Source organism: Paraburkholderia sp. SIMBA_030, from assembly GCF_046535245.1.
In the GTDB taxonomy this organism is placed as follows: domain Bacteria; phylum Pseudomonadota; class Gammaproteobacteria; order Burkholderiales; family Burkholderiaceae; genus Paraburkholderia.
This window is the reverse complement of sequence record NZ_JAWRXB010000003.1, coordinates 230,534-345,876: the sequence shown is the minus strand read 5'-3', so window position 1 is coordinate 345,876 and position 115,343 is coordinate 230,534. Positions and strand designations below refer to the sequence as shown.

The following is a 115,343-nucleotide window of genomic DNA, read 5'->3' as shown; positions in this document are numbered from 1 at the left end:
GATCAGCCTGCAACCTCGCGACCACTTCCTTGCGATAGCGGTTCAATTCCTGCGCTGTAGTGAACGTGCGCTCGAACAGAATCGACAGGTTGTGCAGAATCCGTTCGACCACCTTCTTTTCCCAGCCGTCGTCGAAACGGATTTGCTCGTCGAGCCAACGTTCGAGCCATTCCGGATCCGGCAGACGCGATTGGATCGTGTCGCGCGGGAACAGCGCCTGATTCACGTGCAGGTTGGTGGGATGCAGCGGCTTTTCAGTGCGGCGCGCCGATGCCATCAAGACGCCGATCTTGGCGAACGCGGCACGCGCGATATCGCCGGTTTGCGCCATCGCTTTCTTCATGTAGCGCAGATAGGCGCCGCCATGCCGCGCTTCGTCGCGCGAAATGGTTTCGTAGATGGCCTTGATGACGGGCTCGGTATGCCATTCGGCTGCGCGGCGATACCAGTGATTCAGGCGGATTTCGCCGCAGAAGTGCAGCATCAGCGTTTCGAGCGGCGGCGCCGGATCGAATTCGAAGCGCACGGCGTGCAGCTCTTCTTCGGTCGGGCACATTTCCGGCTTGAAACGGCGCAGATACTCCATCAGCACCAGCGAGTGCTTCTGTTCCTCGAAGAACCACACGCTCATGAACGCGGAGAAATCGCTGTCGTGATGGTTGTCGCGCAGGAACATTTCCGTGGCGGGCAACGCCGACCATTCGGTGATCGCGTTCATCTTGATCGTCGCGGCCTGCTCGTCGGTCAATAGCGACGCATCGAACTTGTCCCAGGGAATGTCTTTCTCCATGTCCCATCGAACGGATTCGAGCGATTTATAAAGTTCCGGATAAAGCATGGTGTTCATAGTCCCACCCCTGTTCTGCACATACTGTCTGTGTCTGTTACTACTTACGTGTAGCACTTTTGCTTACGACGAACGAAACGCACCGTTTGTCGGCCAATTCTTCAATTTTACGCGGTAATCGGCCGCCTGGAGGCACCGGGCAGCAAAGAGGTTCTGGGTGTTTGCGCGGCGGCGACAACCATAGGTTATGCGCTGCGCGGCCAACCGTGGGTGAGGGATACCCTGTGCCTGAGGTCGAGCCAGTTTGCGATGAAAACCGCACCGTCCAGCCCTACGCCGGTTGTGCCGGCGGCGAATGGAGCAAGGGCGGCTGGATTGGTTGTTTTTCAGCGCACGCCCAAAAGCCAAATAAAGCTTTCATAATCATAGCACGCTGACTTTACGGAATCCGCGCGGTTAGCGCCGCAATCCCTGTGCCAAATTGACCAGCCTCAATAAAACCGGCAATTAAGCGAGTGTGACCGGCGATCATGGTCAAAATCGTGACAGGCGGCGAATTCACGTTCATTTGCGCCGCCTGTGTACGGCTCCTGCCGGCCCATTGCATTCCCGCTGTCAAATGGACTTTTTGGTTGCTCGCGGGCTGGCAGTCGAACTGCTTGCCCGCTTGGCGGACGACGGCGCCCGTTTCGCCGCGGGACGTTTTGCAGCAGCTTCGGCCTTGCTTCCCGCTTTCGCCGACGCCGCTTGCTCGTTCGTTTCCGCTTCGTCCGGCGACGCCGCCGCGGTCCCGCTTGCCGCGCCTGCGCTTGCGACGCCCGGCTGCGTTATCGCGAACTGGGCAATCTGATTGAATTGCGATTGCAGCAGATCCCACCAGGCGGAGGCGTCGAAGGGCGGCGTTGCGGCGGTATCGGCAGTGTCGGTGTCGGATTCGGCGCTTCCCGACGAAGCGTCGCTCGCTGCACCCGAGGCGCTGGACGACGCCGAATGCGACCAGCCTGCCGCCGGGGCCGGCGCCGGCCCCGGCGCAGCCGCCGCCGAAGCCGGCTGCGACATCGACGACTGCGCGAACGCGCCGAACGCACGCAGGGTAGCGAGCGTCGCGCGCTGCACTTCGAGCGCCTGAATGGCGGACTGCAGCATGCTCAGATTCAGCTTGAGCCATTGCTCGACCGCGCGCATGTCGGTGATGCGCTTGTCGAGCTCTTCGACGTTGGTGAGCGGCGCCATCATGTCGGACATCATCGACAGCGACGGCCCGAGCCCGCCGGCAGGCTGCGCGCCAGAAAAGGCCGAGCCGAACGGCGAAAGACGCATCATGCCCCACATGCGCTCGAGCATTTCAGCGGGCGGAAAACCGGGAAAGCCGGGAAAGGGCGGCGTGGAGCCAGGTGTATCGGTCATGCTTGTCGCCTCGCTGCAGAAAGGGAAGGAAGTAGCGCCATCCCGCGCTCCTCTGATTCGATCATACCGCGCGCCGCGCTGTGCCCGCGCTTCGTTTGGGCCGTTATTCGGCCGGTTTCAGCCTGTTGTTCGGTCCGTTCCACGGATCCGCGCCGCCGAAATCCGGCGCGCGCCGCTCACGCAGCGAACTCACGCCTTCGCGCACATCCGGCCCGGCAAAACCCATGAATTCCAACGCCAGCGACGTATCGAACGCCGGCCCTGCCGAGCGCAGCCAGTTGTTCAACGCGTACTTGGTCCAGCGAATGGCCGTTTGCGAACCGTTGGCCAGTTTCTGCGCGACTTCGAATGCCTTCGGCCGCAGATCGTTTTCGTCGACGGCCAGCGACACCAGCCCGATTCGCTCCGCCTCTTCGCCGCTCACCGGCTCACACAGCAGCAGGTAGTACTTCGCCTTCGCCATGCCGCACAACAACGGCCACACGATTGCCGCGTGATCGCCGGCGGCGACGCCCAACCGCGTATGTCCGTCGATGATGCGCGCCGCCTTCGTCGCGATCGAGATATCGGCGAGCAGGCCGGCCACGAGCCCGGCGCCGACCGCCGGTCCGTGCATCGCCGAGACGATCGGCTTGCTGCAATTGATCACGTTGTAGACGAGATCGCGCGCCTCGCGCCAGACTCGCGCGCGCACGTCGAAATCGGTCGCCATGTCTTCGACCAGTTGCAGGTCGCCGCCCGCTGAAAAGCCTTTGCCCTCGCCGCGAATGATCGCGACGCGCGTGTCGGGGTCCCGGTCGATATCGCGCCAGATTTCGGCAAGTTCGAAGTGCATACGCGCGTTGGCCGTCGCGAGCCCGCTCCTGTTCGCGCCTTCGCCGCTCATCACGACCTCCAGCACGCCGTGCGGATGGCGGTGCAATTGCAGCGACCGGTAGTGCGCGTAAAAAGGATCGTTGCTGTGTTGTGCTTGAGACATGGTGAGCAATCCGTCTATCGGTATGTCCGTTAAAAGGCCGCGCGCATCAGGCGCAACGTCAGCGCGGCTGATAAACCCACTTGGCATTCAGGATCTCGACCATCACGCGCGCGCGCTGATCGAGCCCGAGGTGATCGGTTGCACTCATGTTGACCACGCCGTTGGTGTTCGCGAGCGCGCGCGTGGCTTCCAGCGCATCGCGCAGCGCGCGGCGAAATTCCGGCGTGCCGGGCGCGGCCTGTGTGAGGGCGATCGGCACCGCGTTGCCGAGCAGCATGCCCGCGTCCCACGTGTACGAACCGAACGCCGACACGCTGCCCGCCCCGCGCAGTGCCTCGAAGCGCGCGATGTAATCGAGCGCGAGACGCTTGGCCGGATGGTCCACCGGCAATTGCGCGGCGACCAGCACCGGGCTGGCGGGCAGGAAAGTGCCGTTGCAATCGGCGCCGCACACGCGCAGGAAGTCGTTATTGCCGACGCCGTGATTGTGATAAATCAATCCTTTGAAGCCGCGCTCCCTGAGCGTCTTCGGCGGCAATGCGGCGGGCGTGCCGGCCGCGCCCACCACCACTGCATCGGGTTTGGCCGCGAGGATCTTGAGGACCTGACCGGTGACGCTCGGATCGGTGCGATTGAAACGCTCGCTCGCCACCATGTTGATGTGGTGCAGTTGCGCGAATTTCGCGACCTCGGTGTAGAACGTCTCGCCAAGCGCGTCGGCCTGGCCGATGAATGCGAACGTTTTGACGCCGTGCGCGCTGGCGTGCCCGGCAATCGCCGAAGCCATCATCGCGTCGGTTTGCGGGGTCTTGAATACCCAGTGGCGCTTCGCATCGACCGGGTCGATGATTTTCGCCGACGACGCCAGCGAGATCATCGGCGTTTCACCGTCGGCGACCACGTCGATCATGGCCAGCGAATTCGGCGTGATCGACGAACCGATGATCACGTCGACGCGATCTTCGGAAATCAGCTTCTTGGTGTCCTGCACAGCCTGGGTGGTGTCGGACGCATCGTCGAGCACGATGTATTCCACTTTTTGACCGCCGAGCTGTTTGGGCAGCAGCGTGGCGGTGTCGCGCGCGGGAATGCCGAGCGAAGCGGCCGGCCCGGTCAGCGACAGCACGAGGCCGATCTTCACCTGCGCGAGGGCGATGCCCGGCAACGCCGCGCCCAGCACGGCAGCAAGGCCGGCGAGCCGATGCCGCAGTTTCGTTGCATGCAAGCTCGATGCGCGAGCACGCCGGGTTTCAGGACGTCGGGGCGCCGGCTCAGTCGACTCAAATCGCGGCATGCTGTCTCCTCCCGTTGGTTTTTCGTTTTGACGTACTGCCGACATACTGCCGACGTACTGCTTATCTGCTGCTCCGCGCCTGTCCCGCAATGGACGGCGGCCAGCTACCCCAGGCTGCCGCCGCGCCAGTCAGTGTAGCGGCGCGCTCTTGCGGCGGCATCGGGCGAAACCCTTTCGTATGCGCGGAGCCTTGCGCGGAGGGCGGCCCGACACCGCATTCCGCACAAATCCTGTGCGTCAGTCCAGCGGCGCGATGCCCTGGTCGATCGCGCCGAAAATCGACTTGCCCGCTTCGTCGAACATCTCGATCTTCACCGTTTCGCCGTATTTCATGAACTCGGTCTGCGGCGCGCCGTGCTCGATGGTTTCGAGGCAGCGCTTCTCGGCGATGCAGCAATAGCCGCGTTTCGCGTCCTTGTTCGACACCGTGCCCGACCCGACGATCGCGCCGGCGCGCAGATTGCGCGTTTTCGCCGCGTGCGAGATCAACTGGCCGAAGTGGAACACCATGTCGGTGCCGGCGTCCGGCTGGCCGACCTTCTTGCCGTTCCAGTGGACGATCATCGGCCGGTGCACGCGGCCTTCGCGCCAGTGTTCGCCGAGTTCGTCGGGTGTCACGGCGACCGGCGCGAACGCGCTCGCCGGCTTGCTCTGGAAAAAGCCAAAACCCTTCGCGAGTTCCGCAGGGATCAGATTGCGCAATGAAACGTCGTTGACCAGCGTGATCAGGCGCACGCCTTTGAGCGCCTGCTCGGGCGTGGCGCCCATCGGCACGTCGGCGGTGATCACGGCGACTTCCGCTTCGAAGTCGATGCCGAATTCTTCCGATGCGCACAGCACGTCGTCCTTCGGGCCGATGAAGTCGTCGCTGCCGCCCTGATACATCAGCGGGTCGGTCCAGAATTCCGGCGGCATGTCCGCGCCGCGCGCGCGCCGCACCAGTTCGACGTGATTCACGTACGATGAACCGTCGGCCCACTGGAACGCGCGCGGCAGCGGCGCCATGCATTCCTTCGCGTCGAACGGGAAGGCGTTGCGGGCGCGCCCCTGATTGAGCGACTCGTACAGGTCCTGCAGTTGCGGCGCGTAGAAGGCCCAGTCGTCGAGCGCGCGCTGCAGCGTGGGCGCGATCGCGTCGGCGATCGCCGCGGTGTGCAGGTCGCGGGACACGACGATCAGTTGGCCGTCGCGCGTGCCGTCCTTCAGCGTGGCAAGTTTCATAGGGAATGAGCCGTATTGGTGACGATAGAGAGAATCTATTCTACGATGGTGAATCGTCGCGGCCCAAGCGCCGCTGCCCGGCCGCCGCTTGTGGGCCGCGGCGGCTCGGCTGCCCTGCTCGTTTTCCGACCGTCTTTTGAACGCGCTCCGTGCGTCCCGCTCATGCCTCCAATTGCCCGCCCCGGCGCGATCCGCACCGACGCCGACCCAGCTGAACTGCTCGACCGCGCTGAATCCGCGGATTCCGCCGACGACGAAACCGTCGAGGCCAGCGAGGAAAAGCTGCGCTCGGGCATTCAGTCGATCGAAGTCGGTTTCAGGCTGCTCGACGTGCTGACCCACGAACCGCGCGCGATGATGCTGCGCGATCTGGCGCAGCGCGCCGGCATGAGTCCGGCCAAGGCGCATCGCTATCTGGTGAGTTTTCTGCGCCTCGGCGTGGTCGCGCAGGATCCGCTTTCGGGCCGCTACGAACTGGGCGGTTTCGCATTGCAATTGGGACTCGCGCGGCTCGCGCGTGTCGACGGCGTGAAGCTGGCGCGCATCGCGCTTGCCGAACTGCGCGACCGGCTCGATCTGACGGTCGGCATCGCGGTGTGGGGCAATCAGGGGCCGACGATGGTTCACTGGATGGAATCGAGCCACCCGGCCAAGGCGTCGCTCAGGCTCGGCGACGTGATGCCGCTGCTCAGTTCCGCCACCGGCCTGCTGTTTGCCGCCTATCTGCCGCCCAGCAAGACCGCCGCGATGCTGGAGCGCGAGCTGGCCGATTCGCGCCGCTCGTCGCACGCCGGCGGACCACGCACGCGGGAAGAAGTCGAACGGGTATTGGCCGACGTGCGGCAACACGAAGCGGCACGCGTCGAAGGCATGTTGCTGCCGACTATCCACGCATTCTGCATGCCGGTGTTCGACTCGACCGGCGATCTCGCGCTCGGCCTGATCGCGCTCGGCCATGAAGGTGCGTTCGACATCAGTTGGGGCGGCGAGATCGATACGGCGATGCGCGAATGTGCGCAAAAACTGTCGTATGAGCTGGGGTATAGTGCGGCGCCGCGCTGAAACACTGCAATCACCTTCCGTCTGCCAGAACTCACTTGCCGATGTCCTCACCCCCCATCACACGCCGCTCCGATCGCACGCAGCCTGTCGCCGCGCGCCGCGGTGTGCGCACGTGGCGCTGGACGGCAGTGCTGGTAGTGGTAGCCGTCCTGCACTGGATCGCCGCGCAGTGGGTCGAGCGCAACAGCGCGACGCTGAATGCATCGGACAAGGAGCATATTCCCATGCAGGTCGCGCTGCTGACGCCCGAACGCATCGAGCGCCAACCCGCCGGCGCCGCGCCGCAACCGCGGCCGGCCGCACCGGCGCATAAGGCAGCCGTCAGGAAGCCGCGCGAACATGTGCTGACCGCTACGCGGCCAGGAGCGGAAGCGCCCGCTTCCCCTAAGGCTGCGTCGGATGCTGCAGCGAGCGCACCGGCCGCGGCAAGTAGCGCCAACGCAAGCGCAGCCGGCCCGGCCAGCGCGCCCGCCGCAGCGAGTGCGCCCCAAGCTTCACCCGGCGTGAAATTCTCCGTCCCGCCTTCGGGCGAACTGCAATACGACACGTTTTACAACGGCGTGCGCAACCAGCCCGGCACGATCCACTGGACCAGCGACGCCCAGCGCTACGAAATGGTCGTATCCGTGCCGTTACCGTTCGTCGGCACGTTTGTTTATTCGAGCCACGGCCGCATCGACGCGTTTGGCCTCGCCCCCGAGCAGTATGTCGAGAAGCGCGGCCGCCGGGCCGAAGACGTGTCGGTCTTCAATCGCACCGCCAAACAGATCGCGTTCACGCGCACCCCGGCGACGCTGCCGCTGCCCGACGGCGCGCAAGACCGCTTCAGCATGGTGATGCAGCTTGCCAGCCTGGTGCGCGGCGATCCCGGCGCGTATCAGCCTGGCGTGACGCGACAGTTCTTCGTCATCGATAACGACAGCGGTGAGAACTGGCCGGTCGAGACCATCGGCGATGAGACCATCCGCACCGCGCAGGGCTACCTCGATACGCGCCATTTCAAACGGCTGCCTCGCCACGACGGCGATCGGCGCCGCATCGACGTGTGGCTCGCGCCGTCGCTCGGCTGGCTGCCTGCGCGAATCATGCAGACCGAGCCGAACGGCACGCAAATCGAACTGGTGTGGCGCGGCAAGCTCGATGCGGCGAGCGTCGGCGGCTCGGCCGGCAACACGAACAACAGCAGCAACGGTTCGCCTGACAATTCGGCAAACGCCACGCCGCCTGCGGCACCGGCGAATACGCCCGAAGCCCCGCCCGCTTCACCGTTCAATCCGAGCGATTCCAGCAACCCGCCCGAAAAGCCCTGACCGCCCGCAGGGTCTTGAAACGGTCGAGCAAATTGGCGGCGCGCTTACCTGGCGGCGTGCTCACGCATACGTTGTCAGAAGGCGACGCTCCCGCGCGCGAAGCACTGCGCGATTTCGACGTACGCAGTAAGCTGGGGGCGTTGCATCTTCCCACCCTCGCGGTGGCGGGCCGTCACGACACGGGCACGCCACCGGCTGCTACGCGGGCAATAGCAGACGCCATCGAGGGCGCACGGTTCGAACGGCGCGAAGCCGCTCAGCTTGCGCCGTTCGGGCAATCTCACCGTTTTGCTGCACTGCTTGAAACGTTTCTTGCAAGGCCGGTCTAACCGGTAGGTCCGGGACTTTTAGAAGCATCAACCCGGACCCACCCCTTGAATTCCACACCATACGCTCCACCTATGGCGCAGGAACGGCCAGGAGCCAACGGAAATAAGGAGTGTCGCCATGCAAATGATCTACAACAGCCCCAACTATTGTGTCGTCGAGTTTCCGCCGCAGGAAGGTCTGCTGGCCATGAAGTCCGGTGGCTACGAGATCGTCGACAAGAACATGCAGCGCGAAATCTACATTGACGGTGCAATGGCGGCGCGCTTTCGCGAGCACGTGCAAAAACTGATCGAAGAGGAACCGTCGCTGGACGAAGTAGACGAATTCCTCGGCCAGTTCGACAGTCTGATGCATCAACCGGTGATTCTTCACTAACCTCGAGGTTTGGCGTAACGGTTTGGCGACATACATCGACCGCGCCGCCCGGCCCACCCGGCGGCCTTAACAAGACGGTCAGCTTCGATAGAACGGCCCAGCAGGCTTTTGCTTCGCTGGGCCGTTTTGTTTCCTCGTTTTGTTTCCTCGTTTTGTTTCCTCGTTTTGTTTCCTCGTTTTGTTTCGCTTCCCTGCGTTTTCGGGCATTTTCGTGCGTTCTGGTCGTCAGGCGGACGAACCTGCCTCGCCCAGGGCGGTTGCGCCGTCCGCGCCCGGCGGAACCGCCCCGTAGCGGCTACAATGACAGGTTTCCCGAAAAAGCCGGCGCAAGCCCACGTCCGCCATGAACCAGCCTGCTCAAACCGCCACGCCAGTCCGCCCTGACGCCGCCTATACGCGCGGCGCGGCGCTGCCCGCGCTGCTCAAGTCGCGCATCCTGATCCTGGACGGCGCAATGGGCACGATGATCCAGCGCTACAAGCTCGACGAAGCCCGCTACCGCGGCGACCGCTTCAAGGACTACGGCCGCGACATCAAGGGCAACAACGAGTTGCTGTCGATCACGCAGCCGCAGATCATCCGCGAGATCCACGAGCAATATCTCGAGGCGGGCGCGGACATCATCGAGACCAACACCTTCGGCGCCACCACGGTCGCGCAGGCCGACTACGGGATGGAAGACCTCGCGATCGAAATGAACCTCGAATCGGCGAAGCTGGCGCGCGCCGCCTGCGACAAGTATTCGACGCCGGACAAGCCACGCTTTGTCGCCGGCGCGATCGGACCGACGCCGAAAACGGCGAGCATTTCTCCCGATGTGAACGATCCGGGCGCGCGCAACGTGACTTTCGACGAACTGCGCGCGGCGTACTACGAACAGGCGAAAGCGCTGCTCGACGGCGGCGCCGATCTGTTTCTCGTCGAAACGATCTTCGACACGCTCAATGCGAAAGCCGCGCTGTTCGCGCTGGATGAACTCTTCGAAGACACCGGCGAGCGTCTGCCGATCATGATCTCGGGCACCGTCACCGACGCATCGGGCCGCATTCTGTCGGGGCAAACTGTCGAAGCGTTCTGGAATTCCCTGCGTCACGCCAGGCCGCTCACATTCGGCCTGAACTGCGCGTTGGGCGCGGCGTTGATGCGTCCATACATCGCCGAACTGGCGAAGCTGTGCGACACCTACGTGTCGTGCTATCCGAACGCCGGTTTGCCGAATCCCATGAGCGATACGGGCTTCGACGAATTGCCGGCGGATACGTCGGGATTGCTGAAGGAGTTCGCACAGGCCGGTCTCGTGAATATCGCCGGTGGCTGCTGCGGTACGACGCCGGAGCATATTGCGGCGATTGCCAGGGCGCTGGCCGAAGTCAAGCCACGTCAATGGCCGACTCAGTATCGCGACGCAGCCTGAGTCCGGCGGCTCGATCCTGACCCGCCGCTCTTGCGCTACCGAAACAGACGCACCCAATCGCACGCAACCCGTACGCAACCCCGCACGCAATCGAACCGCACACACGCCATGACCGATCACACCATGCGCCTTTCCGGCCTCGAGCCGTTCAACGTCACGTCCGGGACGCTCTTCATCAACGTCGGTGAACGCACCAACGTGACCGGCTCGAAGGCGTTCGCGCGAATGATCCTGAACAACCAGTTCGACGAGGCGCTCGCCGTCGCGCGCCAGCAGGTCGAGAACGGCGCGCAGGTCATCGACGTCAATATGGACGAGGCGATGCTCGATTCGAAAGCCGCCATGGTGCGCTTCATGAATCTGATCGCATCGGAGCCGGACATCGCGCGCGTGCCGATCATGATCGACTCGTCGAAGTGGGAAGTGATCGAAGCGGGCCTGAAGTGCGTGCAAGGCAAGGCGATCGTCAACTCGATCTCGCTGAAGGAAGGCGAAGCGGCGTTCCGTCATCACGCGAACCTGATTCGCCGCTACGGCGCGGCCGCCGTGGTGATGGCGTTCGACGAACAAGGCCAGGCCGACACGTTCGAACGCAAGACGCGGATCTGCAAGCGCTCGTACGATTTCCTCGTGAACGAAGTCGGCTTCCCGCCGGAAGACATCATCTTCGATCCGAACATCTTCGCCATTGCGACCGGTATCGAAGAACACAACAACTACGCCGTCGACTTCATCAACGCAACGCGCTGGATCAAGGAAAACCTGCCGTACGCGAAGATCAGCGGCGGCGTGTCGAACGTGTCGTTCTCGTTCCGCGGCAACGATCCGGTGCGCGAAGCGATTCACACCGTGTTCCTCTACCACGCGATCCAGGCGGGGATGGACATGGGCATCGTCAACGCGGGCCAGCTCGGCGTGTATGCCGATCTCGATTCGGAGCTGCGCGAGCGCGTCGAAGACGTGGTGTTGAATCGCCGCGAGGACGGCACCGACCGTCTGCTGGAAATCGCCGACAAGTTCAAGACCGGCGCCGCGAAGAAGGAAGAGAATCTGGAGTGGCGCAACCAGCCGGTCGAGAAGCGCCTGTCGCATGCGCTGGTGCACGGCATCACGAACTTCATCGTTGAAGACACCGAGGAAGTGCGCGCGAAGATCGCCGCGGCCGGCGGCCGTCCGATCAACGTGATCGAAGGCCCGCTGATGGACGGCATGAACATCGTCGGCGACCTGTTCGGCCAGGGCAAGATGTTCCTGCCGCAGGTCGTGAAGTCGGCCCGCGTGATGAAGCAGGCGGTCGCGCATCTGATCCCGTACATCGAAGAGGAAAAGAAGCTGCTCGCCGAAGCCGGCGCCGACGTGCGCGCGAAGGGCAAGATCGTCATCGCCACGGTGAAGGGCGACGTGCACGACATCGGCAAGAACATCGTGTCGGTGGTGCTTCAGTGCAATAACTTCGAAGTGGTCAACATGGGCGTGATGGTCTCGTGCAACGACATTCTCGCGAAGGCGAAGGTCGAAGGCGCGGACATCATCGGCTTGTCCGGACTGATTACGCCCAGCCTCGAAGAGATGGCCTACGTCGCATCGGAAATGCAGCGCGACGACTACTTCCGCATCAAGAAGATTCCGCTGCTGATCGGCGGCGCGACCACCTCGCGCGTGCACACCGCCGTGAAGATCGCGCCGCACTACGAAGGGCCTGTGGTGTACGTGCCGGACGCGTCGCGCTCGGTCTCCGTGGCGTCGAGCCTGCTGTCCGACGAAGGCGCGGCCAAGTATGTGGACGACCTGAAAGCCGACTACGACCGCATCCGCGATCAGCACGCAAACAAGAAAGCGCTGCCGATGGTCACGCTCGCCGAAGCCCGTGCGAACAAAACCAAGGTCGATTGGGCGAGCTACCAGCCGGTCAAGCCGAAGTTCATCGGCCGCCGCGTGTTCAAGAACTTCGATCTGAGCGAGCTGGCGAACTACATCGACTGGGGTCCGTTCTTCCAGACGTGGGATCTGGCCGGCCCCTATCCGGCGATTCTGAACGACGAGATCGTCGGCGAATCGGCGCGGCGCGTGTTTTCCGACGGCAAGTCGATGCTCGCGCGCCTGATCCAGGGCCGCTGGCTGCAGGCTAACGGCGTGATCGCGCTGTTGCCGGCCAACACGGTGAACGACGACGACATTGAAATCTATACCGACGAATCCCGCTCCGAAGTCGCACTGACGTGGCGCAACCTGCGCCAGCAAAGCGTGCGGCCTGTGGTAGACGGCGTGATGCGGCCGAACCGGTCGCTCGCCGACTTCATCGCGCCGAAGGATTCGGGCGTGGCCGACTACATCGGCATGTTCGCGGTCACGGCGGGCTTGGGCGTCGACGTGAAGGAAAAGCAGTTCGAGAAAGATCACGACGACTACAGCGCGATCATGCTGAAGGCGCTTGCCGACCGCTTCGCCGAGGCCTTCGCCGAAGCGATGCACGCCCGCGTGCGGCGCGATCTGTGGGGCTACGCAAACACCGAAACCCTCTCCAACGACGACCTGATCGCCGAAAAGTACGCCGGCATCCGTCCGGCGCCGGGCTACCCGGCCTGCCCGGACCACCTGGTCAAGCGCGACATGTTCGAGGTGCTGCAGGCCACTGAAATCGGCATGAGCGTGACCGAATCGCTGGCGATGCTGCCGGCGGCGAGCGTCTCCGGCTTCTATCTGGCGCACCCGGACAGCACCTATTTCTCGGTCGGCAAGATCGGCCAGGACCAGCTGGAAGACTACGCAAAACGCATGTCGCTGTCGAAAACGGACGCCGAACGGGCGCTGGCGCCATTGCTGTAAGCCATGCGTGGCGGGAAACCCACTATATCGGGCGAGAAAGGCTGAATATTTGCGGCAGTGTAATTTTCGGCTTTGTAAACTCTGAATTGGCTTGACCCCGCCAGACGCGGCCAAAACGCGTCGGCTTATCTAATTGCAATCGTCAACGGAGAAAATCGTATGAAGAAGCTGACGCTGTTATTGGCTGCTGTTTCGCTTGCCGCAGGCGCTTCTGTGGCGCTGGCTCAACCCGCCGCGCCGAACGGCTCCAGCGCGGTCAGTTCGTATTCGCCGCCCACAGAGAAGCACGTCAAGAAGCCCAAGAAGCAGAAAATGAAGAAGGGTGCGTCAGCGCCGATGGCTGCACCGGCGGACGCCGCCAGCCAGTAATCGGCACAGCTTGGACAGGCCGCCAGTTCAGACCTGTGACAGACAAAGAGCCCGCACGATGCGGGCTCTTTTTATTGGCACATGATTTATCGGCACATACGGCGCTGCGGCGCGAGGCATGCCGCACGCCGCGACCGGCGGGCAGGCCCGGACTCAGAGGCCCCAGACGATATCCGCGTTTTCCTTCTGCGCCGCGCGCAGCATGTCGAGGAACGGATACGCGCGCTGCGCGAGTCCCGGCGGAATCTCATGATGCTCGTGGCCCTCTTCGCCTTCGTGAAAATGACCGTCGTGCTCGGCGCGCTCCTGCTTGTCGGTACTGATGGCCGATTCGAGTTTCGTGATCGCAGTACCCAGTTCGTCGTGGGTAATGACGCCACGCTCACCCAGACGCTTGCCGACGATGCCGACAAGGTACTGCGCGAGATTCTCCAGCATCACCACGTCCGGCGCAGCGCGACATTTGAAAGTAATCAGCATGACTGTTCCCTTTTTCGTTATATAGGATCGACGCGCGAACGGCTGTACGGCCTCCGCCGGTGCGCGTTTCGTTGACTCGCCGATCAGGCGCGGCGGCCACGGCCCTTAGCGGGCATCTCATTGAACATATTAGCACCTGCTAAAATCCGTCTGGACGGAAAAGCGCGCCGCCCCACGCTGCGCGCGGCTTGCCGGAAGTGACATGGCTGGATCTGCTGCCTGCGGCCGCTGCGTGTCGCCGTGTACCGCGCCAGCCGCGGCGCAGGCAATGTGCCTGAGGCCGCGCCCGACCGGCGTGCCCGACGTATCCTGGCGGGTGCGTCGCCGCTTTCCACGCTTCTGACGAATCGGCTGCGCCTGCCGCGGCGGCCGGCGCTTCCTCTGCATCACCGGATTGCCTCACTGGACTCGCAACAAGCATGCTGCCCGCACATAAACATACCCTCGAAACACTGCTCGCCGACACGGTGAAGCAAGTTGCGCAAGCGTCCCAAGGCGCGAGCGAAGCCACGTTCGTTGCGCCCGCGATCACGCTGGAGCGTCCCAAAGTCGCCGCGCACGGCGACGTCGCCTGCAACGTGGCGATGCAACTCGCCAAGCCGCTGCGCGCCAACCCGCGCCAGCTGGCCCAACAGATCGTCGACGCGCTGCTCGCGCAGCCGCAAGCCAAGGGGCTCGTGGAAGCCGCCGAAGTGGCCGGCCCCGGCTTCATCAACCTGCGCCTCGCGGCCGCCGCCAAGCAGGCGGTGATCGCCGCCGTGTTCGCCGAAAAGAACGCGTTCGGCCGTTCGCAGCGCGATGCCGGCAAGCATGTACTGATCGAATTCGTGTCGGCCAACCCGACCGGGCCGCTGCACGTCGGCCATGGCCGTCAGGCGGCGCTCGGCGATGCGCTGTCGAACGTATTGGCCTCGCAAGGCTATGACGTGCACCGCGAGTTCTATTACAACGACGCCGGCGTGCAGATCCACACGCTCGCCGTGTCGACTCAGGCGCGCGCCCGCGGCCTCGCTCCCGGCGACGCCGGCTGGCCGGCATCGGCGTACAACGGCGAGTACATCGCCGAGATCGCGCAAGACTATCTGAACGGCGTCACCGTTGCCGCGAGCGACGGCGAGCCCGTCACGGGCGCTCGCGACATCGAAGACCTCGACGCGATCCGCCGCTTCGCGGTCGCCTACCTGCGCCGCGAGCAGGACATGGACTTGCAGGCGTTCGGCGTGAAGTTCGACCAGTACTATCTGGAGTCTTCGCTGTACAAGGAAGGCCGCGTCGAGAAGACGGTCGAGGCGCTGATCGCCGCCGGCAAGACCTATGAACAGGAAGGCGCGCTGTGGCTGCGCACCACCGACGACGGCGACGACAAAGACCGCGTGATGCGCAAGACCGACGGCACCTACACTTACTTCGTGCCGGACGTCGCCTATCACGTCGCCAAGTGGGAACGCGGCTTCACCAAGGTCATCAACATCCAGGGCTCGGACCACCACGGCACGATCGCACGCGTGCGCGCCGGCCTGCAAGGGCTCGGCATCGGCATTCCGAAGGGCTATCCGGACTACATCCTGCACAAGATGGTCACGGTGATGCGCAACGGCGAGGAAGTGAAGATCTCGAAGCGCGCCGGCAGCTATGTGACGGTGCGCGACCTGATCGAATGGTCGGGCGGCGCGACGCCGGGCTCGGAAGCCGCCGTCGATCTGATCGACGAAGAGACCATTCGCCGCGGCCGCGACGCCGTGCGCTTCTTCCTGATCTCGCGCAAGGCCGACACCGAATTCGTGTTCGACATCGACCTCGCGCTGAAGCAGAACGACGAAAATCCGGTGCATTACGTGCAGTATGCGCATGCGCGGATCTGCTCGGTCATCGCCGAGTGCAAGGTGCGCTACAACACGGACGAGAGCACGCTGGCCGGGGTGGACGTGTCGCCGCTCACCAGCGAACGCACGATGGCCTTGCTGAACAAGCTCGCCGAGTTCCCGGACATGCTGCAGCATGCCGCCGACGAACTCGCGCCGCACGCAGTCGCGTTCTACTTGCGCGATCTCGCCGGGGAATTCCACTCGTTCTACAATGACAAAGCCGAGCGCGTGCTGGTCGACGATGTGGCCGAGCGCAATGCACGCGTCGCACTGCTCGCGGCCACGCGCCAGGTGCTGGCCAACGGTCTTGCAACGATCGGCGTCTCCGCTCCCGTCAAGATGTAAGTCCTCCGGCGCGTACCGACACGATTCGCACGCGGCCGTCGTTATAATCGGCGGCCGTTCCAGGATTCTTTTTGCAGGTGATTTATACGATGGCAAAACCACGCCGCACAACAAAGCAATCGAAACAAACCGGGGGCACTTTTCTCGGCATCGTGCTGGGCCTGATCGTCGGCCTTGCGATCGCGGTAGTGGTGGCGCTGTACATCACCCGTGCGCCTACGCCGTTCGTCGCGAAGGTAGCGCCGCCGGCGGCGTCCGAATCCGGCGCAAGCCAGCCGCAATACGATCCGAACCGTCCGCTGCAAGGCAAGACGCCGGGCCAGCCGGTGCCGCAAGCCGCGCAGCCGGCGCCGCCGAACACCGCGCCAGGCCAGACCACCTCGCAGACGCAGTCGGGCATGCTGGAAGAACCGCAGATCGTCGAGGTGCCGCCGTCGAACGGTAGCGCAAACGGCAATGCGAACGGCACCGCGGTCGCGCCGACACCCGCGCAGGAAAACGGCACCGCCGCGCCGGCGAAGAAGCCGCAAGCCGGCAGCGCGCCACCCGCCACCGCGGCTACGTCGGCACCGAAGGGCACGTCGTCCACGACAGTTGCCAACATCAAGCCGGGTTCGAATGCGGCCCCCGCGCCTGGCGATGTCAATACCGGCTACTTCCTGCAAGTGGGTGCGTACAAGACAGTGGCCGATGCCGAGCAGCAGCGCGCGCGCCTCGCCTTCCAGGGCTTCGAATCGAAGGTCACGCAGCGCGATGCGGGCGGCGTCACGTACTATCGCGTGCGCATCGGGCCGTTCTCGAAGTTCGAAGACATGAATTCGAGCCGCCAGCGCCTGTCTGACGCGGGTGTGGACACCGCCGTGATCCGCTTTACGAAACAATGAGCAAACAATAATCAAACCGTGATTCGCTGTACCGCGCCGCCGCCGAACTATCGGCGCGCGGCGCGAGTCACAAGCACAACAGACAACTGATACGTCTAACGCCGAATTTGAAAGCAGTGGCGGGCATTTGCGTGGCGCCATCGCTTTACCGCCTACCTGGGTCAACACGACATGAAAAAACTGCTGAGCATTCTGTTCCTCTCGCTGGGCCTCGTCGCCGCAGCGCACGCATCGCCGAGCACTCCGGTGTCCGGCAAAGACTTCACCGTGCTGTCGGCGCCGCAGACCACCGACGCGCCGGCCGGCAAGATCGAAGTCACCGAATTCTTCTGGTACGGTTGCCCGCACTGCAACGAATTCGACCCGTACCTGGAAGCCTGGGTCAAGAAGCAAGGTCCGGACGTCGTGTTCAAGCGCGTGCCGGTCGCCTTCCGCGACGACTTCATTCCGCACTCGAAGCTGTACCACGCCGTCGACGCACTCGGCCTCGCGCAACAGCTCACACCGAAAATCTTCAACGAAATCCACGTCAACAAGAACTACCTGCTGACACCGGAAGATCAGGCCAAATTCCTCGCGAAGAACGGCGTCGATCCGAAGAAGTTCATGGACGCGTACAACTCGTTCTCGACGCAAAGCGCGCTGCAAAAAGACAAGAAGCTGATGGAAGATTACAAGATCGACGGCGTACCGACCCTGGCTGTGCAAGGCAAGTATGAAACCGGTCCGGCTGCGACCAACAGCCTGCCGGGCACGATCCAGGTGCTCGACTACCTGGTGCAGCAGGTCCGCTCCAAGAAGATGTAACGTCAAAGGCGCCGGAATGAGTTCCCCTCTGAAGGTTTTCATTACCGGCGCATCGAGTGGCATCGGTCTCGCGCTCGCCGCCGAATATGCGCGGCGCGGCGCGATTCTCGGCCTCGTTGCCCGTCGCGGCGACGCGCTCGCCGCCTTCAGGCAGTCCCATCCGCAAAACTCAGTCTCCATCTATTCCGTCGACGTCCGCGACGCCGAGGCGCTCGCCGAAGCGGCTGGGCAGTTCATCGCGCAACACGGTTTGCCGGACGTCGTGATCGCCAATGCCGGCATCAGCCGCGGCGCGGTTACCGGCCACGGCGATCTGCGCACTTTCCGCGAGGTGATGGACGTCAATTACTTCGGCATGGTCGCCACCTTCGAGCCGTTCGCCGCCGCTATGGTCGCGGCAAAGAGAGGCACGCTGGTCGGTATCGCCAGCGTGGCCGGTGTGCGCGGCTTGCCGGGATCCGGCGCGTACAGCGCATCGAAGTCGGCGGCGCTCAAGTATCTGGAGGCGTTGCGTGTCGAAATGCGGCCGTTGGGCGTCGGTGTGGTCACCATCGCGCCCGGCTACATCCACACGCCGATGACCGAGCATAACCCGTACGCCATGCCGTTTCTAATGGAAGCCGACCGCTTCGCGGTCAAGGTCGCGCAGGCGATCGAACGGCGAACCGCCTTCGCGGTGTTCCCGTGGCAGATGCGCATCGGGGCCATGCTGTTGCACGTACTGCCGCGCTGGCTCTACGACCGCGTCTTTGAACGCGCGCCGCGCAAGCCCCGCGCCGTCGCCGAGTAAAACATGCAGCCGCGTGCGGTCGATGCAGCCGGCGTCGCGCACGAATTGGCGAGTGCAGACGCGCGCATCGTCTCGCTGGTGCCGAGCATCACCGAATTGCTGTTCGCGCTGGGACTCGACAGGCAGATCGTCGGGCGCACGGGCTTTTGCGTGCATCCGCACGACAAGGTGCGGCAGGTGCGCAAAGTCGGCGGCACCAAGGCCGTAAATATCGACGCGATTCGCACGTTGTGCCCCACCCATCTAATCGTCAATATCGACGAAAACGAGCGCGATACCGTCGATCAGTTGCGAGCGTTCGTGCCGCATATCGTCGTCACCCATCCGCAGACGCCGCAAGACAATCTCTCGCTGTACACGCTGCTCGGCGCGATCTTCAACCGCGAGCAGGAAGCCCGGCGCTTGAGCGCGGCGCTCGAAGCGCGCCTGCGCGAAGCCGCGGCGCATGCGTTCCCCGCTCAGAACGTGCTGTATCTGATCTGGCGCGAACCATGGATGACGGTCGCGCGCGACACCTACATCGCCGCGATGCTGCGGCTCGTGAACTGGCGGACACTGCCTGACGTGCACGGCGGAGCGGCAGGCGCCGCGCGCTACCCCACACTGGACTTCGACCGCGCGCCGTGGCTTGCCGAGGTCGACCGCATCCTGCTTTCCAGCGAGCCGTATCGCTTCACGCAGGCCCATTGCGACGCGCTGAAACGCGATCCGCGGCTGGCCGGCAAGCGCATCGAGTTGATCGATGGGGAACTGGTGTCGTGGTACGGCGTGCGCGCGATCGAAGGCATCGGCTATTTGCTGCGCCGCGCCGCTGCGGCATGAGGTGGGATATGAATATGTGGATTAAGTTGTTGTCGCCGCAACCACCCTTCGATAAGCTTTCGCGAAGGCCGAGGCGCGCGGGGATTGGCCGGTAATGCAGCACCGCAGCACCCAAACCATGCGCCAGCGCCGGAAACGTATCACAATAAAGACGGCGGCCACCGGCTAGCCGTCGCCCGTCACCGGAACATAACCACACAACCAGACGCACTGCCTGACTGCGCTCGTTATGGGAGATCTTATGCGCTTCAAACTGCTCGCAGCCGCCGTACTGTTCACGGCGCCCGCGCTCGTGCTCGCCAAACCGCTGACCGTCTGTACCGAGTCGAGCCCGGATGGCTTCGATGTCGTGCAGTTCAATTCGCTGGTGACGACCAACGCGTCGGCCGACGTGATCTTCAATTCGCTGGTCTCGTACGACGAGGCCGCGAAGAAAGTGGTGCCGGCGCTCGCCGACAAATGGGACGTGAGCGCCGACGGCCTCACCTACACGTTCCATCTGCGCCCGAACGTGCAGTTCCAGACCACCGACTACTTCAAGCCCACCCGCGCACTGAACGCCGACGACGTCGTCTTCACGTTCGACCGCATGCTCAACGACAGCAATCCGTGGCACAAGGTGGCGGGCGCGAGCGGCTTCCCGCATGCGCAATCGATGGGTTTGCCGAAACTGATCAAGGCCATCAGCAAGGTCGACGACAACACCGTCAAGTTCGAACTGAACGCGCCGGACGCGACCTTCGTGTCGATCCTGACGATGGGCTTCGCGTCGATCTATTCCGCCGAATACGCCGACCAGTTGCTCAAAGCCGGCAAGCAGGTCGATCTGAACTCGAAGCCGGTCGGCACGGGTCCGTTCGAGCTGAAGAGCTACACGAAAGACGCGGTGATCCGCTACGACGTGAATCCGGCCTACTGGGGTCCGAAGCCGAAGATCGACCGCCTGATCTACGCGATCACGCCAGACGCGACCGTGCGCGCGCAGAAGGTGAAGGCGGGCGAATGCCAGATCGCGTTGTCGCCGAAGCCGCAGGATCTCGCCGAAGCGAAGAGCGACAAGTCGCTCGCCATCGTGCAGACACCCGCCTTCATGACGGCGTTCGTCGCGCTGAATACGCAGAAGAAGCCGCTCGACAACCAGAAGGTCCGTGCCGCGCTGAACATGGCGTTCGACCGCTCCACGTACCTGAAGGCGATCTTCGACAACACCGCGACGCCGGCCGTCAATCCGTATCCGCCAAACACGTGGAGCTACGACAAGGGCGTGAAGGCGTGGCCGTACGATCCCGCGAAGGCGAAGAAACTGCTCGCGGACGCGGGCTATCCGAACGGCTTCGACACGACGATCTGGGTGCGTCCGAACGGCAGCGTGCTGAATCCGAATCCGAAGGCCGGCGCCGAACTGCTGCAAGCAGACTTCGCGAAGATCGGTGTGAAGGCCGACGTGAAGGTGATCGAATGGGGCGAGCTGATCAAGCAGGCCAAGCAGGGCCAGCATGACACGCTGTTCATGGGCTGGGCCGGCGACAACGGCGATCCGGACAACTACCTGTCGCCGCTCTTCAGCTGCAACGCGGTGAAGTCGGGCATCAACTTCGCGCGCTTCTGCGATCAGGATCTGGACAAGCTGATCGCCGACGGCAAGGCCACGCCGGATCAAGCCAAACGCGCGAAGGCGTATGAACAGGCGCAGCAGATCATTCACGATCAGGCGCTGTGGATTCCGCTGGGCTATCCGACCGCCGCGGCGATCACGCGCACGAGCGTGAGCGGTTATCACGTGAGTCCGTTCGGACGGCAAAGCTTTGCGACTGTGGCGGTGCAGTAAAACGGTGCAATAAAGCGGTACATCAGGTGTCAGCCACACCACAAAAAAAGCCCGGTTGCGAAAGCACCGGGCTTTTTTTATCTACCGACGAACGTGATCACGTCGAAAACCGGATCACGCCATCCGCATCATGCGTGCGCTTCAATTCACCCGCGAGCCACAGCAGATGCAAGTGAGCCAACGCCTCGCCCATCGCAAACGTCATCTGGTGAATATCGAGTTCGCGCCTGAACATCAGCGGCACGATGTCCGCCGCGCTCTGCGGCTTCTGCGCGCACGCCTCGCGCACTTCGGCCAGACGCGCGTCGTGATGCTCGCGCAATTGCGTAATGCGCGTGCGCACGCCGCGAAACGGCTTGCCGTGCGACGGCAGCACGAGCGTGTCCTCGGGCATCGTTTCATAGCGGTCGAGCGATTCGAGGTACAGCGCGAGCGGCGAGCCTTCCGGCTCCATGTCGAACACCGACACGTTGGTCGAAATGCGCGGCAGCACCATGTCGCCGGAAATCAGCACGCCCGTCTCTTCGCAGTACAGCGCGCAGTGTTCCGGCGCGTGGCCATAACCGGTCACCACATGCCACGTTTTACCGCCGATCCTCACCGCATCCGCTTCGCGCAGCCGCCGATACTGGCCGGGAATCGCCGGCACGAGGCTCGAATAGTAGCTCTTGCGATTGCGCAGCTTCTCGAGCGACGCCTCATCGTTCACGCCATGCCGCGCGAAGTGGCGCGCCGCGCCCTCGCCGCCCGCATTGGAGCCGTCGCCGGCCGCCATCACCCGGGCCTGCATGTATTCGCCAAGCGTCATCCACAGCCGCACGTCCCAGCGCTTCTTGTCGCCGCCCGCGCAGAGCCAGTGCGCGAGGCCGATGTGATCCGGATGACAATGCGTGACGATCACGCGCAACACCGGCAGTCCGTCGAGTACCGAGTCGAACACTTTCTCCCAGTTCTCCTTGATCGTGTCCGACGTAATGCCGCAGTCGACCACCGTCCAGCCTGGCTGACCGTCGATTTCATCGCGTAGCAGCCAGAGGTTGATGTGGTCGAGTGCGAACGGCAACGGCATACGCAGCCAGAACACGCCTGGCGTGACTTCCATCGCGTGGCCCGCTTCGGGCAAGGTGTCTTTGAACGGATAGTCGAGTTGATGTTCGAGGGCATTCATTGCGGGTGTCTTCCTCCGTCGGTCGCCTGGCATGGCGGGGTATGCGATACCGGGCAGCATGGTTGCGGCATGCTTGCGTCGTGGTTGCGTTCTGGTCAAGTTGACGATAACGTAAACGTCGATTCTATCGTTCAATCCGATTTTCTGCCCGGCCACGGGACGCCCCGATGAATACGCAATACACGATCACCGAGCTCGCGCGGGAATTCGACGTGACGCCGCGCGCGATCCGCTTCTATGAAGACCAGGGTTTACTCTCACCGAGCCGCGAAGGAACGAGCGGCCTGCGGCGCGTCTATTCGGGCCGCGATCGAACCCGCCTGAAGCTGACGTTGCGCGGCAAACGGCTCGGTTTCACGTTGTCGGAAATCCGCGATCTGCTGGACGTTTACGAATCGCCGACCGATACCGTGCCGCAATTGCACGCGTTCCTCGCCACGGTGGCCCGGCATCGCGAGATACTCGAACGTCAGCTGGAAGACCTGAACGCGACGCTCGAAGACCTCGCGCAATACGAAGCCCAGGCGCAGGCGCTGCTCGAAAGCGGCGCACGCGAAACCAAGCCTGCATGAGCAGGCACGAGCCCGATATTTTTTGCCGAAAGTTAAGCCGATTAAGGCATGCCAAACTGCAGCATTGAGCGGAGATAGTCTGAAAGTCGGCGAACGCCGGGCAACGCGCGGAATGCGCGACGGCGCGAGCCGAGCGGCGCGATGCGTCGCAGGCGCACCCGGGCGATACAATCCCGGGTGTCTTCACGACAAGGGACGAATGCACGGTCGACATGAATCACTTCCCCAAACTGCTGTCGTCGCAGATCGGCTTTGACGTTGCGCAGACGATGCTCGAAGGCTTCGATCGGCACTACCGGATCTTTCGTGACGCCGCGATCCATGCCAAGACACTGTTCGAAGCCGCCGACTGGCACGGCCTGCAGAAGCTCGCGCGCGAGCGCATCACCTCGTATGACGAACGCGTCGAGGAATGCGTCGAACTGCTCGAAGACGAGTACGACGCGGAAAACATCGACGACGAAATCTGGCAGCAGATCAAGCTGCACTACATCGGCCTGCTGACCACGCACCGGCAACCCGAGTGCGCGGAGACGTTTTTCAATTCGGTGTGCTGCAAGATTCTGCACCGCTCGTATTTCAACAACGACTTCATTTTCGTGCGCCCGGCGATCTCGACCGAATACCTCGAGAACGACGAGCCGGCCGCGAAGCCGACCTATCGAGCGTATTACCCCGGCAAGGACGGTCTTGCCGCGACGCTCGAACGCATCGTCACGAACTTTCAGCTGGAGCCGCCATTCGAAGACCTGACGCGCGACGTCGGTTGCGTGATGCAGGCGATCCACGACGCGTTCGGCGTCTTCGACGAAGCGCCCAACTTCCAGATTCACGTGCTGTCGTCGCTGTTCTATCGGAACAAGTCGGCGTATATCGTCGGACGGATCATCAATGGCGACTTGCTGCTGCCGTTCGCGGTGCCGCTGCGTCATGTGCAACCGGGTTTGCTGGCGCTCGATACGGTGCTGCTCAAACGCGACCAGTTGCTGATCATCTTCAGCTTCGCGCATTCGTACTTCCTTGTGGATATGGAAGTGCCGTCCGCGTACGTCGAGTTTCTCGGCACGATCATGCAGGGCAAACCGAAGGCGGAAATCTATACGTCGGTCGGCTTGCAGAAACAGGGCAAGAATCTGTTCTATCGCGATCTGCTGCACCATCTGTCGCATTCGAGCGATCAGTTCATCATCGCGCCCGGCATCAAGGGGCTCGTGATGCTGGTGTTCACGCTGCCGTCGTTTCCGTACGTGTTCAAGCTGATCAAAGACAGCTTCCCGCCGCCGAAGGAAACCACCCGCGCGCAGATCAAGGAAAAGTATCAGCTCGTCAAACGGCACGACCGCCTGGGCCGCATGGCCGACACGCTCGAATATTCGAGCGTCGCGTTGCCGGTCTCGCGCCTCGATGAGGCGCTGGTGCGCGAACTCGAAAAGGAAGTGCCCTCGCAGATCGAATACGACGGCGGCAACCTGGTGATTCGCCATATGTATATCGAACGCCGGATGGTGCCGCTCAATCTGTTCCTGCAAAACGGCACCGAGGACGACATCGATCACGGCATCAAGGAATACGGCAACGCGGTGAAGGAACTGATGCAGGCGAACATCTTCCCCGGCGACATGCTGTACAAGAACTTCGGCGTGACGCGTCACGGACGCGTCGTGTTCTACGACTACGATGAAATCGAATATCTGACCGACTGCAACGTGCGCGCGGTGCCGGCGCCACGTAACGAGGAAGACGAAATGTCGAGCGAGCCGTGGTACTCGGTCGGCCCGCACGACATCTTCCCGGAAACGTACGGCACGTTTTTGCTCGGCGACCCACGCGTGCGCCATTCCTTCATGCGGCATCACGCGGACTTTTTCGATCCTGCGTTGTGGCAACGGCACAAGGATCATCTACTGAAAGGCGAACTGCCCGACTTTTTCCCGTACGAGAGCAGCGTGCGCTTTTGCATCCGTTATCCGGAACGCTTCGCCGATGCGGTTGCCGCACTATCGGATACGTCGGAGACCTCGGGTTTGCAAGCAGACCGGCGCACCGTGCGCGTGGCGTGAACATCGCGCGCCGCGCGCATCTTTGAATGCATCGTCCGAACCTTATGTAACGACATCGGCCGGCCAACCGGTCGAGACACCGCCCAGACGCACTATGAACACAAACGCTTCTCCCCTTCCCAATCCGCTCGCGCATCTGTTCGACAACAACGATGCGTGGGTGGCCCGCAAGCTGTCCGAAGACCCCGAATACTTCTCGCGTCTCGCGCACCAGCAGACGCCCGAATACCTGTGGATCGGCTGCTCCGATTCGCGCGTGCCGGCCAATCAGATCATCGGCCTGCCGCCGGGCGAAGTGTTCGTGCACAGAAACATCGCCAACGTGGTGGTGCATACGGATCTGAACTGCCTGTCGGTGATCCAGTTCGCCGTCGACCTGCTGAAGGTCAAGCACATCATGGTGGTCGGCCACTATGGCTGCTCCGGCGTCGGTGCGGCGCTGCACGGCCGTCGCGTGGGTCTGGCCGACAACTGGCTGCATCACGTGCAGGACGTGCGCACCAAGCATGCCGCGCTGATCGAAGAATGGCCGCTCGGCGAAGCGCGCCATCGGCGTCTGGTCGAGCTGAATACGATCGAGCAGGTGGTCAACGTGTGCCGCACCACTATCGTCAACGACGCCTGGGCGCGCGGCCAGGAACTGACGGTGCATGGCTGGGTATATGGCGTGCACGACGGCAAGGTGCGCAATCTCGGCATGACGATCGGCGAGCCGGGCGTGCTCGATCCGAGTTATCAGAATTGCGTCGCGGCAGTGTCGGCAAGCCGCGCGCACCAGGCGGACAACGACGTGGTCGCGGCCGACGCGGCCCAGCTCGGCGATGTGCCGGCGATCGTCGAAGGTGTGATCAAGGAGCTAAAACATGAGTGAGACAAACATGAACGAGACAAAGTCCGATCCGATCGTGATCGTTTCCGCGGCACGCACGCCGATGGCGGCATTTCAGGGCGATTTCGCTTCGCTGACGGCGCCGCAGTTGGGTTCGGTCGTAATCGCAGCCGCGGTGCAGCGCGCGGGCCTGAAGCCCGGGCAGATCGACGAAGTGGTGATGGGCTGCGTGCTGCCCGCCGGTCTCGGCCAGGCACCCGCGCGTCAGGCCGCATTGGGCGCCGGCTTGCCGTTGAGCACCGGCAGCACCACCGTCAACAAGATGTGCGGCTCCGGCATGCGCGCGGCAATGTTCGCGCACGACATGCTGGCTGCGGGTTCGGTCGACGTGATCGTCGCGGGCGGCATGGAGAGCATGACGAACGCGCCGTATCTGCTGCCGAAAGCGCGCGGCGGCATGCGCATGGGCCACGGTCAGGTGATCGACCACATGTTCTACGACGGCCTCGAAGATGCGTACGAGAAAGGCCGCTTGATGGGCACCTTCGCCGAGGAATGCGCGGCATCGTTCGATTTCACGCGTGAAGCGCAGGACGCGTTCGCCATCGAGTCTTTGAATCGTGCGAAGCGCGCGAACGAAGATGGCTCGTTTGCGTGGGAAATCGCACCGGTGAAAATCGAAAGCCGCAAAGGCGAAGTCACTATCGATCACGACGAGCAGCCGTTCAAAGCGAACCTCGAGAAGATTCCCACGCTCAAGCCCGCGTTCAGCAAAACCGGCACGGTGACGGCGGCGAATTCGTCGTCGATTTCGGACGGCGCCGCGGCGCTCGTGATGATGCGCGAATCGACGGCGAAACGCCTGGGTGTCGAGCCGATCGCGCGCGTGGTCGGCCATTCGACCTTCGCGCAGGAGCCGGCGAAGTTCACCACCGCGCCGGTCGGCGCGATCCACAAGCTGTTCGAGAAGAACGGCTGGCGCGCGGACGAAGTCGATCTGTACGAGGTCAACGAGGCGTTCGCGGTGGTGACGATGGCCGCGATGAAAGAACACCATTTACCGCACGACAAGGTCAACGTGAACGGTGGCGCATGTGCGCTCGGCCATCCGATCGGCGCATCGGGCGCGCGGATTCTCGTCACGCTGATCGGCGCACTGAAAAAGCGCGGCGGCAAGCGCGGCGTCGCCACGCTGTGCATCGGCGGCGGCGAAGCGACCGCGATGGGTATCGAACTGGTTTGACGCGTTGCTGGACACGACGAAGGCTTGAGGTGATTCGATGAAGACAGTGTTGATCGTCGGTGCGTCGCGCGGCATCGGCCGGGAATTTGTGCGGCAGTACAAGAAGAGCGGCTGGCGCGTGCTGGCCACCGCGCGCGATGGCGCCGCGCTCGACGCACTAACCGAACTCGGCGCGGAAACCTTCCCGGTCGACGTCACCGTGCCCGAAGAGATCGCCGCGCTCGGCTGGAAGCTCGACGGCGAACGGCTCGATGCGGCGGTGCTGGTCTCGGGCGTGTACGGCCCGCGCACCGAAGGCGTCGAAACGATCACCGCCGAAGACTTCGATCACGTGATGAGCACCAACGTGCGCGGTCCGATGCAATTGATGCCGATCCTCTTGCCGCTCGTCGAAGCAGCCGGCGGCGTGTTCGCAGTGATCTCGAGCAAGATGGGCAGCATCGGCGATGCAAGCGGCACGAGTGGCTGGCTGTATCGCGCGAGCAAGGCGGCGCTGAACGACGCGCTGAAGATCGCATCGCTGGAAGCGAAGCGCGCAACCTGCATCTCGCTTCATCCCGGCTGGGTACGCACCGACATGGGCGGCGCGCAGGCCGCAATCGATCCGGCGCGCAGCGTGACCGGCATGCGTGAAGTGCTCGCGCAGGCCGCCGCCGCGCACGAATCGTTCAACGGCCGCTTCTACCAATACGACGGCACACCACTCGACTGGTGAGGAGACAACACGATGGTGCTTGATCAGGATCACCTGATGGTCCGCGACGCGCTGCGCACCTTCGTGCGCGACGCGGTGACGCCGCACGCGGCGCTGTGGGACCGCGAGCGCAGCTTCCCGAAGGACGTGCATCGCCAGCTCGCCGAACTCGGCGCGTACGGCGTGCTGGTGCCCGAAGCGTACGGCGGCGCCGGCATGGACGCGCTGGCACTCGCGCTGATCCTCGAAGAAATCGCCGCGGGCGACGGCGGCACGTCGACGGCGATCTCCGTCAACAACTGCCCGGTGTGCAGCATCCTGCTGACCTACGGCAACGACGCGCAGAAGCGCGACTGGCTCACGCCGCTCGCACGCGGCGAGATGCTCGGCGCGTTCTGTCTGACCGAACCGCAAGCGGGCTCGGACGCGTCCGCGCTGCGCACCACGGCCACCCGCGACGGCGACGCATACGTGCTGAACGGCGTCAAACAGTTCATCACGAGCGGCAAGAACGGCAACGTCGCGATCGTGATGGCGGTGACCGACAAGACGGCGGGCAAGCGCGGCATCAGCGCGTTTATCGTGCCGACCGATACCAGCGGTTACGTCGTCGCGCGCGTCGAGGACAAGCTCGGCCAGCATTCGTCGGACACCGCGCAAATCCTCTTCGAAGATTGCCGCGTGCCGGCGGCGAATCTGATCGGCGCGGAAGGCGAAGGCTATCGGATTGCGCTGTCGGGGCTCGAAGGCGGGCGCATCGGCATCGCGGCGCAAAGCGTCGGTATGGCGCGCGCCGCGTTCGAAGCGGCGTTGAGCTATGCGAAGGAACGCGAAAGCTTCGGCCAGCCGCTGTTTTCGCACCAGGCCGTGCAGTTCCGTCTCGCCGATATGGCCACGCAACTCGAAGCGGCGCGCCAGTTGATCTGGCACGCGGCTTCCCTGAAAGACGCCGGTCTGCCGTGTTTGACCGAAGCCGCCATGGCCAAGCTGTTCGCGTCGGAAGCAGCCGAGCGGATCTGTTCGGCAGCGCTACAGATTCACGGCGGCTATGGCTATCTGAGCGATTTCCCTGTGGAACGTATTTACCGCGATGTGCGCGTGTGCCAGATCTACGAAGGCACCAGCGACATCCAGAAGATCCTGATCGCACGCGGTCTTGACTGAACGTCTGATGAATAAGCCATTGTTGCCGGTACAACGACCTTCCGACTGTCCCTGCGGCGGCGCTGCGCCCGATCGGCGCGGCACGGCCAAGGCGCCCCGTTTCGCAGCATGCTGTGGCCGATACATCGACGGCGGCGAAGCGGCGCCGCGCGCGCTGGAACTGATGCGCTCGCGCTACAGCGCTTATGTGGTGGGCGCAACGGATTACCTGCGCGCGACCTGGGCGCCGCATACCTGCCCGTCCGACCTCGATGCCAACCCAGACGCGCCCGACGCGCCGCGTTGGCTCGGACTCCAGATCAAGGCGTTCGCCGAAAGCGATGCTGAGCACGCCACGGTGGAATTTGTCGCACGCTATAAGGTGGCTGGCCGCGCGCATCGGCTGCACGAGTTGAGCCGCTTTGTGCGCGGCGAGGACGGACGCTGGCGTTATGTCGATGGCGACGTGAGCGAATAGCACAATCCTTTCTGTGCCTTACAGCGCAACATGAAGACCAGCGCGAAGGACGCCTTGAAGTACATTACGGTGGACTGAATAGCGACGTCACATATGGCCCCCCAAACGGGGGCCTTTTTTCATGTTGGCTCTACGCCACAGCGCGTCCGTGCGCCGAGTGGTGCGGCGATTCCTTCGTGGAGCCAATCACCGCCGGAGCGCCGGTCCCGCGGCCCCATCATCCCCGTTCCCCACGCGGCAATTATTTCGTCGCGGGTTCTCCTTGATTGCACAAAACAAAATTGTCGTGCCAGGATGAGGCCGTAGGTTTGTGACGCCACGTGGCGAGGGCCGGTCGATATCGGTTCCGCAACATGCGCAGGTGCCCAGTCGATAACCCGGTGTCCCGGTTCGGCGGCGGTTCCGGGCAGCAACGACGTGGTGCTCATCTTCGGCGTGTGGGTTTGCGTCGGCCGTTTGGGTTCATCCCGTGCGATCTCGATTAGCGTGCGTGCGCTTGACGCACTACGTACGCGAGTGTGTTTTTGTTTGTCGAAAATGCCGACGAAAGGCAAATGTCAGCAATGGCTTTCGACTGACAAACACCACGGTGTTCAGGGCAGATTTTTGAAGCAGGTGCGTGAATGGTGTTCAGCAAGGTTCTGAAGAAGTGTGCGGTGATCTGTGCAACGGCGACGTGTGCTGTCGCACTCGCGCATGCCGACCCGCTCGCCGACACCCAGGCGGGACCGCTGACCCGCGCTCACGTACCGCGCATTGCTCTGGACGACGATGTCTATCTGCCGAGCGCCGGCCTCAACGAACAGATTGTGCGAGTACCGGTCGATGCTGCCGGCTCGATCACGCTCGAAACGACGATCTACAAACCGGACGGCGCAGGCCCGTTCCCGATGATCGTCTTCAACCACGGCAAGATCCCTGGCGACCCGCGCACGCAGGAACGCAGCGACCCTCGGCCGTTCGCGCGTGAATTCGTGCGGCGCGGCTACGTGGTGGTGGCGCCGAACCGCCAGGGCTTCGGCCGTTCGGACGGCGCCTATCAGCAGGATGGCTGCGACGTCGAGCGCAACGGCATCGGCCAGGCCGGCGACGTGGCCGCGACGATCGACTACATGTCGAAGCAACCGTACGTGGATGCGACGCACATCGTGGTGGCCGGGACCTCGCACGGCGGGCTGGCGACGATGGCTTACGGCACCGAGGCCGCACCTGGCGTTCGCGCATTGATCAATTTCTCCGGCGGGTTGCGGCAGGACGCGTGCACCGACTGGCAGGGCAATTTGACGCGCGCGTTTGGCGCGTATGGCGAGAAGGCCAAGGTGCCGTCGCTGTGGTTGTACGGCGAAAACGATTCGGTCTGGACGCAGTCTTTGGTGGCCGGCATGTATGCCGCTTATGCCGCGCATGGCGCGAGCGCCAAGATGGTGGATTTCGGCAACTACAAGAACGACGCGCACCGGCTGGTCGGCGATCGCGATGGCGTGCAGGTCTGGTGGCCTGCTGTCGAGGCATTCCTGGCTCAGGTGGGAATGCCGACAGGCGTGCAATATCGCGTATCGGATCCTTCCTTGCCGAAGGCTAGCGGGTTTGCTGCGGTCGATGCGGTCAATGCCGTGCCGTTTGTCGACGAAGCCGGACGCAATGGGTATCGGAATTTCTTGCATCAGTATCCTAGCCGCGCGTTTGCTGTTTCGGACACAGGCGCCTGGTCCTGGGCCGAGGGCGGCGATGATCCTATGACGGTGGCCGTTGCCAATTGCCAGAAGCAAAGTTCGGCGCCTTGCCGGTTGTATGCGGTGGACAACTCCGTTGTCTGGGGGGCTCAGTCTTCGCAGACGGCTAGTGGTGGTGATGGTTCTTCTTCTGGCGCTGCCGAGGGGCGTAGGGCTATTGCTAGCCGGGAGTAGTTTTTTTAATGCCTTCGCGGCGCTTTTTGGCTGTGCGCTTGCGGTGTTGGCCTTTTCTTGATTTCTTTTTGGTTTATTAGCGTTCCCCCTGTGCTGTTTGCCTGCCCGGCGCTTTGGTTGTTGTGCCTATGGCGTTGGCCTTTCCTTGATTTGTTATTGGTTTATTAGCGTTCCCCCTGTGCGGGGGGCACCTACTTTTCTTTGCCGGCCGCAAAGAAAAGTAGGCAAAAGAAAGCGGCTCACACCGCTAACTTTTAAGCGGGTCCCCTGGCTTGGAGGGGCCAGTGGAGCATCTGGAATCGGTGCTCTCGCACATTCAGCCTTGGCGACAAGGCCGTCATACTTCCGGCGGCGCTACGCGCGCCGTAGCGGTACTTCTCAAAACCGCTAGCCATGGGTGGCGCCTTTCTTAGCGCATCTTCTCCGCATGTAACGCCCTGCACTCCACCTCACGCCGAGGCGCAGCCGACGGCCCCCACGCCCCCCAAAAAACACCATCGCTTTCCGCGTACCCCATCCACACGTGCAGTGCCGTGGTGCGAAACCGACCAATGGTTTTCGGAAGCACCCTTCGGCGCGCGCAGCGCCGCCGGAAGTATGACGGCCTTGTCACCGGCGTTGAATGTGCGAGGACACCGATTCCAGATGCTCCACTGGCCCCTCCAAGCCAGGGGACCCGCTTAAAAGTTAGCGGTGTGAGCCGCTTTCTTTTGCCTACTTTTCTTTGCGGCCGGCAAAGAAAAGTAGGTGCCCCCCGCACAGGGGGAACGCTAATAAACCAATAACAAATCAAGGAAAGGCCAACGCCATAGGCACAACAACCAAAGCGCCGGGCAGGCAAAAACCCCCAATTCCCGCCCACACCGACCCACTACTTTACCGTCGCTAACTGCACCGATCAGCAACCTACACAGACAAACTGAAACCTGCTGCATCGAACAGCCCCGAACCCCAAGCGCCGCAGGCAAAACCCCCATCCAACCCCTAATGCAGAACAGGAAATAAAGCGCTAATCTCGACCTCGCGAAACCGCCAAGGCCGCGCCCAGCGCAAACAAACCTGCAAAGAAAAGCCAGCCCGCAGCGGCAAAAAAGCACCCCTCGGAGTACCCCTTTGGAAAAGTCAGCAGCAACACCTGAAGACTGGATCACCCGCAGCCTGCGTGCCGTCTGGCACCCCTGCACCCAGATGAAGCACCACGAGCGCCTGCCGCTGATCCCGGTCGCGCGCGGTCAAGGCGCGTGGCTCTACGATCGCGCCGGTCATCGATATCTCGATGCGATCAGCTCCTGGTGGGTCAACCTGTTCGGTCACGCCAACCCGCGCATCAACGCGGCGCTCAAAGACCAGCTCGACACGCTGGAACACGCAATGCTCGCCGGCTGCACGCACGAGCCGGCGATCGAACTCGCCGAGCGCCTCAGCGCGCTGACCCACAACACGCTCGGCCACGCGTTCTTCGCGTCCGATGGCGCGTCCGCGGTCGAAATCGCGCTCAAGATGAGCTTCCATTCGTGGCGCAATCGCGGCTTCGCGGACAAGCAGGAATTCGTCTGCATCGCCAACAGCTATCACGGCGAAACCATCGGCGCGCTCGGCGTCACCGACGTCGCGCTCTTCAAAGACGCCTACGATCCGTTGATCCGCCACGCGCACGTCGTCGCGTCGCCCGATGCGCGCCTCGCGCAACCCGGCGAAACCGCAGCCGATGTCGCGCGCCGTGCACTCGATCACGTTCGCGCGCTGTTCGAAGCCCGCGCCGCCAAAATCGCCGCGCTGATCGTCGAGCCGCTCGTGCAGTGCGCCGCCGGCATGGCGATGCACGACGCGTCGTATATCGCCGGATTGCGCGCGCTGTGCGATCAATACGGCGTGCATCTGATCGCCGATGAAATCGCCGTAGGTTGCGGACGCACCGGCACTTTCTTCGCCTGCGAACAGACCAGTATCTGGCCGGATTTCCTGTGCCTTTCGAAGGGCATCAGCGGCGGCTATCTGCCGTTGTCGATCGTGTTGTCGCGCGATGAAATCTTCGACGCGTTCTATCACGACGACACCGCGCGCGGCTTCCTGCACTCGCACTCGTACACCGGCAATCCGCTCGCGTGCCGTGCGGCGCTCGCCACGCTCGATCTGTTCGCGAGCGACAATGTGCTCGCCGTCAACGCGCAGAAGTCCGCGAAACTGAACGCCGCGCTCGCGCCGCTCGCAGAACATCAGCAAGTGCGCAATCTGCGTCAGTGCGGCACGATCTTCGCGTTCGATGCAGTGATCGACGACCCTGAGCATGCCAAAACATTCTCGCGCCGTTTCTTCGAAAACGCGTTGCAGCGCGAATTGCTGCTGCGCCCGATTTCGACCACGGTGTACCTGATGCCGCCATACATTCTCGACGACGAAGAACTCGCGCTGCTCGCCTCGCGCACCCGCGAGACTTTCGAAGCAACACTTGCGGAGACCCGCTAATGCACTTGCTCGACACGCTCGCCCAAGGACTCAAGGAAATCGACGAACGCGGCCTGCGCCGTCGTCGTCGCACCGCCGATACACCGTGCGCCGCGCATATGACCGTCGATGGCCGCGAGATCATCGGCTTCGCCAGTAACGACTACCTAGGTCTCGCCGCGCATCCGCAATTGATCGCCGCGATCGCCGAAGGCGCGCAGCGCTACGGCGCGGGCAGCGGCGGCTCGCATCTGCTCGGCGGCCACTCGCGCGCGCACGCTCAACTCGAAGACGATCTCGCCGAATTCGTCGGCAGGTTCGTCGACACGCCACGCGCGCTCTACTTCAGCACCGGCTACATGGCCAATCTCGCGACGCTCACCGCGCTCGCGGGCCGCGGCACGACACTGTTCTCCGATGCGCTGAATCACGCTTCCCTGATCGACGGTGCACGCCTGTCGCGCGCCGATGTGCAGATCTATCCGCACGTCGATATGGATGCGTTGAGCGCGATGCTCGACGCGTCGGATGCGGAAGTCAAAGCGATCGTCTCCGATACGGTGTTCAGCATGGACGGCGACGTCGCGCCGCTGCCGCGTCTGCTCGAACTCGCCGAACAGCACGGCGCCTGGCTGATCGTCGACGATGCGCATGGCTTCGGCGTACTCGGCCCGCAAGGACGTGGCGCAGTCGCGCAGGCAGCGCTGCGCTCGCCGAATCTGATTTCGATCGGCACGCTCGGCAAGGCGGCGGGGGTGTCGGGCGCATTCGTCGTCGCGCATGAGACCGTGATCGAATGGCTCGTGCAGCGCGCGCGTCCGTACATTTTCACAACCGCGTCGGTGCCCGCTGCGGCGCACGCGGTGTCGGCGAGTCTGCGCATCATCGGCGGCGAAGAAGGCGATGCGCGGCGCGCGCATTTGCAGCAACTGATCGAACGCACGCGCGCGATGCTGAAGGCGACGCCGTGGTTGCCGGTCGACTCGCATACCGCCGTGCAACCGCTGATCATCGGCGGGAACGAGGCGACGCTGGATATCGCGGCCACGCTCGATCGCGCCGGTTTGTGGGTACCGGCGATCCGTCCGCCGACCGTGCCCGCCGGCACCTCGCGTCTGCGCATTTCACTATCGGCCGCGCATTCGCACGCGGATCTGGACCGGCTCGAAGCAGGCTTGCAACAGCTCGGGGCGAAAGCGGCATGAGCGCCCCGTTATCCCTGTTCGTCACCGGCACCGATACGGAAATCGGCAAGACCTTCGTGTCCGCTGCGCTGCTGCGCGGCTTCGTTCGCGAGGGCCTGCAAGCTGCCGCGCTGAAGCCGATTGCCGCCGGCGCATTCGAATCGAACGGTGTGCTGCACAACGAAGACGCGGACCGACTCGATGCCGCATCGAGCGTCCTGCTGCCGCCCGCGATCCGCACGCCATATCTGCTGAAAGAGCCGGCCGCGCCGCACATCGCCGCCGCGCTGGAAAACGTCACGTTCGATATCGCACGCATTGTCGATTGTCATGCGCAGGCTTTGACACGCGCGGATATCGTCGTGGTGGAAGGCGTGGGCGGCTTTCGCGTGCCGCTGACCGCAACGCAGGACACCGCCGATCTCGCCGTCGCGTTGAAGCTGCCGGTGGTGCTGGTGGTCGGCATGCGGCTCGGCTGCATCAGCCATGCGTTGCTCACCGCCGAAGCGATCGCCGCGCGCGGGCTGACGCTCGCCGGCTGGATCGCGAACCGCGTCGTTCCGGACATGACGTTCCCCGACGAAAACATCGCGTCGATCCGCGAGCACCTCGCGCGTGAATACGATGCGCCGTTGCTCGGCATCGTGCCGCATTTGAACCCGGCTTCGCCGGAACGCGCGGCGGATCAACTCGACATCGACCGACTCCTGCAGACGCTACGCCACGCGCAGCGCTGATCAACCCATTCCATCCATGAGGATTGACGACATGACGCAACTGAACATCGCTCCGACGCCAACCGACCCGGCCACTGCCGGCAACCACACCGCCGCAGGCGCCCAATCGGCCGCGCGCTGGCGCGTCGCCGACATCGTCGCGCTGTACGAACTGCCGTTCAACGACCTGATGTTCCGCGCGCAGCAAACCCATCGCGAGCACTTCGACGCCAACACCGTGCAACTGTCGACGCTGCTGTCGATCAAGACCGGCGGCTGCGAAGAAGATTGCGCGTACTGTCCGCAGTCGGTGCATCACGACACCGGTCTGCAAGCCGACAAGCTGATGCCGGTCGATGAAGTGCTGGCCGCCGCGCGCGTCGCCAAAGAAAACGGCGCGACGCGTTTCTGCATGGGCGCTGCGTGGCGCAATCCGAAAGACCGTCATCTCGAACCGATCAAGGACATGATCCGCGGCGTGAAAGCGATGGGCCTCGAAACCTGTGTGACGCTCGGCATGCTCGAAACCCACCAGGCACAAGGTCTGCGCGAAGCGGGTCTCGATTACTACAACCATAACCTCGATACGTCGCCGGAGTTCTACGGTCAGATCATTTCGACGCGCACGTACCAGGACCGTCTCGACACGCTCGAACGCGTGCGCGATGCGGGCATCAACGTGTGCTGCGGCGGCATTGTCGGACTCGGCGAATCGCGCCGCGAACGCGCCGGTCTGATCGCGCAACTCGCGAACATGGATCCGTATCCGGAATCGGTGCCGATCAACAATCTGGTGCAAGTGGAAGGCACGCCGCTGACCGGCACCGAAGCAATCGATCCGTTCGAGTTCGTGCGCACGATCGCGATTGCACGCATCACGATGCCGCGCGCGATGGTGCGTCTGTCGGCCGGCCGCGAGCAGATGAACGAAGCGTTGCAAGCCATGTGTTTCCTCGCCGGTGCGAATTCGATTTTCTACGGCGATCAATTGCTGACCACCAGCAATCCGCAAGCGGAAGCGGACCGCAGGCTGCTCGAACGCCTCGGCATTCGCGCTGAAGCGGCGCAGCAGATGCCGCTGGATCAGAGCGGCTGCGAGCATGGCTGCGATAAACATGCTGCGGCGAACTAAGTCTAACAACCGCGCCCAATAAAAAGGCCGCCTCGTTCGTTCACGAGGCGGCCTTTTTGCATCGTCGAGCCAAGGATTTACTTTTTGTCCACGATGATCTGATCGAACGTACCGCCATCGGAGAAGTGCGTCTGCTGCGCTTTCTGCCAGTTGCCGAACATCTCTTCGACGGTGAAGGTTTTGATCGGCTTGAACTCAGCGGCGTGCCTGGCCAGCACGATCTTGTCGCGCGGACGCAGATGGTGCTGCGCGATGATCTCCTGCGCGGCCGGCGACCACAGATAGTCGAGATACGCCTGCGCCTGCTTGCGCGTGCCGCGCTTGTCGACCACCTTATCGACGATCGACACGGGCGGCGCAGCCAGCAAGCTGACCGACGGATACACCGCTTCGAAATTGCCCGCACCCACGCCGCTATCGATCAGCGACACTTCGTTCTCGAACGTCACCAGCACGTCACCGATACCGCGTTGCGTGAACGTGGTCGTCGCGCCTCGGCCGCCCGTGTCGAGCACCGGCACGTTCCTGAAGATCGCCTTTTCGAAATCGAGCGCCTGCGCATCGGTCCCGCCGTGCTGCTTGCGATAGCCCCACGCCGCGAGGTACGTGTAGCGGCCGTTACCCGAGGTCTTCGGATTGGCGATCACCACTTGCACGCCGGGTTTGGCGAGATCGTCCCAGTCCTTGATGTGCTTCGGGTTGCCCTTGCGCACGAGGAACACCATCGTCGTGGTGTAGGGCGCGCTGTCGTCCGGCAGACGCGTGCGCCAGTTGGCGGGCACGAGTTGGCCCTTTTCCGCGAGCAGGTCGATATCGTTTGGCTGGTTCATGGTCACGACGTCAGCCTGCAAGCCTTGCAGCACCGACAAGGCCTGCGCGCTCGATGCGCCATGCGACTGGCGGATCGACACGGTCTCGCTGCTCTTCTGCTTGTACGCCGTGATAAAGCCGGCGTTGATGTCCTTGTACAGCTCGCGCGTCACGTCATATGACACGTTGAGCAGCGATGTGTCCGCGTACGCGGTTGAAACGCCGCCGAGCGCGAGCGTCATTGCCGTCATGCCGGCTACCAGCCAGCGCGATATCCCCGTCTTGCCTGCCATCCTGCCCCCGCCTATCGATGATGAAACCTGTGGCTGCACGAAGATGCAGCGTGAAGCGGGATTCTAACGGGTCGCTTACGCGTTCACCGGGCCGTCCATGCACCCGGCTACCGATGCTCGAACGCCGAACTAAAACTCAAGCGTATGCATGCCGCGCGGCTTCGAACGCCTCCTCGCGAAAGCGCAGCGGCGCCGCGCAATGCACCAGCGTGTCGACGAAATATTTCGCCCGCGGCCACGGGCCGAATCCCGCAGCCGTGTTGATATGCCCCGCGTCGCCGAGATTGACGAAGGCGCTGCCGAAACGCTGCGCGAGATCGCGCGAACCCGCCAGCGGCATCCACGGGTCAGTCTCGCTGCCGATCAGAATCGACGGCACGCCTAAGCGCCGTGCGTCGAACGGACCGGCGAACGCGAATTTTTCCGGACTCGCCGGCGCGACGAACAGCACGCCGACCACATCGGCGACATACGACGCCTGTTGCAACGCGTGTGCGGTCGCGAGACAACCGAAGCTATGCGCGGCCAGCACGAACGGCCCGCGCTCGCGTGCCAGCACGTCGCGCACCGAGCGCGCCCAGACAGCGACGTCCGGCGCGTCCCAGTCCGCCTGTTCGACGCGCAACGAGCGCGCGAATTGCCGTTCGAGCCATGTTTGCCAGTGCGCGCCTTCGCTGCCGTGCAAGCCTGGGACCGTTACGAGCCGTGGCGGCCATGTCGATTTGGTGCATGAAAGCATGTCTGTCTCTCGCTGCCGGAATCGGGGAAGTGATTGTCCCGCCGGGCGCCGCGCGGGCGAACCAAGTTTTTATGCTTTGTTTATCGGACAAAATGGGCCGGTGAATACCTACGCCCGGGCCACGCGCGGCTCAGTCACGCGAGTCGGTCAAACCGCACGTCCGTGCGCAAACGCGCGCGATTCGCGTCGAAAAAGTAGAATGAAGCCTATCCATAAAAGGAGAGGTCCCATGTCGCAAGCGTCGTCTGCCAAGTTGCGTGCGTTGCAGCCGTTTCGCGCGGCCTTTTCCGTCACCGGACCCGACCACGCACACGCCTTCCGGACCGTATGAAAATCCTCTTCTACATGCCGCATGCCGACGCCGCCGCGTGGCTGCACGATTTTGCCCGCGCGCTGCCCGTTGCCGAACTGCGCGAATGGCAGGCGGGCGACACCGCACCGGCCGATTTCGCGGTCGTGTGGCGGCCGCCGCGCGAGATGCTCGCCGGCCGCGACGATCTGCGCGCGATCTTCAACCTCGGTGCGGGCGTCGATGCGATTCTCGCGCTCGAACGTGGGCAGCCCGGCACGCTGCCACGCAACGCGAAGCTGGTGCGGCTCGAGGACACCGGCATGGCGCCGCAAATGGCCGAATACGTGACGCATGCGGTGCTGCGTTACATGCGCCGCTTCGACGAATACCAGACGCTGCAAACCGGGCGCCGCTGGCAGGGACTCGACGCGCATCCGCGCGAGACCTTCACGGTCGGCGTGCTCGGGCTCGGCGTGCTCGGTGCGCATGTCGCGCAAACGGTCGCGTCGTTCGGCATGCCGGTGCGCGGTTATAGCCGCAGCGCGCGCCAGATCGACGGCGTCACGACCTTCGCCGGCGAAGCGCAGTTCGATGCGTTTCTCGACGGCGTGAAAGTGCTGGTGAATCTGCTGCCGCATACGCCGGATACGGGCGACGTACTGAACGCGAGCACGTTCTCGAAGCTCGCGCGCGGCGCGTATCTGATCAACGTCGCACGCGGCGGGCATCTGGTCGAGCAGGATCTGCTCGACGCGCTGGCGAGCGGCCAGATTGCCGCCGCGACGCTCGACGTGTTCCGCGACGAACCGTTGCCGCCCGATCATCCGTTCTGGCGCGAACCGCGCATGACGATCACGCCGCATATCTCCGCGCTCACCTTGCGCGAAGAGAGCGTCGCGCAGGTCGCGCAGAAAATCAACGCGCTGCTGCGCGGCGAAACGGTCGGCGGCGTGGTGGATATCGACCGCGGGTACTGAACACTGAGTGAACACCGGGTGAGCACTGCGGAACATCAACGAAGGAGCGCCGCCACGCGCGGTAACACGGAGACACATCATGGCCTTGCCCCAACAAGTCAAAATCGTCGAAGTCGGTCCGCGTGACGGACTGCAGAACGAGAAGGAATTCGTCGCCACCGCGATCAAGATCGACTTGATCAACCGCTTGTCGGCAGCGGGTTTTCGTAACGTCGAAGCGGCGTCGTTCGTGTCGCCGAAATGGGTGCCGCAAATGGCCGACGGCGCCGAGGTGATGGCCGGCATCGAGCGCCGCCCGGGTACGATCTACTCGGTGCTCACGCCGAACCTGCGCGGCTTCGAAGGCGCGCTCGCCGCGCGGGCCGACGAGATCGTGATTTTCGGTGCGGCCAGCGAGGCGTTCTCGCAGAAGAACATCAATTGCAGCATCGCGGAAAGCATCGACCGTTTCGCGCCGGTCGCGCAGGCGGCGAAAGAGCACGGCTTGCGAATTCGCGGCAGCGTGTCGTGTTCGCTCGGCTGCCCGTATCAGGGCGAGGTGCCGGTGGCGTCGGTGGTCGATGTGGTCGAGCGCTTTGCGGCACTCGGCTGCGATGAGATCGACATTGCCGATACGATCGGCGTCGGCACGCCGAAGCGCACGCGCGAAGTGTTCGAAGCGGTCACCAGGGTGTTTCCGCGCGAACGTCTGTCGGGCCACTTCCACGACACCTATGGCCAGGCGCTCGCGAATATCTACGCGGCGTTGCAGGAAGGCATCGAGATTTATCACGCGTCGGTGGCGGGGCTCGGCGGCTGTCCGTATGCGAAGGGTGCGACCGGCAACGTCGCGACCGAAGACGTGCTGTATCTGATGAACGGCCTCGGCATCGAGACCGGCATCGATCTCGCGCAAGTCGTCGCGATCGGCGATTTCATTTCGACGTCGATTGGCCGGCCCAATGTGTCGCGCGCCGGCAAAGCGCTGCTTGCCAAAGCACGCAGCGAACAAGCGAACTGTGTTTGACTTCTGCACTCAGGAAGGAAATAGAACGATGACGGACCACGCCTCTCCCGAATCCGACGATCTCGCCGCGCTGCCCGATTCGGCACGCCGCGTCGCACTGTTGTTGCGCGAACGCGGTCACGCGGGCCGGATCGTGATGCTGCCTGAAACCGGCAAAACTTCCGCCGAAGCCGCCGCCGGACTCGGCTGCTCGGTCGCGCAGATCGCCAAGTCGATTCTGTTTCGCCGCCGTGAAGACGACGCGCCGGTGCTGGTGGTCGCGAGCGGCGCGAATCGCGTCGATGAAAAAAAGGTCGCCGCGCAGGTCGGCGAGATCGGCCGGGCGGATGCGAAGTTCGTCCGCGAAAAAACCGGCTACGCGATCGGCGGCGTCTGCCCGATCGGCCACGCCACGGAACCGCTCACGCTGATCGACGCGGATCTGCTCGAACTCGACAGCTTGTGGGCCGCCGCCGGCCATCCGCATGCGGTGTTCAACCTGAGCGCCCAGGAACTGGTGGCGTTGACGGGCGCGCCGGTGATCGACGTGGCGCTGCGCGAGACGGCCTGACGACATGACATCAGGCATCGATTACGAAGACGACGACGCGGCCGTGCCGTCGCCCTGTATCAGCGTGTGCAAGATGGATGCGTCGACCGGTTGGTGCGAAGGGTGTCTGCGCACGATAGATGAAATCGCCGGCTGGTCGTCGTTCGACGACGACGCGAAGCGCGCGGTCTGGGACGCGATCGAGGAACGCCACGCGGAGTTCATGGCGAGGCAAGCGCAGGTGCGGCGATGAACGCCGCGCCGCGCGTCGTGACGATCGGCGAGACGTTCAGTTCGAAGCTCGAACTATCGGCGGAGTCGGTGAAATCGTTCGCCACGCTCGTCAACGACTTCAACCCGCTGCATCACGACGACGCTTACGCCGCGCAAAGCCGCTTCGGCGGCCTGATCGCATCCGGCACGCAACCCACCGCGCATTTCATGGCGCTGCTGGCGACGTATTTTTCCACCTACGCGCAGCCGCTCGGACTCGAGTTCGATATCAAGCTGAAGAAAGCCGTCCATGCGAACGACACGCTGACGATCACCTGGCGCGTGCGCGATGCTTACTGGAAGCCGAGCTTGCACGGCGATCTGACGCATCTCGAAGGTACTGTCGTGAATCAACGCGGTGAAGCCGTGTTGATCGGCAGTTCGACTATTCTCGTGATGCCGAAACCCGAAGCGCATTTGAACGCCGACACACCATGATCACGCTGCCCGAATCGATTCGAGTCTTCGAGCGTGGCTGGCTCTCGTCGAACAACGTGCTGCTGACCGATAACGCGTGTGCCGCGCTCGTCGACACCGGTTACGCGACGCACGCGCTGCAAACGCGCACACTCGTGCAGCACACGCTCGGCACGCGGCCGCTCGATCTGATCGTCAACACGCATCTGCATTCGGATCACTGCGGCGGCAACGCGTTATTGCAGGCGACGTGGCCGTGCCAAACCGCGATTCCCGCATCCGAAGCCGATGCCGTGCGCGACTGGGACGAAACGCGCCTGACGTTTCGCGCCACCGGCCAAACCTGCGAGCGCTTCAGCTTCACCGGGACGATCGCGCCCGGTGCGCATCTGACGCTCGGCGCGCTCGATTGGCAAGTGCTCGGCGCGCCCGGCCACGATCCGCATTCGCTGATGCTGTACTGCGCGGACGCGCGCATCCTGATCAGCGCGGACGCGCTGTGGGAAAACGGCTTCGGTGTGATCTTTCCCGAACTGGAAGGCGAAAGCGGATTCGCCGAAGAACAGGCGGTGCTCGAGACCATTGCGAAGCTCGACGTGCGGCTGGTGATCCCCGGCCATGGCTCGCCGTTCACGAATATCGAACAGGCGCTTGAGCGGGCGTTTTCGCGCGTCGCGTGGCTGCGCGCCGATCCCACCCGCAATGCGAAGAACGCGCTGAAGGTGCTGATCGTGTTCAAGCTGCTCGAAATGCGCGCGATGCGCTTCGACACGGTATTGCAGATGCTCGGCGACGCCGCCGTGATGCGCGCCGCCGCGTCGATGCTCAAGCCGCGCGGCGAATGGCCCGCGCTGGTGCAGACGATTGTCGAGGAACTGGCTGGCCAGAATGGGCCGCTGGAGATCGATGGTGAGCGCATCGTCGCGCGCCAGGCCTGACGCGCTGTCCACGCACGAAACGGACAACCCGCGGACAACCCGCAAAAGCCGTCGCCACAAAAAGAAAAGCCGCTCGGCCATTGAGGCGAGCGGCGGAAATTCTGTCGGACGTGATCAGCGTCAAGACGAATGATACGCGCAGCGATTTTTCGATCGCATCGGTGATTTCCCTACAGAAGCTTGACGCCCTCTTTTAAACCCGCATACACACGACGCTACGAAGCCTCGTAGACAAGCGGATTCAGGCTGATTAGCACAGCCATTTGAACAATTGCATCGCCCAATGCTCCGGAATCCGTATCATTCTCGGCCACTGTTTCGGCTCGGCCACGCTCAGGTCGAAGCAATCAGGTTGAAGACAAGCGCTTCTGCGGCACGATCCGCCAGCCGAGATTGACGCCGGCCGCCGCCAGCAGGATCAGCACCGCGCCGAGCACCTGAATCCACGCGAGCGTCTGCCCGAACGCGACGCGATCCACGATGATGGCGACCACCGGATAGATGAACGACAACGCGCCGGTCATCGAGGTCGGCAGCTTCTGAATCGCGCCGTAAAGCAGCACGTACATGACGCCCGTGTTGACGACGCCGAGTACGATCAGTTCGAGCCAATGCACGCCGGTGCTCGGCAGTGCGTCGAAGCGCACGAACGGTGCGAGCATCACGACACCGAGCGCGACCTGGATCAGCGCAATCAGATGCGGCGGCGTGCCCTTCAGCCGCTTGGTGATGATCGACGACACCGCATACATCGCCGCCGCGCCCACTGCATACGCGACGCCGACCAGATACTGTCCCGGCACGGCAAGCACCGCCGGCTCAACCTTCACGACAAATACGAGGCCGATGAACGCGACCACCAACCACGCGACTGTGGACGCGCTAATGCGCTCGCGAAACACCAGCGCACCCAGCGCGACCAGCATGAAAGGCTGCGTGTTGTAGACGGCCGTCGCCATCGAAATCGACGCGCGTGAATAGGCCGCGAACAGCAACACCCAGTTGACGACGATCGCCGCGCCACCGAGCAGCGCGAGTCCGAGCATCTTCCACGAGAAGTGTTGACGTTTGAACAGGCCGAGCACGGCGCACACCAGTGCCAGCGTCGCGCCGCCGAAAATGCAGCGGAAGAACACCACGTTGAACGCGCTCTGCTGCGACGACACCACCAGCCAGCCGATGGTGCCGGACATCAGCATCGCCATCGTCATTTCAGCCGCGCCGCGGCGGGTTTCATTTAACGCCATGATTCGATCCTCGAATGGATTCCTGCATTGAGAAGCAGTGTAATTAATCCGCTCACGCGAATACATGGCTAAACTTAAGCGTTCTCGCGCCGACACCTAAAAATCGAAAGCAATCGTGACCAAACGCCTTGCTCCTGCGGCACCCGCCGCCCTCGACGACACCGACCGAGCGCTGCTCGCCGCGCTCGCCGAAGATGCACGCCAGCCGGTCAGCGAACTGGCGCGGCGCGTCGGCTTGTCCGCGCCGAGCACGGCCGAGCGCGTACGCCGGCTCGAAGCGCAAGGCGTGATCGAGCGCTTCACCGTGCAGATCGATCCGCGCGCGCTCGGCTTCACGCTGCAGGCAATCGTGCGCGTGAAGCCGTTGCCCGGCCAGCTGCATCTGGTGGAGGACGTGATCCGACGCATTCCGGAGTTCGTCGAATGCGACAAGGTGACGGGCGACGATTGCTTCATCTGCCGCCTGTACCTGCATTCGATCGAGCAACTCGACGAGATCCTCGCGAAAGTCACCGAGCGCGCCGAGACCAGCACCGCGATCGTCAAATCGACGCCGGTCCCGCGCAGATTGCCGCCGCTCGGCTGAACGCGGCGGCGGCATCGCGCATCAAGGAATTACTGTTCGACCGCTTCGAAGAACGACAGCATTTCCGCCACCAGTTCGTCCGATGCCTCTTCGGGAATGTAATGCCCGCATGGCAGCGAGCGGCCACTGACGTCGCGCGCGACGTGACGCCATTCCTCGAGCGCGTCGAAGCACTTCTCGATCACGCCCTTATCGCCCCACAGCACGCGCAGCGGGCAGCCGATCTTGTGACCGCGTTCGATATCGGCGCGGTCGTGTTCGAGATCGATGCTCGCCGATGCGCGGTAGTCCTCGCACATCGCATGCGCCGCGCCGGGCTGCGCGAGCGCGAGGCGATAGGCGTCGAGCGCGTCGGGTTCGAACGGCGCGAGACCCGCGTGACGGCTGCCCATCACCGCATCGACGTAAGCGGCCGGATTCGCGCCGATCAGCGTCTCAGGCAGCGGTTCCGGCTGGATCAGAAAGAACCAGTGGAAGTAATAAGTGGCGAAGGCGCGGTCGGTGGCCTCGTACATCGCGAGCGTCGGCGCGATATCCAGCAGCATCAAACGCTCGACGGCATCCGCATGATCGAGCGCCATCCGGTGCGCGACGCGCGCGCCGCGATCGTGCGCGCAAACCAGGAAGCGTTCGAAGCCGAAGTGGCGCATCACGGCGACCTGATCGGCGGCCATCGCGCGCTTCGAATACGGCATGTGCGCGGCGTCGCTCGGCGGCTTGCCCGATGCGCCGTAGCCACGCAAATCGGTAGCGACCACGGTGAAGTGTTTGGCCAGTTCCGCGGCGCAGCGCCGCCAGATCAGATGCGACTGCGGATGACCGTGCAGCAACAGCAGCGGTGGTCCCGCTCCGCCCTTCACGCCGAAAATATCGACATCGCCCACGGCGATACGGAAGGGCGCGAAATTCTCGAAGGCCATAGCGGGTCTCTTGTCGTTTATAAGTCAGTGCATTGTAGGAGGGCAATGTGTCGGTGCGGGGTGGGATAGCCCACGCAAACATAGAAACTGAACACTCCTTCCAACTGTTCTAAACGAACCCGCCAGACGCGGTTCATCCGCTTCGCCTATAATCGAACGACCGTTCTTAAAATTTGAGCATCATTTTGAACGCCAATGTGGCAGATGCGCGGCGACGCTGTGATGACAACGCGACGCTAGCCCGCTTCAACGCAGCGCGCGCCATGTGTCGCTAAACTCAATGCATCACCGGGCGCTCAACGCCGCACCGGTCCGCTTATCAGGAGACTCGCACCATGGCATTGCCCGCCGTCCTGCAAAAACTCGCGTTGCCCATCGTCGCCTCGCCGATGTTCATCGTCAGCTATCCCGAACTCGTGTTGGCTCAATGTAAGGCCGGTATCGTCGGCTCGTTCCCGGCGCTCAATGCACGCCCGGCCGAATTGCTCGACGAATGGCTGACGCAGATTCAAGCGTCGCTCGCCGAGCACAAGGCGGCCAACCCCGATGCGATCATCGGGCCGATCGCCGTGAACCAGATCGTCCATCAATCGAATTCCCGGCTCGAGCACGACGTGCGCGTGTGCGTCGAACACAAGGTGCCGATCTTCATCACCAGCCTGCGTGCGCCGGCACGCGAGATCGTCGACGCGGTGCATGGCTACGGCGGCATCGTGCTGCACGACGTGATCAATCTGCGCCATGCGCAGAAGGCGCTGGAAGCGGGCGTCGACGGCTTGATCCTGGTGGCGTCGGGCGCGGGCGGCCATGCGGGCACGACCTCGCCGTTCGCGCTGGTCGGCGAAGTGCGGCGCATCTTCGACGGCCCGATCGTGCTGTCGGGCTCGATCGCCAACGGCGGCTCGATTCTCGCCGCGCAGGCGATGGGCGCGGACCTCGCGTACATGGGCACGCGCTTCATCGCGACCAAAGAGGCGCACGCGGTCGACAGCTACAAGCAGGCGATCGTCAACTCTACTGCGTCGGACATCATCTACACGAACCTGTTTACCGGCGTGCACGGCAACTACATCCGCGAAAGCATCGTGAATGCGGGCCTGGACCCGGACGCGCTGCCGGAATCGGACAAGTCCGCGATGAACTTCGGCAGCGACAAGGCGAAGGCGTGGAAAGACATCTGGGGCGCGGGCCAGGGCGTCGGCTTGATGGACGACGTGCCGAGCGTCGGCGAACTGGTCCAGCGTCTGTCGCAGGAATATAACGACGCGAAGGCGCGGCTGGGGATCGTGCGCTAAGGCGCCTTCTCTTTACATGACCTGGTGACGGCGTTGCTGCGGCTCCGCTTCAAGCGGAGCCGCAGCAAGCGCGGCGCAGGCTTCACATATTGCGGCGGTACTGTCCGCCCACTTCAAACAACGCGTGCGTGATTTGCCCGAGCGAGCAAACGCGCACGACGTCCATCAGCACAGCGAACACATTCTCGTCGCCGATCACCGCGCGCTTCAGGCGTTCGAGCGCCACGGGCGTCTCATCGCGATGCCGTTGCTGGAACTCGTGCAGGCGTTTCAACTGGCTCTGCTTTTCGTCGTCGGTGGAACGGGCGAGCGCGATCGGCTGCGGCGCTTCATGCGGATGCGAACTCAAGAACGTGTTCACGCCGACAATCGGATACGAGCCGTCGTGCTTGCGATGCTCGTACAGCATCGACTCGTCCTGAATGCGCCCACGCTGGTAGCCGGTTTCCATCGCGCCGAGCACCCCGCCGCGTTCGGTGAGGCGGTCGAACTCCGCCAGCACCGCTTCTTCGACCAGATCGGTCAGTTCCTCGATCACAAAGCTGCCCTGATTCGGGTTCTGGTTCTTTGCCAGCCCCCATTCGCGGTTGATGATCAGCTGGATCGCGACCGCGCGACGCACCGAATCCTCGGTGGGCGTGGTGATCGCCTCGTCGAAGGCATTGGTGTGCAGCGAGTTGCAGTTGTCGTAGATCGCGATCAGCGCCTGCAGCGTGGTGCGGATATCGTTGAAGTCGATTTCCTGCGCATGCAGGCTGCGCCCTGAGGTTTGCACGTGATACTTGAGCTTCTGGCTGCGTTCGTTCGCGCCGTAACGTTCGCGCATCGCAATCGCCCAGATGCGTCGCGCGACACGGCCGAGCACCGTGTATTCCGGGTCCATACCATTCGAAAAGAAGAACGACAGGTTCGGCGCGAAATCGTCGATCGACATGCCGCGCGCGAGATACGCCTCGACGTACGTGAAGCCGTTCGCCAGCGTATACGCGAGTTGCGAGATCGGGTTCGCGCCGGCTTCGGCGATGTGATAGCCCGAGATCGACACCGAATAGAAATTGCGCACGCAGTGCTCGACGAAGTACGCCTGAATATCGCCCATCACTTTCAGGCTGAACTCGGTCGAGAAGATGCAGGTGTTCTGGCCCTGGTCTTCCTTCAGGATGTCTGCCTGTACGGTGCCGCGCACGTTCTCCAGCGCGTGGCGGCGGGCGGCGGCGAGTTCGTCGCCGGTGGGCTTGCGTCCTTCCTGTTGCAGCCTTTCGTTCAAACGCGCGATCTGCTGATCGATCGCGACGTTGAAGAACATCGCGAGGATCGTCGGCGCGGGTCCGTTGATCGTCATCGAGACCGACGTTTCCGGCGCGCACAGATCGAAGCCGTCGTAGAGCGCTTTCATGTCGTCGAGCGTTGCGACGGAGACGCCCGAATTGCCCACCTTGCCGTAGATGTCCGGCCGCTCGTGCGGTTCTTCACCGTATAGCGTGACCGAATCGAAAGCCGTCGAAAGACGTTTGGCCGGCATCCCTTCGGAGAGCAGTTTGAAACGCCGGTTGGTGCGGAACGGATCGCCTTCGCCGGCGAACATTCGCGTCGGATCTTCATTCTCGCGGCGGAACGGAAACACGCCCGCGGTGAACGGAAAATAGCCGGGCAGATTGTCGAGCATCAGCCAGCGCAGGATTTCGCCGTGGTCGACAAACTTGGGCAGCGCGACTTTGCGGACCGCCGAGCCCGACAGCGTCGTGACAGTCAGCGCTGTGTGAATTTCGCGGTCGCGAATCCGGACGATGTGTTCGTCGCCGGAATAGGCTGCCACGGTTTGCGGCCATGCTTCCAGCAGCTTGCGTTCACGCTCGCCGAGTTCGGTGGTGCGCTGGACGATTAGCTTGTCCAGCTGGGCCTGGGTTTGGGTCGCTGCATCTGCATCTGCATCTGCATTGGCATTGGCATTGGCATTGGCGTTGGCGTTGGCGTTGGCATTGGCGTTGGCGTTGGCGTTGGCGTTGGCGTTGGCGTTGGCATTGGCGTTGGCGTTGGCGTTGGCATTGGCGTTCGCTTCGCTGAGCATCCGGCGCGCTTCGGCGAGCTGCCAGCGTTCGCGCGCCACGCGCGCTTGCGCGTCGGCTCGACTGCGATACGCGTGAACTGTCTGCGCGACATCCGCCAGATAGCGCACCCGCGCCGGCGGCACGATTGCGTTGCGCCCACTCGAAAAGCGTACGTCTTCGAGCGTCGGCAGACGGCCGCCGCCGACGCGCAAACCATGCGCGCGCAATGCCTCGGCGACGTGCTGATACAACGCGGTCACGCCGTCGTCGTTAAAGCGCGAGGCGATGGTGCCGAACACCGGCATCGCGTCCGGCGCCTTGGCGAACTCGCCGCGATTGCGCTGCACCTGCTTCGCGACGTCGCGCAATGCATCCGGCGCGCCTTTGCGATCGAACTTGTTGATCGCAACGAAGTTGGCGAAGTCGAGCATGTCGATCTTTTCCAACTGGCTCGCGGCGCCGAACTCCGGCGTCATCACATATACCGACTCGTCGACGAACGGCACGATCGCCGCGTCGCCCTGGCCGATCCCGGACGTCTCGACGACGATCAGGTCGAAGCCCGCCGCTTTGCACAACATCAGCGCGTCGGGCAGCGCGTCGGAGATTTCGCTCGACGCTTCGCGCGTCGCCATCGAGCGCATGAACACGCGCGAGCCGCCGCCCCAGTCGCCGATTGCGTTCATGCGGATGCGGTCGCCGAGCAACGCGCCGCCGGACTTGCGGCGCGATGGGTCGATCGCGAGTACGGCAATGGTGAGGGCGTCGCCGTAGTCGAGGCGGAAGCGGCGAATCAGTTCGTCGGTCAGCGAGGATTTGCCGGCGCCGCCGGTGCCTGTAATGCCGAGTACCGGGACCACGGCCGACTTCGCGAGATACGCCAGCGCTTGCTGGTCGGCGGCGTTGATGCGGCCGGATTCGAACGCGCTGATCAGTTGCGCGAGGCGGCGGAATGTGAACGACACAGGGTCCGGGTTTTCGACGGCGTGGACGGTCTGGTCGGCGTGGGCCGCCCCGTCCGCTTCGCCTGCTTTGCCCGAAGGATCACGCACGCCGGCGTGATCGCCGGCACGCGTCTCGACACGTGGATCGAAGCGCTGCAGACCGCTCGCCGACAGATCGGCCACCCATTCATTGACCGGGCTCTGCCGCTCGGCCTGGGCGCAGCGCGCGATCATGTCGTCGATCATGCCTTGCAGGCCAAGCCGCTGGCCATCGTGCGGCGAATAGATCTTCTCGACGCCGTAACGTTCGAGCTCGGTGATTTCGTCGGGGACGATCACGCCGCCGCCGCCGCCGAACACTTTGATGCGCTCGCCGCCACGCGCGCGCAGCAGGTCGACGAGATAGCGGAAGTATTCGTTATGGCCGCCCTGGTAGCTGGACACGGCGACGCCGTCGGCGTCTTCGTGCAGCGCGGCGGTGGCGACTTCATCGACCGAGCGGTTGTGACCGAGGTGGATCACCTCCACGCCGCTCGCTTGCAGGATGCGCCGCATGATGTTGATCGACGCGTCGTGGCCGTCGAACAACGCTGCGGCGGTGACGAAACGCAGGCGCCGGCCCGCGGGCAGCTTGTGGCTACCGGCGCGCTGCGGCGTGGACAGATCGGTCATGTCTCCCCCAGATCGTTATGCGTATGGGTGCAACCAGTATAGCGAAACGGCCTGCAGCGCCTCGACCGTTCCGGCGGGCCCGGCGCATCGCGAGCGCCTCGATCTGTTCGAGCGGCTGGCCTAGCGCACCGCCAGCGCCTTGATCTGTTCGAGCGACGGCCATAGCGCTTCGTTCGCGAAACGTCCGGCGAGGAAATCGACAAACGAGCGCACCTTGGCCGACAGATGCCGGCGGCTCGCGTACACCACATGGATCGGCAACTCGCGCGGCGGCACTTCGTCGACCAGCAGCGGCACGAGGCGGCCGGCCGCGAGATCGTCGCCGATCACCTCGGTGCCGAGCATCGCGATACCCGCGCCTTGCAGCACGATCACGCGTTGCGCTTCCAGGTGGTCGACGATCAGGTTGCCGGACAGGCGCACCCGGGACGCGGCGTCGCCGGTCGCGATTTCGAGAGCCGATACGCCCGCGTATTGCAGATAGTTGTGGCGCGCGAGGTCGGCGACCGTCTTCGGCGTGCCGTGCCGGCGCAGATAAGCGGGCGACGCGCACAGCACCAGGTGGGCCGTCGCAATCTGCCGCGCGATCAACGACGACGATTTGAGACCGCTCGGCGAGGCCCGGATCGCGACGTCGAAGCCTTCGTCGATCAGTTCGACCACGCGGTCGGACAGCGTGATGTCGACGGTGACCTGCGGATGCTGCGCGGCATAGTCGGCCACCGCGGCCATCACGTGGCTCAAGCCGAACGCCGACAGCGACGACACCCGCAAGCGCCCTTGCGGCACGACGCTCGCCGCGCCGACCACCTGCCCGGCTTCTTCGAGTTCGGTCAGCACCTGGGAGAGCCGCTCGTAGTATTCGCGGCCCGCCTCGGTCGGCGCGACGCGCCGCGTGGTGCGGTTCAGCAAACGCGCGCCGAGTTGCTGTTCGAGGTGCATCACGTGCTTGCTCGCCATCGCCGCCGACATCTCCATCCGGTCGGCCGCCCCGACAAAGCTGCCGACTTCGACCACATGCCGGAACACTTTCATGCTGACGAGGGTATCCATCTCAATCGCTCGCTTCAGGAATCAATCGACGTCATTTTGCCGGGTTTATCAAAGGCTGGTCGGCAAATCGGCATCTGAAGCGTCCCGTAAACGACAAACCCCGCCTTTCCTGACGGAAGGCGGGGTTTGCGAATACGCGTCAAGCGCGAAGCCGCGTTTAGAACTTCGCGCGCATCCCGACGCCGTACGTGTTGCCGCTCGACTGGCTGCTGATCTTGTCGTACATGTACGCCGCGTAGATGTCCGTGCGCTTGGACAGTGGATAGTCGTAGCCGATTGCAGCCGTCTGGCGGGTCTGGTCGAAACCGCCGCCGTCGCGCGAATACGCGTACGACGCCATCACCGTGCCCGGGCCGGCCGGCACCGACACGCCGCCTTGCGCCGTGTTCACGTGCCAGCTCGTGATGGCCTCGTCGTTATACGTGTACATGTACTGGCCGAAGAACTTCACATACTTCATGTCGTACGACATGCCGAGCTGCGCGACGCTCTGGCTCTTCAGGCCGGGAATGCCCGACGCAGCGGCGCTGCCGAGGTCGCCCGGGGCGTTGTTGAAGTTCACGTACTGATACACCGCGGTCGCCGCGAACGGGCCGTGGAAGTACAGTACCTGGCCGCTCCACTTCTTCGAGCCGTTCTGGCCGGCGGTGTTGCCGAGCGCATACATCGCCGTCGCCGAAAGGCCGTTGAAGTTCGGCGACGAGTACGACACCGCGTTATTCCAGCCCGAATCGCCCGTCACGCCCTGATCGGTCGAGTACGTCGGAAACGTGCCGAGGCCGAGGTACACATGGGTCACCATCGGCGAGAACACATACGAGTCGATGAACGGATTGAACAGGATCGTCGACACGAACAGCGGCGTCGTCAGACGGCCGGCGGTCACCGTCCCGTACGGCGATTCGATACCGACGTACGCGTTACGCGAGAACATCGTGTCGCCGGTGAAGCGGCCGTACGCGCCGTTCTGTGCGCGGAAGAAGCCTTCCAACGTGAAGATGGCCTTGTAGCCGCCGCCCAGATCCTCTGCCCCCTTCAAGCCCCAGTACGACGTGGACATCCCACCGCCGGACACCTGCACCGCAGTCTTGCCGGCCGGGAATTTCTGCGCGCCGACCCATTCGTCGACCTGGCCGTAGAGTTGTACGCTCGATTGCGCAAAAGCCGACGATGCACTGGCCAGCAGGACGGCACACGCGGTTGCCTTGAGGGTGGTCTTCAGCGCGCGGCTGATGCTTGTTTTCATGGGTTCTCCTGTCTTTGTCGAAAAAGGTGTGGCTGTGCGAAAGGGGTAGCTCGCGCGAACAATTGTTGTCATCCGTTCGATCGTCGAGCCAATCTGGGCGGGACCATCTTTGCGGACCATTTTTATGAACAAAAATATCTCTGGTTATTGCGGGTATAGCGATCTGATTAGTTTTGTCACTTATCGGCCTGATAAAGCTTTGGCCGCGCACGTCATAACGGCTTCGCCGCATGCCGCACGGCGCACCGCAAAGCGGCGCTGACATTGCGCCTGACCGGGTGACAACGGCCGAGATGTCATGCGGATGACGCGCCGCGGCAGAAACGATCAAATTTGACGACGGGAGCCCCTTTACTGCCGAGCGTTTTCAAAAAAGTGTGGCGTCTACACGTCACCTTGACAGGGGCTTTTTGGACGGCGGCAGAGCAGAAAGACGCGGCAATTCGGTTTGAAAGCCGGAATATCTGATTTGGAGAAAGGTGGCAGCGGATTTCAGCCGCGATCTGGAGCGAGGCTTATCCGCATCAGATTAATGCGGCGAAGAGGGCTGCAGAGGGATGAAAGAAGCGGTTGCGGTTGCGCCGACGAGCGCTTCAAAGCGCTAACCGGCGACGCGCGCATTTTCGGCGTGATGTAATTGCAGGCGTGAATCTAATTGCGGTATGGAGAACCTTCTGGCTGACGCGGATAATCCGCCTGACGCGGCATTGCGCGCGACGAGCCGCGCTCTTCGTTGTAGCGGGCGACATCGGCGCGAATCGAGCCGGCGCGAACCGGCGCATTGGCTGGCGGACGCGGCACCGGGCGTGATTCGGCGCTGACTGGGGTAATCGCACCGGCGTACTGCATGCCGCCGCGGCGATCGCCGGGATATCCGGCGGATCCGGCTACACGCGGCATTGCCGGGTTGTAGCCGCCAAAGCCGTTGGCGTAGTTGCCGCCATTGAGGTTCACGCCGCCGTGCGGCAAGCGCGCGTTGCGGTCGGCGAGATTGTTGCGGGATGCACCGACGTTGGTGACGCCGTAATATCGGCCCGCGTTGCGAGCATCGCCGCGCATTGCGTGGTCCACGGCAGCATGCGAGTAGCCGCTGCCGCCACCGCGCAACGTGACCGGCACTTTTGCATAGACGAACGAGCAGAGCGCGGCGATAACCGCACCCAACGCCCAGAGCCTCGTTCTCGACAACCCGTCCACCAGTGACTCACCTGCCCGAAGACTTGCCTGAAGTCCACCGTTCGAGCTGCGACGGACTTGTTCTGGGATCGGCTCGAGCGTCGCGGATATGTTGCGACGCGGGGTATCCCTGTGGCCTTTGAGCAGTAATTTATGGGCATGGCTAAATGGTGTCGAGCCAAAAAGTGTTAGGCCTCCACCGCTGTTGTAACACCTTGTTACTCCGACGTTTTTCCGCGACAGTGCGCTTGCGCGAAAGTGCTGAAACAGCTTGCTGGAGCGGCTTTGACGAGACATCGGGAGCGTCTTGAAGTACGACGAATGGCAGCGCAATTTTCCACCGGATTGTCAAAACGGCAATGGACCAATCACGCGCCGTCGCCAATACTGAAACGGAACAGCGGGCGATGCTTCAATGCGCCACACAACATTTTGATGCGCGATGCTCATTAATCGATTCGGCAAATGAATTTGCATTTTCAATCGCTTTTCAACCACAATAGGTGTTTTCCATAGTCTGCGACGCAGCCTTCGCGCACGTCCTTTGCTTTTTCCGCATCACCGAATCGAGATTTCGACAATGGCTCGCCCGAAACTGCTTCCCGACAATTTCACCTTGTGCCTCGTGGGCACCGTCATCCTTGCCAGCCTGCTGCCGGTGCACGGGCAGGCCGCTGTCGGGTTCAACTGGGTGACGAACATCGCGGTCGGCCTGCTGTTTTTTCTGCACGGCGCCAAATTGTCACGCGAAGCGATCATTGCGGGCGCGACGCACTGGCGGCTGCATCTTGTCGTGCTACTCAGCACGTTCGCGTTGTTTCCGTTGCTCGGCCTCGCGCTTAAACCGCTCCTTTCGCCACTTGTCACGCCGGCGCTCTATGCGGGGATCCTCTTCCTCTGCACGCTGCCGTCGACGGTTCAGTCGTCCATCGCGTTCACGTCCATTGCCAAAGGCAATGTGCCGGCCGCCGTCTGCAGCGCGTCGGCGTCGAGCCTGCTGGGCATCTTCGTCACTCCCGCACTCGTGAGCCTCGTCGTCAGCAATCAGGCGGCGGGCGGCAGCTCGCCGTGGCATACGGTGGGCAACATCGTGCTGCAACTGCTGGTGCCGTTCGTGGCCGGCCAGTTGTTGCGCCCGTTGATCGGCAAGTGGATCGAGCACAATCGCGGCGTGCTGAAATTCGTCGACCAGGGCTCGATCCTGCTGGTGGTATACGGTGCGTTCAGCGAGGCCGTCAACGAGGGCCTGTGGCACCAGATTCCGCTGTCCGCCCTCGGCGGCCTGCTGCTCATCAACGTGGTGCTGCTCGCGCTGGCGCTGGCCGTGACGATGTTCGCCGGCAAGCGGCTCGGTTTCAACCGTGCGGATCAGATCACGATCATCTTCTGCGGCTCGAAGAAAAGTCTCGCTGCCGGCGTGCCGATGGCCAAGGTCATTTTTGCCTCGCATGCGGTGGGCGCCGTGGTCTTGCCGCTGATGCTGTTCCACCAGATCCAGCTGATGGTGTGCGCCGCGCTCGCGCAGCGCTGGGGAGCCCGCGACACCAGCGGCGAGACCCGCGCCGCCTCGCGCGAGCGGCCCGCCGCCGCCGTTGCCCGCCGTTGAATACGCGCGCAATGCAAACAGGACATTCATAGCGCCCTCCCTGAGCGTTATTTGAAGAAAGCCGCCTCGTGCGGCTTTTTTGTTATTTCACGCGGAAACGCCGCCGGTGTCGCCTCGGCCGGATGGCATAGGCGGATTCCTGGCAGCCGCAAAGTCACCCGAACCTGAAACGCACCATTCAAGTGCAAAGCTTCATCAAAAGTTCACTCAATCTCAAGCACCGCGGGCCGATAAGACGAAGGTCTATCGCTCCGCCTGACTGCCATGCAACTTCGCTCGCCCTCCCGATCCGCTGCGCCGCGTATCGGGGATCTGATTGCCCGGCGCGAGCTGTCCGCCGTGTTCCAGCCGATCATCGATTTCGACGACGGCGCGATCCTCGGCTACGAAGGCCTGATCCGCGGACCGGCCGGCACGTCCGTCGAAACGCCGTTCGCCCTGTTTTCGCAGGCGCTGGCCGAGGGCTGCACGATCGAACTCGAACGCGCGGCCGCGCGCACCTGCATCAGAGCGTTCATGCAGTTGGAGTGCGAAGGCAAGCTGTTCCTCAATTTCAGCGCGGACGCGATCCGCCAGCTGGCCGATGCGCGCGACGACACGCTGGCGCTGCTGCGCCATCGCGGCGTCGATCCGCAACGGCTCGTGATCGAACTGACCGAGCAAAGCTCGATTCCGGACGTCGGCAGCTTCTTGCCGGCGATTACGGCGCTGCGCACGGCCGGCGCGCAATTCGCGCTCGACGATTACGGCACTGCCAACGCCAGCATGAATCTGTGGGTACGGCTGCAACCAGACATCGTGAAGATCGACCGTTTCTTCATCCACGACATCGCCTGCGATCCGCTCAGGTTCGAAGCGGTGCGCGCGATGCAGCACTTCGCCAGCGCGAGCGGCGCGCGGCTGGTCGCCGAGGGCATCGAGAACGAAGCGGATCTGATCGTGGTGCGCGACATGGGGATCGGTTGCGGGCAAGGCTATTTCTTCGGCCGGCCCAACGCGCAACCGGCCCGCCGTATCACCGAAGACGCCCGCGACGCGCTGCGCGCCGGTCACATCGCCGTGTTTCCCGAAACCACGCGCACGGTCAGCAGCGCGTCGCCGTCGGGCGGCATGGCGTCGGCGAAAATGCTGGTGCTCGCGCCCGCGCTGCCGCGCGAGGCCACCAACAACGACGTGCTCGAACTGTTCAATCGCCTGCCCGACCTGCACGCGGTGGCGGTGGTCGAGCACGACGAACCGGTTGCGCTGATCAACCGGCGCAGCTTCATGGACCGCTACGCGCTGCCGTACCACCGCGAGCTGTTCGGCAAGCGCCCGTGCCTGCAGTTTGCGAACGCGTCGCCGGTGATCATCGAGAAATCGATGACCGTCGAGCAGATGGCCCAACTCCTCGCCAGCGACGACCAGCGCTATCTTGCCGACGGCTTCGTCATCGCCGACAACGGCAAATACGCCGGCCTCGGCACCGGCGAGAACCTCGTGCGCGCGGTGACCGAGGTGCGCCTCGAAGCCGCGCGCTACGCGAATCCGCTGACCTTTCTGCCGGGCAACATCCCGATCAGTTCGCACATCGCGCGCCTGCTCGGCAACGACGCCGGCTTCTACGCGTGCTACGTCGACCTGAACCACTTCAAGCCCTTCAACGATCAGTACGGCTACTGGCAAGGCGACGAAGTGCTGAAGTTCGCCGCCGCCGTGCTGGCCGACGTCTGCGACCCGACCCGCGACTTTCTCGGCCACGTGGGCGGCGACGATTTCCTGATTCTGTTCCAGAGCGACGACTGGAAGGAGCGGGTGCTGCGCGCGATTCACGTGTTCAACGAGGGCACGCAGCGTTTCTACGCGCCGGCCGACCGGCTGGCCGGCGGCATCCATGGGGAAGACCGGCGCGGCAATCCGACCTTCTTCGGCTTCGTGACGATGGCGATCGGCTGCGTGCGCGTGGAATCGGACGGCGGCCCGTCGTTTTATAGCAGCGAGGAGATTGCTTCCGTGGCAGCGGTGGCGAAGCGGCGCGCCAAGCACGAGACAAGCGGTTTCGTGCTGATCGATGCAAGCGAGAGCGTCGCACTGCTGCGCGGACAAACGGAGGTCGCGCCCGCCGCTGTCGACTAAGCCCGTAGGCTTTGCCGAGCCGCTCAAAACCGATGTTGTTTAGCAAATTTTACTAAACACAATAATCTTGGAAATATCCATATATACGGGTATTTCCCGGTATCGATCGCGTGTTTCAGCGGCCGTTTTAGCCGGTTTTTACTATACAATCGCCCGAACTTGAACACCGTACGGCCGCCCTCCGTTGCGGCCGCTTCATTCGATGGCCACAACCATCCGCGACGTCGCCCGGGCGGCCAGCGTGTCGATCGGCACCGTCTCACGCGCACTGAAGAACCAGCCGGGCCTCTCCGAGGCCACTCGCGTGCGCGTCGTCGAAGCCGCGCGGCAGCTCGGCTATGACGCCGCCCAGTTGCGCCCGCGCATCCGCCGCCTCACTTTCCTGCTGCATCGGCAGCACAACAACTTTGCTGTCAGCCCGTTCTTTTCGCACGTGCTGCATGGCGTCGAAGACGCTTGCCGGGAACGCGGCATCGTCCCTTCCGTGCTGACGGCCGGCCCGACCGAAGACGTGATCCAGCAGATGCGACTGCACGCGCCGGATGCGGTGGCGATTGCCGGTTTCGTCGAACCCGAAACGCTGACCATGCTGGTTGCGATGCAGCGCCCGCTCGTGCTGATCGACCTGTGGGCGCCCGGCTTGCGCTCGGTGAATCTGGAGAACGCCGCGGGCGCCACGCTCGCCATGCGCCATCTGTTCGAACAGAGGTGCACGCGCGTCGCGTTCATCGGCGGCTCGCTCGCGCACTTCAGCATTGCGCAGCGCGCGCTCGGTTACCGGCGCGCGTTTTTCGAAGCGGGCTTGCTGTTCGACCCGTCGCTGGAAGTGACCATCGACGCCGGCCTCGATCCCGACAGCGGCGCCGCACGCGCGATGCACCAATTGCTCGACGCATCCGGCGCACGCCCCGACGCCGTGTTTGCCTATAACGACGCCGCCGCGCTCGCCGCGCTGCGCGCGTGCCTTGCGCGCGGCCTGCGCGTGCCCGAGGACATCGCGATCATCGGCTTCGACGACATTCCCGCCGCCGCCCACGCCACGCCGCCGCTGTCGACCATTTCGGTCGACAAGGAAGCGCTCGGCCGGCGCGGCGTCGAACTGCTGCTTGAAGACGCACCCGCCAAACTGGAAGTCCGCTTGCCCGTCCATCTCATTGCCCGTGCCAGTACTTTGGTGAGACAGCCATGATGCAATCCGATCCGCTTCACTCCGCAGCAAACGGCGCGGCCAATGCCGTTCCCGCTGCGGCGCCGCCCGTCGACAACTTCCGCAGCCGCGATTTTCTGCTCGCGCATGTGCAGGACACGCTGCGCTTCTACGCACCGAAGGTGCTCGACCCAAGCGGCGGCTTCTTTCATTTTTTCCGCGACGACGGTTCGGTTTACGACAGGACCACGCGCCATCTGGTGAGCAGTTGCCGCTACGTCTTCAACTACGCGATGGCGTATCGCCAGTTCGGCGACCCGCAGCATCTCGAGTACGCGCGCCACGGCTTGCGTTTTCTGCACGAAGCGCACTGGGACGCCGAGCACGAAGGCTACGACTGGGAGCTCGAATGGCGCGACGGCAAGAAGCGCACGCTCGACGCGACGCGTCACTGCTACGGCCTCGCGTTCGTGCTGCTCGCGTATTCGCATGCGGCGCTGGCCGGCATCGAAGAAGCCAGGCCGATGATCGGCGCGACCTTCGAGTTGATGGAACACCGCTTCTGGGACGCCGCCGCGGGCCTCTACGCCGACGAAGCGACGCCCGAATGGCACGTCAGTTCGTACCGCGGCCAGAACGCGAACATGCACACCACCGAGGCGCTGCTTGCCGCGCACGAAGCGACCGGCCACCTCGTCTATCTGGATCGGGCGGAACGGGTGGCGTCGAATGTCACGCTGCGTCAGGCGAAGCTATCGCAGGGGCTGGTGTGGGAGCACTTTCACGCGGACTGGTCGATCGACTGGCATTACAACGAAGAAGACAGCTCGAACATTTTCCGTCCGTGGGGCTTTCAGCCGGGCCATCAGACCGAGTGGGCGAAGCTGCTGCTGATTCTCGAGCGGTATCGTCCGCTGCCGTGGCTGCTGCCGCGCGCCATCGAGCTATTCGACGCCGCCATGATGCACGCGTGGGACGAAGACCACGGCGGCCTCTATTACGGCTTCGGCCCGGACGGCACCGTTTGCGACCACGACAAGTATTTCTGGGTGCAGGCTGAAACGTTCGCGACTGCTGCGCTGCTCGGCAAGCGCACGGGTAACGAACGCTTCTGGGACTGGTACGACGAGATCTGGCGCTACAGCTGGGCGCATTTCGTCGATCACAAGTATGGCGCGTGGTATCGCATCCTCACCTGCGATAACCGCAAGTACAGCGACGAAAAGAGTCCTGCCGGCAAGACCGACTATCACACGATGGGTGCGTGCTACGAAGTGCTGGCGCACGCGCTGCCTTCCGGCGAGGCTGAGACGCCTGAATCCGCGGAGTGAACAAAATGAACGCGAACACCGAATTTCCCTTCTTCGTTTCTGCCGGCGACATCCTCACCGATCTCGTGCGGACTGGCCCATCGCAATGGCTGTCGCGTCCCGGCGGCGCCGGCTGGAATGTCGCGCGTTGCGTGGCGCGGCTCGGCTTGCCAACGGCATGCGCCGGTTCAATGGGCGTCGACAACTTCTCCGACGACCTCTGGAACGCGAGCGTCGCCGCGGGTCTCGACATGCGCTTCATGCAGCGGGTGGAGCGCCCTCCTTTGCTGGCGGTCGTTCACCAGACGCATCCGCCTGCGTATTTTTTCATGGGCGAGAACGGCGCCGATCTCGCGTTCGATCCGGCGCGCTTGCCGGCTGGCTGGATGGAGCAGGTGAAGTGGGCGCATTTTGGTTGCATCAGCCTCGTGCGGCAGCCGCTGGGCGACACGCTTGCCGGGTTGGCGGCCGAGTTGCGCTCGCGCGGGGTGAAGATCAGTTTTGATCCGAATTATCGGAACCTGATGGAGCACGGATATGAGCCGACTTTGCGGAAGATGGCCGCGCTGGCTGATTTGATCAAGGTCTCGGATGAGGATTTGCGATTGCTGTTCAAGTCCGCCGATGAGGCGGGCGCGTTGGCGCAATTGCGGGAGATGAATCCTTCTGCCACGGTGCTCGTGACGCGTGGGCCGGAAACGGCAATGTTGATCGATGGCGCCAGGGTGGTTGAGGCTCGGCCGCCTCGGGTCGAGGTTGTCGATACTGTTGGGGCTGGGGATGCTTCTATTGGCGGTTTGCTGTTCAGCTTGATGACTGCTCCGCAGAGGTCCTGGTCAGAGCATCTGGCTTTTTCTTTGGCCGCCGGCGCGGCGGCGTGCAGGCATGCTGGGGCGCATGCGCCTTCTTTAGATGAGGTTGTAGCGCTGCTGTAGTTTTATTTGCCCTTAGCGGCGGCAAAAAGCAAACCCCGTGCTACGATAAATGCCACCCCCGGGAAGGAGCGTCCACCATGGAAGACATCACCTATACCAAGGGCATCTACACAGCCACCGCCTCGGTGCGCGAACTAAAAAAAGACGAATTCCAGGGCGTGGTATCCCTCTCCCGCGACGAAGGCGACGAAAACGCCGACCCTGAAACCACGGTCTACGAAGTCGAAGCCACGTCATTGACGCCAGAAGAAGCACTCGAGGAAGCCAAAGCCCTCGCCCACCGGATCCTCGGTGAAATCGAACTTTAGATGTCACGGCGCCGTGCCGGTCACACTGCGCCATCCCTGAACCAACCGGCCGGAGGCGGTCATGGATGAACAGCTCTTCCTCTACGGCGTCTACTCGATTCACGTCCGCCCACTCGAACTGGACGGCGCACGCTGGGACGCGGAATACGAAATCCGTCATCGTGAAAAAGCCGTCAAGCCGTGGACAACCGTCGGCGGCGACGACGGCTACGCGGACGAAGCCGAAGCAGTCGCCGCCGCGCACCTGCAAGCCGTCGACGATATAGAACACGGCGCCGGCGTGCCAAAGCCACGCGCATTTCCATAGACCCGCAAGAGCTGGAGCAAGCGCGCCGATCGTCGTGCTACGCTTTGCGCGTTTTCATCTCCACGAACACGCGATGGCTACCGAACCGTCAGACCGCTTTCCCGGCATCGGCGACGCCGAAGCGCGCGTGCAACGACCTCGCGCGCGCGGCAGCCGCGAGATGCGCCTGGACGATCGCGTGGTCGTCGCGCACGGCATGCCGACGCCGCTCTGGCAGGATCTCTATCACCGTGCTCTAGTGGTCAACTGGCCAACGTTTTTCGTGTCGCTCGCTGTGCTGTTTCTGCTGCTCAATACGGTGTTCGCCGCGCTCTACATGCTCGGCGCGGCGTCGATCGCCAATCAGTTTCCGGCGGGTTTCGGCGGCGCATTTTTCTTCAGCGTGGAAACGCTCGCAACGGTCGGCTACGGCGACATGCATCCGCAAACCGTCTACTCACACTGGATCGCGACGCTGGAAATCTTTGTCGGCATGTCCGGCATCGCGTTGGCGACCGGGCTGATCTTCGCGCGTTTTTCGCGCCCGCATGCAAAGATCATGTTTGCCCGCTACGCGATCGTGCGACCGCTGGAAGGCCGGATGACGCTGATGGTGCGCGCCGCCAACGCCCGTCAGAACGTCATCGCCGAAGCACGCGCAAAGCTGCGCATTATGCGGCAGGAAACGACCGTCGAAGGCTATACGCTGCGCAAGCTCTACGACCTGACGCTGGTGCGCGATCAGCATCCGGTGTTCAAACTGGGCTGGAGCCTGATGCACGTCATCGACGAGAGCAGTCCGTTGTTCGGCGAAACCGCCGAAACACTCAAGGGCCGCGACACGTCCCTGCTGCTCACGCTCGAAGGGGTCGACGAATCGACGTCCCAGACCATGCAGGCACGCCACCTGTGGACTTGCGATCAGATCTACTGGCATTACCGCTTCGTGGACATCATGCGCGAGGAAGACGGCGTGAGTCACATCGATTACTCGTATTTCAACGAGATCGTGCCACTCGACTCGGCGCCCGTCGCGGTCATGGAGAAGGCGCCGGCGCCATGAACCTCGCCGCCGGTTCGGCAGCGAGAATCGTATAGGGGCGCCTTGCCGCCGCGTTCGACGACACCAGGGCATACCCGAATCCGCCCGGTGCGCGGCAAATCCATCTCAAAACCTCGTTAAATCGCGCGAGCCTTCGCGCCTATTCGCTATTCGCCGATCAAACTAGCAAAAATCCACTCTAATCGGCGCTAAAAAATAGAGTCTCTTTCGCTGCGTTATCTTTGTGGTCCCCACCACGCGCGCCGATGCAAAACAGCAACCATCTTGCATGGAGACTCACCTATGACCGCTCGCCTGCCCGTCGACGGCACGCCCGCTCTCGCCGACTACAAGCTGTCCGATAACCTTACCGCGACGCGCGGCCGCATCTTCCTCACCGGCACACAGGCGCTGGTGCGCCTCGCGTTGATGCAGCGCGCGGCCGACAAGGCGCGCGGCATGAACACCGCCGGCTTCATCAGCGGCTATCGCGGTTCGCCGCTCGGCATGGTCGACCAGCAGTTGTGGAAGGCGAGCAAACTGCTCACGGCGAGCGATATCCGCTTTCTGCCCGCGATCAACGAAGAACTCGGCGGCACCGCGGTGCTCGGCACGCAGCGCGTGGAGGCGGACCCGGAGCGCACTGTCGAAGGCGTGTTCGCGATGTGGTACGGCAAGGGCCCGGGCGTGGATCGCGCGGGCGATGCGCTGAAGCACGGCAACGCGTACGGCTCGTCGCCGCACGGCGGCGTGCTGGTGGTGGCGGGCGACGACCACGGTTGCGTGTCGTCGTCGATGCCGCATCAGAGCGACTTCGCGATGATGGCCTGGCACATGCCGATCGTGAATCCGTCGAACATCGCCGATATGCTCGAATTCGGCCTGTACGGCTGGGCGCTGTCGCGCTTCTCGGGCGCGTGGGTCGGCTACAAGGCGATCTCCGAAACGGTCGAATCCGGTTCGACTGTCGACCTCGACGCGCTGCGGACCGAATGGACGATTCCACAGGATTTCGAAGCACCCGCCGGCGGCCTGCACAACCGCTGGCCCGATCTGCCGAGCCTGACGATCGAATCGCGGATGCACGCGAAGCTCGACGCGGTGCGCCATTTCGCGCGCGTGAACAGCATCGACAAATGGATCGCGCCGAGCCCGCACGCGAACGTCGGTATCGTGACTTGCGGCAAGGCCCATCTGGATCTGATGGAAACGCTGCGCCGGCTCGACTTGACGGTCGCCGATCTGAAAGCGGCCGGCGTGCGGATCTACAAGGTCGGTTTGTCGTTTCCTCTGGAAATGACGCGCATCGACGCATTCGTCTCAGGCCTGTCCGAAGTGCTGGTGATCGAGGAGAAAGGCCCGGTCATCGAGCAGCAGATCAAAGACTATCTGTACAACCGCACGCAAGGCACACGTCCGATCGTGATCGGCAAAAACGCTGAAGACGGCACCCTGCTGCTGTCGTCGCTCGGTGAATTGCGGCCGTCGCGCATTCTGCCGGTGTTCGCCAACTGGCTCGCGAAGCACAAGCCGGCGCTGGATCGCCGCGACCGCGTGGTCGATCTGGTGGCGCCGCAAATCCTCTCGAACGCCGCGGATAGCGTGAAGCGCACGCCGTATTTCTGTTCGGGCTGTCCGCACAACACCTCGACCAAGGTGCCCGAAGGTTCGATCGCGCAAGCGGGGATCGGCTGTCACTTCATGGCGTCCTGGATGGAGCGCGACACCACCGGGCTAATCCAGATGGGCGGAGAAGGCGTCGACTGGGCCTCGCATTCGATGTTCACGAAAACGCGCCACGTGTTCCAGAATCTCGGCGACGGCACCTACTTTCACTCCGGCATTCTCGCGATCCGCCAGGCGGTGGCCGCGAAAGCCACCATTACGTACAAGATTCTCTATAACGACGCGGTCGCGATGACGGGCGGCCAGCCCGTCGACGGCAGCATCTCGGTGCCGCAGATCGCGCGCCAGGTGGAAGCCGAAGGCGTGTCGCGCTTCGTCGTGGTCAGCGACGAACCCGAGAAATACGACGGCCATCACGATCTGTTTCCGAAGGGCACGACGTTCCACCATCGCAGCGAAATGGACACCGTGCAGCGCGCGCTGCGCGACACCGACGGCGTCACCGTGTTGATCTACGACCAGACCTGTGCAGCGGAAAAACGGCGTCGCCGGAAAAAAGGCGAGTTTCCCGATCCGGACAAGCGCCTGTTCATCAACGAGGAAGTCTGCGAAGGCTGCGGCGATTGCGGCGTGCAGTCGAATTGCCTGTCGGTCGAGCCGGTGGAGACCGTATTGGGCCGCAAGCGTCGCATCGATCAATCGTCGTGCAATAAAGACTATTCATGCGTGAACGGTTTCTGCCCGAGCTTCGTCACCGTCGAAGGCGGCAAGCTCAAGAAAACCGCGGGCGCCGCGTTCGATCCGCAAGCGCTTGCCGCACGTGTCGATGCGCTGCCGATTCCCGCAACGCATCTCGACGCCGCGCCTTACGACATCCTCGTGACCGGTGTCGGCGGCACCGGCGTCGTGACGGTCGGCGCATTGATCAGCATGGCCGCGCATCTGGAAGGCAAGAGCGCATCGGTGCTCGACTTCATGGGCTTCGCGCAAAAGGGCGGCTCGGTGTTGTCGTTCGTGCGCTTCGCCGCGCGCGACGCGTGGCTCAACCAGGTCCGCATCGACACGCAACAGGCCGATGTGCTGCTCGCCTGCGATATGGTGGTGGGCGCGAGCGCCGATGCGCTGCAAACGGTGCGTCATGGCCGCACGCGCATCGTCGTCAACACGCACGCCATTCCGAACGCGACCTTTGTGCAGAACCCGGACGCGACGCTGCACGCGGACGCCCTGCTCGACAAGATGCGTCACGCGGCGGGCCCGGAACGCATGTCCACTTGCGATGCGCAGGCGCTCGCCACGCGCTTTCTCGGCGACACCATCGGCGCGAACATTCTGATGCTCGGTTATGCCTGGCAACTCGGTTTGGTGCCGGTATCGTTCGCCGCGATGATGCGCGCGATCGAGTTGAACAACGTCGCGGTGCAGATGAACCAGCTGGCGTTTTCGATCGGCCGTCTGGCTGCCGAAGATCCGGCTGCGCTCGAATCGCTGTGGCAAGCGCGGCATCTGGCGAAGCAGGCGGTGCGCGTCGATACGCTCGACGAACTGATCGCGCATCGCGAAGCCCGTCTTCAAACGTACGGTGGCGCAAGCTATGTGAAGCGTTACCGTGCGCTGGTCGATGCGGCGCGGCGCGCTGAAGGGACGGTGGATGCGAACAGCGAGCGCATCACCCGCGCTGTGGCGACGACGTTCTATCGCCTGCTGGCGGTGAAGGACGAATACGAAGTGGCACGTCTGCATACGGACAGCGCGTTCCGCGAAGCGCTCGAGGCTCAATTCGAAGGGGTTGCCGGCAAGGACTTCGGCATCAAGTTCAACCTCGCGCCGCCGACGCTCGCGCGCCCGAAACCCGGCGTCAATCCGGCCAAGAAGACTTTCGGTCAATGGGTGTGGCCGGTGCTCGGCATGCTGGCGAAATGGCGCGGTCTGCGTGGCACGATGCTCGATCCGTTCGGCCGCACGCTCGAGCGCAAGATGGAGCGCGAACTCGCCGAAGACTACGAAACGACGCTGCAACGCGCTTTCGCGAAGCTCAATGCAAACAATGCCGAAGACGTCGCCAAGCTCGCCGACCTGCATGCTCGCGTGCGCGGTTACGGTCACGTAAAGCTGGCGAATCTGGCCGGCGTGAAGCGTGGCGAGCGCGATCTGGCTGCGAGCTTGCAGATCGAAGCGGCGACGGGCGCGTCGGTGAAGAAGTCGCTGGACGAGGTGAAGGGCGCCGGGCAGTTGCGCGGCATTGCGGTGGTCGTGGCGAAGTAATTTCGCAGGTGAATGAAAAATGCCGCTTCGGGGTCAATCTCGAAGCGGCATTTTTTTTGCCCGATGGTCCGCGACGGTCGTGGCGATGACTTCAAGTAAAACGGACATGGGCGCGGCTGAGTGTCGTCAAAAACGACATGATCTCAGAACCGCTCTTCGTCGACCCAGTCAATATCGCCGCACAGCACGCAAGTCTGCTCGCCGACACGCGTCGCCACCGACAGCGTCACGCACGGCAACGCCTCGTTGATCGACAGATACGGACGCGTCACATGCACGCGCTCCGGCGCATTGATCGCCGCACGGAAATACGGACGACGCAGCCAGTTCGCCCCTTGCGCGTCGGCGAGCGGCAGGAAGCGGGTTTCGTGCGCCGCGCGATCGGCGCGCAGCACGACGTTGCGGCCCGCCTGCCTGCCTTTCGCGTCGAGCAAAAAACAGCGCGCGGCATGGTCGAGTGCGAGGAAATTCCAGCACACTTCCTCGAGCGGCTCGCCGGCGGCCAGCCGTTCCGCGGCACGCTCGAACGCGCGCAAATACGGCGCGAGCCGGCTCGTGTTGCGGCGTTCGCGCGCCTCGGTCTGATCGCGATAGCGATCGGTGAGTTCGCCGATACATGCCGCCGCATGCGGCGCGTCGGCTGTGCCCGGATTCGGACGGCCGAAGAAAAAACCCTGCACGAAGTCGGCGTCGCAGGCGAGCGCCATCTGCGCTTCGTGTTCGGTTTCGACGCCTTCGATCAGCACCAGCTTGCCCGCCTCGTGCAACAGCGCGACCAGCCCCGGCAGAATCGTCGCCATATCTGGACGGTGCGCGGCATGCGACAGCATGATGCGGTCGAGCTTCACGATATCGGGATTCAGCTGCCAGATCCGCTCGACATTCGAATGGCCCGCGCCGAAATCGTCGAGCGCGATCAGAAAGCCGCGCTCACGGAACTGGCGCACCGCGTCGGCAAGACGCTCAAGGTCTTCGGCGCGCTGTTCGAGTACTTCGAGCACGATGCGCCGCGGCGGCAAATCGAGCCGGCGCAGATTGGCCAGCAACGCGGCGGCATGATACGGATCGGTGAGCGCGCTGGGATGGACGTTCAGGAAAAGCCACTCCCGCTCGGCGCCGAACACCTTGAAATTCTCCAGATGCAGCGTCTGCGCCAGCCGGTCCAATTGAAGTATGTCGCCCAAGCGCGCCGCCTCGCCAAATACGTCGAGCGGCGACACGGGCCGGTCCAGCGCGTCGTGCGCGCGCAGCAAGCCCTCATAACCGACCGCCCGCATATGCGACAGGCTGAAAATCGGTTGAAACACGCTGGTCAACGTCAGTTCGCCGTGCTGCACGGAGAAGCGTTCGAGCCCCGAGGTCACTTCGACCTCGAAGCCATGCGGCGCGGCGGCCGTTCTTTCGTGTTGCGCAATCGTCATGCAATCCTCTCACGCGAGAGCCGGGCCGGTCCGAACGCGGAAGCGAACAACCGCGGCGCCGTTTCTTAAAATGTGCGTCATCGATATTGGTTAAGCAAGCTCCATGCGCACGCTGGCGCACATTCGAACGAAATTTGCATGAAAGATTGCACCGGCAGAAGGGCTCATGCGTCGGGCGTGGGCGCGGTGCGCACCGTTGCGGTGCATCGCCCTTCATAGGTGCTTGCGGCGGGAGGACGCGCGCTTTGTCTGTCTGACGATGGCGGCAAGCGTGGTCGGGCTAAACTTTGGCCTTACATTTTCCTGTTACCTCCCTTGCTCCTCCTGACCGAAACGTGGCGGCGGCGTCGACGACGACAGAGGAACCACGGTTTTATCTCCAGAAATAGATCGATGGAAATTGTCTTTACCGTATTGATTCTTTTGCTTGCTGTCGCCGCTTCCGGCATCGTCACCCGGGCGTTGCCGTTGCCGCTCGTACAGATCGCGATCGGTGCGCTACTGGCGTGGCCGAGGCTCGGACTGCACGTCACCTTCGATCCGGAAATTTTCATGATGCTGTTCATTCCGCCGCTGCTGTTCGCAGACGGATGGCGCATCCCCAAGCGCGAGTTTTTCATGGCGCGCCGCTCCATCCTGATGCTCGCGCTCGGGCTGGTGTTCATGACCGTGCTGGTGGTCGGCTATTTCGTGCATGCGCTGGCGCCCTCGATCTCGTTGCCGGTCGCGTTCGCGCTTGCCGCCGTGCTCTCGCCGACTGACGCGGTGGCGCTCACCGGCATCGTCGGCAAAGGCAGGATTCCGGGGCGGCTGATGCACATCCTCGAAGGCGAAGCGTTGATGAACGACGCGTCGGGCCTTGTTGCGTTGAAGTTTGCGATTGCTGCGGCGTTGACCGGCGTATTTTCGCTGCGCGACGCGTCGATCAGCTTCGTGATCATCGCGGTGGGCGGTCTCGCGACCGGCGCGGCGGTGAGCTGGTTGTTCAGCATTGTGTCGGCGCGCTTTCTGAGCGTCGCCGAAGAAGGCGACCCGGCGCCCGGCGTTGTGATGACGCTGCTGATTCCGTTCGCCGCGTATCTGATCGCCGAGCGCTTCGAATTGTCGGGCATTCTGGCCGCGGTCGCCGCCGGCATGATGATGAATTACACGAACATTGCTCACGCTGGACCGGTGGCGTCGCGTGTGCGCGCCAACAGTACCTGGACGATGATCGAGTTCGTCTTTAACGGCATGGTGTTCATTCTGTTGGGGCTGCAGTTTCCGCACATTCTTGGCCGGGCGTTGCTCGACGCGCACGAGACCAGCAACACGCAAGTGTGGCTGCTGATCGGCTACATCGCTGCGGTGACCGTGGCGCTCTATGCGATGCGTTTCGTCTGGGTATGGCTGCTGCGCTGGTTCGCGAGCCGCGGCGCGGCGAAGCACGGTGTGACGAATGCGGTGCCTGGACTCCGCACGGTGGCCGTGACGACAGTGGCGGGCGTGCGCGGCGCGGTGACGCTGGCGGGCGTGTTGTCGTTACCGGAAGTGTTGCCCGGAGGCACACCTTTGCCGGGACGGGACCTGGCGATTTTCATCGCGTCGGGGGTGATTCTGACGTCGCTGCTGGTGGCGGTGGTGGCATTGCCGTGGTTGCTGCGAGGCTGGCGGAGGGGGAAGGATCCGCATGCCGCGGAGGAGACGCTGGCGCGAACGCTTGCGGCGCAGGCCGCGATCCGCGCGGTGGATGAATTGCATGACGCCGTGTGTGCGGATCTTGATGAATCGGCCTCGGCGTATGCGGCGGATGTCACCGCCAGGGTGATGGATTTGTATCGGCGAAGGCTCGCCACGCTTGGCGATGAGCAGGAGCCGCGCGAATTGGCGCGGCGGGCCGATGCACTGGAATTTCGGATGAAGCTGGCGGCGATGAGAGCTGAGAGGTCGGCGTTGTTGGCACTGCGCAATACGCAGAAGATCAATGATGAGACTTTGAATAAGTTGATGAAGGAAGTGGATTTGTCGGAGACGGCGCTTACCAGTCGAGGTAGGTAAGTGATTTTTTCCTGCCCCCAATGGCACCACAACCAACGCCGCCGCCAAAGGCAAAAACCCTTAAACCGAAGGCTCCTGAACAGGCTTGCGCCGAAGCAGAGCATACAAAATGATGGCACCAAAGGTAGCGGTGCCGATACCGCCGAGCCCGAACCCGCCAAGCTTCAGCGAAAAATCCCCTGCCCCAAGCACCAGCGTCACCGCCGCAACAATCAGATTCCGATTGTCGGAAAAATCAACTTTATTAACGACCCAAATCCTGGCGCCGGTAACGGCGATCAACCCAAACACAACGATCGACACCCCACCCAGCACCGGCCCGGGAATGGTCTGAATCACTGCCCCGAACTTCGGCGAAAAGCCCAGAACCAAAGCAATGAGCGCAGCGATAACAAACACCAGCGTCGAATAAATCTTGGTCACGGCCATCACGCCGATGTTCTCGGCATAAGTCGTCACCCCCGTACCACCGGCGAACCCGGAAACAACCGTCGCGAGTCCGTCGCCGAGAAAAGCACGCCCCACATATCGGTCGAGGTTCTGACCGGTCATCGCACTCACCGCCTTGATATGCCCAAGATTCTCGGCAACGAGAATCACGGCGATCGGCGCGAGCAACATCATCGCCTGCACGTTGAAAACAGGCGCGGTGAAATGCGGCATGCCGAACCACGCAGCATTCGCGACAATCGAGAAGCCAATCGGCTTACTCATGCCGAGCCCATTCGTCACGATCGCGTAAATCACGTACGCCATCAGCAGACCAACCAGAATCAACAGGCGCTGCAACATGCCGCGCGCAAACACCGCCACCGCGCCGACACAAAGCACGGTAACCAGCGCCATCCACGAATCGAAGTTGCTGCCGCTCACGCCACGCACCGCGATCGGCGCAAGATTCAACCCGATCACGCAGACGATCGCCCCCGTCACGACCGGCGGCATCAGCGTTTCAATCCATCGGGTGCCCACCGCCGACACGATCAGCCCGATAACCGCGTACACCACCCCGCACGCGACGATCCCGCCCAGCGCAACCGGTATGTTCATATTGGGCCCGTGTCCGCCGTACCCCGTCACCGCGATCACCAGTCCGATGAACGAGAAACTCGAGCCGAGATAGCTCGGCACGCGGCCACCTACCAGCACGAAGAACAGCAACGTGCCGATCCCCGACATGAAGATGCACAGATTCGGATCGAAGCCCATCAGCAGCGGCGCGAGCACGGTCGAGCCGAACATCGCGACAACGTGCTGAACGCCCATCGCGAACATCTGCGGCCACGCGAGCCGCTCGTCGGTGCCGACGATCCGGCCTTCGGCGGCGTTCGGCTGGGTGCGCCAGCGGGGGAAGTAGGAATCGGCCATGGCGGGGGTTCTCCTCTGTCGGCGTTGGTGGACGGCGCCGGAAAACGGCACCGTCCGTGAATTACGCGCGAGTGTACGGAGTGCCAATAGCCCTGACAAGCGCGGCGAAAAGCACGGCAACTCCCGTGCTGAAAGATGCAGTGAACGCGGTGTATGGGGATTGGGAGTTGTCTGATATACCCGCAGCAGCCGGACTCTTAACCTTTCTCTTGCTGCGTTCACCCCCATGAGTAAGCGCATGCGATGTTGTTGTAACTCTCCGACTTTTGCCGCTCACGCTCCCCGGTGTGAGCGGCTTTTTTTGTCTAGCCGTTTTTGTCGCCGACGGGCCCGGACTGTGGTTCGGCGCCAGGCAAGCGTGACGAAGGCGTTGGCGGCCAGTCGGAGCGTGTGATCGCCGCGCGTGCCGCCACCGGATAGCACATCACGCGATTCCGACCCGCGTCCTTGGCTTCGTAGAGCGCTTCGTCAGCGGCGTCCATCAGCGCGCGACTCGTCGCGAATGCCTGGTCTTTGGTGCAGGCAATGCCGATGCTGACGGTCAGCACATGGTGCGAGCTGGCTACGTGCCGTTTCTGGAGCGCCTGCACGGCGGCACGAATCTGCTCGGCGATGTCCGCCGCGCCGAGTTCGTCAGTATCGGGCAGCAGCACCGAGAACTCTTCGCCGCCGTAGCGGGCTGCCGTGTCACCCGGGCGCCGCACGTTCTGCGCGATGCAGCGCGCCACTCCGATCAACGCATCGTCGCCCGCCGAATGGCCGTAGAGATCGTTGAAGCCTTTGAAACTGTCCACGTCGATCAGCAGCGCCGACAGCGGCCACTTGTTGCGCTGCGCGCGACGCCACTCCTCTTCCGCATGTTCCTCGAACGTGCGGCGATTGTTCAGGCCGGTCAGCCCGTCGGTGCGCGCCAGCACGCTTAACTCCGCTTCGGCCGCGAGGCGCCGCCGCAGTTGCTGCGAGAACAGCACGGCAAGCGCGATGATCGTCAGATCGAGCGCGGCGATCAGCGTACCGATGATCCACGCGCGACGCCGCCATTCCACGTAGATATCTTGCGTGGACAACGCGACGTCGAGAATCAGCGGATAGACGTCGATATGGCGGAACGCATACCAGCGCTCGACCCCGTCGATCGCCGCCGTACCGAAGAATTCCCCGCTCGGCTGCTGGGTGAAGCGGGTGTAGTTCGCGGTGCCGGTGAGGTTGCGGCCGATGATTTGCGGATCGTACGGACGCCGCATCAGCATCGTGCCGTCGTTCAGCATCAACGCCATCGAGCCGCCCGCGCCGAGATTCATGCCGGCGAACAGACGCCTGAAGTAAGTGAGGCGCATCGTGCCGACCACCACACCGCCAAAGCTGCCGTCCGGCCGCGAGATGCGCCGGCTCAACGCGATGCTGACGGTTTTGCCGGTCACCTTGGGGATGAACGGATGGCTGACGTACAGGCCGACGTTGGACGAGTCGCGCTGAACCTTGAAGTAATCGCGGGCCGCGAGGTTTATGCGGCGCGGCGGACTCGCTTGCGAGTCGTATACGATGTCGCCCGCTTCGTTGGTGACCAGGATCGAGCCGATGTCTTTCGCAGTGGCCGAACCGTCGAACAGTACCATCTGGCGGATCTCGGGCGGCAGGCTCAGGACACCGGGCTGTTTCAGGCCCGCGAGTACCGCGCGCAGCGACAAATCGTAGATTTCCAGATTGCGCGACACGTCTCGCTCGACCAGCAGCGAGACGTTGAAGACCGAATCCTGGGCGCGCCGCAACGCGTCATCGCGCATCTGCGCCAGCACCCATACCGCGATCGCGAGTATCGCGCTGGCCAGCACGATACTGATTGCAATCATGATGTTCGGTCGACGCGTCACCATTGTTTCTTCGTTCTGGCATGCGCTGACCCACGCGCGTAAGGAAGTTGGCCGCGTCTGGAGGCGCGTCCCGTGCAAACGGTAGCCTACCAGACGCTGCGGCACATCGAATGATCGAAAAGACGGAGGTTTTCGCGGATGATGCACGCGTTGGATGACGGCCGGGCCCAAACAGAGGGAGCGTCACCGCGGCGGTGTTTTGTTATGGATACGGGAAGTGGTGCGAGGGCGCCGCTTTCTCACCCTTGCTGCGCGCACCGTCAGCCGGTATGCAGATCGAGTGTGGGTTTGGATGCCCCGCGACTCAGCGAGCGGATATCGGCCACCTCGAGCACCGCTTTGCCGGCGCCGTGGCGCGCGACCGCCAGCATCGCCTGGCCGACGTCTTCCGTGCTCAGGATCTGGTTGGGCAACAGCGCGCGCAGCGTCGACAGGAACGGTTTGGCGACTGCATAGAACAGCCGGTAGGAACGGGTCTTCGAACGCGCGCCGTTAAGCGGCTGAATCACGCCGGGACGGAACAGATAGACGGCCTTGAACGGCAAGCGCTGCAACGCATTCTCGGTCTTGCCCTTGACGCGCGCCCACATGCTGCGACCGCGCTCGGTACTGTCGGTGCCCGCGCCGGACACGTAGACGAAGGTCATCTGCGGATTGAGACGGGCGAGCGTTTGCGCGGCCGCCAGCGTCAGGTCGTAGGTGAGGCGCGCATAGTCCGCCTCCTGCATGCCGGCCGACGACACGCCCAGGCAGAAAAAGCATGCTTCGAAGCCCGTCAGCGACGCTTCGACCGCGCGATAGTCCATCAGGTCCGGCTGAATCAGTTCCTGCAGGCGCGGATCGAGCTGGTCCGCGCGGGTGCGGCCAACCGTCAGGATCGCTTCGACGTCGGGCGCGCGCAGGCATTCGCGCAGCACGCCTTGGCCCACCATGCCCGTCGCGCCGAATATCAGAACCTTCATGATGCACTCTCCATGGTGGCGCCCGGCCAGCGCGCGTGGGTCAATGTTTCGGATACCGCCCACAATCGTGCGGCAACCGCTTTGTCTTGCGCATGCCTCGCGATCTGTGCGTCGGCCGGCGTCCCTTTATCTCGAACAGACCGTTCGGTCCGTAATAGCCACCGGGTTTGGCCTCGGGCGCAGTAGCGGCGAACAGCGTCGGCGGCGCGCCGTCGGCGGCCGAGTGGGTCGCAAGCTGCCAAAGGCAAAAAAACAAGCCTGTAAACGCAAAAACCGGCGCGTAGCCGGTTCTCACGTAAAAAACAAAGATCTTATTGGTGGAGAGGAGGAGGATCGAACTCCCGACCTTCGCATTGCGAACGCGACGCTCTCCCAGCTGAGCTACCCCCCCAACGTACGAATAATTCTAGCACAAGCATTTTCCGTTTTGCCAAGCGCTGCGGCGTGGCAAAACGCGCGGCAAAACCTGGCAAAACCTCACTTCGAAGGCGCTCCGGCGAGCACCCAATCGACCACCGTGCGAATGTCCGCATCGCTCATCGACTGATGTGCCGGCATCGGAATCATGCCCCACACGCCCGCCCCACCGTCCTTCACCTTGCGCGACAGTTTTGCCGGCGCTTGCGTATCGCCCTTGTACTTCGCGGCGATCTGCCGGAACGACGGCCCGACCAGCTTGCGCTCCACCGCGTGACATCCCATACATGCATTCGCATTGGCAACCATCTGACCGCGCGGCGCATCGGCCGCCTGCGCCGTCGATGCAAAAGCACAACCCAAAGCACTCGCCGTCAACATCGCGCTGACGAAAGAAGCACCCCACGTCATGGCGTCGCCTTCGGATTACCCGGATGCACCGAGTTCGAATTGCTGACCGGGGCCGGCGCCTGCTGTTCGAGCGGTCGCGCACTCACCGACGAATCGGGAATCGCGCCGATGGTCGGGACGCTGGCGTCCGGTTGCGATGCAGTCACCGGCGCAGTCGCCGCAGCCGCGGTAGCCGCCGCCGCTTCCTGCGGCTGGATGTACTGGAACACCTTCACGACCCGCGTCACGCCCGGCACGCGGCTCGCCACGTCCGCGCCGCGATTGCCCTCGTCCATCGTGACGAGCCCCATCAGATACAACGAGCCACGCTCGGCCACCACTTTGAAGTCGTTCGCCGAAATATTCTTCTCGGCGATCAGTGCGGTCTTCACGCGCGTTTCAAGGTAGGTGTCGTTGGTGCGCGACGAGAACGAACTGGCCGGTGCAATCACGAGTTCGTTGACGATGGTGTTCACGTTGTTCAAGCCACGCACGATCGTCTCGGCCCGCTGCTTCGACACCTCGCCCGCCACTTCACCGGTCAGCAGCACGCGCCGGTTGAACACTGTCACGTTCACATGCGCCGAGTCCGGCAAATTCTGGCTGATTTGCGCCAGCGCCTTCACCTGCAACTCGCGATCCTCGGTCTGCGCGCCGAGCGTGCGCCGGTCGGTGGCCAACAGCGCGCCGCCGCCCGCCGCGCCGGCAACGGCGAGGAAGCATCCCTGCAACGTCGCCGACAGTCCTGCCGCAAACCCGACCACCAGCACGGTTCTCACCAGTGTTTTCTTGACGCGGAATACGCTCATCAACTAGCTCCCCTTCGAAATCAGTCTCAGTCTTCGCCCAGCAACATGGCATCGATGCCGTCGCACAGACAATGGATGGTCAGCAAATGCACTTCCTGGATGCGCGCGGTGCGATCGGACGGCACGCACACGTGAATGTCGGTATCGCTCAATACTTCCTGCATGCGCCCGCCGCCCTTGCCGGTCAGCGCGATCACGATCATTTCGCGCTCGTGCGCGGCTTCGATCGCGGCCAGCACATTGGCCGAATTGCCGGACGTGGTGATCGCCAACAGCACGTCGCCCGGCTGACCGAGCGCCCATACCTGCTTCGAGAAAATCTGCTCGAATGAATAGTCGTTGGCGATCGCGGTCAGCACGGACGTGTCCGTGGTCAGCGCGATCGCCGGCAAGCCCGGACGCTCGCGTTCGAAGCGGCCGATCAGTTCGGCCGCGAAGTGTTGTGCATCGGCCGCCGAGCCGCCGTTGCCGCACGCAAGAATGCGACTGCCGTTGGCAAGCGCGGTGAACATCGTGTCGACCGCTGCAGCGATCGGCATCGACAGGGTTTCGAGGGCTTCGAGTTTGACTGCCGCGCTGTCGCGGAAGTGTTGTTGAATGCGTTCGACTGACATCGAGTCTCTATCTTGTACCGCGAGTGGGCCGCAGTGCGCGGCCGTCGTGTTGTGAAGTCGGGCTGTAAAGGCGGATAGTGCCGATGAACCATGCAGGCAACGCACTGGGTACGCGCAAATACATCGGAAAACGCGCTGCTTCCTGTACCGCCGGCGTTGTGCATGTGCCCCGCACGCGAGCGCAAGTTTATCGCACTCACGCATGATCTCCGCGCATCGCGTCAGACTTCGTCGGCGCGAAACGCATCGCGCAGCCAGACAAGCCGGCCCGCTTCGAACGCGATCACGTCGAAACGGCACGCGGGTTCATCGCGCGAATGCCGGCCGCGGGTTGCCAGATAGTGCCGCGCAGCGCGCACGAGGCGCTGCTTCTTATGCCACCCGATGCTCGCCGCCGCTCCGCCGTAGCGACCGTGCGCACGCGCGCGAACTTCGACGAACACCAGCGCGCCATCACGCTCGCGCATCACGAGATCGATCTCGCCGCCCCGGCACGACACATTGCGCGCAACAAAACGCAAACGCTGCCTCTGCAGAAATTCCAGCGCACGCGCCTCAAAAGCTGCGCCGACGAGTTTGGACCTAGCAAGCCCCAAAAAGTTGTGCGCATTGACCGGCGTGCTTGCCGGCGCTGCATCGGCGCGGTGCCGCGCCGGCCGAGGGTCCGACTGCGAGTCCGGCTGCGAATCCGGCCGTGGGTCCGACTGTGAGTCCGACTGTGAGTCCGATTGCGAATCCGATTGCGAATCCGGCTGCGGGTTCGGCTGCAAGTCCGGCTTCGAGTCCGGCTGCAAGTCCGGCCGTGAGTCACCCGGCTCGCGCGCCGCTGCGTGGCACAATGGCGGCCTCGTTCTGTCTGTCTGCGTCTTCTGCCTCATGACTCCTCTCTCCGAACTCGCGCAAGGGCAGCAGTACCCCACTGCCGCGCTGTATGTGGTGGCGACGCCGATCGGCAACATCGCCGACGTCACGCTGCGCGCGCTGCATGTGCTCGGGCTGGTGGACCGCATCGCCGCCGAAGATACCCGCAACACTGGCCAGCTGCTCGCGCGCTACGGCATCTCGAAACCGCTTGTGGCGGTTCATCAGCACAACGAGCGAGAAGCGGCGCTCCGCCTGATCGAACATCTGCAAGCGGGTGAACGCGTCGCGTACGTTTCAGATGCGGGCACGCCGGGCATCTCGGACCCCGGCGCCAAACTCGTCGACGCGGTGCGCGAAGCGGGCTTCCCGGTGATTCCACTGCCCGGCGCAAGCGCGCTCGCGACCGCGTTGAGCGCAGCCGGCGACTGGGTTGCGACGTTCTCGTTCCTCGGCTTCCTGCCGCCGAAGGCAAAGCAACGTGCGACGACGCTTCAAGCGCTCGCGACACATCCGCACGCGATGGTGTTCTACGAAGCGCCGCACCGGATCGTCGAAACGGTGCAGGCACTGGCCGATGCGCTCGGCGGCGAACGCAAGCTGCTGATCGCACGGGAATTGACGAAGTTACATGAAGCGCTGCATCGCGGCACCCTGGCCGAAGGGCCAACGTGGCTCGCCGCCGATCCGAACCGGCAACGCGGTGAATTTGTGCTGGTAGTCGAAGGGGCGCAGCCGGAAGCCGCCGGCGAACACGATCACGACGCGCTGCTAGGCATCCTGCTGGAAGAGTTGACGGTGAGCAGCGCGGCGAAAGTCGCGGCAGCCATCACCGGAGCGTCGCGCAACGCGCTGTACACGCGCGCGTTGGCGCTGAAGAAGGACGAATAAGAACAAAGGGCCGCGCGAGGCGGCCCTTTGACTTGAATCTTTGCAGGACAAGCACGCAGCATTGCGCGCTTGTCAGACCACCGGCGTTATAAGCGCGCCTGAAGCGCGCCCGCCGCCGTCAACTTACTTCTCGGCAGTCGAAACCGAGTTCGACGCCAGTATTTCGTTACGTGCAACTCTTGCTTCCTGCTGCGTCAGACCTTCGATCTTGACCCGCGCCGTCCCGGCATGGCGCATGTTGAGTACGTTCGCGGCGGCCAACGACAGGTCGATTACCCGGCCGCGCGCGTACGGTCCGCGATCGTTGATGCGCACGACGACCGAGCGCGAGGTGGCCGGATTGGTGACGCGCACATATGAGCCAAGCGGCAACGTACGATGCGCCGCGGTCAGCGCATGCATGTCGTAACGCTCTCCGTTGGCGGTACGGCGGCCATGGAAGCCGCGGCCGTACCACGAGGCGCGGCCGGTTTCACGATAGTTCGAAATGCTGGGACCATCGTCCGTCAGCGGTTGCGCATCGGCTAGCGATGAGCCTTTGGCGGCTGCATCGGATGCCTGAGCGCCATCGAAGGCTTGCGGCCCAAACGAGCCCGCCTGCGCAGTCTTGTTGCTCAGCGGCATGCCGCTTGCGGCGGCGTTGCTGGCGCCCGGAGGCGTCGCACAGCCGACCAGCACAAAAAAGGCAAAAAGACTCCCTAGACCACGGGTTATCCGAGTTTTCATAAGACGTGCTATCACAATGTCGAGCCGCATCACGCGAAAGTTGAGCGTGTTGCCTGCGACTCCGGCGGCAACGGACGACAACGCGCCGCGCAGACGAGCGCAGTACGTAGAAGCCCGGATGCGGCTAATACAGCCGCTACCGCACGGTTAATTTTCACGTCTGGCGCAACCTGTCCCCGGCAGCCTGACCAGACCCCACATGCCGCCATCGAACGTGGCAAACACGTTCTTGCGCGCGGAACTCAGCGTGCAGGAACGGCGGCGTAGGCCCCACCCAGCGTCACGGCAGTTAAATCCGTTGCAGGCGCGCGGCGCCTGGCTGGGTAAGACGTGTGCATCGAACGCATCGATACTGGATTGCCGTCGATAAAGCGCGACGGCACATACTTGAGCAGCAACCCGCGTGCCCACTTTTAATAGGGACGCATTGCCTTGTGGCGGCACGGTTTCCCGTGCACTAGGAGACATTATACCCAAAAGATATTTTCAAGATGGCAAGCGACTGAAAACCTTGATGATTTTTCACTATCGCTGCAAAAATGGGCAAACGACAGCCCGCCGCAACCAGGCCTCGCCCCCGGTGAGGATAGGCGAGACGCCGGTACAATTAACGTTTTTACAGCGGCGCCGTCATCCATGAAAGTCACCTTGATCCCCGTCACGCCGTTCCAGCAGAATAGCTCGCTGCTTGTTTGCGAGGCGACCGGGCGCGCCGCCGTCGTCGATCCGGGTGGTGACCTCGACGTCATTCAGGGCGAGATCGCGCGCCAGAACGTGACCGTCGAAAAAGTTTTCCTGACGCATGGGCACATCGATCACTGCGCGGGCGCGAAGACACTCGCCATGCACTACGGCGTGCCGATTGAAGGTCCGCATCCCGACGAGCGCTTCTGGCTCGACAAGCTACCGGATCAAAGCACACGCTTCGGCTTTCCTGCCGCCGACGCGTTCGAGCCGGACCGTTGGCTGCAAAACGGCGACACCGTGCAATTCGGCGACGAAACCCTCGAGGTTTATCACTGCCCGGGCCACACGCCTGGGCACGTGGTGTTCTTCAGTCGCAAGCATCGGCTCGCTCTGGTGGGCGACGTGCTGTTCGCCGGCTCGATCGGCCGCACTGATTTTCCGCGCGGCAATCATGCCGATCTGGTGCGCTCGATCCGCGAGAAACTCTGGCCGCTCGGCGACGATGTCACCTTCGTCCCCGGTCACGGACCGACTTCGACGTTCGGCGCCGAGCGCCGAACCAACCCGTACGTCGCGGACGGAGTAGAAGCATGAGCAGCGAAATCTACGTGAGCACCGACGTCGAAGCGGACGGCCCGATTCCCGGCCCGCATTCGATGCTCAGTTTCGCCTCTGCCGCCTACACGGAAGACAAGCAGCTGATCGCCACTTTCTCGGTCAATCTCGAATTGCTCGAAGGCGCCGCGCCTCATCCGGTGCAAGCGGCGTGGTGGAAGACGCAGCCCGACGCATGGGAGGCCTGCCGCAAGGATTTGCAGCAGCCGGAAACGGCGTTGACGGCCTACGTCGAATGGGTCGAGGCATTGCCGGGCAAGCCGGTGTTCGTGGCAATGCCGGCCGGCTTCGACTTCACCTACATGTTCTGGTACATGATGCGGTTTGCGGGCCGTTGCCCGTTTTCCTGGTCGGCGCTCGACGTCAAGACGCTGGCCTTCGCGATGACCGGCCTGCCGTACCGCAAGAACATCAAGCCGCGTTTTCCAAAGCACTGGTTCGACGATCATCCGCACACCCACGTCGCGCTCGACGACGCGATCGAACAAGGCGCGCTCTTCTGCAACATGCTCAAGGAGTTGCGAGCGACTCAGGCGGCAACTGCCGCAGCCGGTAAAGATGGGGACGGCTCAGGACAAAACACCACTGAGGAACCAGCAAATTAGGGAATCTCCCTCGCCGAAGCCGTTTTACATTGCGTTTCGTTTTCGAGCCCTCTACCATGCGTTGATACGGCGACGCAAACGGAGGCGCAGTTGACACTCGATACGTTCTCTCAAAAAATCCTGCGCCTGCTGCAGCTCGACGCACGCCGCTCCGTGCAAGAGATTTCCGACCAGGTCGGCCTGTCGAGCACACCGTGCTGGCGGCGCATCAAGGACATGGAGCAATCGGGGGTGATCCAGCGCTATACCGCGTTGCTCGATCGCGAAAAGCTTGGGCTGCACGTCTGCGCGCTCGCACATATCCATCTGACGCGTCACACCGAAGGTGGGGTCGAACAGTTCGAGCGCGAAATCGCCACCTGCCCGGAAGTCACCGAGTGCTACAGCACGACTGGCGAGTCCGATTACATCCTCAAGATCGTGGCGCCGGACATCAAGGCGTACGACAGTTTTCTGCACGAGCGCATCTTCAAGATTCCAGCCGTTGCGCAGGTGCGTACGAGTGTCGTGCTGCGCGAAATCAAATTCGACACGCAATTGCCGCTATGACGCAGTGAAGCTGAGCCTTGGCGCGGACTTCCGGTTCTTCGCCATGGCGATGCATTTAAGCGGCGTTACGCGGCTCCGAGAGCCTGGCGCGCGCGTTCGCCTCGCCGGTCGCGGCTTCCTTCGTGGAGACGGTTTCGGGCGGCGCCGCGTCCAGTGCCTGCACTACGTCGAGCTTGCGCGCGCCCAGGCGGTGTTTGAGCGCAACCAGGTCGACGCGCGCCAACCTCTGCGCGCCGCGCTCGATATCGCGCGAATTGTCAGGCGGTAAGGTCACTTCGACATCCAGCCCCGTGCTCAGGTAGTGGATATTGACCCGCGCTGCCTTTATGCCGCCCTCGATAAACGCCGCGTCGACTTCAGCGACGACCCGCTCGCGCGTCGGCAGGTTGACCGGTGGCCGCGCGACCGCGTCGTTTTCCGGGTCGACATGGATCAGTGCATCGAGCACGCGGTTGTCAGTCAACACACGCAAGCGCGCCGACTCCGCGATGTAATGCCCTTCCGATACCGAGATCAGCGGATCGACCAGAATGTGTGCGTCGACGAGCGCGAAATCGCCCATCTTGCGCGTGCGCAGTTCGTGCACGTCGCACACGCCGGGTGTCGACAGCAACAGCGCGCGCACGTCGGCGGTCGCGGATTCGTCGAGCGCGCGGTCCGACAGATCCTGCAGCGCGTCCCAGCCGAACGTCCAACCCATGCGCGCCACCATGAAGCCGACAATCGCCGCCGCAATCGGATCGAGCAGACGCACACCCGCGAGGCTGCCGATAATACCGATCGCCACCACCAGCGACGACGCCGCATCCGAACGCGCGTGCCATGCGTTCGCGATCAACATCGCCGAGCGCACGCGCTGCGCTTCGCGCAGCATGTAGCGAAACAGGCTCTCCTTGGAAACCAATACCAGCACGGCGACCGCGAGCGCGCTCATATGCACGGCGGGGATGTTCTGCAAATCGGCGAGACGCGTACCGGCGCGCCAGAGCATCCCGACGCCTACCGCGATCAGCAGTCCGCCCAGAAATAATGAAGCGACAGTTTCATAGCGGCTGTGTCCGTAATTGTGATCCGCGTCGGGCTTCGCGCCGCTGTGCCGATTGGCGACCAGTACGACAAAATCGGAAATCAGATCGGCAAGCGAATGGATACCGTCGGCGACCAACGCCTGAGAATGCGCAAACACACCGATGACGATTTGCAGTGTCATCAACACCGTATTCAGCGCAATACTGACAAAGGTACTTTTGCGCGCAACGCGATGTTTCTCGGCGGACTGGGCGGTGGCAGTGGAAGGCATCTGAAGCTACGAGAGAAGTTCAATGCCCGAATTCTACCCGGTGCGTCGCGAAACCGCGTCGCCTATGAATAAAAATTTCCTTTTAAATCAGATGTTTATCTAAACGAAAAGCATTCGCGTTCCAGTCGTGCGGAGCACGTGGGACACAAATCCATGTCAATTCGCCGACGCAATAATAAAAAAAACCGCGCCCTGAACGGTACGCGGTTCTCTCTGTCAGCAGCGGCGCGGTAAAGGCGCCACTGATGTACGGCATTACTTCTGGATCAGAAACTTCTCACGATCGAGGCCTGCGATCCAGCGCGGCGGCTTGCCACGACCCGACCACGTGCTGCCGCTGTCCGGGTCGCGATATTTCGGCGCGACGCCGGCGCGCGGACGACCGGCTTTAGCGCCCTTGGCTGCACGACCGCCGCCGAGTTCACTCAGCGTAATGCCGTAATCGGCCATTTTTTGCTTGATCTCATTCAACACTTCCGCGTATTCACGCGACTTCGCTTCTTCGATCTGCTTTTCGAGCTTCTCGCGTTGGGCGAGTAGTTCCTTGTAGGAAGACATAGGTTCCCTTATGGTATGGATAAATGACTGCCAGTCTTAAGCCAGCTTGCCCTTTGAAGGTGTTCATGCCTCGGAATTTGCAGGCGAGATTAACACAAAATGGAAAGACTGCAAAAGCCACTTCGTAAAATTAATCATATTTCGTTTCAAAAAATTTCCTTCGACCGCGGTGTTACGTACCCTCTTTCAAAGGGCGAATTTCACGTTTTGCTGAAAACTCGTAGTGACATCTTCGTAATTATGGGATTAATTATCAAAACATGAAAATTAAGATGCATATTTCGCATCAACATTTCATGGCATGAAAGCTTTAACGTGACGTCACGAAGCATATAGCGATAGATGACCGCGCTATTATTGCGATATGCGTTGTTTTCCCCGAACGGCAATCAAAGCCTAATTAGTGTGGCGTTGGATGCAAACTTCGAGCGCGGTGTGCAAGGCCTCGGTGTCGTGTATGACGTCGTCGAAAATGAAACGGGTGCGCGCACCGTCGTGTTTCAGATCGACGCCATATCGATCGACGCCGAGCAGTTGGAGTTTGGCGTCCCGCGCCGAATGCTTTGTGAAGTGCTCGATCAACGCACTCTCGTCATCGAAGCCGAGCGGCGCCAGCGGATCGAGTTCAGCGCCGTCGAGCCATCCCATCGCGCCGAAGCCGCCGATGTAGCGCAGCCGTTCAAGCCTCATCACCCGGAAGGTGAAGTCACCGAGATCCAGGTAGCGTTCGGCGTCCGGGTGATAGCGCAGATAGCGATCCACGACCTCGGGCGTCGAGTCGACCGCTTCGAAGGTGCCGAGCAAGGTGACGCGCTGGCCGCTCAGCACGTCGCCATCGGGCGCGTCGACGGCCAGAAAGCCGGCGCGCGGGTCGGCGTACAGATTGTGCGTATGTTCGGCGAGCCGACTCACGAGAATCGTCGGACAGTGCCGCGGATCCGGTGCGAACGGCAGCACCGACGGGTAGGGAAAACCTTGCGGTTGGCGCGCATGGGTCGCAAGCGTGCCGACCGCGGCCGTATGCAGCAGATGCAACGGAGCGTGGGCGGGAATGTTCAAGTGCGCGTTCCTCGACGAATGGCCGGCGAAATAGCCAGCGAACGAATTGTGGGCGGGTGCTGCCCTCCTCTCACGCCGCCCCGAATAATCGTAAATACTAGTTCACCGCGCGCCGGGCAGAGGACGGCACGCTTCGATAGAATCGTAAATTCGCTTTCAACGCGCTTTCTTCCGGCATTCTCTCCCTCGACGAGATTTCAGTGTCCAACCGCTCTTCCGACTTCGCAGCCCTCCCCGCCGCTCACCGCGATCTTTCCGGCACCGCGCGCCAGCGCGCCCGTTTTGCCACTATGGCGGTGTTTTTCATCGCCGGGATGATGTACGCATCGTGGGGGGTGCATGTGCCGACCGTGCGCGACCGCTTCCATCTGAACGCGGCGCTGCTGTCGTTCGCACTGCTGGCGGTGGCGGGCGGCTCGATCGGCGCGATGGCGGCGAACGCTTCGTGGATCGCGCGCGTCGGGACGCGCCGCGCATGTCTCACGGGCGGTCTCGTGATGACGGTGTGCGCGGCGCTGATTCTGGTCGTGCCGGCTTACTGGCTGTTGCTGGTCGTGCTGGCCATCTTCGGCGCGGGCATGGCCACACTCGACGTCGCGATGAACGCGGAAGCCAGCGCCGTTGAGAAGGCGCTCGGCAAGCCGATCATGTCGTCGCTGCACGGCATGTTCAGCGTCGGCGGAATGTTCGGCGCGGCGGTAGGCGGCGCGTTACTGTCGCGCGGCATGGCGCCGGCGGTTCACCTTGCGCTCGCCGCGGCGGTCAGCGCGCTGGTGCTGATCGCGGCCTGCCCATCCGTGCTGCCGCATGTGCCGCACGCCGACCACCCGGACGCCGCCACGCCGCGCGCCAACCGCTGGCGCTCGCCGGCGTTGTGGGCACTCGGCGCGATGGCGCTGGTCGCGCTGATCGCCGAGGGCGCCATGTACGACTGGGCCACCGTCTACATGCGCGACGTCGTGCTGGCGACGCCGGCACTCGCCAGCGCGGCATACGCGGCGTTCTCGGGCGGCATGGCGGCGGCGCGTTTCGCCGGCGACGCGGTGCGCGCCCGCTTCGGCGCGCCGCAACTGGTGATGGCGAGCGCGTCGTTCGCCTGCGCGGGGATGGTCGGCGCGCTGCTGCTGCCGAATGCGATTGCCGCACTGATCGGCTTCACGTTGATGGGCCTCGGGCTCGCCAACATGATGCCGGTGCTGTTCGCGGCGGCGGCGAGCGTCAAGGGAATTCACGCGGCCGAAGGGCTCGCGCACGTCGCGGGGCTGGCGTACTTCGGCCTGTTGCTCGGGCCGGTGATTATCGGTGCAGTGACGCAGGTGACCAGCTTGTCGATCGGTTTGTCCGTGGTGGCGGTGTGTTCGGCGTTGATCGCGGTTGCCGGTCCGAAGGTGCTGCGGCGTTTGAGAATCTGAGGTAAAACCGCGCCGCCGCTTGTGTGTCGGCGAACGTAACGGAATACGAAAACCCGGTGGCTTACGTTACGTTACGTTACGTTACGTGCGGCCCGCGCACGCCGATGTTCCGGCCACATTGGCCTCTTCAGCATTGCTATACGTTGACATCATCGCCACCAACTCGTTGATTCATATGAGTATTTTAGTCTGACCCGCCATGCGGATATTGGTGGCATAGGCCTTGCGGTCACGCCGATCACGGGTCTCGTAATTGCTCGAGAAGTCGTTACGCTGCAGAAAATTGGTGAAATTCATGGTCACCGACGCGTCGAGCCCTTCGACGTAATGCCACCAGCCGATCAAATCCGGTATCGGGCGAACCGGCATCGAGATATTCGCGGATAGTCGGCACATCTGACCATAACGCGGCCAGTGCCGCGCGATTATGCGAAGTGTTATTGCCCGTCATATAGAAATCGTTGGTCGAGCCGCTGCGCTCGACGAGATCGACATAATCGGCAAAGCGCATCATCCGCTTGAGCTTGGGCTGATTGATTTCATAGTTCGCATCCGACTCGCGGCCGAACTGCACTTCGACTTCGCAATCGCCGCAACGCGAGCGAAAGTAATCGAAATTCCATTGAGTACGCGCCGACCAGAAATCGAAAGCACCGGTGATGATGACCGGCCGATTCTGAAAGTAGTACTGCTCAAAGAATTCATCGCACGTTAGACGTTCGCGCCGTTCAATCGTATCGCCGTCAGCGCGCAAACGATTCAATGCGCCGTACACCGACAACATCCAGTCGCGCTTACGCAAACGATTGCGCAGGCGCCCAGCACCCTGCAAATAGGGACTCGCGAGCGCGGCTTCGATTTCGCGCGCAGCTTCGGCCGCGTCGAAACCATGCCCGACCAGCGCGCCGTGCACTGCGGACGGCGGCGCATCGAGCAGTAGATTCCCGGCAATCCAGCGGCGCCAGCCGTCATCGATCGAACGGACCACAGAGCTCACGTCGGTCTCCCAGGCGGTATTCGTCAGACCCTCAGCGTCTCATGCGTCCGACCAAAAGAAAAGGCACGCGAGCCATGTGGCGCGCGTGCCTTCTAACCACTTGACCGGCGGCAAACACAGTTGTCGCCGGACACGCAGTTTTACATCTTCACTACGTCGAGCAGGGTCTTCTTGCCCGACTTGTAGTTGTACAGCGAGATCACGCCGTGTTGAAGGTCGCCCTTCGAATCGAACGTGGTTTCACCGATCACACCCTTGTAGTCCGTGCTCGGCATCGATGCCAGGATCTTCGCCGGATCGGTCGAGTTCGAACGCTTCATTGCGTCGACGATGATGTACACAGCGTCATACGTGAACGGAGCGTAGATCTGGATCGGCTGACCGAAACGCTTCTGATACTTGGCGAGGAACGCTGCGCCGCCAGCCATCTTTTCGAGCGCCATACCGGCTTCCGAGCAGACGATGTTGTCGGTTGCGTCGCCGGCCAGATCCGACAGCTTGTCGGTACAGACGCCGTCGCCTGCCAGCACCTTCGCGCGCAGGCCGAGTTGCTTGGCTTGCTTGGCGAACGGGCCGCCGGTGGCGTCCATGCCGCCGTACATGATCGCGTCCGGGTTTTCGCCCTTGATCTTCGTCAGAATTGCGCGGAAGTCGACAGCCTTGTCGTTGGTCGCGTCATGCGACATCACGTTCAGGCCCAGCGACTTGGCGGTCTTTTCGAATTCGTTGGCGAGGCCCTGACCGTAAGCGGTCGAGTCGTCGACGATCGCGACGCTCTTCACTTTCAGGGTCTTGGAAGCGTAGTTCGCGAGTGCCGGACCTTGTTGGGCGTCGGTCGCCACAACGCGGTACGTCGTCTTGAAGCCCTGTTGCGTGTACGCCGGGTTCGTTGCCGACGGCGAGATCTGCACGATGCCTGCATCGCTATAGATCTTCGAAGCCGGAATCGACGTACCCGAATTCAGGTGACCGACCACGGCGACAACCTTGTCGTCGACCAGCTTCTGGGCGACTTGAGTTGCCGTACGCGGGTCAGCTGCGTCGTCTTGTGCGTCGAGTTGCAGCGTGATTTTCTGGCCGCCGATCGTCAGGCCCTTGGCGTTGATTTCCTCAACTGCCAGACGCGCGCCGTTTTCGTTGTCCTTACCCAGGTGAGCGATACCGCCAGTCAGCGGTGCCACGTGACCGATCTTGACAACCGTATCGGCCGCGGCCGTTGTTGCCAACGTTGCGAACAGCATCGCCGCAGCGCTGATCGGCAACAGCTTTTGAATCTTGATGTTCATGTAAGTCTCCAGTTTCGGTCCCAAAAACAACGTAATCGCCCTGTGCCCCCGCTTCCCCTACACGTGTCGCTCAGTCCCGTGGACGACCACGCCGGTTGCATCGTTCATGCACTTGGCCAGCACGTCCGCCAACCTGTTTGTGGCAGGCGGCAAACCGTACTTGCGCGCAAGTGTAGGCCATCAAATTAAATTGTGGGACTTTTTTGAGGAAGTGGGATGAACACTAATAGCGTTTATCCAACAAGCGCCGGTTCCGACTGGACAGACAGGCTGGAAAACACCAGCCCATGCGGGTTTCCGCTATGTGCGGCGTTTTTCTGACTGGACGGCCTAAAGGTTTTAGCGTGTTAAACCGTTAATGGTTCGAATAGGCTTTGCGCATAAAAACAGGCGCATCGCGGGCAGGCGCAAGAGGTGTGCGAACTGCGCCTGAATCTCGCTGAATCAGCGTTTGAGCGCTGCGATCCGCGCCGCCGCCGCGAGCCATTCCCGATCGAGTTGCCCGACCAGTTCGGCGGCGCCCAGACCCTCGCGACGCTTGCGGCCAAGGGGTGCACCCTGACCCGACCACAGCGACAGATAGTCCGCGTTTTCCGCACGGCTCGCAGCTTGACGCAGTTCCTGTGTCAAAGCGTTTTGCACCGGATACGGCGCGATCTTTTGCGCTGATTCGGTCAAGCGCTGCATCAGCGGATTGCGTATGCCGCGCGCATGACGGCCGGTGATGGCGCGCGTCACGCTAGTGGCGGTGTCGGGCATCGAGCGCACGCGGGTTTTCCATACCTGCGGTATCGCGCTCTCCTGACAGGTGAGGAACGCCGTGCCCATCACCGCGGCTTGCGCGCCGAGCGCCAACGCCGCAACGATGCCACGTCCATCCATGATGCCTCCGGCTGCCAGCACTGGCAGACCAGTTGCATCGACGAGTTGCGGTACGAGCGCCATCGAGCCGACCAGTGCTTCTTCGAACGAACCGATGAAGGTGCCGCGATGCGCACCCGCTTCGGCGCCTTGTGCGGCGATCGCGTCGGCGCCCGCGTCGCGCCAGGCCAGACCTTCGGCGACATGCGTCGCTGTGCCTATTACATATAGACCGTTTGCGTGCAGACGGGCGACATCGTCTTCGGAGAGCAGTCCGAACGTGAAGCTCGTCACCGGCACGCGCAATTCGATCAGCGCTTCCAGTTGCGCGCGAAAGTCCGGCGCGTAACGTTCGAGCGGCTGGCCCGGCGGCAAACCGAGATCCGCACGCAATGGATCGATCGCTTCAAGCGCGCGACGCACAGTCGCATCGTCCGGCGCGATCGGCTCCAGCACAAACAGATTGACGCCGAACGGACGATCGGTCAGCAAGCGAATCGCCGCGACTTCGCTCGCGATCTTCTCTGGCGCCAATGATGCGCCGGCGAGAAAACCAAGTCCGCCGGCATTCGACACGGCCGCCACCATCGCGGGCGTGGTCGCGCCGCCGGCCATCGGCGCCTGCACGACCGGTACCCGCAACTCGAAACGTTCGGCAAACGGTGTCACAAAACTGCCTTCACTCATGATCGGTTCCTTTTTCGACAAAGCGCTCGCGGCATGCGCAAGCAGATACTCTGGACTGTACCCAGCCGCGCATCGGCGGAAAAATGAATTATCGAGAATGTTTCAATCGTCTTACGAGATCGTCGCTGCGCCTTGCACGCTGTCAGCCCCCGCGCGGCCTCCCTGCACGCCGTTTCTTTTGATGGCAAACTGACCGCCCGCTTCAGGCACTCGGGCCTTTGGCATTCATTCAGACCGGCCTCGCGCATCGACGCGCAGGTCATTGGAGAGCGACATGAGCACGACTTCCCGATGGATCGATATCCCTGCCGGCAACGACAGCTTCGGCGGCTATCTGGCGCTGCCCAAAGGCGGCAAGGGACCGGCCGTCATCATCATTCAGGAAATCTTCGGCGTGAACAGCCACATCCGCTCGGTCGCGGATCAGTATGCGCAAGACGGCTACATCGCGCTCGCGCCGGACATCTTCTGGCGCACGCAGCCGCGCGTCGAACTGACCTATGACGGTGCCGACCGCGACAAGGGCATCGAGCTGATGCAAAAGACTAATGTCGATCTGGCGGTCGCGGATATCGGCGCGGCCGCCGCGGCCCTGCGCGCGATGCCGGAAGTGACCGGCAAGATCGCCGCGATCGGTTTCTGCTTCGGCGGCCAGCTCGCCTATCTGGCGGCAGCGCAAAGCTCGCTCGACGGCGCGGTCGCCTACTACGGCGGCGGCATCCAGAACAAGCTCGACCAGGCCGCGAAGATCAAAGTACCGATGCAATTCCACTACGGCGAACTCGACGCGCATATTCCACTTTCGGCAGTCGGGCAGATTCAGGAGCGCTTCGCGGGCCGCACGGATGCGGAATTCAACATCTATCCGAACGCCGATCACGGCTTCAACTGCTCGGACCGCGCGTCGTATAACCAGCGTGCGGCAGCGCTGGCGCACGGCCGCACGCTGACCTTCCTCGGTGAGCGGCTGTAACTCGCGGCTGTAACTCGCGGCTGTAACTCGCGGCTGTAACTCGCGGCTGTAACTCGCGCCTGTAACTCGCGCCTGTAACTCGCGCCTGTAACTCGCGCCTGTATCTCGGTTACTCTCTCCAAAAGACGGCGCGCATCCGGCGCGCCGTCTTCTCCAATGCACGTGCATGATCTGAAGGCGGCGGCATGTCCGGCGCAGCGGTTCGTCACGCATCGATGCAACCGGCAGATTCCAACACTCGATAGCGAGGGCTCATCCGTCGTGCAATCAGACTATCTCGCCTATGACGCCATCGGCCTCGCCGAACTGGTTCGAACCCGCAAAGCAAGCGCGCGTGAATTGCTGGATATCGCGATCTCACGCACCGAGGCCGTCAATCCCGCGATCAATGCGATTGTCCTGAAGGACTACGATGCAGCGCGTCAACGTGCATCGCGTGACGACGCGAACAGAGCGAATGGCGAGAATCGTGTGGATGGCGTCATCACGCAAGGCGCGCTGGCAGGTGTGCCTTATCTGATCAAGGATCTGGGCGCGGCGGTCGCCGGACTGCGCATGTCGATGGGCAGCCGTCACTATCGCCACTTCGTTCCCGGCGAAGACGCGCCGGTTGTAGCGCTCGCCAAAGCGGCCGGGCTCAACATCTTCGCGAAGACCAGCACGTCCGAACTCGGCCAGATGCCTTATACGGAGCCCGAACTGTTCGGCGCGTGCCGCAATCCGTGGAATCTCGACCACACGCCGGGCGGCTCAAGCGGCGGCGCGGCGGCGGCGGTCGCCGCGGGCATCGTGCCGCTCGCGCATGCGTCCGACGGCGGCGGTTCGATCCGCATTCCCGCTTCGTGCTGCGGACTGTTCGGCCTCAAGCCGTCACGCGGACGGGTGCCGCGCGCCACCCCGAGCGCCGCCGTCGGCGAACTCGGCATCGATCACGCGGTATCGCGCAGCGTGCGCGACAGCGCGTTGCTGCTCGATCTGCTGAGCGGCAACGCGGACCGGCCGGCCGGCGCACCGGGCACTTTTCTGAGCGCCGCTCGCGAGCCAGGCAAGCCGCTGAACATCGCGTACGTTACCGAACCGATGCTCGCGCCGTCGTTATCCGCCGACGCGCTCGCCGCACTCGACGACGCTGCGCGACTCGCGAGTTCGCTGGGCCATAACATCGAGCCGGTTTCGCTCGGCATCGATTTCGCGGCCGTCCGGCATGCGTTCCTGACGATCTGGTCCGTGACCGCCGAGGACCTGGTGCTGAACGCCGATCGCATCACCGGCCGCAAACCTCAGCGCACAGAATTCGAAATTTCGACGTGGGTGATGGCGCACGTCGGCCGCAAGCTGGGCGAACGCGGACTGCCTGCCGCGCTCGAGGAGCAACGCCGCATCACCGAACGGCTCACCGGCTTGCTGAGCCGCTACGACGTGATTCTGTGCGCGACGCTCGCCGCCCCGCCGATCAAGATCGGCGAAATGCAGCTCACCTCCGCGGAGCGCATGCAGATGCGCGCCGTCGCCGCGATGCCGCTCGAACCTCTGTTGAAGAAGTTGCTCAACGAAGCGTCGAACAAAGCGTTCGCGTGGGCCGGCTGCACGGAGGTGTTCAATCTCAGCGGCCAGCCGGCGATGTCGATGCCGCTTTACTGGAATGCGCGCGGATTGCCGGTCGGCGTGCAGTTCGCCGCGCGTGACGGCGGCGAAGCGATACTGTTGCGCCTTGCCGCACAACTCGAAGCCGCACGGCCTTGGTTCGACAAGCGACCGCCGTTGATGCGGGCGCGCAGCTAGAGAAGCCGCCCGTTCAGGCGTGTCCTCGGGAAGGTGCCCAGGCTGCAGTGAAGCAGCCCGGGGAACAACATGAAAACGGCATGAGAAGCGGCATGAGAAGCAGCCGCTGAAAGATCCGCTCAAGCAGGCTTGCCGCGTGCGTCGAGATCCGCGTGGCGCGTGCCGGGGATGCAGGCTACCGCGACGATCGACAGCGCCAGTCCGCCCATCACGTAGTAAGTCGGCGCGAGCGGTGAACCGGTCGTGTCGATGAGCCACGTCACGACGAAAGGCCCGAAGCCGCCGAACAGCATCACCGCGAAGTTGTACGCAAGCGATAAGCCAATGGAGCGCACATTCGCCGGAAACAGCTCGGCGATCAACGCACCGAACGGACCATAGTAGCCGGACAGCGTGATCGACAGAAGCGCCTGCACGAGAATCAGTTTCGACACGGTCGGCTCCGCCGCCAGCCACGTGAACAGCGGATAGATGATCACGAGCGTCAGCACCAGCGACCACAGCGAAAGCCCTTTGCGTCCGATCCTGTCCGACCACGCGCCGGCCAGCGGCGAGAGCACGGTCAGCAGCAGGTTGCCGACGATCACCGCGTAAAAGGATTGCGCGTAAGGCAGCTTCAGTTGCTTGACGGCGAAGGTCGGCAGATAGCTGATCAGCACGTAGATCGTCACGGTGAGTGCGATCACCGCGCCGAGTCCGCACAGGATCTCGCGGTTGTGACTGCTGAGCGCTTCGCCGAGCGTCGCGCGGCGCGCGGTTTTTTGCGCATGCAGAAAGGCTTCCGAATCGGCGAGATGCCGGCGGATATAAAACCCGATCGGCCCGATGACCAAGCCGAGAATGAACGGTACGCGCCAGCCCCAGGCCTTCAGCGCTTCGGGCGACAAGCCGTGTGTGATCAGCGCGCCGACCACCGCGCCGAGCAGCAGCGCCGCCGCCTGGCTCGCCATCTGCCAGCTGCCGTAAAAGCCGCGTTTCGAGAACGGCGCGGCTTCGATCAGTAATGCTGTCGAACTGCCGAATTCGCCGCCAGCGGAAAAGCCTTGCAGCAACCGTCCGAGCACGATCATCAACGGCGCGCCGATGCCGATGGCCGAGTACGGCGGCGCAATGGCCAGCAGCAGAATGCCGAGCGTCATCAGCGCGATGACGAGCGACAGCGCCGCTTTGCGTCCCGCGCGATCCGCATAGAGTCCGAGTACGATGCCGCCGACCGGCCGCATGAAGAACGCGACGCCGAAGGTCGCGGTAGTGAGCAGCAACGATGAATAATCGTTGCCCACCGGGAAGAACAACTGGGCGATCACCACCGTCATGAAACCGAACACGGTGAAGTCGTACCACTCGAGCGCATTGCCGATCACGGCCGCCGCGACGGCCCGCGTATTGAGGCTCCTTAACGCTCGTGCCATTCGACTCTCCAGCCTGCGAAAAGTGTCCCGTGCTGCGTCGCGTGTGCGCGATCTTGCGTGACCTTGCGAGAAACCGGCGCCCGCCTCGGCAATCGCATTGGAGTGTAAAGAGCGCGCAAGCCGTTTTCAAGCAGCAAAAAGGCGTCTGCCGCGGTTTGCGGCAGACGCCTCGATGATCGAACCGCAATCCGGCGCCGTCATGTTGCGACGCACTTGCTGCGACGCTGAACGTGTACGCGGCGTGGACGCTATCAGGCCTTCTTGTTATATGCGCTGCACCAACCCGCGCTCGCGACCTGCTTGCCCGCGAACATCGGGCAGCCGGCGTAGGCGTCGGTCGGCTTGCCTTGATAGAAACTGCAGTTGCCGCAGTCCTGCCCGGCCGCGTACTTCGCGAACTTGGCCTTGTCGACCTTGGTGGCGTCGGCCTTGTAACCGAGCGCCTGTGCGGTCGGATCGGTTTCGGCGACTTTCGGTGCGTCGGCGAAAGCCTGGCGCGACAGTGCGAAGCTGGATGCAACACCGATACTGGTGATCAAAAACGTACGACGGGAAGATTTCATGGGGACTCACTCCATTTATATTGAACTGATCGCCGTTCTGATGACAGCGGTTCCCAAGCATAGCAACGAAGCCGTCGCTCGTGACAGCCCAAATGATAGAGATAAGCGAATTGGTACTGCGCCGCGCCCGACTATCGAGCGCGGCGCGCGGCATGCGGATGCCTGGCGAGCACGCCGGGTGAACACGCTGGATGCAAGCTGCTTTGCGAAACCCGATTAAGCGCGGCCGCTCAGTTCGCAGACGCGCTGCGCAATCGCAAGCGACGCCGTCAACCCCGGTGACTCGATGCCGAACAGATTGACGAGTCCACGCACACCATGCGCGGCCGGACCTTGAATCACGAAGTCGGCGGCCGGTTCACCCGGGCCGGACAGCTTCGGACGGATCCCCGCATAGGCCGGCTGCAACGCATCGTCAGGGAGCGCCGGCCAGTACGCGCGAATCGCCGCATAGAAGGATTCCGCGCGGCGCGGATCGACGTCGTAATTGATCGCATCGACCCATTCGACGTCGGGACCGAAACGCGTCTGCCCGCCAAGGTCGATCGTCAGATGCACGCCGAGGCCGGCTTCGTTCGGCATCGGATAGATCAGGCGGCTGAACGGCGCCCGGCCTGAGATGCTGAAGTAATTCCCGCGCGCAAGATAGAGCGGCGGCACATGGCGCGCGTCGAGCCCGCGAATCTTGCGGGCCAGTGCATTCGCGTACAAACCGGCGCTGTTGATGACACATGCGGCGCTGATGGTGGTCGGCGCACCGCCGCCCACTTTGAGAATGAAGCGGCCATTGCTCGCCTCGATCGCTTCGACCGGCGCGTGGAAGGCGCACACCGCGCCGTCGCGCTCGGCATCGCCCTGAATCGCCAGCATCAGTTGGTAACTATCGACGATTCCGGTCTGCGGCGAAAACACCGCCTCGACACATTCGAGCGCCGGTTCGAGCGCCTGCGCCTGGTCGCCGCTGATCCGCATCAGGTCGAGCACACCGTTCTCGCGACCCTTCGCCATGATGCTTTCGAGCTGCGGAATCTGATTGCGCGAGGTCGCGACCAGCAGCTTGCCGCACCGGGAATGCGGCACGTTGTGCTCGGCGCAGTAGTCGTACAGCAGCTCGCGGCCACGCACGCATAACGCCGCCTTCAGTGAGCCGCGCGGATAATAGATCCCCGCGTGAATCACCTCGCTATTGCGCGAGCTGGTGCCCACGCCGATGGCTTCGGCCGCTTCCAGCACGATCACTTCGCGCCCGCGCGCCGCCAGTGCGCGCGCCACGGCGAGGCCGATCACGCCCGCGCCGATCACTACACATTCGATTTGATCCATATCCCTTGACGCGGCTCACTCCACCGCGCACTGCCTCGTTCACCCGATAAAGATGAAGACGGGATGCGGCTATCGAGTGCCGCACGCCGCTCGCTGTCGAACGCACCTGCCCACACCTCAAAATTGTACGACGCCGTACAGACACAAATGCCCGCAGTCGGAGACAACTGCGGGCATTCGGTCTTGAGCGGGTCTTGATTGAATGTGTGGGCCGGACAAGACCAGTGTACGCCGTCCACGGTCGCCGCGCTCGATTCTTCATGCGAGCGACGGGCTCGCAGCGCAGCTCGCCATGAGTTCCGCGTGCTGACGCCTTGACGTGACGCGTCCACCACGCCGGTTCTGGCTGGCGCACGGACATCATGTCGTTATTGGCAACAATTGCCGCGACATTCACCCTATTCCAAGTATGGATTCCGTGGATCGAGGTAGTAAAAAGCCGCCAGAAGGCGGCTTGGCGGGGCGAAAACAGGCCAAAAAACATCAAAAACCGATCGGTTTTCGACGATTTCCGTAGTCAAGCCGAATATCGCCGGCGTCAATCCGATCGCGCCCGGCGATGCGCGCCGCGCCGAAGCCATTGAGAATCGCGCGCCGCATTTCGCGCGGCGATGCCTGCTTCAGGGCGTCGAGCGCGCCGCCGCCCAGTTCGGCGGGAAAACGCAGGCCCCAGGCGTGTGCGGAGCGGATCTCGTCGTAGATTGACTGCGCAATGCGGCGTGCGCCTTCGTGATCGGGCGGCGGAATCTCATACACGTTCATGCGGTTCAGGATCGGCTCGGGAATCGAGCGCTCGTCATTCGCGGTTGCGATCCAGATCACATGGCCCGCATTGATCGGAATCTCGGCGAATTCGTCGATGAAGGTCTGCGCCGTGTCGTGCTCGAGCAGCGCATAGAGCGCGCCGAGCGGGTCGTATTGCGAATCGCCCGTGGCCTTGTCGATTTCGTCGACGGCGATCACGGGGTTCGCATAGCTGCCGTTCACCAGCGCCTCGAACACCTTGCCCGGCTTCGCGTTCCTCCATTGCGACGAGGCACCTGACAGAATCCACCCCGCCGTCAGCGAACTCATCGCCACGTATTGATAAGCGGTGCCGAGCAGGCGCGCCAACTGCTTCGCAAAATGCGTCTTGCCGATGCCGGGATCGCCGAGCAGCAGGATCGGCATCAGTTCGAGCCGGTCTTCGGTCTCGAGACACAAAGCGACCTGCTTGCGGATATCGTCGAGCGGTCCGGAGAAGTTGGGCAGTGCGTCGATCAGATCGTCGATCGAGGGCATCCGGTTCGGCTTGACGCAAAAGCGCAGGTTGCCGGTTTTCAGCATCTTTTCGTAGGTGGCACGCAGCGCCTCGTTCGCGCCTTCGCCGAGATCGTTCAGCGCGGTTTCGACCTGATCGAGGTCATACACCTGACTGAAAGACGCCACCGCGATTTCCTGTTTGACCATAGCTGTTGTCATCGCTCACCCCGTCTGGCTGGTCTTGCTGCAGCGGCCCCCTGTCGGGCGCCGTTTCAAGATCAGTGTAACGAGGCCATATTCGCGTGCAAGCCAGCAGTCGTGCGGCTCTGCTGCTAACAACAGCCTGTTATTCGCGACGCCCCGAAGGAAGTCCTCTTGGGGGCTTCAAAACCCCAGCTGAAATTGACTATTGCTGAACCCGGCCCCCTTTGAAATGTCAGAAAAGCGTTGCGGCCATCAGGCGTAAGATGGCCGTCTGACTAGTCGGGCGGACGCAGTGCCCCGGAGAATTTTTCTATGTGGAAGACCAGTATCGCGGCCGTGCTGCTCGGCACTTCGTTGCTTGCACATGCGCAACAACGGCCAGCACAGCAGGTCGTGCAATGGCAGTTGCAGGTGATGCGCGACGGCCAGCAGATCGACGCATTCGACGGCACCACGGCCGTCGGCCAGGCGCGCACGGACACGCATCACAAGATCGTGCAGCACAATGTCGGTTGCAAGGACCGGCCCGCCGGCAGCCTCGATCTGGCGCGCACGCTGACGGTGTCGCCGCTGCAAGCCGATACGAACGAGATCACGCTGTCGATCGAAGCGCAGGAAACCTTCGAGGAAAACACCCCGCAACAAACCGACACCGGTTGCAAGCTTCCGCCGCAACCGCGTCAGGTGAGCGCGAGCCATCCAGGTCTGAAGGTGCCGGCCGGCCAATGGACCAGTTGGACGATCGTCGACAAGAACCCGAACCTGGTCTACCGCGTGCGTGCGAGCCTCGCGACCAGCGCAAATTGAAGCTGAAGCGGATAACTGCAGCGAATAACTGAAGCCCCCAAACAGAACACGTGGACAACGCGGCATGCGAAACCCCGAAGAATTGATCCGCGAGAGCGTAGCGCCCAAGGATTTCATTGCGGTGAGCTGGAACCTGCATAAAGGCCGCACGCCGCTCGGCTTTCAGGCCTGGCAGGCAATGCAGCGCTGGGTTCAGTCGACCCATGCGGATGCGTACTTTTTGCAGGAGGCGATGGCGCGACGGATGCCGTCGCCGGTGCTCTCGCCCGGCTTCGGCGCGCTTCACACCGCCGATCCGTTGAGCGACGTCTGGCACTGCCAGGCCACCGAAATTGCGCGCGCGCTGGAACTGGAAATCGCGCTGGGGCCGAATGTCTTCAAGCCGTCGTGGCGGCATGGCAATGCGATTCTGTCGCCCCATCCGCTCGATCTCGGCGGACGCTGGGATATTTCCGCGCATCGCTTCGAAAAGCGCGGCTTGCTGGTGGCGCGGGCGACCTTTGGCGGTCACTCGGTCACGCTGCTGTGCGCACATCTGGCGCTCACGCGCTCGGCGCGTTTGCGCCAGATGAACTGGATCGCCCACTGGATCGCGAAAGAAGCGCCCGAAGGTCCGCTGGTTCTCGCCGGCGACTTCAACGACTGGCGCAACGACTCGGTGCCGCTATTTCGCGAACATGGCTTGCAGGAAGTGGCGACGCTGCTCGGCGAATCGGGCCGCACATTTCCGGCCTTCTCACCGGCGCTCGCGCTCGACAAGATGTTCGTGCGCGGCATGCAGCCGATCGAATGGATCCAGCCGACCCAGGAAACGGCGTGGCTGTCGGATCACTTGCCGTATATGGCTCGCTTGCGAGTCGAATGAGTTGAGAGGGCGGCGGCACCGCCTTGTTAAAAATCGCCGCGCTCGCGCCGAACATCTCACCTTTCCATCCTGATCCCCTCGCTTTTTCCGCCGATTTCACACGGGTTTGTCAGTTTCGTCAGCAGGGTCAATGCTGCAGCGCATGGCGGGTTTCGGTATGATCCTGAAAATGTTGCCCGCGCGGCGCGCCTATCCGGCGCATGCCGGACAGCCGATGGCAGCCGCCGTGCGCGGCTTTCGTCCATCGCCGTACTCTCGCCGAAGCGCGGCTGCACCCACGCCAACGTACTTCGCGGCGCCCGATTGTATCGACAGCCAGCGCCGACGCTTCGAGATCCGGTAACCCGCTTTACCACGTTGATCGCGCTCAAATGCCGCGCCGCAGCCCGTAAGCAGCGGGCGCGGTAAAATAGCAGATTGCGCGTGATTCCCGAACCCGGGTTAGCGCAGCATCGCCCTTGCCGTGCCGGCCGGCTAAAACGACTGGCCACCTTTGTTTTCGCACTATCCAAGAAGCCATGAGCAACCTGAATCCACAAACCGTCCTGAGCGTCCATCACTGGACCGATACGCTTTTCAGCTTCACCTGCACGCGCGATCCGTCGTTCCGTTTTGAAAACGGGCAGTTCACGATGGTGGGCCTCGAAGTCGAAGGCAAGCCGCTGATCCGCGCCTACAGCCTCGCGAGTGCGAACTATGAAGAGCACCTCGAATTCCTGAGCATCAAGGTGCAGGACGGCCCGCTCACGTCGCGTTTGCAGCATCTGAAGGTCGGTGACGAAGTGCTGATCGGCAAGAAGCCGGTCGGCACGCTGATGGCCGACAACCTGCTGCCGGGCAAGACGCTGTGGCTGCTGTCCACCGGCACGGGTCTCGCGCCGTTCATGTCGATCATCAAGGATCCGGACATTTACGACCGCTACGAGCGCGTGATCCTGACCCACACCTGCCGTTTCGTCGACGAACTGGCGTACAAGGAATACATCACGGATCACCTGCCGGCTCATGAACATCTGGGCGAGCTGGTGCAGGAAAAGCTGCTGTACTACCCGACCGTCACGCGCGAAGCGTTCCAGAATCGTGGCCGCATTACTGAACTGATCGAAACCGAAAAGCTGTTCGCCGACCTCGGCGTGCCGGGCTTCTCGCTCGAAAACGACCGCGTGATGCTGTGCGGCAGCCCGCATATGCTGCGCGACACGCGCGAACTGCTGGACAAGCAGGGCTTCCAGGAAGGCAGCAACAATTCGCCGGGTCACTACGTGGTCGAAAAGGCGTTTGTGGGTTGAGCGTCGCTTGACCGGCAGCTCGTGCTGCGCTGGTATCGGAAAGGGGCCTTCGGGCTCCTTTTTTATTGCGTCAGACGTCAAAACTACCGAAAGCCGGCCTGGCAACGGCGTGGCGGACCGATGTGCCGACGCTTCGTCACACGTGGCAGCAACGTTGCGCGGCGCCGGAATAACGGCCCGAGCCACATGTGTTGCGTGGTTACAAATGCCATCCTACGTTTTGACATTTAACGTCGGTATTATTCCTACAAGTACGACGTTGCAGTACATCAACCATTGCGTGAAATATAAGCGCTAACCCTTGGTGTACCTGCACTTTTTCTTTTTTTGAGATATCATCGCGGCGCACGATCGGTCGCTTTGGCATGCCGTCGCAGCACGATCCGTTTGTTACCGAATGTAAATTTCGTTACGCCGCGCCGTAGCGATTTGTCCGTCGCGCCATGCGTGTCGCGGACATTTCTGGAGGCCAGAGACTCGCATGCGTTCTTTCGTCTTCGCGCCGCCGACGCGCCCCCGCTTCGCCGTCCACACCGCTTCCTGAGAAGGAAAGTCATGGATACGTCGACTGTCGTCCCGTTCAGCGCGCACATTCCGCCCGCTCTGGTCCGTGATGGATTCGTTGCGTCCGCAGCGGGCGCGCCCGCGGCCGACGTCACGGCCCGGCACGCCGCTTCGGCATCCGGTTCGACGCCCGCGTCGCGGCGCCGTGTTGGCGCGCGGCAGTCCGCGCCGCAATCCGCTGCCGAGCGCGAACTTGCGCGGCTGCACGCCCGCGTGCGCGAACTATCGGCTGAACTCGTGCAGGCGCAGGAAGCGGCCTGCCGCCATGTGGCGCGCGAACTGCACGACGGCGTGGGCGCTGAACTGACCGCCACGCGCTTTGCGCTCGCCGGCGTCGAAACCTGGCTACCCGCCGACGCGCCGCCGCAATGCACCGCCGCGCTTGAAGTCGCGAACCGTTCGCTCGACGCTGTCTGCATCGCGAGCCGTCAGGCCGTGGCGGAACTGCATGCGCCGTCGCTGGATGCGGGCATCGTCGGTGCGCTGGCGCAATGGACCGGCGACTTCGCCACGCGCACTCAACTGCGCACGAGTTTCGTCTGTGCCGCCGACGTGCGGCTCACACGCCTGCCCGCCGACGCGGCGCTCGCCGTGTTCCGGGTCGCCCAGGAAGCGCTGAACAATATTGCCAAACACGCGCGCGCCGAAGCCGCCGACGTGCGGCTCGAAACCAGCCGCCGTCATCTGACGCTGATCGTCAGCGACGACGGTATCGGCCTGACGCGCAACGCCCGCAGTCGTCGCGGCCATTTCGGCCTGAGCAGCATGCGTGCGCGCTGCGCCGCTTTCGACGGCACGCTGCGCGTCGGCGCCCGGCGCATCGGCGCCCGGCGCAGCGGGAGCGGCAACCCGATACGCGGCACGACTGTGTATGCACGCTTTGCGTGGGAGGCGATCCTGGCGAGCGCGCTGGACACCGAACGCCGCGCGCTTCGATCGTGAGTACGCCATCATGAGCCTGCGCATCCTGCTCGCCGACGACCATGCGGTGGTCCGCCAAGGCGTCCGTCAGTTGCTGCTCGACCGCGGCGTGGCGCGCGAAGTCACCGAGGCGCAAAGCGGCGCCGAGGCGCTCGACGCCGTCGGCAAACACAGCTACGACGTGGTGCTGCTCGACATTTCGCTGCCCGACATCAACGGCGTCGAAGTGCTCAAGCGGCTGAAGCGCAAAGCGCCGCGCGTGGCCGTGCTGATGTTCTCGATGTACCGCGAGGACCAGTACGCCGTGCGCGCATTGAAAGCGGGCGCCGCCGGCTACCTGTCGAAAACCGTCGACGCCGCGCAGATGATCAGCGCGATCCAGCAGGTCGCGGCGGGCCGCAAATACGTCAGCCCGGCGATGGCCGAAGCGCTGGCCGACTACGTGTCGTTCGACGGCGAGCAATTGCCGCACGAAAAGCTCTCCGATCGCGAATATCAGACGCTTTGCATGCTGGCGTCGGGCAAGCGCCTGACCGACATCGCCACGACGCTATCGCTGTCGGTGAAGACCGTCAGTGTGTACCGCACCCGGCTGCTCGAAAAGATGAAGCTGCGCAACAACGCGGAGCTGACCTTCTATGTGATGAGCAACCGGCTCGTCGACCTGAATCCGGCGATGGCGGGCTGAGGCCGGCCGCCTTTCGTCGGCATTTCACCAGCCCTTCACAAGCCTTCCACTCGCCGTCCGCCCACCTTCCGCCCACCTTCCGCCCACCTTCCGCCTACTACGCCGCGCCTGAAACACCGTCCCCAAATGGTGCAAAGGCGCGCATCCGTTAAAATCGCGGGTTTCCCGACATTTGGCGCGCAAGGCTATCTGCAATCGTTGCTGTCGGGCTTTGGCATTGCGTTGCCGGTGGCGCTGTCGGCGGCGCCCGGCGCAATGCCTGGGCATGAGACGTTCTTCAATCTGCCTGCTTTCCTCGTGATGATGGCGATCACTGCGTTGTTGTCGGTCGGCGTGCGCGAATCCGCGCGGATCAACAACATCATGGTGGCGATCAAGGTGGTCGTGGTGTTGCTGGTGATCGCGGTCGGCGTATTTCACGTGACGCCTGCCAACTGGCATCCGTTCATGCCGAACGGCTGGAACGGCGTGTTCGGCGCCGCGGCGGTGATGTTCTTCGCGTTCATCGGTTTCGATTCGGTTTCTTCCGCAGCGGAAGAAGTGAAGAATCCCAAGCGCGATCTGCCGATCGGGATCATTGCCTCGCTGGGCGTGTGCGCTGTGTTGTATGTGGCCGTGGCGGCCGTTGTCACGGGAATCGTGCCGTCGGCGCAGTTCGCCAATATTTCGCACCCGGTGTCTTATGCGTTGCAGGTTGCGGGTCAAAAATGGGCGGCGGGCTTTATCGACCTCGGCGCCGTGCTTGGCATGCTGACAGTGATTCTTGTGATGGCTTACGGTCAGACGCGGGTGATCTTCGCGATGTCGCGCGACGGATTGTTGCCTGCGCGGCTTTCTCGTGTGCATCCCCGGTTTGCCACGCCTTTCTTTACTACGTGGATGGTCGGGATTTTCTTTGGGTTGATTGGCGCTTTGGTGCCGTTGAATGTGCTTGCCGAGCTGATCAATATCGGCACGTTGGCCGCGTTTTCGATGGTGTCGATTGCGGTTCTTGTTTTGCGTAGAACGCATCCTGAGTTGCCTCGGGCATTTCGCTGCCCTGGGGTGCCGGTTGTGCCGGTGTTGGCTGTTGCCTCTTGTCTGTTTTTGATGGTCAATCTGCAGGCGATTACCTGGGTTGCGTTTGTGGTTTGGCTTCTTATTGGAATGGTGATCTATTTCGGCTATTCGCGCCGGCATTCCAAGTTGGCGAGGTAGTTTTTTTGTTTTTGCCTGCTCGGCGCTATGGTTGTTGTGCCTATGGTGTTGGCCTTTCCTTGCTTTGTTAGTGGTCTATTAGCGTTCCCCCTGTGCGGGGGGGCACCTACTTTTCTTTGCCGGCCGCAAAGAAAAGTAGGCAAAAGAAAGCGGCTCACACCGCCAATTCTTAAGCGGGTCCCCTGGCTTGGAGGAGGGCGTGGAGCATCTGGAATCGGTGTTCTCGCGCACTCCGCGCTGGTGACAAGGCAGTCATTGTTCCGGCGGCGCTGCGCGCGCCGCAGCGGTACTTCATCAAACCGCGTGGCGGTTTTGGCGCAGTGGTACCTCATAAAACCGTCAGCCGCCTTTGGTACCTATGCCTGGTTTGGCGCGATGTCTCGCCCTCGTCTCCCACATTAATGAACGGCATTTTTGTGAAGTACCGCGTCGGCGCGCGCAGCGCCGCCGGAAGAATGACTGCCTTGTCACCGGCGTCGAATATGCGAGGACACGGATTCCAGATGCTCCACTACCGTGACTGCGCGAGGAACCCGCTTAGCATTAGCGGTGTGAGCCGCTTTCTTTTGCCTACTTTTCTTTGCGGCCGGCAAAGAAAAGTAGGTGCCCCCCCGCACAGGGGGAACGCTAATAAACCGATAAGAAAACAAGGAAAGGCCAACACCCCAGGCACACAGCCAAAAAGCGCCGAGCAGACAAAAAAACCCAATCACGCGCTACGCGCAAAAAAAAACCAACAACTTCCCCCCATAGCGCCATCGCCCGATTTGTGCTTTACTTTTTCGGCAGAACCATAGAAAGAAAGCAACAAACACATCGGACCTGCCGAAGGCCAGAAACAAAAAAGTCCGATCTCACCCCATAAGGAGACACTCCATGGCGATCAGCATCAGTCTGACGGTGAACGGCGCGCCCATCAGCGCTTCAATCGAACCTAACACCCTGCTTGTCCAGTTCCTTCGCGATCAGCTCCGCCTCACAGGCACGCACGTCGGTTGCGATACCGCTCAGTGCGGCGCATGCACAGTCCACCTGAACGGCCGCTCGATCAAATCCTGCAACATCCTCGCGGTCCAGGCCGAAGGCGCGGAAGTCACCACCATCGAAGGGCTCGCCAAAGACGGCGCGCTGCATCCGATGCAAGCGGCGTTCAAACACTGCCACGGCTTGCAGTGTGGCTTCTGTACGCCAGGCATGGTGATGAGCGCCATCTCGCTGGTCCAGCGTCAGCCCGATCTCACCAGCGACGACGTGCGCGCCCAGCTCGACGGCAATCTGTGCCGCTGTACGGGATATCACAACATCGTCAAAGCCGTGCTCGAAGGCGCGGCCGGCATGAAGTCCTCCGGCACGGCCCACGCCGGCGCGTCGGCCACAGTCCAAGCGACCGCCTGAGGAGCCGACGATGAACGCCCCCGAAACACATGGCCTGATCGGCGCATCCGTGGAACGTAAGGAAGACTATCGGTTCCTGACCGGCAACGGCCAATACACCGACGACGTCGTCCTGCGCCAGCAAACCTACGCCGTGTTCCTGCGCTCGCCCCACGCACACGCGAAAATCAACAGCATCGATACCGCCGCGGCCAAACAGTCGCCCAGCGTGATCGCGATTTTCACCGGTGCGGACATGGCCGCTGAAAACGTCGGCGGCCTGCCGTGCGGCTGGCTGATTCACAGCACCGACGGCAAGCCGATGAACGAGCCGCCCCATCCGGTGATCGCGCATACGAAAGCGCGCCACGTCGGCGATCAGGTCGCGCTCGTGATCGCCGATTCGATCAAGGCCGCGAAAGACGCCGCCGAACTGATCGAGGTCGACTACGACGTGCTGCCCGCCGTGGTCGACACCGCGCATGCAGCGGATCCCGGTCAACCGGCGGTTCATGACGAAGTGCCCGGCAACGTCTGCTACAACTGGGGCCACGGCGATAAAGCCGCGACCGACGCCGCATTCGCCAAAGCCGCGCACGTGACCACGCTCGATATCGTCAACAACCGCCTGATCCCGAACGCGATCGAACCACGCGCGGTCAACGCGAGTTATTCATCGCAGGACGACAGCTACACGGTCTACGTCGCGAATCAGAATCCGCACGTGGAACGATTGCTGATGGCCGCATTCGTCCTGTCGCTGCCGGAATCGAAACTGCGCATCATCGCGCCGGACGTCGGCGGCGGCTTTGGGTCGAAAATCTTCCTGTACGCCGAAGACGTCGCGCTGACGTGGGCGTCGAAGAAGATTCGCCGTCCGGTCAAATGGACCGCCGAGCGCTCGGAAGCTTTCCTGTCGGATGCGCACGGGCGCGATCACGTGACCAAAGCCGAACTGGCGATGGATGCCGACGGCAAGTTCCTGGCAATGCGCATCCATACGACCGCCAATATGGGCGCGTATTTATCGACGTTCGCGTCGAGCGTGCCGACCATCCTGTACGCAACGCTGCTCGCCGGACAATACGCGACGCCCGCCATCTATGCCGAGGTGAAAGCGGTCTTCACCAACACCGTACCCGTCGACGCGTATCGCGGCGCGGGCCGCCCCGAAGCGACATACGTCGTCGAGCGTCTGGTCGAAACCGCCGCTCGCGAGATGAAACTCGATCCCGCAGAAATCCGCCGCCGCAATTTCATCCGCACGTTTCCGTATGCGACGCCAGTCGGCCTCACCTACGACACCGGTGACTACGACACCATCCTGGCACGCGCGCTCGAACTCGCGGACGTAAAAGGCTTCGAGGCACGCAAACAGGCATCCGAACAGAACGGCAAGCGCCGCGGCCTCGGCTACTCGTGCTACATCGAGGCCTGCGGTTTGGCGCCGTCGAACATCGCGGGCGCCTTGGGCGCACGGGCGGGGCTGTTCGAAGTCGGCCAGATTCGCGTGCATCCGACCGGCTCGGTGACCGTGTTCACCGGTTCGCACAGTCACGGTCAAGGACACGAGACGACCTTCGCGCAAGTGGTGGCGGACCGGCTCGGCATTGCGCTGGAAAGCGTCGAGATCGTCCACGGCGACACCGGCCGCATTCCGTTCGGCATGGGCACGTATGGTTCGCGCTCGATTGCGGTCGGCGGCTCGGCGATCATGAAGGCGCTCGACAAGATCGAAGCCAAGGCGAAGAAAATCGCCGCGCATCTGCTCGAAGCCGCGGCGGAAGACATCGAGTTCAAAGACGGCATATTCCGCGTCGCGGGCACCGATCGCACCAAGCCGTTCGCCGACATCTCGCTCGCCGCTTATGTGCCGCACAACTATCCGCTCGACGTACTCGAACCGGGCCTCGAGGAAAGCGCGTTCTACGATCCGAGCAACTTCACGTATCCGGCTGGCGCGTATATCTGCGAGATCGAGGTCGATCCGGATACGGGCGTGTCCCGAATCCAGCAGTTCACCGCGGTCGACGATTTCGGCAACGTGATCAACCCGATGATCGTCGAAGGCCAGGTGCACGGCGGGCTCGCGCAGGGCATCGGTCAGGCGATGCTGGAGCGTTGCGTGTACGACAACGAGAGCGGCCAGCTACTGTCCGGCTCGTACATGGATTACGCGATGCCGCATGCCTCCGATCTGCCGGACTTCACCGTCGAAACCGCGAAGGGCACACCGTGCACGCACAATCCGCTCGGCGTGAAAGGCTGCGGCGAGGCGGGCGCGATCGGCTCGCCGCCGGCGGTGATCAACGCGATCATCGACGCGCTCGCGCCGCTCGGCGTGACCGATCTGCAAATGCCGGCGACGCCGCATCGCGTGTGGTCCGCGATTCAAGCCGCCAAGCAACCCAACTGAGATCCTGAGCGGGAGCATTCGACATGTATGCATTCGAGTATCAACGCGCGGCGGATCCCAAAGGGGCCGCCGCGGCAATCGCAGCCGATAGCAATGCGAAATTCATCGCCGGCGGACAAAGTCTGTTGCCGACCATGCGCCTGCGTCTCGCGCAGCCGTCGCAACTGATCGACGTCACGCGGATTCCGGCGCTCAGGTCGATCACCGTCGATGCGAAAACGGTCACCATCGGCGCCGCCGTCTGTCACGCGGACGTGGCGGAGCACGCCGCGCTTCGGCGCGTGCTGCCCGCGCTCGCGGATCTCGCCTCGCACATCGGCGATCGCCAGGTGCGCGCGCTCGGCACGATCGGCGGCTCGCTCGCGAACAACGATCCGGCGGCTTGCTATCCTGCTGCGGCGATGGGTTTGGACGCGACCATCGTCACGGACCGGCGGCGGATTGCATCGCGCGATTTTTTTGTCGGCATGTACGAGACCGCCTTGGCGCCCGACGAGCTGATCACCGCCGTCGAGTTTCCGGTGCCCGAACGTGCGGCATACGAGAAATTCGACAATCCGGCTTCGCACTTTGCGCTGGTCGGCGTGTTCGTCGCGAAGTTCGCGAGCGGCGTGCGCGTCGCGGTGACGGGCGCGGCGGCTTCGGTATTTCGAGTACCGGAACTGGAAAGCGCGCTCTCGGCGAATTTCACGCCTGAGGCCGCGCGCGCGGTCACCGTGCCGGCGGCCGATCTGAACACCGACATGCACGCGAGCGCCGAGTATCGCGCGCATCTGATTCCGGTGCTGGCAGCGCGGGCGGTGACGAAGGCGAACGGTTAGCGGTACGCCATGCAGCCAGCTTCAATCGACGACACCCTCGCGCAACTCGCCGCCCGGAACTATTTCGCCAGCCGCGAGCTGGCGACCGCGTTGTATCTCGCGCTGCGCATGGAGCGACCGTTATTCGTCGAAGGCGAACCGGGCGTCGGCAAGACCGAACTCGCCAAGGCGGCGGCCGGCATGCTCGGCACCTCGATGCTGCGGCTGCAATGCTACGAAGGACTCGACACCGCCAGCGCGCTCTACGAGTGGGACTATCCGCGGCAGATCATGGCGCTGCGGCTAGCCGAAGCCGCCGGCGAGCGGCCTGCCAACGACACGCTGTATCGCGGCGAATTCCTGCTGAAGCGTCCACTGCTGCAAGCGCTGATGCCCGACGAAAATCATCCGGACGCGCGGCGCGTGCTGCTGATCGACGAGATCGACCGCGCCGACGAGCCGTTCGAAGCGTTCCTGCTCGAGCTGCTTTCGGACTTCCAGGTGTCGATTCCCGAGTACGGCACGGTGCGCGCGGCGCAGCCGCCGCTCGTCGTGATGACGTCGAACCGGACGCGCGAAGTGCACGATGCGTTGAAGCGCCGTTGTCTGTATCAATGGATCGGCTATCCCGAGCGCGAACGTGAGCTGGAGATCGTCGCCGCGCGGGCGCCGCAAACGTCCGCGGAACTGCAACGGCGCGCCGTCGACTTCGTGCATCGGCTGCGCGGCATGGATCTGTTCAAGGCGCCCGGCATTGCTGAGACGATCGACTGGTGCCGTGCGCTGGAGGCACTGTCGGTGACTGAACTCGATCCGCAATCGGTGCAGAACACGCTTGGTGTGCTGCTCAAGTATCAGGACGATCTGGCGCGCGTCGATGCCGCGCAGATTGCGCAATGTCTCGCGCTGCCGGGGTAACGGCCATGACCCAGGCAACGGACGCCGCCAACGGCGCTTCGGCGAACGGCACCCAACAAACCGGCGACGCCGGCGTGCCGATCCTGGCCCGCAACGTCGTGCATTTTGTGCGCGTGCTACGCGGCGCGGGCCTGCCGATGTCGCCCGCGCAAGCCGCCGATGCGCTCGCCGCGTTGCACTGGATCGATCTCGGCCGGCGCGACGATGTGCGCGCCGCCCTTGCCGCCTTATTGGTCTCCGCACCGGACGAACGCGATCTATACGACGCCGCCTTCGATCTGTTCTGGCGCGACCCGGACTGGGAAGGCAAACTGCGTGCGCTCCTGTTGCCGAAAGTGCGCGACGGCTTGCCGCCGCCCAGGCGCAACAACCGTCTCGCCGACGCGCTGGCGGTGCGCGCGCCGCCAGCGCCGCACGGCAGGCCTCCGCAGGAAACCGAGCTGAATGAACTTCACGCGCACGTCACCTTCAGCGCGGAGGAGCGTCTGCGTCATCGCGATTTCGACACCCTTTCCGCCGATGAATGGCGCACGCTGCGTCATCTGATCCGCGGCCAGCGCCTGCCGCTCGCCACCGAGCCGACGCGCCGCCTGAAGGCTGCCTCGCGCGGCACGCATGCGGACTTGCGCGCGAGCGCCCGGCACGCCGTGCGGGCGGGCGGCGACTGGACGGTGTGGAAGTATCGGGCGGTGGTCGAACGCAAACCGCCATTGGTGTTGCTGCTCGACATTTCCGGCTCGATGAGCAGCTACTCGCGCGCGGTGCTGTACTTCTGCCACGCGCTTTTGCAATCGCGCGAGCGCTTGCAGGTGTTTCTGTTCGGCACGCGTCTGACCAATGCGACGCGCGCGCTGCGCGAGCGCGACCCCGACGTGGCGATCGCCACCCTCACCGAGCAGGTGGTCGACTGGTCGGGTGGCACACGCATTGGCGCGGCGCTCGCCGAATTCAATCGACGTTGGGCACGCCGCGTGCTGACCGGCAGAGCGACGGTACTCCTCGTGACCGACGGCCTCGATCACGAAGCGATCGATGTGCTCGACACCGAAATGGCCCGCCTGCACCGCTTCGCCCATCGCATTGTCTGGCTCAATCCGCTGCTGCGGTTTAGCGGCTTTTCACCGAAGGCGCGCGGCATACAGGCGATCCTGCCGTATGTCGACGCGCATCGTCCGGTTCATAATCTAGACAGTCTGGCAGCGTTCGGCCGCGACCTCGCGCAACTCACGCGTGCGCCCCGTCTACCCGTATCCGCCACGACAACAGCAGGAGCAATGCCATGGAATTGACCGAAACCTATACGCTGCCGATTTCGCAGCAGCGCACGTGGGACGCGCTGAACGACACCGAGATCCTGCGCGCATCGATTCCCGGCTGCGAGAGCATCGACGCGGATGGCGAAAATGCCTACCTGGTGGTGATGACCGCGTCGGTCGGGCCGGTGAAGGCACGCTTCAAAGGGCGTATGCTGCTGACCGACATCGACGCGCCGAACACCTACACCATCGCCTTCGAAGGTCAAGGCGGCGCGGCGGGCTTCGCCAAGGGCAATGCGCGCGTCACGCTCGAACCGGAAGGCGACGCTGCGACAAAGCTGATGTACACGGTGAGTGCGCAGGTCGGCGGCAAGCTGGCGCAGATCGGCTCGCGGCTCGTCGACGGCGCCGCGCGTAAAATCGCCGGCGTTTTTTTCAAGCGCTTCGGCGCGCAGGTCGGCGGCGGCGACGGCGACGACGCGACTGCCGCAGATGAAACGGATGACGCGCAAAATGCAGCCGCGGAAAATGTGCCGCAAAATACGGAATCTGCTGAGGCTGCGGACCCCGGGTCTGACGGCAAGGAACCGAAAAGGAAGAAATCATGGACAGCGTGGATCTCGAGGTCCTGAAGTCCAGCGCCCGCTGGCTGGAAGAGGGACATCGCGCGCTATTGGTAACTGTAGTGAAGACGTGGGGCTCGTCGCCGCGTCCCGAGGGCGCGATGCTTGCGGTGCGCGACGACGGTCTGGTGGTCGGCTCGGTATCGGGCGGTTGCATCGAAGACGACCTGATCGACCGCGTACGGCAAAAGGGTATCGAGCAGACGCGGCCGGAAGCGGTCAAGTACGGCATCACTGCCGAAGAAGCCCATCGCTTCGGCTTGCCTTGCGGCGGGACGATTCAACTGGTGCTGGAGCCGTTGACGCCGCAAAGCGGCATTGCCGAACTGTGCCACGCGGTGGAGGACGGCCGGCTGGTGGCACGCGAAGTCGATATGACGAGCGGCGAGGTGCGGCTCGATGCTGCACAGGCGACTGACGGCGTGCATTTCGACGGCGAGCGTTTGTTGACGATTCACGGCCCGCGTTACCGGATGCTGGTGATTGGCGCGGGACAGTTGTCGCGCTATCTGTGTCATATCGCGGTTGGGCTGGATTATCAGGTGACCGTGTGCGATCCGCGTGAGGAGTACACCGAGGAGTGGGATATTCCCGGCACGAAGATCGTCCGCACGATGCCGGACGATACCGTGATTGAGATGAAGCTCGACGAGCGGTGTGCGGTCATTGCGTTAACGCACGATCCGAAGCTGGATGATCTTGCTTTGATGGAGGCTTTGAAGACGCCGGCTTTTTATGTCGGTGCTTTGGGGTCCAGACGGAATAATCAGGCGCGGCGTGAGCGGTTGAAGGAGTTCGATCTCAACGACGCGGAGTTGGCTCGGTTGCATGGACCAGTCGGGATTTATATCGGCAGCCGGACGCCGCCGGAGATCGCCGTTTCTATTCTGGCCGAGGTGACGGCGGCCAAGAACGGGGTTTCTTTGCCGACTTTACTTCAGGTCGAGGGCGCCAAGGCAGCGCGGGAGATTGCCGCTTCCGGTAGTGCGGCTTGTGGCGTTTAATTACGTCAATCCACAAACAATAGCGGCCACCACCGACCCACCGACCAGAACCACCCCAACCAGGCGTCGCTTATTGAGCTCAGTCCACAACAGAACACCAGTCAAAGAAAGCAACACCATCCCGCCCGCGATCGTATCGATCAATAAAACCCACCCAACACTCAACCCGACACCTCGATGCAGATTATTCATCGTGGTAAGAAACGAGTTCTGCGTGCGTTTCACCGCGACAAACCCATTCCCGACCCAATACTCGGCCTGCACGCCCCCAGCAGGCCCCACGATCCCGACTTGCCAGAACTCTGGCTGCATCGCACTGCGATCCCCCCAGGCAACAGGATGCGCAGGCTCGCGCTTCACCCGCCCAGGTTTGCCGTCAATCTTCAACTCGCCCTTGAGCCACTTCGCCATCTCCATCGGCGAACTCAATTTCTTCTGCGGCAACGGAATCTGCATCTCCTCAACCTGCGGCTCGCCCGACGATACCTTCAACGGCCCACTCCGGTGGTTTAGCAAAAACCCAGTCGCGCCGAACATCAAGCCAAGCACCGCGCCCCACAAGCCAACCCAGCCATGCACCTTGCGCAGCCACTTGATGAAATTCGCCCGCCGCGAACGCTGGCGTCGCGCGGCCTGCTCGGCATCGTCCATCAGGTGACGGCCACGCTCCGGCGCATGAGCGGTGTAATGCGTGCCGCCAGTAGCTGCAGCAGGTTTCAGATCAGTCGAATCAGGCGCGTTCAAATCAAGGCTCCAGGCACAACGGTTCAAACCATCGCCGGCCGGCGATACCTTTCAATTGATAATGACTATCATTACACAATTAGGGCGTTTTCTCAATCGCGACGCGCGGCATCCGCTTGACATCCGGGCGGCGCAAACCGACTCTAGGCAGCGATGTCTGTACGCCCGACGACTTCGTGGAGATGCGTCCCGCGATAGAAACGATCGGGCGCGACGTGCGCGCCGAAGTGATTGTCAAATCGACGCTGGTGGAATCGTCGAGCGTGGCGTCGCAGGCAGCGTGAGGCACCGTCGAAGCTGAAGCGCGTCATGACGGCAAACGCTCAAACCGGCCAGAGCGGCCCTTCCTGCATCGCGCCGAGCTGCTCGCGCAGTTCGAGGATGCGGTCTTCCCAATAGCGCTGCGTGTTGAACCACGGAAACGCCGCTGGAAACGCCGGGTCGTCCCAGCGGCGCGCGAGCCAGGCTTGATAGTGAATCAGCCGCAACGTGCGCAACGCTTCGACCAGATACAGTTCGCGCGGCTCGAAGTCACAGAAGTCTTCGTAGCCGGCGAGCAGGTCCGTCAACGCACGCGACGCTTCCGCGCGCTCACCCGGCAGCAGCAGCCACAGATCCTGTATCGCCGGACCCATCCGGCTATCGTCGAAATCGACGAAATGCGGGCCCGCGTCGGTCCACAACACATTGCTCGGATGGCAATCGCCGTGCATTCGCAGCATGCGAATCTCGCCGGCACGCTCGAATGCGCGCTCGACACCCTCGAGCGCGAAGTTCACCACGGTTTCCCATGCGGTGCGCACGTCGTCCGGAACGAATCGATGTGCCAGCAGAAAGTCGCGCGGCTCATAGCCGAAAGTGTGGATGTCGAGCGTCGGGCGCTCGGCGTAGTTTTGCGTCTGCCCAACCGCATGAATGCGGCCGATAAAACGGCCCAGCCATTCGAGCGTGTCGCGCCGGTCCAGATCCGGCGCGCGGCCGCCGCGGCGTTCGAAGATCGAGAAGCGGAAACCGTCGAAGGCATGCAACGTACGGCCTTCGAAGACGCGTGCCGGCACCGCCGGAATCTCGCGCGCCGCGAGATCGGCGACAAAGGCGTGTTCTTCGAGAATGGCTTCGTCGGTCCAGCGCTCGGGGCGATAGAACTTCGCGACCACAGGCGGGCCGTCTTCGACGCCTACCTGGTACACGCGGTTCTCGTAACTGTTGAGTGGCAGCATGCGCCCGTCGGTGCGCACGCCGACCGTGCTGAGCACGCTATCGAGCGCGTCGAGCACAATTTCCGGCTTGAGCCGGGCAAAAGGGACGGCGCTGTCGGCGCCGTCGTGGGGATCGGGAATGTCGTCGGTCATGCCCGCATTGTGCGCCGCGTCGCCGTCAAAAACGAGGGCGACGGTTCACCTTGCGGGTTACGACCACCACGAATCGTGCTCAAACCGCCTTCAATGCATCTGCGCGCTCGACGGGCGCACAAGCTCGCCCGTATCGATCAGGTCTTCAAGGAAAAAGGGTTCAGTGTTCAGTTGCAGCGAAGCGCCGGGCTCACCGGCATACCACGCCACCATGGCCATGTCGCCGAGAATGCGCATGACGATCCCGCGCGCGCCTTGCGGCACGGCGATATGCACCGATCGGACAATGGAACCGATTTGCATGATGTTTCCCCGTTTCTCCCATAGCCGGCTTTATGGATTCCCTGCCGGTCAAGGTGATGATAAAAGCGCCGCTTCGCCGATAACGTTGCGTACGCACCCAATCTGCTTCGCGTGATTCGCCCTATTCCATTACGGCATGCCGAGCCGATGATCTGAGCGCAACGCGTCGTAACGGGATCATCATAAACCCTCAAGCGGCGGGGTACCAAAATCACGCACCCGCCTCGCCAGCGAGCGATACGCCAGCACATGACTCGCTGGTGCCGGTTTCAGCGCGCGGTTCGACGTCGTGTTTGCCGATCAGCACAGGGCAGCTTTGTCACGCGGTGCAACTACATTGGCTACTGGCTGCTCGCGCCACCTTACCTGCTGAGTCAGACGGAAATCGGCGCGATCTTCATCGTGTTCTTCGTCGTGTCATTGACGGGGAGGAATCGCGTCACCGTGGACGGGCCATCAGTAAGGCCTGTGTAAGCAAATACTTCACACATCGAGGCATGTTTGCTGCGGTGCGACAATCGCTGCGCGCCTTGCGGAGCCGGCTTCAGCGGTCTGCGGATGGGCGTTGCAGCGCGACAAGGCGCCGTTATGTCGCACTAACGCTCGCCTATACTCGAATCGCGCGTTGGCAGCGCATGACGCCAGAAATAGAGCCGCTGCTTTCGCTGATACTACATAAGGAGACGGGTATGACGACCTACTTCACGATCGGCGATTTCATCCTGGTCATTCCGATGGCGCTGGCTGGCGCTTTGTTTGTCGGTGCGCTTCCCTGCAAGACGGAGTTGCGGCACAACGCGCTGCGCGTGCTTGGCGCGATTATCGGCGTGGTGTTCGCGGTCGTGCTGGTCGAAGGGTTGCCGGCGCTGGTGT

103 protein-coding genes, 1 tRNA gene and 2 pseudogenes (2 of these 106 running past the window's edge) are annotated in these 115,343 nt (G+C 63.0%); 67 read left to right on the top strand and 39 right to left on the bottom strand.

Features of this window, described 5'->3' with window-relative positions:
* From SB772_RS06895 to SB772_RS06870, 6 genes are all read right to left on the bottom strand, one after another.
* Positions 1–847, bottom strand: the 5' portion of a protein-coding gene (locus tag SB772_RS06895; RefSeq protein ID WP_410832525.1) for a ferritin-like domain-containing protein. The gene continues 26 nt to the left of window position 1, outside the view; only the first 847 of its 873 coding nucleotides appear in the window; the start codon lies at positions 845–847; its stop codon lies beyond the left edge, outside the window.
* Positions 848–1,226: 379 nt separating this feature from the next.
* A complete protein-coding gene (locus SB772_RS06890) occupies positions 1,227–1,355 on the bottom strand; it encodes a hypothetical protein (protein WP_410832524.1) in 129 nt (42 codons plus the stop codon).
* A 47-nt stretch (positions 1,356–1,402) separates the two neighbouring features.
* On the bottom strand, positions 1,403–2,194 hold the full coding sequence (locus tag SB772_RS06885) for a PhaM family polyhydroxyalkanoate granule multifunctional regulatory protein (protein ID WP_410832523.1): 792 nt from the start codon (positions 2,192–2,194) through the stop codon (positions 1,403–1,405).
* A 103-nt stretch (positions 2,195–2,297) separates the two neighbouring features.
* Entirely contained in the window at positions 2,298–3,173 is an 876-nt protein-coding gene (locus tag SB772_RS06880; protein ID WP_410832522.1) for an enoyl-CoA hydratase/isomerase family protein, read from the bottom strand.
* Positions 3,174–3,231: 58 nt separating this feature from the next.
* Positions 3,232–4,467, bottom strand: coding sequence for an ABC transporter substrate-binding protein (locus SB772_RS06875; RefSeq protein WP_410832521.1), 1,236 nt, complete (start codon positions 4,465–4,467; stop codon positions 3,232–3,234).
* A 237-nt stretch (positions 4,468–4,704) separates the two neighbouring features.
* Positions 4,705–5,688 (bottom strand): fumarylacetoacetate hydrolase family protein, encoded by a 984-nt coding sequence (locus SB772_RS06870; protein WP_410832520.1) that lies wholly within the window; start codon positions 5,686–5,688, stop codon positions 4,705–4,707.
* A 162-nt stretch (positions 5,689–5,850) separates the two neighbouring features.
* Between SB772_RS06870 and SB772_RS06865 the strand changes: the two genes are divergently transcribed.
* The 7 genes and pseudogenes from SB772_RS06865 to SB772_RS06835 all read left to right on the top strand — a co-directional run bounded on the left by SB772_RS06865 (position 5,851) and on the right by SB772_RS06835 (position 13,374).
* Entirely contained in the window at positions 5,851–6,750 is a 900-nt protein-coding gene (locus SB772_RS06865; RefSeq protein ID WP_410832519.1) for an IclR family transcriptional regulator, read from the top strand.
* Between the two features lie 41 nt (positions 6,751–6,791).
* A complete protein-coding gene (locus SB772_RS06860; protein ID WP_410832518.1) occupies positions 6,792–8,060 on the top strand; it encodes a DUF3108 domain-containing protein in 1,269 nt (422 codons plus the stop codon).
* Positions 8,061–8,119: 59 nt separating this feature from the next.
* Positions 8,120–8,389 (top strand): annotated as a pseudogene (locus SB772_RS06855) (3-oxoadipate enol-lactonase); the annotation flags it as partial.
* Between the two features lie 118 nt (positions 8,390–8,507).
* Positions 8,508–8,765 (top strand): DUF3567 domain-containing protein, encoded by a 258-nt coding sequence (locus SB772_RS06850; RefSeq protein WP_074762832.1) that lies wholly within the window; start codon positions 8,508–8,510, stop codon positions 8,763–8,765.
* 343 nt (positions 8,766–9,108) lie between these two features.
* Positions 9,109–10,179, top strand: a complete 1,071-nt coding sequence (locus tag SB772_RS06845) for a homocysteine S-methyltransferase family protein (RefSeq protein ID WP_410832517.1) — start codon at positions 9,109–9,111, stop codon at positions 10,177–10,179.
* Positions 10,180–10,209: 30 nt separating this feature from the next.
* On the top strand, positions 10,210–13,005 hold the full coding sequence (metH, locus tag SB772_RS06840; protein ID WP_410832516.1) for a methionine synthase: 2,796 nt from the start codon (positions 10,210–10,212) through the stop codon (positions 13,003–13,005).
* A 159-nt stretch (positions 13,006–13,164) separates the two neighbouring features.
* Positions 13,165–13,374, top strand: a complete 210-nt coding sequence (locus tag SB772_RS06835) for an acid-shock protein (RefSeq protein WP_410832515.1) — start codon at positions 13,165–13,167, stop codon at positions 13,372–13,374.
* A 153-nt stretch (positions 13,375–13,527) separates the two neighbouring features.
* Here SB772_RS06835 and SB772_RS06830 read toward each other — a convergent pair whose 3' ends face one another.
* The gene (locus SB772_RS06830; RefSeq protein ID WP_341313404.1) at positions 13,528–13,854 is read right to left on the bottom strand and encodes a DUF1840 domain-containing protein; all 327 of its coding nucleotides are present in this window, start codon (positions 13,852–13,854) and stop codon (positions 13,528–13,530) included.
* A gap of 419 nt (positions 13,855–14,273) precedes the next feature.
* On the opposite strand from SB772_RS06830, the gene argS reads away from it, so the two are divergent.
* The 6 genes from argS to SB772_RS06800 all read left to right on the top strand — a co-directional run bounded on the left by argS (position 14,274) and on the right by SB772_RS06800 (position 21,195).
* Entirely contained in the window at positions 14,274–16,064 is a 1,791-nt protein-coding gene (gene argS / locus SB772_RS06825) for an arginine--tRNA ligase (RefSeq protein WP_410832514.1), read from the top strand.
* 71 nt (positions 16,065–16,135) lie between these two features.
* Positions 16,136–16,948 carry an SPOR domain-containing protein gene (locus SB772_RS06820; protein ID WP_410832513.1) on the top strand — a complete coding sequence of 271 codons (813 nt, stop codon included), beginning with the start codon at positions 16,136–16,138 and terminating at the stop codon, positions 16,946–16,948.
* A gap of 171 nt (positions 16,949–17,119) precedes the next feature.
* Positions 17,120–17,755: a thiol:disulfide interchange protein DsbA/DsbL gene (locus tag SB772_RS06815; protein WP_410832512.1), complete on the top strand. Its 636-nt coding sequence runs from the start codon at positions 17,120–17,122 to the stop codon at positions 17,753–17,755.
* Between the two features lie 16 nt (positions 17,756–17,771).
* A complete protein-coding gene (locus tag SB772_RS06810) occupies positions 17,772–18,545 on the top strand; it encodes an SDR family oxidoreductase (protein WP_410832511.1) in 774 nt (257 codons plus the stop codon).
* 3 nt (positions 18,546–18,548) lie between these two features.
* Positions 18,549–19,367 (top strand): helical backbone metal receptor, encoded by an 819-nt coding sequence (locus tag SB772_RS06805; protein WP_410832510.1) that lies wholly within the window; start codon positions 18,549–18,551, stop codon positions 19,365–19,367.
* Between the two features lie 241 nt (positions 19,368–19,608).
* On the top strand, positions 19,609–21,195 hold the full coding sequence (locus tag SB772_RS06800) for an ABC transporter substrate-binding protein (RefSeq protein ID WP_410832509.1): 1,587 nt from the start codon (positions 19,609–19,611) through the stop codon (positions 21,193–21,195).
* 97 nt (positions 21,196–21,292) lie between these two features.
* Here SB772_RS06800 and SB772_RS06795 read toward each other — a convergent pair whose 3' ends face one another.
* Positions 21,293–22,363: an MBL fold metallo-hydrolase gene (locus SB772_RS06795; RefSeq protein ID WP_410832508.1), complete on the bottom strand. Its 1,071-nt coding sequence runs from the start codon at positions 22,361–22,363 to the stop codon at positions 21,293–21,295.
* Positions 22,364–22,530: 167 nt separating this feature from the next.
* On the opposite strand from SB772_RS06795, the gene SB772_RS06790 reads away from it, so the two are divergent.
* From SB772_RS06790 to bioB, 12 genes are all read left to right on the top strand, one after another.
* On the top strand, positions 22,531–22,935 hold the full coding sequence (locus tag SB772_RS06790; protein WP_410832507.1) for a MerR family transcriptional regulator: 405 nt from the start codon (positions 22,531–22,533) through the stop codon (positions 22,933–22,935).
* A 212-nt stretch (positions 22,936–23,147) separates the two neighbouring features.
* Positions 23,148–24,995, top strand: coding sequence for a bifunctional isocitrate dehydrogenase kinase/phosphatase (aceK, locus tag SB772_RS06785; protein WP_410832506.1), 1,848 nt, complete (start codon positions 23,148–23,150; stop codon positions 24,993–24,995).
* A 94-nt stretch (positions 24,996–25,089) separates the two neighbouring features.
* Positions 25,090–25,866: a carbonate dehydratase gene (gene can, locus SB772_RS06780; protein WP_410832505.1), complete on the top strand. Its 777-nt coding sequence runs from the start codon at positions 25,090–25,092 to the stop codon at positions 25,864–25,866.
* Positions 25,859–27,067, top strand: coding sequence for an acetyl-CoA C-acetyltransferase (locus SB772_RS06775; RefSeq protein ID WP_410832504.1), 1,209 nt, complete (start codon positions 25,859–25,861; stop codon positions 27,065–27,067). The genes can and SB772_RS06775 overlap by 8 nt, the downstream gene beginning before the upstream one ends.
* A gap of 37 nt (positions 27,068–27,104) precedes the next feature.
* Positions 27,105–27,782 (top strand): SDR family oxidoreductase, encoded by a 678-nt coding sequence (locus SB772_RS06770; RefSeq protein ID WP_410832503.1) that lies wholly within the window; start codon positions 27,105–27,107, stop codon positions 27,780–27,782.
* A gap of 12 nt (positions 27,783–27,794) precedes the next feature.
* On the top strand, positions 27,795–28,925 hold the full coding sequence (locus SB772_RS06765) for an acyl-CoA dehydrogenase family protein (protein WP_410832502.1): 1,131 nt from the start codon (positions 27,795–27,797) through the stop codon (positions 28,923–28,925).
* A gap of 7 nt (positions 28,926–28,932) precedes the next feature.
* The gene (locus SB772_RS06760) at positions 28,933–29,382 is read left to right on the top strand and encodes a YchJ family protein (protein WP_410832501.1); all 450 of its coding nucleotides are present in this window, start codon (positions 28,933–28,935) and stop codon (positions 29,380–29,382) included.
* A 623-nt stretch (positions 29,383–30,005) separates the two neighbouring features.
* Positions 30,006–31,289, top strand: a complete 1,284-nt coding sequence (locus SB772_RS06755) for a dienelactone hydrolase family protein (protein ID WP_410832500.1) — start codon at positions 30,006–30,008, stop codon at positions 31,287–31,289.
* 1,113 nt (positions 31,290–32,402) lie between these two features.
* On the top strand, positions 32,403–33,755 hold the full coding sequence (gene bioA / locus SB772_RS06750; RefSeq protein ID WP_410832499.1) for an adenosylmethionine--8-amino-7-oxononanoate transaminase: 1,353 nt from the start codon (positions 32,403–32,405) through the stop codon (positions 33,753–33,755).
* Entirely contained in the window at positions 33,755–34,939 is a 1,185-nt protein-coding gene (gene bioF, locus SB772_RS06745; protein WP_410832498.1) for an 8-amino-7-oxononanoate synthase, read from the top strand. The genes bioA and bioF overlap by 1 nt, the downstream gene beginning before the upstream one ends.
* On the top strand, positions 34,936–35,655 hold the full coding sequence (gene bioD, locus SB772_RS06740; protein ID WP_410832497.1) for a dethiobiotin synthase: 720 nt from the start codon (positions 34,936–34,938) through the stop codon (positions 35,653–35,655). The genes bioF and bioD overlap by 4 nt, the downstream gene beginning before the upstream one ends.
* A 31-nt stretch (positions 35,656–35,686) precedes the next feature.
* Positions 35,687–36,766 (top strand): biotin synthase BioB, encoded by a 1,080-nt coding sequence (gene bioB, locus SB772_RS06735; RefSeq protein ID WP_410832496.1) that lies wholly within the window; start codon positions 35,687–35,689, stop codon positions 36,764–36,766.
* Positions 36,767–36,843: 77 nt separating this feature from the next.
* Here bioB and SB772_RS06730 read toward each other — a convergent pair whose 3' ends face one another.
* Positions 36,844–37,869: a sulfate ABC transporter substrate-binding protein gene (locus SB772_RS06730; protein ID WP_410832495.1), complete on the bottom strand. Its 1,026-nt coding sequence runs from the start codon at positions 37,867–37,869 to the stop codon at positions 36,844–36,846.
* Between the two features lie 136 nt (positions 37,870–38,005).
* A complete protein-coding gene (locus SB772_RS06725; protein ID WP_410832494.1) occupies positions 38,006–38,608 on the bottom strand; it encodes an RBBP9/YdeN family alpha/beta hydrolase in 603 nt (200 codons plus the stop codon).
* A gap of 327 nt (positions 38,609–38,935) precedes the next feature.
* On the opposite strand from SB772_RS06725, the gene SB772_RS06720 reads away from it, so the two are divergent.
* From SB772_RS06720 to SB772_RS06695, 6 genes are all read left to right on the top strand, one after another.
* Positions 38,936–39,877 (top strand): 2-hydroxyacid dehydrogenase, encoded by a 942-nt coding sequence (locus SB772_RS06720; RefSeq protein ID WP_410832493.1) that lies wholly within the window; start codon positions 38,936–38,938, stop codon positions 39,875–39,877.
* Between the two features lie 79 nt (positions 39,878–39,956).
* Positions 39,957–40,883 carry a hydroxymethylglutaryl-CoA lyase gene (locus SB772_RS06715; protein WP_410832492.1) on the top strand — a complete coding sequence of 309 codons (927 nt, stop codon included), beginning with the start codon at positions 39,957–39,959 and terminating at the stop codon, positions 40,881–40,883.
* A gap of 28 nt (positions 40,884–40,911) precedes the next feature.
* Complete coding sequence (locus tag SB772_RS06710; protein ID WP_410832491.1) at positions 40,912–41,433, top strand: YbaK/EbsC family protein; 522 nt, start codon at positions 40,912–40,914, stop codon at positions 41,431–41,433.
* A gap of 4 nt (positions 41,434–41,437) precedes the next feature.
* On the top strand, positions 41,438–41,665 hold the full coding sequence (locus tag SB772_RS06705; RefSeq protein WP_410832490.1) for a DUF1289 domain-containing protein: 228 nt from the start codon (positions 41,438–41,440) through the stop codon (positions 41,663–41,665).
* Positions 41,662–42,123 (top strand): MaoC family dehydratase, encoded by a 462-nt coding sequence (locus SB772_RS06700; protein ID WP_410832489.1) that lies wholly within the window; start codon positions 41,662–41,664, stop codon positions 42,121–42,123. Before SB772_RS06705 ends, SB772_RS06700 begins: the two co-directional genes overlap by 4 nt.
* The gene (locus tag SB772_RS06695) at positions 42,120–43,040 is read left to right on the top strand and encodes an MBL fold metallo-hydrolase (RefSeq protein WP_410832488.1); all 921 of its coding nucleotides are present in this window, start codon (positions 42,120–42,122) and stop codon (positions 43,038–43,040) included. The genes SB772_RS06700 and SB772_RS06695 overlap by 4 nt, the downstream gene beginning before the upstream one ends.
* A gap of 347 nt (positions 43,041–43,387) precedes the next feature.
* Here SB772_RS06695 and SB772_RS06690 read toward each other — a convergent pair whose 3' ends face one another.
* The gene (locus SB772_RS06690) at positions 43,388–44,287 is read right to left on the bottom strand and encodes a DMT family transporter (RefSeq protein ID WP_410832487.1); all 900 of its coding nucleotides are present in this window, start codon (positions 44,285–44,287) and stop codon (positions 43,388–43,390) included.
* Positions 44,288–44,402: 115 nt separating this feature from the next.
* On the opposite strand from SB772_RS06690, the gene SB772_RS06685 reads away from it, so the two are divergent.
* Positions 44,403–44,873 (top strand): Lrp/AsnC family transcriptional regulator, encoded by a 471-nt coding sequence (locus SB772_RS06685; protein ID WP_410832486.1) that lies wholly within the window; start codon positions 44,403–44,405, stop codon positions 44,871–44,873.
* Between the two features lie 29 nt (positions 44,874–44,902).
* Here SB772_RS06685 and SB772_RS06680 read toward each other — a convergent pair whose 3' ends face one another.
* A complete protein-coding gene (locus SB772_RS06680) occupies positions 44,903–45,793 on the bottom strand; it encodes an alpha/beta fold hydrolase (RefSeq protein WP_410832485.1) in 891 nt (296 codons plus the stop codon).
* Between the two features lie 335 nt (positions 45,794–46,128).
* On the opposite strand from SB772_RS06680, the gene SB772_RS06675 reads away from it, so the two are divergent.
* Positions 46,129–47,088, top strand: a complete 960-nt coding sequence (locus SB772_RS06675; RefSeq protein WP_410832484.1) for an NAD(P)H-dependent flavin oxidoreductase — start codon at positions 46,129–46,131, stop codon at positions 47,086–47,088.
* Between the two features lie 82 nt (positions 47,089–47,170).
* Here SB772_RS06675 and SB772_RS06670 read toward each other — a convergent pair whose 3' ends face one another.
* Positions 47,171–50,752, bottom strand: a complete 3,582-nt coding sequence (locus SB772_RS06670; protein ID WP_410832483.1) for a methylmalonyl-CoA mutase family protein — start codon at positions 50,750–50,752, stop codon at positions 47,171–47,173.
* Between SB772_RS06670 and SB772_RS06665 the strand changes: the two genes are divergently transcribed.
* Positions 50,751–50,876, top strand: coding sequence for a hypothetical protein (locus SB772_RS06665; protein WP_410832482.1), 126 nt, complete (start codon positions 50,751–50,753; stop codon positions 50,874–50,876). The two genes, SB772_RS06670 and SB772_RS06665, sit on opposite strands and share 2 nt — an antisense overlap.
* Here the strand turns inward: SB772_RS06665 and SB772_RS06660 are convergent.
* The 3 genes from SB772_RS06660 to SB772_RS06650 form a co-directional block, all read right to left on the bottom strand.
* Positions 50,873–51,805, bottom strand: a complete 933-nt coding sequence (locus tag SB772_RS06660; protein WP_410832481.1) for a LysR family transcriptional regulator — start codon at positions 51,803–51,805, stop codon at positions 50,873–50,875. The two genes, SB772_RS06665 and SB772_RS06660, sit on opposite strands and share 4 nt — an antisense overlap.
* A 157-nt stretch (positions 51,806–51,962) precedes the next feature.
* Positions 51,963–53,051, bottom strand: coding sequence for a porin (locus SB772_RS06655; protein ID WP_410832480.1), 1,089 nt, complete (start codon positions 53,049–53,051; stop codon positions 51,963–51,965).
* 651 nt (positions 53,052–53,702) lie between these two features.
* Positions 53,703–54,248 (bottom strand): hypothetical protein, encoded by a 546-nt coding sequence (locus tag SB772_RS06650; protein ID WP_410832479.1) that lies wholly within the window; start codon positions 54,246–54,248, stop codon positions 53,703–53,705.
* Between the two features lie 559 nt (positions 54,249–54,807).
* Between SB772_RS06650 and SB772_RS06645 the strand changes: the two genes are divergently transcribed.
* The 9 genes from SB772_RS06645 (at position 54,808) to SB772_RS06605 (ending at position 66,867) form a co-directional block, all read left to right on the top strand.
* Positions 54,808–55,833: a bile acid:sodium symporter family protein gene (locus SB772_RS06645; protein WP_410832478.1), complete on the top strand. Its 1,026-nt coding sequence runs from the start codon at positions 54,808–54,810 to the stop codon at positions 55,831–55,833.
* 264 nt (positions 55,834–56,097) lie between these two features.
* Positions 56,098–57,948: an EAL domain-containing protein gene (locus SB772_RS06640; protein ID WP_410832477.1), complete on the top strand. Its 1,851-nt coding sequence runs from the start codon at positions 56,098–56,100 to the stop codon at positions 57,946–57,948.
* Between the two features lie 202 nt (positions 57,949–58,150).
* A complete protein-coding gene (locus SB772_RS06635) occupies positions 58,151–59,137 on the top strand; it encodes a LacI family DNA-binding transcriptional regulator (RefSeq protein WP_410832476.1) in 987 nt (328 codons plus the stop codon).
* Positions 59,134–60,426, top strand: coding sequence for an AGE family epimerase/isomerase (locus SB772_RS06630; RefSeq protein WP_410832475.1), 1,293 nt, complete (start codon positions 59,134–59,136; stop codon positions 60,424–60,426). Before SB772_RS06635 ends, SB772_RS06630 begins: the two co-directional genes overlap by 4 nt.
* 5 nt (positions 60,427–60,431) lie before the next feature.
* On the top strand, positions 60,432–61,340 hold the full coding sequence (locus tag SB772_RS06625; RefSeq protein ID WP_410832474.1) for a carbohydrate kinase family protein: 909 nt from the start codon (positions 60,432–60,434) through the stop codon (positions 61,338–61,340).
* Between the two features lie 77 nt (positions 61,341–61,417).
* A complete protein-coding gene (locus SB772_RS06620) occupies positions 61,418–61,648 on the top strand; it encodes a hypothetical protein (RefSeq protein ID WP_410832473.1) in 231 nt (76 codons plus the stop codon).
* A gap of 61 nt (positions 61,649–61,709) precedes the next feature.
* Complete coding sequence (locus tag SB772_RS06615; protein ID WP_410832472.1) at positions 61,710–61,955, top strand: hypothetical protein; 246 nt, start codon at positions 61,710–61,712, stop codon at positions 61,953–61,955.
* 73 nt (positions 61,956–62,028) lie between these two features.
* A complete protein-coding gene (locus tag SB772_RS06610) occupies positions 62,029–62,997 on the top strand; it encodes an ion channel (RefSeq protein WP_410832471.1) in 969 nt (322 codons plus the stop codon).
* Between the two features lie 282 nt (positions 62,998–63,279).
* Positions 63,280–66,867: an indolepyruvate ferredoxin oxidoreductase family protein gene (locus SB772_RS06605; protein WP_410832470.1), complete on the top strand. Its 3,588-nt coding sequence runs from the start codon at positions 63,280–63,282 to the stop codon at positions 66,865–66,867.
* Between the two features lie 143 nt (positions 66,868–67,010).
* On the opposite strand, the gene SB772_RS06600 is transcribed toward SB772_RS06605, so the two are convergent.
* Entirely contained in the window at positions 67,011–68,288 is a 1,278-nt protein-coding gene (locus SB772_RS06600) for an EAL domain-containing protein (protein ID WP_410832469.1), read from the bottom strand.
* Between the two features lie 393 nt (positions 68,289–68,681).
* On the opposite strand from SB772_RS06600, the gene SB772_RS06595 reads away from it, so the two are divergent.
* A complete protein-coding gene (locus SB772_RS06595) occupies positions 68,682–70,325 on the top strand; it encodes a Na+/H+ antiporter (protein ID WP_410832468.1) in 1,644 nt (547 codons plus the stop codon).
* Positions 70,326–70,385: 60 nt separating this feature from the next.
* Here the strand turns inward: SB772_RS06595 and SB772_RS06590 are convergent, their stop codons facing one another.
* The 8 genes from SB772_RS06590 to SB772_RS06555 all read right to left on the bottom strand — a co-directional run bounded on the left by SB772_RS06590 (position 70,386) and on the right by SB772_RS06555 (position 77,352).
* Complete coding sequence (locus SB772_RS06590; RefSeq protein WP_410832467.1) at positions 70,386–71,693, bottom strand: solute carrier family 23 protein; 1,308 nt, start codon at positions 71,691–71,693, stop codon at positions 70,386–70,388.
* 305 nt (positions 71,694–71,998) lie between these two features.
* A complete protein-coding gene (locus tag SB772_RS06585; protein ID WP_410832466.1) occupies positions 71,999–73,567 on the bottom strand; it encodes a diguanylate cyclase in 1,569 nt (522 codons plus the stop codon).
* A gap of 257 nt (positions 73,568–73,824) precedes the next feature.
* The gene (locus tag SB772_RS06580; protein ID WP_410832465.1) at positions 73,825–74,526 is read right to left on the bottom strand and encodes an NAD-dependent epimerase/dehydratase family protein; all 702 of its coding nucleotides are present in this window, start codon (positions 74,524–74,526) and stop codon (positions 73,825–73,827) included.
* 315 nt (positions 74,527–74,841) lie between these two features.
* Positions 74,842–74,917, bottom strand: a tRNA-Ala gene (locus SB772_RS06575).
* Between the two features lie 86 nt (positions 74,918–75,003).
* Positions 75,004–75,324, bottom strand: coding sequence for a c-type cytochrome (locus SB772_RS06570; protein WP_410832639.1), 321 nt, complete (start codon positions 75,322–75,324; stop codon positions 75,004–75,006).
* Between the two features lie 26 nt (positions 75,325–75,350).
* Positions 75,351–76,142 (bottom strand): BON domain-containing protein, encoded by a 792-nt coding sequence (locus SB772_RS06565; RefSeq protein WP_410832464.1) that lies wholly within the window; start codon positions 76,140–76,142, stop codon positions 75,351–75,353.
* Between the two features lie 26 nt (positions 76,143–76,168).
* On the bottom strand, positions 76,169–76,756 hold the full coding sequence (locus tag SB772_RS06560) for a phosphoheptose isomerase (protein ID WP_410832463.1): 588 nt from the start codon (positions 76,754–76,756) through the stop codon (positions 76,169–76,171).
* Positions 76,757–76,977: 221 nt separating this feature from the next.
* Positions 76,978–77,352 (bottom strand): YraN family protein, encoded by a 375-nt coding sequence (locus SB772_RS06555; RefSeq protein WP_410832638.1) that lies wholly within the window; start codon positions 77,350–77,352, stop codon positions 76,978–76,980.
* A gap of 280 nt (positions 77,353–77,632) precedes the next feature.
* Here SB772_RS06555 and rsmI point away from each other — a divergent pair, with 280 nt between their 5' ends.
* Positions 77,633–78,508 carry a 16S rRNA (cytidine(1402)-2'-O)-methyltransferase gene (gene rsmI / locus SB772_RS06550; protein ID WP_410832462.1) on the top strand — a complete coding sequence of 292 codons (876 nt, stop codon included), beginning with the start codon at positions 77,633–77,635 and terminating at the stop codon, positions 78,506–78,508.
* Positions 78,509–78,631: 123 nt separating this feature from the next.
* On the opposite strand, the gene SB772_RS06545 is transcribed toward rsmI, so the two are convergent.
* Entirely contained in the window at positions 78,632–79,234 is a 603-nt protein-coding gene (locus SB772_RS06545) for a septal ring lytic transglycosylase RlpA family protein (RefSeq protein WP_410832461.1), read from the bottom strand.
* 636 nt (positions 79,235–79,870) lie between these two features.
* On the opposite strand from SB772_RS06545, the gene SB772_RS06540 reads away from it, so the two are divergent.
* The 3 genes from SB772_RS06540 (at position 79,871) to SB772_RS06530 (ending at position 81,690) form a co-directional block, all read left to right on the top strand.
* A complete protein-coding gene (locus tag SB772_RS06540) occupies positions 79,871–80,515 on the top strand; it encodes an MBL fold metallo-hydrolase (RefSeq protein ID WP_410832460.1) in 645 nt (214 codons plus the stop codon).
* Positions 80,512–81,141, top strand: coding sequence for an exonuclease (locus SB772_RS06535; RefSeq protein ID WP_410832459.1), 630 nt, complete (start codon positions 80,512–80,514; stop codon positions 81,139–81,141). The genes SB772_RS06540 and SB772_RS06535 overlap by 4 nt, the downstream gene beginning before the upstream one ends.
* Before the next feature lie 90 nt (positions 81,142–81,231).
* Positions 81,232–81,690 (top strand): Lrp/AsnC family transcriptional regulator, encoded by a 459-nt coding sequence (locus tag SB772_RS06530; RefSeq protein ID WP_012431468.1) that lies wholly within the window; start codon positions 81,232–81,234, stop codon positions 81,688–81,690.
* Positions 81,691–81,745: 55 nt separating this feature from the next.
* Here the strand turns inward: SB772_RS06530 and SB772_RS06525 are convergent, their stop codons facing one another.
* The 3 genes from SB772_RS06525 to SB772_RS06515 form a co-directional block, all read right to left on the bottom strand.
* A complete protein-coding gene (locus SB772_RS06525; protein ID WP_410832458.1) occupies positions 81,746–82,990 on the bottom strand; it encodes a cation diffusion facilitator family transporter in 1,245 nt (414 codons plus the stop codon).
* 255 nt (positions 82,991–83,245) lie between these two features.
* Entirely contained in the window at positions 83,246–83,548 is a 303-nt protein-coding gene (locus SB772_RS06520) for an H-NS family nucleoid-associated regulatory protein (RefSeq protein WP_115099403.1), read from the bottom strand.
* Positions 83,549–83,944: 396 nt separating this feature from the next.
* Entirely contained in the window at positions 83,945–84,607 is a 663-nt protein-coding gene (locus SB772_RS06515) for a HugZ family protein (protein ID WP_410832457.1), read from the bottom strand.
* Between the two features lie 200 nt (positions 84,608–84,807).
* Between SB772_RS06515 and SB772_RS06510 the strand changes: the two genes are divergently transcribed.
* The gene (locus SB772_RS06510; protein ID WP_410832456.1) at positions 84,808–86,019 is read left to right on the top strand and encodes an MFS transporter; all 1,212 of its coding nucleotides are present in this window, start codon (positions 84,808–84,810) and stop codon (positions 86,017–86,019) included.
* A 268-nt stretch (positions 86,020–86,287) separates the two neighbouring features.
* Here the strand turns inward: SB772_RS06510 and SB772_RS06505 are convergent, their stop codons facing one another.
* From SB772_RS06505 to SB772_RS06495, 3 genes are all read right to left on the bottom strand, one after another.
* Positions 86,288–87,016, bottom strand: a complete 729-nt coding sequence (locus SB772_RS06505; RefSeq protein ID WP_410832455.1) for a cupin-like domain-containing protein — start codon at positions 87,014–87,016, stop codon at positions 86,288–86,290.
* 140 nt (positions 87,017–87,156) lie between these two features.
* Positions 87,157–88,302 (bottom strand): branched-chain amino acid ABC transporter substrate-binding protein, encoded by a 1,146-nt coding sequence (locus tag SB772_RS06500; RefSeq protein ID WP_410832454.1) that lies wholly within the window; start codon positions 88,300–88,302, stop codon positions 87,157–87,159.
* A 444-nt stretch (positions 88,303–88,746) separates the two neighbouring features.
* Positions 88,747–89,850, bottom strand: a complete 1,104-nt coding sequence (locus SB772_RS06495) for an NAD(P)H-dependent flavin oxidoreductase (RefSeq protein WP_410832453.1) — start codon at positions 89,848–89,850, stop codon at positions 88,747–88,749.
* A gap of 274 nt (positions 89,851–90,124) precedes the next feature.
* On the opposite strand from SB772_RS06495, the gene SB772_RS06490 reads away from it, so the two are divergent.
* Complete coding sequence (locus tag SB772_RS06490) at positions 90,125–90,823, top strand: dienelactone hydrolase family protein (protein ID WP_410832452.1); 699 nt, start codon at positions 90,125–90,127, stop codon at positions 90,821–90,823.
* A 261-nt stretch (positions 90,824–91,084) separates the two neighbouring features.
* The gene (locus SB772_RS06485) at positions 91,085–92,605 is read left to right on the top strand and encodes an amidase (protein WP_410832451.1); all 1,521 of its coding nucleotides are present in this window, start codon (positions 91,085–91,087) and stop codon (positions 92,603–92,605) included.
* A gap of 119 nt (positions 92,606–92,724) precedes the next feature.
* Here the strand turns inward: SB772_RS06485 and SB772_RS06480 are convergent, their stop codons facing one another.
* Both SB772_RS06480 and SB772_RS06475 read right to left on the bottom strand, forming a co-directional pair.
* Positions 92,725–94,017 carry an MFS transporter gene (locus SB772_RS06480; protein WP_410832450.1) on the bottom strand — a complete coding sequence of 431 codons (1,293 nt, stop codon included), beginning with the start codon at positions 94,015–94,017 and terminating at the stop codon, positions 92,725–92,727.
* A 251-nt stretch (positions 94,018–94,268) separates the two neighbouring features.
* The gene (locus SB772_RS06475) at positions 94,269–94,580 is read right to left on the bottom strand and encodes a high-potential iron-sulfur protein (RefSeq protein WP_410832449.1); all 312 of its coding nucleotides are present in this window, start codon (positions 94,578–94,580) and stop codon (positions 94,269–94,271) included.
* Between SB772_RS06475 and SB772_RS06470 the strand changes: the two genes are divergently transcribed.
* Complete coding sequence (locus SB772_RS06470) at positions 94,579–94,800, top strand: hypothetical protein (protein ID WP_410832448.1); 222 nt, start codon at positions 94,579–94,581, stop codon at positions 94,798–94,800. The genes SB772_RS06475 and SB772_RS06470 overlap by 2 nt on opposite strands.
* On the opposite strand, the gene SB772_RS06465 is transcribed toward SB772_RS06470, so the two are convergent.
* Complete coding sequence (locus SB772_RS06465) at positions 94,797–95,903, bottom strand: NAD(P)/FAD-dependent oxidoreductase (RefSeq protein WP_410832447.1); 1,107 nt, start codon at positions 95,901–95,903, stop codon at positions 94,797–94,799. The genes SB772_RS06470 and SB772_RS06465 overlap by 4 nt on opposite strands.
* Before the next feature lie 483 nt (positions 95,904–96,386).
* Positions 96,387–97,364, bottom strand: coding sequence for an AAA family ATPase (locus tag SB772_RS06460; protein WP_410832446.1), 978 nt, complete (start codon positions 97,362–97,364; stop codon positions 96,387–96,389).
* A gap of 297 nt (positions 97,365–97,661) precedes the next feature.
* Between SB772_RS06460 and SB772_RS06455 the strand changes: the two genes are divergently transcribed.
* The 14 genes and pseudogenes from SB772_RS06455 (at position 97,662) to SB772_RS06390 (ending at position 112,071) form a co-directional block, all read left to right on the top strand.
* On the top strand, positions 97,662–98,156 hold the full coding sequence (locus SB772_RS06455; protein WP_410832445.1) for a hypothetical protein: 495 nt from the start codon (positions 97,662–97,664) through the stop codon (positions 98,154–98,156).
* A 64-nt stretch (positions 98,157–98,220) separates the two neighbouring features.
* Positions 98,221–99,021: an endonuclease/exonuclease/phosphatase family protein gene (locus tag SB772_RS06450; RefSeq protein WP_410832444.1), complete on the top strand. Its 801-nt coding sequence runs from the start codon at positions 98,221–98,223 to the stop codon at positions 99,019–99,021.
* Between the two features lie 130 nt (positions 99,022–99,151).
* Positions 99,152–99,364 carry a hypothetical protein gene (locus SB772_RS06445; RefSeq protein ID WP_410832443.1) on the top strand — a complete coding sequence of 71 codons (213 nt, stop codon included), beginning with the start codon at positions 99,152–99,154 and terminating at the stop codon, positions 99,362–99,364.
* Positions 99,365–99,539: 175 nt separating this feature from the next.
* The gene (locus SB772_RS06440) at positions 99,540–100,310 is read left to right on the top strand and encodes a ferredoxin--NADP reductase (protein ID WP_410832442.1); all 771 of its coding nucleotides are present in this window, start codon (positions 99,540–99,542) and stop codon (positions 100,308–100,310) included.
* Between the two features lie 555 nt (positions 100,311–100,865).
* Positions 100,866–101,816: a sensor histidine kinase gene (locus SB772_RS06435; protein WP_410832441.1), complete on the top strand. Its 951-nt coding sequence runs from the start codon at positions 100,866–100,868 to the stop codon at positions 101,814–101,816.
* A gap of 10 nt (positions 101,817–101,826) precedes the next feature.
* On the top strand, positions 101,827–102,483 hold the full coding sequence (gene rqpR, locus SB772_RS06430) for a response regulator transcription factor RqpR (protein WP_341313634.1): 657 nt from the start codon (positions 101,827–101,829) through the stop codon (positions 102,481–102,483).
* Between the two features lie 174 nt (positions 102,484–102,657).
* Positions 102,658–103,680 (top strand): annotated as a pseudogene (locus tag SB772_RS06425) (amino acid permease); the annotation flags it as partial.
* Between the two features lie 876 nt (positions 103,681–104,556).
* On the top strand, positions 104,557–105,075 hold the full coding sequence (locus tag SB772_RS06420; protein ID WP_410832440.1) for a (2Fe-2S)-binding protein: 519 nt from the start codon (positions 104,557–104,559) through the stop codon (positions 105,073–105,075).
* A gap of 10 nt (positions 105,076–105,085) precedes the next feature.
* On the top strand, positions 105,086–107,470 hold the full coding sequence (locus tag SB772_RS06415; RefSeq protein WP_410832439.1) for a xanthine dehydrogenase family protein molybdopterin-binding subunit: 2,385 nt from the start codon (positions 105,086–105,088) through the stop codon (positions 107,468–107,470).
* A gap of 23 nt (positions 107,471–107,493) precedes the next feature.
* Complete coding sequence (locus SB772_RS06410) at positions 107,494–108,291, top strand: FAD binding domain-containing protein (RefSeq protein ID WP_410832438.1); 798 nt, start codon at positions 107,494–107,496, stop codon at positions 108,289–108,291.
* 9 nt (positions 108,292–108,300) lie between these two features.
* Positions 108,301–109,188, top strand: coding sequence for an AAA family ATPase (locus SB772_RS06405; RefSeq protein WP_410832437.1), 888 nt, complete (start codon positions 108,301–108,303; stop codon positions 109,186–109,188).
* Positions 109,189–109,193: 5 nt separating this feature from the next.
* On the top strand, positions 109,194–110,477 hold the full coding sequence (locus tag SB772_RS06400; protein WP_410832436.1) for a vWA domain-containing protein: 1,284 nt from the start codon (positions 109,194–109,196) through the stop codon (positions 110,475–110,477).
* The gene (locus SB772_RS06395; protein ID WP_410832435.1) at positions 110,468–111,076 is read left to right on the top strand and encodes a CoxG family protein; all 609 of its coding nucleotides are present in this window, start codon (positions 110,468–110,470) and stop codon (positions 111,074–111,076) included. The genes SB772_RS06400 and SB772_RS06395 overlap by 10 nt, the downstream gene beginning before the upstream one ends.
* Positions 111,049–112,071, top strand: coding sequence for an XdhC family protein (locus SB772_RS06390; protein ID WP_410832434.1), 1,023 nt, complete (start codon positions 111,049–111,051; stop codon positions 112,069–112,071). The genes SB772_RS06395 and SB772_RS06390 overlap by 28 nt, the downstream gene beginning before the upstream one ends.
* On the opposite strand, the gene SB772_RS06385 is transcribed toward SB772_RS06390, so the two are convergent.
* The 3 genes from SB772_RS06385 to SB772_RS06375 form a co-directional block, all read right to left on the bottom strand.
* Positions 112,072–112,815 (bottom strand): PepSY-associated TM helix domain-containing protein, encoded by a 744-nt coding sequence (locus tag SB772_RS06385; protein WP_410832433.1) that lies wholly within the window; start codon positions 112,813–112,815, stop codon positions 112,072–112,074.
* Between the two features lie 323 nt (positions 112,816–113,138).
* Positions 113,139–114,167, bottom strand: coding sequence for a serine/threonine protein kinase (locus SB772_RS06380; RefSeq protein ID WP_410832432.1), 1,029 nt, complete (start codon positions 114,165–114,167; stop codon positions 113,139–113,141).
* A gap of 90 nt (positions 114,168–114,257) precedes the next feature.
* Complete coding sequence (locus SB772_RS06375; RefSeq protein ID WP_007179664.1) at positions 114,258–114,470, bottom strand: hypothetical protein; 213 nt, start codon at positions 114,468–114,470, stop codon at positions 114,258–114,260.
* Positions 114,471–115,159: 689 nt separating this feature from the next.
* Here SB772_RS06375 and SB772_RS06370 point away from each other — a divergent pair.
* On the top strand, positions 115,160–115,343 hold the 5' portion of the coding sequence (locus SB772_RS06370; RefSeq protein ID WP_341313647.1) for a hypothetical protein. The gene runs 2 nt beyond the window's last position; the window shows 184 of its 186 coding nt (coding positions 1–184); it begins with the start codon at positions 115,160–115,162; the stop codon is cut by the window's right edge — 1 of its three bases falls inside, at position 115,343.

Coding starts and splice junctions, on each gene's coding strand:
- SB772_RS06655 (WP_410832480.1), bottom strand. CDS start 53,051: ATGAAAACAAGCATCAGCCGCGCGCTGAAGACCACCCTCAAGGCAACC.
- SB772_RS06590 (WP_410832467.1), bottom strand. CDS start 71,693: ATGGCCGATTCCTACTTCCCCCGCTGGCGCACCCAGCCGAACGCCGCC.
- SB772_RS06595 (WP_410832468.1), top strand. CDS start 68,682: ATGGAAATTGTCTTTACCGTATTGATTCTTTTGCTTGCTGTCGCCGCT.
- SB772_RS06420 (WP_410832440.1), top strand. CDS start 104,557: ATGGCGATCAGCATCAGTCTGACGGTGAACGGCGCGCCCATCAGCGCT.
- SB772_RS06450 (WP_410832444.1), top strand. CDS start 98,221: ATGCGAAACCCCGAAGAATTGATCCGCGAGAGCGTAGCGCCCAAGGAT.
- SB772_RS06890 (WP_410832524.1), bottom strand. CDS start 1,355: ATGAACGTGAATTCGCCGCCTGTCACGATTTTGACCATGATCGCCGGT.
- SB772_RS06845 (WP_410832517.1), top strand. CDS start 9,109: ATGAACCAGCCTGCTCAAACCGCCACGCCAGTCCGCCCTGACGCCGCC.
- SB772_RS06875 (WP_410832521.1), bottom strand. CDS start 4,467: ATGCCGCGATTTGAGTCGACTGAGCCGGCGCCCCGACGTCCTGAAACC.
- SB772_RS06600 (WP_410832469.1), bottom strand. CDS start 68,288: ATGACGATTGCGCAACACGAAAGAACGGCCGCCGCGCCGCATGGCTTC.
- SB772_RS06375 (WP_007179664.1), bottom strand. CDS start 114,470: ATGCAAATCGGTTCCATTGTCCGATCGGTGCATATCGCCGTGCCGCAA.
- SB772_RS06705 (WP_410832490.1), top strand. CDS start 41,438: ATGACATCAGGCATCGATTACGAAGACGACGACGCGGCCGTGCCGTCG.
- SB772_RS06465 (WP_410832447.1), bottom strand. CDS start 95,903: ATGGATCAAATCGAATGTGTAGTGATCGGCGCGGGCGTGATCGGCCTC.
- SB772_RS06790 (WP_410832507.1), top strand. CDS start 22,531: ATGAATACGCAATACACGATCACCGAGCTCGCGCGGGAATTCGACGTG.
- SB772_RS06770 (WP_410832503.1), top strand. CDS start 27,105: ATGAAGACAGTGTTGATCGTCGGTGCGTCGCGCGGCATCGGCCGGGAA.
- SB772_RS06580 (WP_410832465.1), bottom strand. CDS start 74,526: ATGAAGGTTCTGATATTCGGCGCGACGGGCATGGTGGGCCAAGGCGTG.
- SB772_RS06500 (WP_410832454.1), bottom strand. CDS start 88,302: ATGAACATCAAGATTCAAAAGCTGTTGCCGATCAGCGCTGCGGCGATG.
- SB772_RS06470 (WP_410832448.1), top strand. CDS start 94,579: ATGGGGACTCACTCCATTTATATTGAACTGATCGCCGTTCTGATGACA.
- SB772_RS06540 (WP_410832460.1), top strand. CDS start 79,871: ATGAAAGTCACCTTGATCCCCGTCACGCCGTTCCAGCAGAATAGCTCG.
- bioF (WP_410832498.1), top strand. CDS start 33,755: ATGCACTTGCTCGACACGCTCGCCCAAGGACTCAAGGAAATCGACGAA.
- aceK (WP_410832506.1), top strand. CDS start 23,148: ATGAATCACTTCCCCAAACTGCTGTCGTCGCAGATCGGCTTTGACGTT.
- SB772_RS06480 (WP_410832450.1), bottom strand. CDS start 94,017: ATGGCACGAGCGTTAAGGAGCCTCAATACGCGGGCCGTCGCGGCGGCC.
- SB772_RS06865 (WP_410832519.1), top strand. CDS start 5,851: ATGCCTCCAATTGCCCGCCCCGGCGCGATCCGCACCGACGCCGACCCA.
- SB772_RS06645 (WP_410832478.1), top strand. CDS start 54,808: ATGGCTCGCCCGAAACTGCTTCCCGACAATTTCACCTTGTGCCTCGTG.
- SB772_RS06620 (WP_410832473.1), top strand. CDS start 61,418: ATGGAAGACATCACCTATACCAAGGGCATCTACACAGCCACCGCCTCG.
- SB772_RS06635 (WP_410832476.1), top strand. CDS start 58,151: ATGGCCACAACCATCCGCGACGTCGCCCGGGCGGCCAGCGTGTCGATC.
- SB772_RS06435 (WP_410832441.1), top strand. CDS start 100,866: ATGGATACGTCGACTGTCGTCCCGTTCAGCGCGCACATTCCGCCCGCT.
- SB772_RS06680 (WP_410832485.1), bottom strand. CDS start 45,793: ATGGCCTTCGAGAATTTCGCGCCCTTCCGTATCGCCGTGGGCGATGTC.
- SB772_RS06395 (WP_410832435.1), top strand. CDS start 110,468: ATGGAATTGACCGAAACCTATACGCTGCCGATTTCGCAGCAGCGCACG.
- SB772_RS06560 (WP_410832463.1), bottom strand. CDS start 76,756: ATGTCAGTCGAACGCATTCAACAACACTTCCGCGACAGCGCGGCAGTC.
- bioB (WP_410832496.1), top strand. CDS start 35,687: ATGACGCAACTGAACATCGCTCCGACGCCAACCGACCCGGCCACTGCC.
- bioD (WP_410832497.1), top strand. CDS start 34,936: ATGAGCGCCCCGTTATCCCTGTTCGTCACCGGCACCGATACGGAAATC.
- SB772_RS06415 (WP_410832439.1), top strand. CDS start 105,086: ATGAACGCCCCCGAAACACATGGCCTGATCGGCGCATCCGTGGAACGT.
- SB772_RS06850 (WP_074762832.1), top strand. CDS start 8,508: ATGCAAATGATCTACAACAGCCCCAACTATTGTGTCGTCGAGTTTCCG.
- SB772_RS06675 (WP_410832484.1), top strand. CDS start 46,129: ATGGCATTGCCCGCCGTCCTGCAAAAACTCGCGTTGCCCATCGTCGCC.
- SB772_RS06565 (WP_410832464.1), bottom strand. CDS start 76,142: ATGAGCGTATTCCGCGTCAAGAAAACACTGGTGAGAACCGTGCTGGTG.
- SB772_RS06835 (WP_410832515.1), top strand. CDS start 13,165: ATGAAGAAGCTGACGCTGTTATTGGCTGCTGTTTCGCTTGCCGCAGGC.
- SB772_RS06800 (WP_410832509.1), top strand. CDS start 19,609: ATGCGCTTCAAACTGCTCGCAGCCGCCGTACTGTTCACGGCGCCCGCG.
- SB772_RS06815 (WP_410832512.1), top strand. CDS start 17,120: ATGAAAAAACTGCTGAGCATTCTGTTCCTCTCGCTGGGCCTCGTCGCC.
- SB772_RS06525 (WP_410832458.1), bottom strand. CDS start 82,990: ATGCCTTCCACTGCCACCGCCCAGTCCGCCGAGAAACATCGCGTTGCG.
- SB772_RS06640 (WP_410832477.1), top strand. CDS start 56,098: ATGCAACTTCGCTCGCCCTCCCGATCCGCTGCGCCGCGTATCGGGGAT.
- SB772_RS06765 (WP_410832502.1), top strand. CDS start 27,795: ATGGTGCTTGATCAGGATCACCTGATGGTCCGCGACGCGCTGCGCACC.
- SB772_RS06625 (WP_410832474.1), top strand. CDS start 60,432: ATGAACGCGAACACCGAATTTCCCTTCTTCGTTTCTGCCGGCGACATC.
- SB772_RS06660 (WP_410832481.1), bottom strand. CDS start 51,805: ATGGATACCCTCGTCAGCATGAAAGTGTTCCGGCATGTGGTCGAAGTC.
- SB772_RS06730 (WP_410832495.1), bottom strand. CDS start 37,869: ATGGCAGGCAAGACGGGGATATCGCGCTGGCTGGTAGCCGGCATGACG.
- SB772_RS06710 (WP_410832491.1), top strand. CDS start 40,912: ATGACGGACCACGCCTCTCCCGAATCCGACGATCTCGCCGCGCTGCCC.
- SB772_RS06695 (WP_410832488.1), top strand. CDS start 42,120: ATGATCACGCTGCCCGAATCGATTCGAGTCTTCGAGCGTGGCTGGCTC.
- SB772_RS06440 (WP_410832442.1), top strand. CDS start 99,540: ATGAGCAACCTGAATCCACAAACCGTCCTGAGCGTCCATCACTGGACC.
- SB772_RS06520 (WP_115099403.1), bottom strand. CDS start 83,548: ATGTCTTCCTACAAGGAACTACTCGCCCAACGCGAGAAGCTCGAAAAG.
- SB772_RS06700 (WP_410832489.1), top strand. CDS start 41,662: ATGAACGCCGCGCCGCGCGTCGTGACGATCGGCGAGACGTTCAGTTCG.
- SB772_RS06860 (WP_410832518.1), top strand. CDS start 6,792: ATGTCCTCACCCCCCATCACACGCCGCTCCGATCGCACGCAGCCTGTC.
- SB772_RS06495 (WP_410832453.1), bottom strand. CDS start 89,850: ATGAGTGAAGGCAGTTTTGTGACACCGTTTGCCGAACGTTTCGAGTTG.
- argS (WP_410832514.1), top strand. CDS start 14,274: ATGCTGCCCGCACATAAACATACCCTCGAAACACTGCTCGCCGACACG.
- SB772_RS06720 (WP_410832493.1), top strand. CDS start 38,936: ATGAAAATCCTCTTCTACATGCCGCATGCCGACGCCGCCGCGTGGCTG.
- SB772_RS06775 (WP_410832504.1), top strand. CDS start 25,859: ATGAGTGAGACAAACATGAACGAGACAAAGTCCGATCCGATCGTGATC.
- can (WP_410832505.1), top strand. CDS start 25,090: ATGAACACAAACGCTTCTCCCCTTCCCAATCCGCTCGCGCATCTGTTC.
- SB772_RS06795 (WP_410832508.1), bottom strand. CDS start 22,363: ATGAATGCCCTCGAACATCAACTCGACTATCCGTTCAAAGACACCTTG.
- SB772_RS06535 (WP_410832459.1), top strand. CDS start 80,512: ATGAGCAGCGAAATCTACGTGAGCACCGACGTCGAAGCGGACGGCCCG.
- SB772_RS06725 (WP_410832494.1), bottom strand. CDS start 38,608: ATGCTTTCATGCACCAAATCGACATGGCCGCCACGGCTCGTAACGGTC.
- SB772_RS06630 (WP_410832475.1), top strand. CDS start 59,134: ATGATGCAATCCGATCCGCTTCACTCCGCAGCAAACGGCGCGGCCAAT.
- SB772_RS06380 (WP_410832432.1), bottom strand. CDS start 114,167: ATGACCGACGACATTCCCGATCCCCACGACGGCGCCGACAGCGCCGTC.
- SB772_RS06475 (WP_410832449.1), bottom strand. CDS start 94,580: ATGAAATCTTCCCGTCGTACGTTTTTGATCACCAGTATCGGTGTTGCA.
- SB772_RS06460 (WP_410832446.1), bottom strand. CDS start 97,364: ATGACAACAGCTATGGTCAAACAGGAAATCGCGGTGGCGTCTTTCAGT.
- SB772_RS06570 (WP_410832639.1), bottom strand. CDS start 75,324: ATGTTGACGGCGAGTGCTTTGGGTTGTGCTTTTGCATCGACGGCGCAG.
- SB772_RS06410 (WP_410832438.1), top strand. CDS start 107,494: ATGTATGCATTCGAGTATCAACGCGCGGCGGATCCCAAAGGGGCCGCC.
- SB772_RS06830 (WP_341313404.1), bottom strand. CDS start 13,854: ATGCTGATTACTTTCAAATGTCGCGCTGCGCCGGACGTGGTGATGCTG.
- SB772_RS06690 (WP_410832487.1), bottom strand. CDS start 44,287: ATGGCGTTAAATGAAACCCGCCGCGGCGCGGCTGAAATGACGATGGCG.
- SB772_RS06405 (WP_410832437.1), top strand. CDS start 108,301: ATGCAGCCAGCTTCAATCGACGACACCCTCGCGCAACTCGCCGCCCGG.
- SB772_RS06445 (WP_410832443.1), top strand. CDS start 99,152: ATGCTGCAGCGCATGGCGGGTTTCGGTATGATCCTGAAAATGTTGCCC.
- SB772_RS06810 (WP_410832511.1), top strand. CDS start 17,772: ATGAGTTCCCCTCTGAAGGTTTTCATTACCGGCGCATCGAGTGGCATC.
- SB772_RS06665 (WP_410832482.1), top strand. CDS start 50,751: ATGTCTCCCCCAGATCGTTATGCGTATGGGTGCAACCAGTATAGCGAA.
- SB772_RS06715 (WP_410832492.1), top strand. CDS start 39,957: ATGGCCTTGCCCCAACAAGTCAAAATCGTCGAAGTCGGTCCGCGTGAC.
- SB772_RS06605 (WP_410832470.1), top strand. CDS start 63,280: ATGACCGCTCGCCTGCCCGTCGACGGCACGCCCGCTCTCGCCGACTAC.
- SB772_RS06755 (WP_410832500.1), top strand. CDS start 30,006: ATGGTGTTCAGCAAGGTTCTGAAGAAGTGTGCGGTGATCTGTGCAACG.
- SB772_RS06585 (WP_410832466.1), bottom strand. CDS start 73,567: ATGGTGACGCGTCGACCGAACATCATGATTGCAATCAGTATCGTGCTG.
- SB772_RS06870 (WP_410832520.1), bottom strand. CDS start 5,688: ATGAAACTTGCCACGCTGAAGGACGGCACGCGCGACGGCCAACTGATC.
- SB772_RS06805 (WP_410832510.1), top strand. CDS start 18,549: ATGCAGCCGCGTGCGGTCGATGCAGCCGGCGTCGCGCACGAATTGGCG.
- SB772_RS06455 (WP_410832445.1), top strand. CDS start 97,662: ATGTGGAAGACCAGTATCGCGGCCGTGCTGCTCGGCACTTCGTTGCTT.
- SB772_RS06545 (WP_410832461.1), bottom strand. CDS start 79,234: ATGAAAACTCGGATAACCCGTGGTCTAGGGAGTCTTTTTGCCTTTTTT.
- SB772_RS06610 (WP_410832471.1), top strand. CDS start 62,029: ATGGCTACCGAACCGTCAGACCGCTTTCCCGGCATCGGCGACGCCGAA.
- rsmI (WP_410832462.1), top strand. CDS start 77,633: ATGACTCCTCTCTCCGAACTCGCGCAAGGGCAGCAGTACCCCACTGCC.
- rqpR (WP_341313634.1), top strand. CDS start 101,827: ATGAGCCTGCGCATCCTGCTCGCCGACGACCATGCGGTGGTCCGCCAA.
- SB772_RS06760 (WP_410832501.1), top strand. CDS start 28,933: ATGAATAAGCCATTGTTGCCGGTACAACGACCTTCCGACTGTCCCTGC.
- SB772_RS06880 (WP_410832522.1), bottom strand. CDS start 3,173: ATGTCTCAAGCACAACACAGCAACGATCCTTTTTACGCGCACTACCGG.
- SB772_RS06670 (WP_410832483.1), bottom strand. CDS start 50,752: ATGACCGATCTGTCCACGCCGCAGCGCGCCGGTAGCCACAAGCTGCCC.
- SB772_RS06615 (WP_410832472.1), top strand. CDS start 61,710: ATGGATGAACAGCTCTTCCTCTACGGCGTCTACTCGATTCACGTCCGC.
- SB772_RS06490 (WP_410832452.1), top strand. CDS start 90,125: ATGAGCACGACTTCCCGATGGATCGATATCCCTGCCGGCAACGACAGC.
- SB772_RS06400 (WP_410832436.1), top strand. CDS start 109,194: ATGACCCAGGCAACGGACGCCGCCAACGGCGCTTCGGCGAACGGCACC.
- SB772_RS06885 (WP_410832523.1), bottom strand. CDS start 2,194: ATGACCGATACACCTGGCTCCACGCCGCCCTTTCCCGGCTTTCCCGGT.
- SB772_RS06390 (WP_410832434.1), top strand. CDS start 111,049: ATGGACAGCGTGGATCTCGAGGTCCTGAAGTCCAGCGCCCGCTGGCTG.